Here is a 115,343-nt window from a genome sequence, read left to right on the forward strand (position 1 = left end):
AACGTGACCAGCTTCGACCCCTACATGCTGGAGCGCGTCGAGGTGCTGCACGGCCCCTCGTCCGTGCTTTACGGCCAGGGCTCTCCTGGCGGCATGGTCAACCTGGTGAGCAAGATGCCCACCGATGAACCTTTGCACGAGATGGGCATCCAGACCGGCAGCTACGGCCGCGCCCAGGTCTTCGGCGATTTCAGCGGTTCCCTCAACGACGACGGCACCCTGCTCTATCGCCTGACGGCCGATGGCTTCGAGACCGGCACGCAGACCCAATACAACCGCCAGGAACGCTACGCCGTCGCCCCGTCCATCATGTGGCGCCCCAACAGCGACACCAAGCTGACGGTGTATGCCTACTACCAGGCCGATCCCAAGGCAGGCGGCTACAACTTCGTGCCGGCCGTGGGCACCGCGACGGCGGGCGTGGTCACGCTGCCGCGCCGCCTGGACGTCGGCGAACCGGATTTCGACAGCTTCCGCAAGACGCAGGAGTCGATCGGCTATTCGTTCGAACACCGCTTCAACGATACGTGGTCGGTGCGGCAGAACTATCGCTTCCTGCATAACAGCGAATCGATCCGTTACCTGAGCTACGCCAGCCTGTCGTCCGACGGACGCACCTTGCTGCGCACGCCGTATTGGAACAACGGCCAGGTCAATGCCCATACCCTCGACAACCAGTTGATCGCCCGCTTCGGCACCGGCCCGCTGACGCACCAGGTGACGCTGGGCGCCGATTACCAGCACACGCAGTATGACCACGATTTCAAGGGCAACCTGGCGGGCGGCCCCTCGCTGGATCCGACGAATCCCGTCTACGGCCAAGCCGTGCCGGACGCCAATTTCCAGTTCGCGACCGCGGGCGACCAGGCCTTGCGCCAGTTCGGTCTCTACGCCCAAGACCAGATCGACGTCGGCAATTGGAGTTTCCTGGGCGGTATCCGCGAGGACTGGGCGCACGAAACTTTCGACCCCTACAAGGCCGGCACCGCGTCGACCGAACAGTCGGATCGCGCCTTCACCTGGCGCCTGGGCGGCGTCTACAAGTTCGACAACGGCATTGCGCCGTACGCGAGCTATTCGAAGTCGTTCGCGCCGCAGATCGGCACGGATTACTCCGGCACGCCGTTCCAGCCCACCAAGGGCAAGCAGTACGAAGTCGGCGTGAAGTACCAGCCGCCGGGCTACAACAGCTTCGTTACCGTGGCGGCCTATCACCTCACGCAGGAAAACGTCACGACCACCGACCCGGACCATCCTACCTTCAGCGTCCAGACCGGCGCGGTCCGCTCGCGCGGCTTCGAGGTGGAGGGGCATGCCAGCCTGAGCAACAACCTCCAGTTGATCGCCACGTACACCTACACCGATCTGTTGAACACGCGCAGCAACAGCACCAACCTGGACCGCGTTCCCGTCGGCATTCCGCGCAATGCCGCCAGCTTGTGGGCCGACTATACGATCCCGTCCAGCGCCCTCGCCGGGTTGCAGGTGGGCGCCGGCGTGCGCTACATCGGCAATACCTGGGGCGATGCCACCAATGACCTGAAGCTGCCTTCGGTCACGCTGGTTGATGTCGCACTGCACTACGACCTGGGACGGAGCTTCGACAGCATGCGCGGCTGGACGGCATCGCTGACCGCCAGCAACCTGTTCGATCGCGACTACCTGTCCTATTGCTCGGGAGGACTCTGCACCTGGGGCGCCGGACGGGTGGTGCTGGCGGGCCTGAAATACAAGTGGTAATCGGACTACCGTGGCGGGGTAGCGCCTGCCACGCGCAACCTACCCGGCCGTCGTGAGCCCTTCAGGATGCCGCGGCAGCGCGTCCGTGATTTCATGCCAGGGCGCCTTCGATCCGACGTGTACATGACATTGCGGGCGCGACCCAGGATCGTCGTCCAGGACGCCCAGCGCCAGGCCCAGTATGGTGGAATCCGCATCGAACCGGGTCAGCAAATTGGATCCGCACACGGAGCAGAATCCGCGGTGTTGCCCGGGCGAGGACTCGTAGTAGCGGACCAGCCCCGCTCCGCGCGTCCAGCTGAATTCGGACGCCCGGACGCTGCCTCGCGCACGGAATGCGGAGCCATGGGATTTTCGGCACATGCGGCAATGGCAATAAAGCAGGTCCGTCACCGGTCCTGCAATTTGAAATCCCACCCCCTGGCACAAGCAGCTACCGTTTAGCATCCCTACCCCTGGAAGATCGGCAAGAGCGAATACGAATCATAGGACCGGGCAGGCCCTGCCGCGATATCAATATGTCCCGGACAGCTTGTCGATGATCGACAGCCGGATGTTCTCGATATGCCGCATGGTCTCGGCCGCGGCCGCCTGCGCGTCACCGCGCGCCAGGGCGTCCAGCATGGCCAGATGCTCGCCGCAGACCGGCACCATGCGATTCTCCAGGCGCTTGAGCGAAAACATGCGGGTCTTCTGGCGCAGCTTGGCGATCATGCTCGCCATCAGCTCGTTGCCGCAATACTCGGATATCAGGCCATGGAGCTCGGCGTCCAGCTGTTGATGCAACGGATCGCCCGGCTGCCCTTCCTCCATCAAGGCCTGGACCCGCGTGCGCAGGTCGGCCAGCACGTCCGCCGGCACCTTGCCGGCGGCCCGCCCGGCGGCATCGCCTTCCAGCAGGCGGCGGATATGCAGGGTCTCCATGAGGTCCTGCAGGGTCACCTGGCGCACGAACAGGCGATTGTTGGACTTGCGCTCCAGCATCTCCTCGCCCTCCAGCCGGTGCATGGCCTCCCGCAGCGGCGTGCGCGACACGCCCAGGCGCAGGGCCAGCGCCCGCTCCTGCACCTGTTCCCCCTGTTTCAGTTCGCGCGAAAGGATGAGGTCGACCAGGGCGTCGTACGCCTGGTTCGCCAATCCTCGATTGCCACTGTCCAGTTCCTGGCTGGACGCCACTTCCTCTTGTCCCGGATTCATGAATTCTGTTTGTGAGCTATGCATAAAAAGCGAGTGTGGCACAGGTTGTGGGCTCCAAATACGGTATCGGGCATCCCAAATAGCGGGTTTTCTCCCGGATCACCGCATCCTCCCGTGCTGGTCCATCCATTGTATATAAGTGGTATACCTAATGTACTCACGCCGGCGCCAGGCGCAGAATCCCAACATCACCCATGGTCTTCCCAAGACAGGAACCGATGTCCTCCGCCGAACTCGATGTCCGTTTATCCGACCGCGTCGCGGCCGCCCGCCCCTCCGCCACCGGCGCCATCAGCGAACTGGCCCGCAGGCTGTCGGCCGAGGGTCGCTCCATCATCAGCCTGAGCGAAGGCGAACTGGATTTCGATACCCCCGCGCATGTGCGCGAGGCCGCCATCCAGGGCATCGCGGACGGACAGACCCGCTATACCGACGTCGGCGGCACGCCGGCCCTGAAGGCGGCCGTGGCGGCGAAATTCGCGCGCGACAATCACCTGGCCTACACGCCGGCCGAGATCATCGCCGCCACCGGCGCCAAGCAGATCCTCTTCAACGCCCTGCTCGCCACCCTGAATCCTGGCGACGAGGCCATCGTGGTGGCGCCCTATTGGGTGTCCTATACGGAAATGGCCCGCATCGCCGGCGGCACGCCCGTGGTCATTACCCCGGACGCAGCCAACGATTTCAAGCTGACCCCGGCGCTGCTTGAACGGCACCTGACGCCCAACACGCGCTGGCTGATCCTTAACGCGCCGTGCAATCCGTCCGGCGCGCTGTATACCCGCGAGGAGTTCGCCGCCCTCGCCGCCGTGATCCGCCGCCACCCACGCGTGCTGGTGATGTCCGACGACATCTACGAGAAGCTGGTCTACGAGGGCGAATTCGTGTCCTTTGCCGAGGCGGCGCCCGACATGCATGCGCGGACGCTGACGATCAACGGGGTGTCGAAATCGCACGCGATGACCGGCTGGCGGCTGGGCTACGCGGGCGGTCCGGCGTGGCTGGTCAAGGCCATGAACCTGTTGCAGTCGCAGAGCACCAGCAACCCCAGCTCCGTAAGCCAGGCGGCCGCCGTCGCCGCATTGAACGGCTCGCACGATTTCCTCGACGAGTGGCGCGCCCGCCTGCGCACGCGCCGCGACATGGCGCTGGACATCCTGCAAGCGGCTGCGCCGGTGCTGACCGTGCGCCGCCCGCCGGCCGCGTTCTACTTATTCGCGGACTGCCGGACAGCCATCGGCATGCGCACGCCTTCGGGAGCAAGCCTGGCCACCGACGCCGACCTCGCCCGCTACCTGATCGAGGAAGCCGGCGTGGCGGTGGTGCCCGGCAGCGCCTTCGGCCTGGAACCCTATCTGCGCCTGACGTTCTGCATTGCCGACGACCGCCTCAAGCTTGCCTGCGAACGCATCGTCGCCGCCTGCGCCAGGCTGACCCGCTGCTAGGCCCGACCTTGAATCGCCCCGCCGACGCCGCCACGCTGGAAACTGCCGCCCCGCTCGTGGAGGACAGCGCCGCCGCGCTGGTGGCCCGCGCGCGTATCGAACCGGTGGGCGACCGCTGCCTGCTCATCCGCCTGGGCGACGCGGTGGACCTGGCCACCAACCGGGCGGTACACGCGGTGACGGCGCTCATCGACGCCTACAAGCCTGCCGCCGTAATCGAGGCGGTCCCCGCCTTCACCACGGTCGCCGTGCATTACCAGCCCTCGCGCTGCCCCCGCGAAGGCGACTTGCCCAGCGTGTGGCTGACCCGCCAGATCGAAGCCCTGCTGCGCCGCGACCTCCCCCGCATCGACAACACAGGCCGCGTGGTCGAGATACCCGCGTGCTATGGCGGCGACTTCGGTCCCGACCTGGAGGACGTCGCGCGCCAGTGCGGCCTGGCGCCGGAGGACGTGATCAGCCTGCACAGCGGATCGCCGCTGACCCTCTATGCCTTTTTCTTTTCCCCGGGCAATCCCTTCGCCGGCCCGCTGGACCCGCGCCTGAACGTGAAGCGGCGTTCGTCGCCGCGCACGCGGGTGGAGGCGGGGTCGGTGGCCATCGCCAACGGCCTGTCCTCGATCTACCAAAGCGCATCGCCCGGCGGCTGGAACGTCATCGCGCGCACGCCCTGGAACCTGTTCCAGGTCGACCGGCAGCCGCCCACCCGCCTGCGCCTGGGCGACCAGCTGCGTTTCAAGCCCATCTCGCCCGACGAATTCCACGATCTGCTGGAGCCACGGCCATGAACGTGATGACCGTCGAACGCCCCGGCATGCTGAGCACGCTGCAGGACACCGGCCGCTTCGGCCACCAGCAATATGGCGTGTCGGTGAACGGCCCGATGGATGAATGGTCGCATCGCCTGGCCAATATCCTGGTGGGCAACGACGACGACGCGGCGGTGCTCGAATGCACGCTGACGGGGCCGCGCGTGGTTTTCGCCGAAAACACGCTGGTGGCGCTGTGCGGCGCGCGCATGCGCATCACGGCCAATGGCCAGCCGGTTCCCCAGGACCGCGCGGTGCTGCTGCGGCGCGGCACGGTGCTGGACGTGGGCGAACGCCTGCAAGGCGTGCGTCTCTACCTGGCCGTGCGGGGCGGTTTCGCGACCGAACCGGTGCTGGGCAGCCGCAGCACCAATATCCGCGCGGGCTTCGGCGGCCACGCGGGGCGCGCGCTGAAGCGGGGCGACCGGGTGCCGGCCGGCCGCGCGCCACGGGAACTGCCCACGACGCATATCGAGAAGCTGATGGTCCAGAGCGGCATGCCGGTACTGCACGCGGATACGGTGGACGTGACGCCGCCGGCCGAACACGGTCCGACCGAACACAGCCCGACCGAGCGCGACCCGACCGACAGCGCACCGACGCCCCGGGCCATCCGCATCGTCCCCGGCCCGCACTGGTCCGCCTTCTCCGCCGCCGCCCACGCGCAGCTGACCACGCTGCCCTATTCCATCACCCAGCAGTCGGACCGCATGGGCGCGCGCCTGCAAGGCGAGGCCCTGGCGCTGAAAGCTCCGCTGGAACTGATTTCCGAGGCCACCGCCTTCGGCACCATCCAGGTGCCGCCGGACGGCCAGCCTATCGTCCTCATGGCCGACCGCCAGAGCGCCGGCGGCTATCCCAAGATCGCCTACGTCGCCAGCGCCGACCTGCCGCTGCTGGCGCAGGCCATGCCGGGCGCGGCCCTGCATTTCGCCCGTGTCGAACAGGCCGATGCCGAACTGGCGTGGCGCGCGACCGAGGACCGCCTGCAGGAAATACGACACGCCGCGGCCCGGGTCCTGCGATCATGACACGGCAGCCCCCTCCAACATTCCCTCCACGTCAGGAGTAAGCGACATGCCTTCCATCGATATCAACTGTGACATGGGCGAGAGCTTCGGCGCCTGGGTCATGGGCCAGGACAGCGAGTTGATGCCGCACATCACCGCCGCCAATATCGCCTGCGGCTTTCACGCCGGCGACCCGGATGTGATGCTGGCCACCGTGCGCGCCGCCATCCGGCACAAGGTCGCCATCGGCGCCCACCCCGGCCTGCCCGACCTGCAAGGCTTCGGCCGCCGCGTCATGGCGATGACGGCGGAAGAAGTCTACGCCCTGGTGGTCTACCAGGTCGGCGCCATGCAGGCCATGGCCCGCGCCCAGGGCGGCACGCTGCACCACGTCAAGACGCACGGCGCGCTCTACAACATGACCGCGCGCGATCCCGCACTGGCCGATGCCGTGGCCCGCGCGGTCGCCGACGTCGATCCGTCGCTACCCATTTATGTCGCCAACGCGCCGATCGCCAAGGCCACGCTGGACCGCGGCCTGACCGCCATCCATGAGGTCTATGCCGATCGCACGTACCAGGACGACGGCACGCTGACGCCCCGCTCGCAGCCGCACGCCATGATCGAGGATGTCGGCCAGGCCATCGCGCAGGTCAAGCGCATGGTCAAGGAAGGCGTGGTGCGTTCCCTGTCGGGCAAGGATGTGCCCATCAAGGCCGACACGCTGTGCATCCATGGCGACCAGCCCGGCGCCGCGGTGTTCGCTCGCGACATCCGCGCCGCGCTGGAAGCCGAAGGCATTGAAGTCCGGACGGTGTAGCAGCCGTCCACCTGGAATCCGGCCGCGTACTCAAGGGGAGACGGGGCCGGACGCCAAGCCGTAGCAAGACCTTCCCTCTGCAAGCCGTGTCACCGCACGGCTGGGGAAGCTTTTTTTCCTCGAAAGTGGTTCGGATGCTGTAACAGCCGCCCTCAGCGTCTCCACGCCACCGTCTACCCTAGGAGTGACCTGCATGTCTTCCACCCGACGCAACACGCCCACCGCCCCGCGCCGCACCCGCGGAATCAAGGGCCCCTTGCTGTCCGCCGCGCTGGCGGCCGCGCTTGCCGTCGCCGGCATCACCGGCGCCCAAGCCCAGACCCCGACCCGCGGCGGCACGCTGCGCGCCATCGTCCAGCCCGAGCCGCCGCTGCTCATGCTGGGCCTGAACCAGCAGATTCCCACCCAGTACGTGGCCGGCAAGATCTATGAAAGCCTGCTGACCTGGTCGCCCGACCTCAAGCCCCAGCCCGGCCTGGCCCGCGCATGGCACGTCTCGGAGGACGGCAAGACCTATACCTTCGACCTGCAGCAAGGCGTGACCTGGCATGACGGCAAGCCCTTCAGCGCCGACGACGTGGTCTTCAGCATCGACAAGTTCCTGCGCGCCGTGCACCCGCGCGCCCGCGTCATCATCAACCAGTTCGTGGACTCGGTCACGGCGCTGGCGCCGGACAAGGTCGAAATCAAGCTGAAGACGCCCTTCGCGCCCTTCCTGAAGGCCTTCGTCAGCGACAACATGCCCATCGTGCCCAAGCATCTGTACGACGGCACCGACTACCTGAACAACCCCAACAACCAGCATCCCATCGGCACCGGCCCGTTCATGTTCAAGAACTGGAACAAGGGTTCGGTCATCGAGTTGGTGCGCAATCCCAACTACTGGCAGAAGGGCAAGCCCTATCTGGACGGCATCGTCTTCAGCGTGATTCCGGACTCGGCGTCGCGCGCCGTCGCCTTCGAGCGCGGCGACGTGGATGTGCTGCGCAGCGGCGACGTCGACAACGTCGACATCAAGCGCCTGAAAGCCCTGGCCAATGTGGAATACACCACCAAGGGCTGGGAAATGTTCGCGCAGCAGGCCTATATCCAGATGAACGAACGCAAGCCGCCGTTCGACAACATCAAGGTGCGCCAGGCGGTGATGTACGCGCTGAACCGCAAGTTCATCGTCGACAACATCTTCTTCGGCCTGGGCAAGGTGTCCACCGGCCCGATCTCGTCGCAGACGCCCTTCTACAGCGCCGACGTAACGCAGTACCCGTACGACATCAAGAAGGCGCGCGCGCTGATCAAGGAGTCCGGCGTCGACCTGTCCAAGACGCCGGTGAAGATCCTCGCCTATCCCTACGGCGCCGCCTGGGATCGCCTGGGCGAGTACACCCGCCAGGCCCTGCAGCAGATCGGTTTCACCGTCGATATGGAAGCGGCCGATGCCGGCACGTGGTCCAAGCGCGTGTCCGATTTCGATTTCGACCTCACCTTCAGCTTCACGTCGCAGTACGGCGATCCGGCCCTGGGCGTATCGCGCCTGTTCCTGACGCGCAACATCGTCAAGGGCTCGGCTTTCGTCAACAACGAGGGCTACAAGAACGCGCAAGCCGACGCGCTGTGGGACAAGGCCGCCACGGCGACCTCGGACGCGGACCGCGCGCAGGCGTATGCCCAGGTGCAGAAGATCCTGGTGGACGAAGTCGCCAACGGCTACCTGTTCGAGATCGACAATCCCTCGCTGTATCGCGCCAGGATCCATAACCTGGTCACGACGGCCATCGGACTGAACGACACCTTCGCCGACGTCTACATCGACAAGTAAGCCGCGCCCTGCCGCCGGCGGCGCCACGGCCTGCATCGGCCGGGGCGCCGGCCGCCGCATTCCCGTTTTCCTGTCTTACCGCTTTGGAGCCGACGCTTTGAAGACCCTGTCGTATTTCGCCTCGCGGCTTGGCAAAGCCGTCATCGTCGTGCTCGGCGTGGTGATCCTGAATTTCCTGCTGATACGCATGGCCCCCGGCGACCCCGCCGCCGTGCTGGCCGGCGAGGCCGGCGCCTCCGACCCCGCCTACGTGGAGCAGCTGCGCCGCGAGTTCGGCCTCGACCAGCCCGTCTACGTCCAGCTGGGCACCTACCTGAAGGGCATCGCCCGCCTGGACCTTGGCTATTCGTACCGTGAACGCGTGCCCGTGCTGAACCTGATCCTGGACCGTCTGCCGGCCACGCTGCTGCTGATGACCTGCGCCTTCCTGTTCTCCGTCGCGCTGGGCATGCTGGCGGGCGTCATCGCGGCGCGCGCCCGCTATGAAGGGCGCCGCCGCTGGGTGGACAGCACCATCATGAGCGGCGCCCTGCTGATCTACGCCACGCCGCAGTTCTGGCTGGCCTTGCTGGCCGTGATCTTCTTCTCCCTGACGCTGGGCTGGTTGCCGCCGTTCGGCATGGAAACGGTGGCATCGACGCTGACCGGCTGGGCCCGGGTCAGCGATATCGCGCAGCACCTGGTCCTGCCCACCGTCTCGCTGGGCTGCTTCTTCATGGCCATCTATGCGCGCCTGACCCGCGCTTCCATGCTGGAAGTCCTGGGCATGGACTTCATCAAGACCGCGCGGGCCAAGGGCGTGCCGGTACAGCAGATCATCCGCCGCCATGCGCTGCGCAACGCGCTGCTGCCGGTGATTACCTTCGCCGGCATCCAGCTGGGCCAGATGGCCGGCGGCGCCGTGCTCACGGAGACCGTCTTCGGCTGGCCCGGCATCGGCCGCCTGATGTTCGACGCCCTGGTCCAGCGCGACTACCAGTTGCTGCTGGGCGTGTTCCTGGTCACCTCGACCATGGTGGTGGTCTTCAACCTGATCACCGACCTGATCTATCGCTTCGTCGATCCCCGCATCCAGGGAAGCTGATACATGAAAGCCTTTGTCAAACGTTTCTGCGCCCATCGGGGCGCCACCGCGGGCGTCATCATCCTGCTGGCCGTGATCGCCGTCGGGCTGGTCGCTCCTTTCTGGTTCGACGAATCGCCGTGGATGATGGTGGGATCGCCCCTGCTCGCCCCGTTCAGCGACCCCTCCTTTCCGCTGGGCACCGACATGCTGGGCCGCGACATCGCGGCGGGCCTGGCCTATGGCGCCCGTGTCTCGCTGTTGATCGGCGTCATCTCCACCGCCGTCGCGGTGCTGATCGGCATCCTGGTGGGCGCGCTCGCCGGTTATTTCGGCGGCCGCCTGGACGACCTCCTCATGCGGCTGACCGAGTTCTTCCAGACCATTCCTCAACTGGCCATGGCCATGGTGCTGGTGGCGATCTTCAAGCCCAACCTGGTGTCCATCGTAGGCGCCATCGCCATCGTTTCCTGGCCGCCGGTGGCGCGCCTGGTGCGGTCTGAGTTCATGACGCTGCGCACCCGCGAGTTCGTGCAGGCGGCGGTGGTGATCGGCCAGCGCCCGCTGCGCATCATCCTCACGCAGATCCTGCCCAATGCGGCCTCGCCCATCATCGTCACCGCGTCGCTGATGACGGCCACGTCCATCCTCACCGAATCGGCGCTGTCCTTCATGGGCCTGGGCGACCGCAACCTGATGAGCTGGGGCTTCATGATAGGCGCGGCCCGCACCATGCTGCGCGAAGCGCCGCTGATGAGCCTGTGGCCGGGCCTGGCCATCATGCTCACCGTGCTGGCCATCAACCTGATCGGCGAAGGCCTGAACGATGCCCTCAATCCGCAGCTACGCAAACGTGGAGCGTGACGCCATGACCCTCTCCACCTCCTCCTCAGCCTCCACGTCCGCCGCCGCGCCCCTGCTGTCCATCCGCGACCTCACCATCGCCCTGCCCGCCGGCGGCGACCGGCCGCATGCCGTCAGGAACATCTCCTTCGACATCCGTCCGGGCGAGATCCTGTGCATCGTCGGCGAGTCGGGCTCGGGCAAATCGATGAGCGCCAACGCCATCATGGGCCTCTTGCCGGACTACCTGCGTCCGCAAGGCGGCCAGATCCTGTTCGGCGGACGCGACCTGCTGCAACTGGACGAAGACACGCTGCGCGGCATGCGCGGCCGCGAAATGGCGATGATCTTCCAGGAACCCCTGTCGGCGCTCAATCCGCTGCTGACGGTCGGCGACCAGATCGACGAAGTCATGCGCGTGCACGACGTCGGCACCGCCGAATCGCGCCAGGCGCGCGTGCTCGAACTGCTGGAGTTCGTCGGCCTGCCCGAACCCGCGACGCTGCGCCACGCCTGGCCCTTCCGCCTGTCCGGCGGCCAGCGCCAGCGCGTGATGATCGCCATGGCGCTGGCGCTGGAGCCGCGCCTGTTGATCGCCGACGAGCCCACGACCGCGCTGGACGTCACCACCCAGGCGCAGATCCTCGCCCTGATTGCCCGCATCCAGCGCGAGAAAGGCATGGGCGTGATGTTCGTCACGCATGACTTCGGCGTGGTCGCCGAGATCGCCGACCGCGTGGCGGTCATGGAAAAAGGCATCCTGGTCGAGGAAGGCCCCGCGGAGCAGGTGCTGAACCGGCCGCGCCATCCCTATACCCGGCGCCTGATCGCCGCCGTGCCCAGCCAGCAGGCCTCGGCGGGCGAACGCCGCGGCGCCGGCCCGCGCCCCGTGCTGGAGGTCAGGCACCTGAACAAGATATACGCCGCCAGCGGCGGCCTGTTCCAGAAGAAACGCGTGGTCCACGCGGTCAATGACGTCAGCTTCAGCGTGGGCCGTGGCCAGACCCTGGGCATCGTGGGCGAATCGGGCTCCGGCAAGTCGACCATCGGCAAATGCCTGCTCAAGCTGCTGGAGATCGACGGCGGCGAGATGCTGTTCGACGGCGAGGACATCGCGCCCTTGTCGGAGGCCCGCTTCCGCCCGCAACGCTGCAAGATCCAGATGATTTTCCAGGATCCCTTCGCGTCCCTGAATCCGCGCCAGACCGTGGGCCGCATACTGTGCGACGGGCCGCTCGCCAACGGCGTCGCGCGCGCGCAGGCCGAGCAGCGCGCGCGCGAACTGCTCAAGCTGGTGGAGCTGGATCCGTCCGCCTTCGACCGCTATCCTGTCGAATTCTCCGGCGGCCAGCGCCAGCGCATCGGCATCGCGCGCGCCCTGGCCATGGAGCCCCAATTGATCGTCGCCGACGAGTCGGTGTCGGCGCTGGACGTGTCCGTGCAGGCACAGGTGTTGAAGCTGCTGCGGGACGTGCAACAGCGCCTGCAACTGGCCTTGATCTTCATCACCCACGACCTGCGGGTGGCGGCCCAGATCTGCGACCACCTGCTGGTCATGCATCGCGGCCGCGTGGTGGAGCAAGGACCGCCGGCGCGTATTTTCGATGATCCCCAGCACGCTTACACCCGCCAGCTGATCGCGGCCATGCCCGGCCGCGACTGGGATCCGGCGGCGGCCGTCACCACCGATACGGCGACCGCGTCGACGGCCCCTGCGCCGGCCGCCGCGGCGATGCACCAGGCGGCTGTCCCGCATGTCCCCCATGCCCCGCATCTCCCCCCCGCCACCGCCCACAAGGCGACCTGATCCGATGCCGTCCGCGACCATGATAGAACCCGACCTTCCCCTCGCCGAGCGCCTGTTCGAACGCTTGCGCGCGCAAAGCCACGACGGCGTGGGCATGACGCGAGACAGCTACGGCGCCGGCGAACAGGCGGCCCACGAGACCATGGCGGACTGCGCGCGCCAGCTGGGGCTGGTCGTGCGCAGGGACGCCGCGCTCAATCTTTACCTGACGCTGCCCGGCCGGCGCCGCGACCTGCCCGCCGTGATGACCGGATCGCACCTGGACTCGGTGCCGCGCGGGGGCAATTACGACGGCGCGGCCGGCGTGGTCGCGGGCCTGGCGGTGCTGGCCGGATGGGTGCGCGCCGGCGCGACCCCGCAGCGCGATGTCGTCGTGATGGGCATACGCGCCGAGGAAAGCGCCTGGTTTCCCGTCTCGTACGCCGGCAGCAAGGCGGCCTTCGGCCTGCTCGACGCCCAGGCCCTGCAAAGCCCTCGCGCGGATACCGGACGCCCCTTGGGCGACCACATCCGCGACTGCGGCGGCCAGCCGGAGCTCGTGGCCGCGGGCGTGCCCGCGCTGCAAGCGACCGGGCTGGACTGTTTCGTCGAACTGCACATCGAACAGGGCCCGGTGCTGATGGGCGCCGGCCAACCCCTGGGCGTGGTGACCGGAATCTGCGGTAGCCACCGCTATCGCGCCGCGCGCGTGCTCGGACGCTATGCGCACTCCGGCGCCACCCCGCGCGGCCATCGCGCCGATGCGGTAGTCGCGCTGGCCGCGCTGATCGACCGCTTGCAGGCCATCTGGGCGGAGATGGAAAACGACGGCCACGAACTGACGCTGACCTTCGGCCAGGTCTACACCGACCCCAGGCAGGCGGATTTCAGCAAGGTCCCGGGGCAGGTATCCTTTTCGGTCGACATCCGCTCGCGCGACACCGCGACGCTGCGCCTGATGGATGAACACCTGCTGACGACCGCGCGCGCCATCGCCACCGCGCAAGGCGTAAGCTTCGAATGGGGGCCGGCGTCGGGCAGCCAGCCGGCGGTCATGGACCCGGCCTTGCGCCAGGCCCTGCACGCCGCCGCGGCAGGCATCAGCGCCGGCGTGCGCGACATGCCCAGCGGCGCCGGACACGACAGCGCCACCTTCGCCAACCAGGGCGTGCCCAGCGCGATGCTGTTCGTGCGCAACGCCAACGGCAGCCACAATCCGGACGAGGCCATGGACATGGCGGATTTCGCGGCCGGGGCGCGTGTCCTCGGACAGGTGCTGGCCGGGCGTGCGGAGGTGGCGGTCGCCGCGCCCTGAAGCGCCTGCCGCGCGACCGACGCGTCAAAAAACCAACGTAAACAAGCAAGCAATAAAGAAGAGAGGAAGACCCACCGATGCCCACCTGCGTCATCGCCCAACCCGTCCATCCCAGCGGCCCGCAACGCATGCGCGCGGCGGGCATGGACGTCATCGAACCGCCCGGCACCACCCTGGATGCCCTGCGCCAGGTCATCGCCCGGGCCGACGCCGTGCTGGTGCGCGACAGCCTGCCCGCCGATCTCATCGACATCGCGCCGAACCTGTGCGTCATCGCCAACCACGGCACCGGCACCGACAAGATCGCCGTGGCCCACGCCAGCGACCTCGGCATCCCGGTCGTCTATACGCCGTCGGCCAATGTGCAGGCCGTCGCGGAGCACGCCCTGATGCTGATGCTGGCCACGGCGCGCCAGGCCGCGCTGGCCGATGCCGCCACCCGCAAGGGGGACTGGCGTTTCAAGTATGAACAGCCCATGATCTCACTGTGCGGCAAGACGCTGGGCATCGTCGGCCTGGGCCGCACCGGCCGCATTCTCTGCGACATGGTCACGCAGGCGCTGGGCATGCGGGTAGTGGCCTGGTCGCCCAGCCTGCCGGCCGACGCGGCGCTGCCAGCCGGCGCGCGCCGCGCCGCCAGCCTGGACGAACTGCTCGCCGACGCGGACGTGGTGTCCCTGCACCGACCGCTGCGGCCCGATACCCGCCACACCCTGGATGCCGCCGCGCTGCGCCGCATGAAGCGCGGCGCCATCGTGATCAACACTTCGCGCGGCGGCCTCATCGACGAAGCCGCCCTGGCCGATGCCTTGCGCGATGGCCACCTGTTCGGCGCGGGCCTGGATGTATTCGAGACCGAGCCCCTGCCGGCCGGCGCCGCCATCGCGGGCCTGCCCAATGCCGTGCTGACGCCGCACGTGGCCGGATCGGCGCAGGAAGCGCTGCAAGCCACCGCCAGCCAATGCGCGGACCAGATCATCGACGTGCTCTCGGGGCGGCAGCCGCCCCACATGGTCCGGCCCGACGTCTGGACGCACCGCCGCCTGCCCCGCCATCCCCTTTCCGCTTCCCCTCTTCCCATCGATCGCCAGCCATGACCCCGCCCATCGTCAGTCTCGAACAAGGCAGCATTCCGCTGCTCATCTCCATCCCGCACGGCGGCGAATACCTGCCCGAGCCGTACGCGCGCCGCATGACGCCGGCCGCGCGCAAGCTGGCCGACACCGACTGGCACCTGTCGCGCCTGTACGATTTCGCGCGGCGCATGGGCGCCTCCATGGTGCGGGCGAACTACTCGCGCTATGTGATCGACGTGAACCGTCCCAGCGACGGCGGCGCGCTCTATCCCGGACAGACCACCACGACACTGTGCCCGGTGGCGACCTTCCATGGCGAGCCGGTCTACCTGGACCCGGCGGACGTCCCCGGCGCGGACGAGACCGCGCAACGGGTGCGCGACTACTGGCAGCCCTATCACGACACCCTGGCCGCCGAGCTCCAGCGCGTGCGCCGGCAGCACGGGCATGTGCTGATGTGGGAAGCGCACTCCATCGCCAGCGAGCTGCCCTACCTGTTCGAAGGCCGCCTGCCGGACCTCAACCTCGGCACCTTCAGCGGCGCCGCCTGCGCCCCCGCCCTGCGCGAGGCCGCCATGGCCGCGGCGGCGGCGGGCCCTTACTCCTGGGTCATCGACGACCGCTTCAAGGGCGGCCACATTACGCGGCACTACGGCCGCCCGCAAGACGGCGTCCATGTCGTGCAGCTGGAAATGGCGCAATGCGTGTACATGGACGAGACCGAGCCCTACGGCTATCGCGAGGACCTGGCGGACAAGCTGCTGCCCACCCTGCAAGCCATGGTGAAGAACACATACGCGGCGTTGACGCGCAAGGGTTGATCGCGACCGGAGCCAGGGTGGCGGCGCGGCTGCACCGTGACCCGGCTCCGCGCGGCCGGGGTCCGGCTACCGGCACCGGCTACCGCCACCGGCCATACAGACCTCAATCCGTGATGACCGACGCCCGTCCAAGGTCATTGACATGCCCGTCCGGCAGCGCGGACAGGCGATCGACCAATGCCTGCCGGTTGCCCAGGATGTCCTGGCTGCTCTCCAGGAACGCCACCTCCCGCGGGTGCAGCAGCGTCACCGCGAGCAGCCGCACCGGCCCATGCGGCGTATCGAAGCTGGCCGGCACGGACGCGGCCGGCAAACCGATCAACAGGCCGGCCATGCCTTCGGGCGACAGCCATTGGGCGGGCAAGCCCTTGACCTCCAGCAGCATGGACACCACGCTGTGGCGGTCGATCAGCCGCAGGAACTGGCCATGATGCGCCACATTCTGGCTGACCTGGTAGATCAGGTCGAACAGCCACGACCGGGTCAGGTCCTGCGCGGGTCGTCCCGGCATTTCCGTGTAGACCTCCACGCCGTATCCCAGCCAGCCCGAGTCCAGCGCGCCGGCCGGCCCCCGGCTGACCTGGCGCCTGTCGAACGGGTCGCTCAAGCCATTGCTGATCGCCAATGTCGCCCCCCGCCGATGAATGACGGTCCACGCCTGGCGCACGGACGGCCACGTCGGCCCGCCCAAGGATGCGGGGTTGACGAGAGGCGCCAGCACGTCCGGCTCCACATCGCCCAGCAGCGCATAGCATGCGTCGCGCGCCGCCGCCGTCGACGCGAACGTGTCCGACCGCTCTCGCACGTAATCCGCCAGCACCACGTCCGCGTCCCCCGTGCCGGGCGCCACGCCGTGATCGGCGGCCATTGCCTCCTGGTGTTCCGATGGCCCTGGACGCTTCTTCAGACCGAGTAATTCTCTCCACCAGCCCACGCTGATTGCCTCCTGACGGGGCGCAAGAAACCGGAAATGCCGCCACGCATCGTGGCCAATGCCGACGGCTTCCCGATATCCGCGCCCGTATCCAGTCATAGTCCGTACGGGCGCACCCGGCTATTTCCGGGCCACCTTGTCGTCGGCCCCGCCGGTGTAGTGCAGCTTGGCCAGTTCAGCCAAGGCCTTCTCCGCGGATTCCAGCGTCAGAACGATGCGTCCCACGAGCACGCCCATCGAGACTTCTTCGCGCACGTACTTCGTCTCGCCCGCGTCCAGCGTAAAGCTCAGCGTCTTCTCGGTTTCGGTGGACGCGGCGGCCTTATAGGTGCCTTTTGCGCCATCCACGTAGAAGAAGCCCCCCGGCTGCGACTTGCCCACGACCTGGTCGTTCAGGCGTATCTCGGGCTGCACGGCGGCGCCGAGCATCGAAGACGAACGGAAGAAATACACGCGCCCTTGCCCCTCCTTGACCTGCGGAATCGTCGAAGACATCTCGGCGAACTTGGGACCGCTGGCTGCGCAACCGGCCAGCAGCGCCACGCCCGCTGCCACGAACGCCCACTTCATCACCCGCTTCATTGCCTCTCTCCCAGCTTCAGCACGACCGGCAGGCCGAGCGCGGAATACGCACGGTCCCCCGGTAGATAAAATCCGACGAGCTTGTCTTGCGTCACCACCAGGTACGCTTCATGGACCTGGCGTCCTTCGATCGTGAACACCGCGCCTACAGGACGCAGCACGCTGCCCTGGGGCAACGTGCCGACCTGCCGCCATTGCGAACCCCGCGCAATCTGGCGGCGGTAGCCCGTCGGCAGCATGACCTCGACGTCTTCCTGGAGGAACTGGACTTCTTGCGCGGCGGCGTTAGCGTCCAGCGTCGCCGGCGCATGGCGCACATTGGCCGCGCACCCGGTCAACACAAGTGCGAGCAGCCCGGCCATGAATGGGCGCGAGCCGCGACGACGCCATCGGCGCAGGCGCCGCACATCTCCCAGCCTTGAATCCGCCACAATTTGGTCTCATTCTTCTAATCTACTACAAAACATAACAAATCTATTCTGAATAGATGCTGAAACAGAGACCGGCAGCGGAACGCCGGGACGCCGGGACAGTGTCTCGGAACATTGCGTGCCGCTGCCTGGCGCGCGGCATCCAGCAGTTCCACGATGCCTATCCAAGGCGTTGCGGATCCGGCTCCGCCGGTCCGCCTGCGCCGTCCCCTAGAGGGGGCTTGCGAAGGAGGTACGGGTGGGCGCCCCTTGGCCCCGACGCGAAAGAAAACACCCCGGTGAACCTGCCCGCCCGGGGTTGGATATCATCCAATCCGGGCGGGAGGTCCACCGGGGTGTTCGTGACGCTTGCTCCTTTCGGAGCGCTTGTCCCTTCCGAAGCCAGCCGGAACGGCCGGCCGGGAGGCCGGTCGTCCTTGCCCTAGTCCTTCATCAGCGCTTGGGCTCCGCCGCGGCGCCCGAATCCTTGCGGATCTTGGCGACCTGGTCGGCGGTGACCGCCGGCGCCTTGTTGCCCCAGCTGGAACGCACGAAGGTCAGCACGTCGGCGACATCCTGGTTGGTCAGGCGGTCGTCGAAGGCGGGCATGCCGTAGTGCGTGGGCGCGGCCTTCGTCGAAGGCATCTCGCCACCGCGCAGGACGATGGAGATCAGCGACGTCGGATCGGCGGAGTTGACCGCCGAGTTCTGCGCCAGCACCGGGAACGTCTGCTCGTAGCCCTTGCCCGTCGAACGGTGGCAGGCCATGCAGTTGTCCACGAAGGTCAGCGCGCCATTGCTGCGGTCCGAACCGGAGATCAAGGCCTTGTACGCGGTGTCGTCGTAGGCCAGCGCCTTGGCGTTGGGATCGACGGGCTTGAGCGTCTTCAGGTACTTGGCGATGGCCGTCACGTCCTCGTCGCTGGCGTACTGCAGGCTATGCTCCACCACGTCGGACATGCCGCCGAAGGCCGCCGTATGGTCGTTGCGTCCGCTCTTGAGGAACGCGACGATATCGGCTTCCGTCCACTTGCCCAGGCCGTCGGTGATGTCACCGCGCAGGTTCTTGGCCAGGTAGTTGTCGATGACGCCGCCCGAGAGGAAGGCGGTATCGGTGTCCGACAGCGCTTTTTCCTGGTAGCCCATGCCGCGCGGCGTGTGGCAGGCCGAGCAGTGGCCCAGCCCTTCCACCAGGTACTTGCCGCGCAACACGGCGTCCTTGTCGGCCGAGGCCGCGGCGTCGTCGGTCGCCACGTCGGGCGCGTAGACATGGCGCCAGATCGACAGCGGCCAGCGCATGGACAAGGGCCAGGTGATGTCGGAGTCCTTGTTGGCCTGCGACACCGGTTGCACGCCGTGCATGAAGTACGCGTACAGCGCCTTGACGTCCGACGGACGGATGTTGGCGTAGTTCGGGTACGGCATGGCCGGATACAACGTGGACCCATCCTTGCCTATGCCACGGCGCAGGGCGTTATCGAAGTCCTCCAGCGTGAACTTGCCGATGCCGGTGTCCTTGTCCGGCGTGATATTGGTCGAATAGATCTTGCCCACCGGGGTATCGAAACCCAGGCCGCCGGCGAAAGGCTTGCCCTTCTCCGCAGTGTGGCAGGCGACGCAATCCCCCAGCTTGGCCAGGTAGGCGCCGCGGGCGATGAGTTGTTGATCTTCCGAAGCAGCCGCCGGGGCCGGCGCGGCGGATTGCGCCGACGACGGGCTCCAGGCCACGGTGGCGGCGGCGGAGGTAGCCAGGACCAGGGTCGCGATAGCGTAGCGATTCAGCATGTCGATTCCCCTTATCAAGCCTGCACCAGCGGACCGGGCGACTTCAGGTATTGCTCCTTGATCGCTTTCACCGCGTGGTAGGCCAGCGCGACGACGGCGCCCGTGGGGTTGTAGCCCATGTTCTGCGGGAACGCCGAGGCGCCCAGCACGAACAGGTTGGAGACATCCCAGCTCTGCAGGTACTTGTTGACCACGCTGTTCGACGGATTCGTGCCCATGATGGCGCCGCCGGTAGTGTGGGTGGATTGATAGACCCGCGTGTCGTAGTGCTGGCCCTTCTTGCGTATCGCGCGTATGACCTTTTCCGGCTTCAGGGCCTTGCCGACCTCTTCGATGCGGTCGCCCATGTAGGAAAGCATGTCGTATTCGTTGTCATGCCAATCGAAGGTCATGCGCAGCAGCGGCAGGCCGTGCGAGTCCTTGTACGTCGGATCCAGGTCCAGGTAGGCGTCGCGATACGACATCACCGAACCCGAAATACCGATGGCCATATGGCGCTGGTAGGCATCGGCGACGCCCGCCTTCCACTTGCTGCCCCAGGTCGGCGTGCCCGGCGGCGTGGGCGTCTGGCTGATGGGGCGGCCACCGTAGCGCACGTGACGGATGCTGGCGCCGCCCAGGAAGCCCAGCTTGCCGTGGTCGAACTGGTCGCCGTTCAGGTCGTCCATGCCGACGCCGCCGGCGCCCGTGCCGATGAAGGGGTTGAGCGTCGTGCCCTTGGGCAGCAGCGCGCTGATGGAACCGTTCATCTGGTACGCATAGTTCTTGCCGACCACGCCCTCGCCGGTCTTGGGGTCGTAGGGCTTGCCGATGCCCGACAGCAGCAGCAGGCGCACGTTGTGCATCTGGTAGGCCGCCGAGATCACGAGATCCGCGGGCTGCTCGGTTTCGCGGCCCTGGGCGTCCACATAGGTCACGCCGGTGGCCTTCTTCTTGTCGGAATCCAGGTTGATGCGCGTCACATAGGACAGCGGACGAACCTCGAAGTTTTCCTTCTTCAGGAGCACCGGCAGGATGGTCGTCTGCGGCGAAGCCTTCGAGTACATATAGCAGCCGAAATCTTCGCAGAAGCCGCAGAAATTACAGGGGCCCAGGCGCACGCCATAGATGTTGGTGTACGGCTGCGACGCATTGGCCGCGGGAGCGGGATACGGATGGAAGCCGACTTCCTTCGCCGCCTTCTCGAACAGTTGCGCGCCCAGCGTGTTGACCAGCGGCGGGTTCGGGTAGTCGCGCTTGCGCGCGCCTTCCAGCGGATTGCCGCCTTCGACGATCTTGCCGTTCAGGTTGCCGGCCTTGCCGGAAGTGCCCATCAGGTACTCGCCCTTGTCGAAATGTTCTTCCATTTCGTCATAGGTGACGCCGAAATCCTGGATGGTCATGTTCTCCGGGATGAACTTCTTCCCGTAACGCTCTTCGTAGTGCGAACGCAGCTTGAGTTCTTCCGGCAGCATGCGGTAGTGCATGCCGTTCCAGTGAAAGCCCGCGCCGCCCACGCCGTTGCCCAGCAGGAACGAGCCGTTCTGCCGGTAAGGCACGGCCAGGTCGTTCGGGCTGTGGCGGATGGTGACGGTCTCCTTGGCCAGTTCCTGGAACAGCTTGCCGCGCACGGCGTAGTCCAGTTCGTCGATGACCTTGGGGTATTGGGCGTCGGTCGGCGTGTCGCGCATGGCGCCACGTTCCAGCGCCACCACGTTCAGGCCTTCGCTGGTGAGTTCCTGCGCGAGGATGGACCCCGTCCAGCCGAGGCCGATGATGACGACGTCGACTTTATCTTTCTTGATTGCCATTGATTTAACCTCGGCGTCCGGAGATCGAAACAGGCCCGTAGGGGTACTTTTCACCGGGGCGCGTGGCCCAGTCGGCGAAGTCGGCACGGGCGCCAGGGAAGCCCATCAGCTTCCACCCCACCATGTCGGCATTGCCGCCGTGGATGGGGTCGGAAAGGAAGCCTTCCTTGGTGTTCTTCAGCAAATAGCCGAAAAACGTGTTGGCGGGCACCTGGTCGAACTTGACCTTGTTGTGCTCCATGTCGCTCAACACGGTTTCCTGCGTCGCATGGTCCAGATCGGCGAAGATCTTGTTGTATTGCTTCTTGCAATAGGCATCGCAGGCCGCGATGCCGAGGCGGTAGATGTCGCGCGGCGCCAGGCTCAGCTGATAGCCCATTTCCGGCGTTTGGTCCGTGTGGAAGGGCCCCTGCATGTACCACAGCTTGCCGTGGCCATAGGGCAGTTCCATCTGCTTGTCGAGGAAGACCGGCACTTGGGCGGCCACCGCGCCGGGCCCCAGATCGTCCGCGGGGATCAGGCGATCGACCGCGGCGTGGAGGAACTTCCACTCGTCCGCGGTGAAATAGCGGGGTTCGTAGGGCGCATTGCTGCCGGACGCGGCCGCCGTGGTGGACGTACCGCTGCTACAGGCCGTCTGCGTGAGCGCCGCGCCCGTCGCCAGCGTGGACGCTGGAACGATGGAAATCACCTGGCGCAAAAACTTGCGACGCGGCTCTTGATCGTCATTGGACATGGATGTCTTCGCTAGTGTCCAGGACACTGACGCGAGTCGGCAACTCGGTATCGCCTCGCATCAGGACCCTGATGATTTGAGAAAAAACGCGAGATCGCTTCCGGAACTGCACGTGGATCTATGTCCACGTCCCCACCCTGCACCGCAGCCATGCCTTGCCCAAACTGCACCCATGACAGCCCAGCAAACGGCCTGTAAAGGGTCGGCCGCTACACAAAAGCAAAACGAAAAAACGCACTACGAAGCAATCGGCAATTCAGCAATCGATCGCGTAAGAATGTTAACCGTTTTCTAACGGATGAGGAGAATTTGGACGCGGAAATTACCCTTACTTTATGCTGAGTAACGATGCGTAAGCGGCTTGTGGTCGACGAAACGCAGCCCGAACATCCGCTCCGATCACGGGGCAAACGTCTCGTCCAACGTGCGCATGCGCGAGTTGTTGATGTGCTCGCGCATCGCATCGCGCGCCTCGTCCGGCTTTTCGTTCTTGATGGCGAGGAAGATGCGCTCGTGTTCGCGCTGCACCTGGCGACCGCGGCTCGCTTCGCTGGCCAGCGCCAGGCTGCGCATGACGCGCATGTAGTCGAAGATTTGCGTGGCCAGCGATTGCAGCGCGGTGACGAACAGGTCGTTGCGACAGGCCAGCGCGATCGCTTGATGGAAGCGGAAATCCGCCTCGTTGCCGACCTGCCGATTGTCCAGCGCACGCTGCATGTCCGCCAGCGCGGACGCCATCGCGGCGAGGTCTTCGTCGTTGCGGCGCAAGGCCGCCATATAGGCGGCATCGCCCTCGATGGCGCGGCGCAGCTCCATGCAACGGACCAGTTCGGCCAGGCCGCCTATCGGCGCCAACCTGACCAGTTCGGGGCTGAGCCGGCGCCGCACATAGGACCCTGCCCCCCGTTGCGACACGACGATGCCGTCGGTTTGCAGGCGGAACAAGGCCTCGCGCACCACGGGACGGGAAACGCCGAAGGCCGCGCACAGATCGAATTCGGAAGGCAGCCGGCTGTCCTCGGGATACTTGCCTTGCGTGATCTGTTGCAGCAGCTGGTCGTAGAGCTGGTCGGCCAGGCGCGGCGGCCGCTCGGGCGTGCGCAGGCCTTCGGCTGCACGGGGCGCTTCGGCGAGGCGATCGGCGCCTTGTTGGGAGAAATCGTTGCGAGCTTTTTTCATGGTGCTTTTTTGTAGCGAGTATATCTCCCGTATCCGGCCGGCGCGGCAGCACGAAAACACCAGTTGCCTTACAACTTAACAATGATGTAATTTACCCAAAAAACATGCCCATGGAGACAACACACCCCCTCTGGCAGACGGTATAGGCGCCGTTCGTGTTACGAACGGTAGCCACATCGACTGGCGGTTTACGCTAGTTCGATGCGCCTCCGTCTTCTTGGCCCGCGCCCGCGCAATCCGCGGCGCGCGCCATGGACGGCAACGCCGCCAGCCCTCTTCCACGCCCATCAGTTTGATGCTTCATGACGCGCGGCGATCCATCGTCCGCGCGCCAGGGCCGCGAGACCCCTCGGTCGGCCCCGCAGTCCCAAGGAACCGGCGCCACGTCAGCGGCCCGGCGCTCGCCCCGGCGAGCCGCGCATGCCAATTTGCAGTGCCAATAAAAACCAAGGAGACAATCGATGTTGAACAAACTGTTGAGGGCCCGCTTGTTGCGCGCCCCTTGCCTGGCGCTGGGTCTCGGCACGCTGACCGCCCTGGCCGCCCTCGCCGTCCCCACCGCCCAGGCGCAGGTCGGCAATCCCCTGCGCATCGTGGTGCCGTTCAATCCGGGCGGCGGCTCGGACCTGTTCGCGCGGCTGGTCGCGCCGGGCCTGGGCAAGGCGCTCAATGAAAATGCCATCGTCGAGAACCGCGCCGGCGCGGGCGGCATCATCGGCACGGAAACCGTCATCCGCTCCCGGCCCGAGGACAGGATGCTGCTGGTGGCCGACTCCGCAGTCTACACCATCGTGCCCGCGCTCTATCCCAACCTGCAATACAAGCGCGCGGACCTGGTTCCCGTCGCCAACCTGGCGATGTTCGGCAATGTGCTGGTGGTGGGCGCCAACTCGCGCTTCAAGACATTCCAGGACGTGCTGGCGGCCGCGCGCAAGGCGCCCGGTACATTGACCATCGGGTCAGCCGGCACGGGCAGCATCACGCACCTGACCGCCGAGAAGCTGATGGAGGATGCCAAGATCAAGCTGGTGCATGTGCCGTACAAGGGCAGCGGCCCGGCCATCACCGATACGGCGGGCGGCCACCTCGACATGGTCTTCACCGGCCTGCCGTCGGTGCTGGAGCTGCTGCACGCCGGCAAGCTGCGCGCGCTGGCCATCGCCACGCCCGAACGCTCGCCCGACGCGCCGGACGTCCCCACCATCAGCGAATCGGGCGTGCCCGGCTTCACCTCCATGATTTCGCAAGGCCTGTTCGCGCCGCCCAATACCCCGCCCAAGACCGTCGCCGCGATGAACGCCGCCGTCGTCGCCTTCATGCGCCAGCCGGACACGCAAGCCACGCTGCGCAAGATGATGGTGGCGCCGGTCGACCAGTCGGCCGACGCCTACAAGCAATGGCTGGACAAGGAGTCCACCGACTGGGCGGCCTTGATCAAGGCCGCCAAGGTGCACGTGGAGTAAACCGTGTACGCCCATGGGCGGCGGCGGCCCCGTGCAAGCACACACCCATGGGCCGCCCGTCCCGCCGCCGGCCAACCGCCGCGTATCCGTCGTAATGCGCGGCGCCGTGCGGCCCTGCCATGACGCCACGCCAGCCCGCACGATCACCAAAAACATTCCCCCCGTCGAATCCGGAGAAGCAGTCAATGATAGATGTCTACGCCTGGCGCACCACCAATGGTTTGCGCGCCACCATCGCCATGGCCGAATGCGGCCTGCCGCATCGGGTCATTCCAATAGACGTGGGCGCCGGCGCCCATCGGTCGCCCGAATACCTGCGCGTGAATCCGGCCAGCCAGATCCCCGCCATCGTCGACCCTGACGGCCCCGGCGGCCAGCCGCTCGTGCTGGCGCAGTCCGGCGCCATCGTCCTGTATGCCTGCCAGAAATCAGGACGCCACATCCCCGCCGACCCCGCCGCCTATTTCCACGCCTTGCAATGGTGCATGCAAGCCGCCAGCGACATCGCCGGCACCAGCGCTGCCATGAACCAGGTGGAGAACGTGGCGCCGGAAAAAGTGCCCAGCACCATCGACCTGTTCCGCAAGCGCTTCCTGCGTTATTTCGGCATCGCGGAAAAACAGTTGCAAGGCCGTGACTACCTGGCCGGCGCGCCCAGCTTCGCCGACTTCATGCTCTACCCCAACTATGCCTTGCGTCGCGACGCCTTGCCGCAAGGCGATTTCCCGGCCCTGTCGGCCTGGGGCGAGCGCATGGCGGCGCGCCCCGGCGTGCAGGAAGGCATGCGCCTGCATACCCACAAAGGCTGAGGACATCCGCATGAAAATCGACAACGTCACCCTCACGCTGTTCTCCTGGGACGACATCCCGCCGACCAGCTACGCGGCGCATACAGGCAAGTTCGCCGGCACCAGCAAGCTGGGACTGCTGGCGATCCAGACCGACGACGGCATTACCGGCCACGCCTTTCTTGGGTCGGCCTACTGGCCCGCCGACATGGACGGGGCCAACATCATCAAGTACCTGAAACCCATCCTCATGGGACAGGACCCGCTGGACCGGGAACGGCTGTTCCACGCCATGTGGCGCCGCGTGCGCACATCCAATGTGCGCACCATCGGCGCCTGCGACGTCGCGCTGTGGGATATCGCGGGCAAGGCGGCCGGCCTGCCCATACACCGCCTGATCGGCGGCTTCCGCGACAAGATCAAGGCCTATGCCAGTTCGATGATCCTCGACTCGGCGCAGGAATACGCCGAAGAGGCCCTGCTGTACCAGTCGCGCAACTGGGCCGCGTACAAGATCCATCCGCCCCATCCCTGGCAGGAAGATATCCGCGTGTGCCAGGCCGTGCGCCGCGCGGTGGGCGACGACTACCTGCTGATGCTGGACGCCGCCTGGGCCTACCAGTATCCGGAAGCCGTGCGCGTGGGACGCGCCATCGAGGAACTCGATTACTACTGGTACGAAGATCCCTTGCAGGATTCCGACCTGTACAACTACGTGAAGCTGAAGCAGCAGCTGCGCATTCCCATCATGGCCACGGAGGCGCCGGCCGCCGGCCTGGATTCCTATGTGCCGTGGATCCAGCAGAGCGCCACCGACTTCCTGCGCGGCGACGTGCCGAACAAGGGAGGCATTACCAATATGCTGAAGGCGGCGCACCTGGCCGAGGCCTTTCGCATGAACTACGAAATCCATCATGGCGGCAATTCGCTGAACAACCTCGCCCAGCTGCATGTCGCGATGGCCTTGAAGAACACGGAGTACTTCGAGGTGCTGTTGCCCGGCGGCGCGCAGAAGTACGGCATGGCGGAGGATATCGAGCCCGATGCCGACGGCTATGTCCATGCGCCGCAAGCGCCGGGACTGGGCGCCAGCATCGATTTCGAGCTCATCGAACGCAAGCGCATCGCGGTGCTCTAGGCGAAGTCGCGTTCCGGACCGCGCCTTCGCTAACGCGGGAACCCGCCTCTTCGAAGCCACGAGCCGCGCGGCGGCTCGTGGCGTGGCAGTTGCCTCCCGCTATTGCAAGGCCGCCATCCCGCTGGCCTTGACCGCCTTGCCCCACTTGGCGGTTTCTTCCTGCATGAACGTGGCGAAGTCCTGGGGCGTGCTGTTGACCACTTCACCGCCCAGGTCCTCGATGCGACGCTGCATGTCGGGCGTGGCGACGATGGCCGAGACGTCCTTGTAAATACGTTGCTGCAGTTCGGGCTTCATCGACGCCGGCGCCAGCAGGCCGAACCAGGTGGCCGCCTCGAAGCCCGGCATGCCGGCCTCCGCGAAGGTCGGCACATCGGCAAGGGCCTGGACGCGCTTGCCGTTGGCCACCGCCAGCGCGCGCAGCTTGCCGGAATGGATCAGCGGCAAGGCCGACGTAATGGTCGCCAGCATCATCTGCACCTGCCCGCCCACCAGGTCCGTGAAGGCGGGCGCGTCGCCGCGATAAGGCACGTGGGTGATGGCCGAGTGGGTGGCGATCTTGAACAGCTCCCCGCTGAGATGCTGCGCCGTGCCGTTGCCCGGCGACGCGAAGTTGACGCTGGCGCCGTCCTTTTGCAGGTAGGCCAGGAACTCCGGCAGCGTCTTGGCTGGCACCGACGGATTGACCACCAGCACCAAGGGCACCTTGGTCACCAGCGTGATCGGCGCGAAATCCTTGACCGGATCGTAGTTGAGCTTGTTGTAGATATGGCCGCTGATGGTGTGCGCCGACGTCGTCATGAACAGCGTATAGCCGTCGCCCGCGGCGCGCGCCACGGTGCCCGCGCCTATGGTGGTGCCCGCGCCCGCGCGGTTCTCCACGATCACCGACTGCTTCCACGCGCCCGTCAGCTTCTCCGCGATGGCGCGCGCCACCACATCGGTGGCGCCGCCCGCCGGATACGGCACGATCATGGTGACCGGCTTGGACGGATAGGTATCGGCGTGGGCCGGCGCCAGCGGCATCAATGACGCCCCCAACAAGGTGAACGTGGCCGCCAGCAGGCCACGGCGCGAGGTGGTCGACGGCGCGCGCGCCGTCACGATGTGCCCATGATTCTGTTTCATCGAGAGGTCTCCTCTTGTTTTCGACGAAGGGTTTGTATATTCTTGATGTTCTGTAGCACAGAACATGCATTCTATTTTATAGTGTTTTCGTTTTTAGCGCGCTGTTTGTCGCACGCGCCGATCCGGAACATCCCTCCACTGGAAGAGACACCCATGTCGCAGACATCCTCCCAAGCAAAGTCCTTGCTGATCGACGGGCGTTGGACGCCCGCCGCGCAAACCTTCGCCTCCGTCAATCCCGCCACCGGCGCCGCCAACTTCGAGGTGGGCGCGGCCGACGCCGCGCAGGTGGATGCCGCCGTGGACAGCGCCTGGCGCGCGGTGCGCCAGAAGGCGTGGCGCGACATGCTGCCGCACCAGCGTGCCGCCTTGCTGCGCCGCATGGCCGACGGCATCGACGCCAATGCCGACCTGCTGGCACGCCTGCAGATGATCGAGAACGGCAAGGTCTGGAACGAATGCAAGGCCCAGGTGGCCAGCGCCGCCGCCACCTTCCGCTACTACGCGGGCGTCTGCGAAACCGTGACCAGCGAAGTCACGCCGCCGCGCGGCAACTACCTGTCGCTTACGCAATACGAACCCTATGGCGTCATCGTCGCCATCACGCCCTGGAATTCGCCCTTGACCATGGAGGCGCAGAAGATCGCGCCGGCGCTGGCCGCCGGCAACGCGGTCATCCTCAAGCCTTCCGAAGTGACGTCGTCCCCCGCGCTGGAGCTGGGCCGCATCGCGCTGGAAGCCGGGCTGCCGCCGGGCATCCTGAACGTGGTCACCGGCCTGGGCAGCGGCGCCGGCAAGCTGCTGGTCGAACATCCGGGCGTGCGCATGGTGTCCTTCACCGGCGGCACCGCCAGCGGCCGCGCCATTGCCCGCGTGGCGGCCGACAAGCTGATGCCGGTCGCGCTGGAGTTGGGCGGAAAGTCGCCGCACATCGTCTGCGCCGACGCCGATCTCGATGCGGCGGTCGAAGGCGTGATCGGCGGCATCTTCGAAGGCAGTGGCCAATCCTGCGTGGCGGGCTCGCGCCTTTACGTGCAGCGTTCGGTACAACAGGTCTTCCTGGAGAAGTTGCTGGCGCGCACGCGCGCCATACGGGTCGACCAGCCCGACGCGCAAGGCGCCGGCATGGGCCCCATCGCGTCCTTCGCCCATCGCGAGAAAATCGAATCCATGGTCGCCAGCGCCTTGAAGGACGGCGGCGAAATCCTGGTCGGCGGCAAGCGGCCGGACGAGGACCACCTGGCGCAGGGCGCGTTCTACCTGCCCACCGTAATCGGCGGCCTGAAGTCCGACGCCTACGTGGTGCGCGAGGAGATCTTCGGGCCCGTGCTGTGCGCCCTGCCCTTCGACGACGAGGACGACCTGATCGCGCAGGCCAACGACAGCGTCTACGGCCTGGCCTCGGGCATCTGGACCGCGGACTACCGCCGCGCGTGGCGGGTGGCGCGCCAACTGGAAGCGGGCAGCGTGTGGGTCAACACCTACAAGCAGCTTTCCATCTCCACGCCCTTCGGCGGCTTCAAGCAAAGCGGCATCGGGCGGGAGAAAGGCATCAGCGGCTTGCGCCTGTACCAGCAATCCAAGGGCATCTATTTCGCCATGTAGGGCGCGGCGCGGCGTCCTGCCGCGGCACATGGACACGTCCGTTGCCGCGCGGCGCCGCCCCGCTCGATACATCGATACATCGATACATCGATACATCAATACCTGAACACATCCGCACTTCAACAGTTCCACCTCAATACCGGAGACCACCTATGAGTCGTTTTACCCGCGTCGGCTTCATCGGGCTGGGCGTGATGGGCGAGCCCATCTGCCGCAACCTGGCGCAAAAATGCGGCCTGCCCGTGCTGGGTTGCGATATGAACCCGGAGCCGCTGGCCCGCCTGGCGCCGCATGGCGTGCAGGCCGCCGACGTCGCGACGCTGGCTCGCGAGTGCGACGTCATCTTCCTGTCGCTGCCGTCCGGCGAGATCGTCGAAAAGCTGGCGCGCGGCGACCAGGGCCTGCTCGCCACCTGCCGTCCGGGCCAGGTCATCGTCGACACCAGCACCTCGCCGGTGGACACCACCCGCAAGCTGTCGGCCGAGTTCGCCGAGCGCCAGGTCACCTTCATCGATGCGCCCGTGGCGCGTACGCGCGCCGCCGCCGAAGCCGGCACCCTGTCGGTCATGGTGGGCGCGACCCCCGAGGTCTTCGAAGAGGTCCGGCCGCTGATCGCGACCTTCGCCAATGAAATCACCCTGTGCGGCGGCGTCGGCAGCGGCCAGGTCGTCAAGATCCTCAACAACATGGTGCTGTTCGAAACCGTCACCGCGCTTGCCGAAGCGCGCGGCATCGCGCGCCGTTCGGGCGTCGATCCCAAGGTGATACTCGAAACGTTCACGCTCGGTTCGGCGGACAGTTTCGCGTTGCGCAACCATGGCTTAAAGGCTATTCTGCCGGGTGAATTTCCCGAGAAAGCGTTCCCGGTGAGCTACGCGCGCAAGGACTTGAACTACGCGCTGCGGCTGGCCGAACAGACCGGCATCCCGGCGCACGGTGCCCGCAACGTGGACCTATGGTTCGAAGCGGCCCTGGCGCGCGGCCTGGGCGACCGGTACTGGCCCGTCATCAGCCGCGTGATCGATGACGAGGATGGCGGCGCCCCCGTGAACGCCGCCTCGGGCCACCAGCCCTGACATCGCCCATCCGCCCCATGAGCCGTACCGCACCCCAGGAGAACGCCGATGGCGTCGCCGCCGTCGAGCGTGCCCTGTCCATCGTCGATGCCATCGCCCAACGCACCGAACCCATCAGTCTCGCCGACCTGTCGCGCGCGACCGGGTTCTATAAAAGCACCCTGCTGCGGCTGATCGCGTCACTGGAAAAAGCCAACCTGGTGGTGCGGCGCACGGATGGGCGTTATGCGTTGGGACTCTATGCCCACCAACTGGGACGCGCCTACGAAGCCACCTACCGCCTGGCCGAGACCGTGCAGCCCCTGCTGCAGGGTCTCGTCGACCAGGGCACGGAAAGCGCGTCCTTCCATGCGTATCACGACCCGCAGTCGCGCATCTGCCTGCTGCGCGTCGATTCCCATCATCCGACGCTGGACCGCATCCGGCCAGGCGACCTGCTGCCGCTGAACCGGGGCGCCGCGGGCAAGCTGATCACCGCGTATTTCGTCCGCGGCGAGAGCGCGGAAACCGCCGGCCTGCTGCTCACCTCCATGGGCGAACGCGATCCCAGCTGCGCGGCCGTCGCCAGTCCGGTATTCGGCCCGGACGATGAAATCCGCGGTGTCATCTCCCTGTCGGGCCCGAAGGAACGCTATACGCCGGCCTCGATCAAGAAGATGTCCAAGCTGCTGCTCGAAAGCGCGGCACGCGCCACCCAGGCCCTGGGCGGACGCTGGCCGGGCTGAAGACCTCGTCCTGCGGTCAGACGCACGCCGCCTCCCCTCCGCCTGGCCGCCAGTTCGCGGCCACCGGCGCCCGCCCCTACGCCCCCGCCTCCCATATATCCCGCTCCGGGATGGCCTGACGCGCCGCGTTGCGACGGCGTCCCCTGTCGGCCGGACGCCGCATATTGCGTCGCACAATAAGTGTTACGAGACTATCGTTCTTATAACCTGTATAGTCATTCCAAAATTTATATACCGCATATCCAATATTTAGGACGTGCGGCAAACACGAGACGACCCATCCCCAATGGCCGGACGCGATACGCGACCGGTACATCCCAGCCTGCCGTCCCCCCACGGCCTATCGACATGCAGCAGCTATCCGCCTTGCGTCCCGCCCTCCCGATACTCCTGGGGGCGGCGGTTATGCTCAGCCTTTCCATGGGCATGCGCCAGAGCCTGGGTATATTCGTGCCACCGCTGACGCACGATCTCGGCATCTCCGTCAGCGACTTCACCATCGCCATTTCCGTACAGAATCTTGCCTGGGGCATGCTGCAACCCATCGCCGGCGCCCTGGTGCCGCGCGTCGGCTTCCGGCCGCTGCTGCTTACCGGCTCCCTGCTGTTCCTGCTGGGACTGGTGCTGATGGCCTGCGCGCATGGCTTGCCGCTGGTCATCCTGGGCGCCGGCGTGTGCATCGGCGCCGCCCTGGCCGCGACGGGCAGCAGCATGGCAATGGCTGTCTCCGTGCGTCCCGTGTCGGTGGCGCAGCGCAGCCTGGTGCTGGGCCTGGTGTCGTCCTTCGGATCGCTGGGCGCCATGATCGCGGCGCCGCTGGGCCAGCAGATCATGCAGCACTGGCACTGGCGTATCGGCACGCTGTCCTTCGTCGTGCTGGCCGTTGTCATGGTGCCGGCCGCGTGGTTCGCCGGCCGTGTCGATCGGCTGCCGCGTCCCGCGGCGCCGCGCGCGTCCAACGGCCTGGAACTGACGGCGCGGCAGGTACTGGGCAAGGCCTTGCGCAACGGACCTTTCGTGATCATGGCATTGGCGTACTTCGTGTGCGGCATGCAGTTGGTCTTCCTGACGACGCACCTGCCCACCTATCTCGATATCTGCGGTATGGATCCCATGCTATCGGCCAAGGCGCTGGCCATGATAGGCGGGTTCAACGCCCTGGGCAGCCTGTTCTTCGGCTGGGCCGGCGGCCGCTGGAACAAGCAGGCCCTGCTGGGAATAATCTATATCCTGCGTTCCGGGACGCTGATCTGGTACTTCCATCACCTGCCTACCCCCGAGACCACCCTGGTCTTCGCGGCCATCATGGGTTTCCTGTGGCTGGGCGTGGTGCCGCTGGTCTCGGGCTGGATCGCGGAAACCTTCGGCTTGCGCTGGCAGGCCATGCTGATCGGGGTGGCGTTCTGCAGCCACCAGCTGGGCAGCTTCATGGGCGCGATGGGCGGCGGTTATGTCTACGACATGCTGCACAACTACGACCTGGCCTGGCAGATAGGCGCCAGCATCGGCCTGGCCGCCGGCCTGGTGCAGCTCGGCACCGTGGCCTTGTGGCCGCGCCCGCGCGTGCCGGCCTGATCAGCGGGCGAGCAGCGGGCGAGCAGCCGACGAGCAGCGGGAAATCGACGGTCGAGCGACAGTCAATCGACGATCAATCGACGATCAATCGACGATCAATCGACGATCAATCGACGATCAATTGGCTGTCAATCGGCGGTCATCCAGGCCGCGCCCGGCTCGCGGGTGCGGGTGGCGGTGACCAGCGGATCGTGCAGCAGGACATCGGCGAATTGCCGCGCAAGCCCCGCGGCAGGCGCATCCTGGCGCGTCACCAGGTGCAGGCCCCGCAGGGCCCACGCGTCGAGCAGTGAAATGCCCACCATCGTGCCCGCGCGCAGGTCCGGCTCCGCCACGCTGGTCGGCACCAGCGCCAATCCGACGCCCGCGCGCACCAGGTAAAGGACGGACGCGAAATCGTGCGCATGCACGCGCACGTTCAGGGCCTTGCCGCTCTTCGCCGCCTGCGTTTCCAGGAAGTGGAAATTACTGCTGGCGCGGTCCATGCAGACGAAGCCATGCGACAAGGCGTCGGCGAAGGCGATGCGGCTGCGCGCGGCCAGCGGATGGTCCGGAGGCGCGGCGCAGACCAGGCGATCGATCGCATAAAGTTCGCAGTGCAGCTCGGCATCCTGCGCCCGCCCGGCGAATATGCCGATATCGGCGTCCCCGCGCCGGATGGCGCCCGCTATCGATTCGCTGTCGGCTTCCTGCAAGTCGACGTCGATGTGGGAGTTGGCCGTCAGGAACCGCGCCAGGCTGGGGATGATGAAGCCATTGAGCGAACTGCTGTTGGCCAGCAGGCGTATCCGCCCCTTCAGGTTGCGCGCGTAGGCGCCGACTTCCTGCTGCATGGCCTGCAAATTGGCCAGCAGCACGTCGGCGTGGCGCGCCAGGGCCTCGCCGGCCGGGGTCAGCGTCATGCCCTTGGCGGAACGCACGAAGAGCGGGCTGCCGGCGGTGTACTCCAGGTTTTTAAGCCGATAGCTGGCCGACGGCGCGGTCATGTGCATGGCCGCCGCGCCAGCGGAAAGATTGCCCGCTTGCACGATGGCCTTGAACAGGCGCAGATCCTTCAATTCATAGGACATCCCGGGACTCCCGCGACAACAGACACGGCGGCCCCGGTCTCCGGTCAACCGCCCTTGGCACGCGCTTTTTCTTCCAGGAAGGCCCGCATGTAGCGGCCGGGCTCCCCGGTGCCGAATGCCGCGCCGAACTCCAGCACCCCGTTGCGGATGGAGACATCCAGGGGCTCGTCCTCCCACTCGCGCAGCAATCGCTTTTGCTGGGCCAGCACGCGCGGGCCCAGTCCGGCCAGCATACCCGCAATACGGTCCACTTCCGCGTCGAGCGCTTCGGTCGGCACCACCCGGTCCAGCAGCCCCCAGGAGAGCGCTGTCTGGGCATCCGCCACCTCGCCGGTCAACAGCATCCAGTTGGCCCGCGCCTTGCCGACCAGGCGCGGCAGCAGCGCCGCATGGATGATGGAAGGCACGCCCACCTTGACCTCCGGCATGCCCATGTGGGCCTGCTCGGACGCGATGCGCAGATCGCAAGCCAGCGCGAGCTCCATGCCGCCGCCCAGGCACCAGCCCGGGATGCGGGCGATCACGGGCATGGACAGCAAGCGCACGCCGTCGCACAGCTGGCGCAGGCGGTCGATGTAGCCGATGGCGCCGGCATGGTCGAAGTGCGCCATTTCCTTGATGTCGGATCCGGCGACGAAGGCTTTTTCCTGATGCGCCCGCAACACCACCACGCGCACGTCGTCGCGCCCGGCCAGGTAATCGAGCGCCTCGATCAGGCCCTCCACGACACGGGCGCTGAGGATGTTCAGCTTGCCCGCGTCGCGGATTTCCAGCGTGGCCACGCCTTGCGCGGAAATCGCCAGTCCGGCGTGGGGATGGGTGAAATCGTTTTGGCTCATGGTCCGCTCACAGTTTCTCGAAGCCGATATCGTTCACCACCTTCTGCCATACCTCATAGGAATGCGCGATCACGGCGGCGAACTGCTCGCGCGAGGTGTAGTCCGGCACGGCGCCCTGCTGCTCGATGGCCGCGATTACCGCGGGTTCGCTCAGCACCTGCTTGATGGCCCCGTTCAGCTTGTCGAGGATGGGCGCCGGCGTGCCCTTGGGCGCGGCCAGGCCGAACCAGCTGGGGGTGTTCAGCTGCGGATAGCCCAGCTCTGCATAGGTCGGCACGTCCGGCAGGCTCTTCACCCGCTGCGGCGAGGCCACGGCCAGCGCGCGCAGCTTGCCGGAAGCCAGGAAACCGGCCGACGACGGCAGATTGTCGAACACCACTTCCACCTGGCCCGCCATCAGGTCGACCAGGGCCGGCCCCAGGCCCTTGTACGGCACGTGCAGCATCTTGGTGCCGGTGCTGCTGAGGAAGCGTTCGCCGAACAGGTGGCTGTAGCCGCCGCTGCCGGACGACCCGAAGGCGTAGCGGCCCGGCTTGGCCTTGAGCGCGTCCACCAGGTCCTTGAAGGTCTTCAGATTCGAATCGCCACGCACGTCCAGCACGCCCATCACGTTGGCCAGGTTGCTGATGGGGGCGAAGTCCTTCACGGGATCGTAGCTGGACTTCTCGTGCACGGCGGGATTCACCGCGTGCGAACTTTCCACCGCCATCACCAGGGTATAGCCGTCGGCAGGCTCGCGCGCGGCGAAGGCGCTGCCCAGCGCACCGCCCGCGCCCGGCTTGTTCACGACCACGACGGTCTGCCCCAGGACTTCCCCCAGCTTGGGCGCGACGATGCGGGCCATCAGGTCGGTGGTGCCGCCGGGCGCGTAAGGCACGATCAATTGCAGGCTGTGATCGGGATAGGCGGCCAGGGCCGGCGAGGCCGCGCAAGCAAGGCCCAGGGTGAAAGCCAGCGCGCCCAGGGCGTGACGGAACGTGGGGGTCATGGGTGTCTCCGGATGGTTGTTGTGTGGGTTGAAACGGTGTATCGAATCGGTGTAGGGCAAGGCTAGGTGTCGGCCAGGCGTCGCAGCACGGCTTCGGTGTGCTCGCCCATCAGCGGCGGCGCGCGCAGGGGCGCGGCGGGCTCGCCCGCCAGCATGGGATTGCGCACCAGCGGAATCGCGCCGAAACGCGGATGGTTCGCGTAGCGCAGCATGCCGCGATGGCGCACCTGTTCATCGGCGAACACTTCTTCCAGCGTATTCACCGGTCCCCAGGCGATGCCCGCCGCTTCAAGCTGGGTCGTCCAATGCGCGCGTTCGCGCTGGACCAGGATGTCGGCCAGGATAGGCCGCAAGGCCGCCAGGTTCTCGACGCGGCCCTTGTTGCTGGCGAAACGGGCGTCGACCGCCAGGTCCGGCCGACCGCACAAAGCGCACAGGCGGACGAACTGCTCGTCATTGCCCACCGCCAGGATGAAATGCCCGTCGCTGGCGCGGAACACCTCGTAGGGCGCGAGATTGGGATGGGCGTTGCCGGTACGGCCCGGGCTCTGTCCGGAGACCAGGTAATTGGCCCCCTGGTTGGCGTTGATGGCCACCGCCACGTCCAGCAGCGCGATGTCCAGGTGCCCGCCCTCGCCGGTGCGGCCCCGGCGCAGCAGCGCCGCCAGGATGGCGGACGTCGCATACATGCCGGTGGCGATGTCCACCACCGGCATGCCGGCGCGCAAGGGACCTGCCCCAGGTTCGCCGTCGGCGCGGCCCGTGTAGCCCATGAGTCCGCCCATGCCCTGGAAAATGTAGTCGTAGCCCGGACGCGAGGCCTTAGGGCCATCCTGGCCGTAGCCGGTGATGGAAACGTAGATCAGGCCGGGATGCAGCGCCTTCAGGCTGGCGTAGTCCAGGCCGTAGCGCTTGAGCGTGCCTGCCTTGTAGTTCTCCACCAGGACGTCGGTGTCGCGCAGCAGGGCCAGCAGCGTCGTACGGTCCGCCGGCGCGCCGAAGTCCAGGCAGATCGATTGCTTGTTGCGATTGCAGCAGGTGAAGTAGGCGGAGAAGGAAGCCTCGCCATCTTCCGAGCGCAGGTAGGGCGGCCCCCACTTGCGCGTGTCATCGCCCTGTCCGGGCCGTTCGACCTTGATCACCTCCGCGCCCAGGTCCGCCAGGTTCTGCGTGCACCAGGGTCCGGCCAGGATACGGGAAAGATCCAATACCCGGACATTGTCCAACACCTTGCTCAGCACGTCGTCTCCTCGCCTGCCTGAATATCATGCGGGAGAGTCTAGAAAGACGCGCCGGCAGCGTCCATTTCAAATCTTCTAAGCCGGCGTTCAAGGCGCTCTAAACAGCGCTGACCGGGGCGTCGACCGGGAGCCAGGCATCGCCGCGGTCAGGCCGTGGCCAGCAGGTCCTCCACCGCCATGCCGATGGACAGGATGCGGCGGTCGGTGTCGCGGGCCCCGGCGATCATCAGGCCGACCGGGGCCGTGCCGGGTTCATGGCAAGGCAGCGACAACGCGCAGCCGTCGAGAAAGTTGATCAGCACCGGATTGCGCAGGATGGCGCCGTTGGTCGCGTAGTAGGCGTCGTCGCTGGCGCTGAGCGGCGCGATGGCCGGCGCGACGATGGGCACCGTGGGCAGCACCAGCGCGTCGTAACCGGCTATGCGTTCCTGCACGGCCGCGATCCAGGCCTGGCGCGCGGCCAGCAGGTCGATGTAGTCGGCCGCCATCATTTCCTGGCCCCGGCGTATGCGCGAGATCACGCGTGGATCGTAGCGGTCGCCCGCGCGGCCCATGAGATCGCGGTGCCAGGCGTAGGCTTCGGCCGCCGGGAAGCCGCCCTTGGCATTGATGGCAGCCAGCTGCGCGAAGGCCGGGATGGCGATCTCCTCGACCAGCGCGCCGGCCGCCGACAGGCGGCGCAAGGCGTTGGAGAATGCCGCCGAGACGGCGTCGTCCAGGCCGTCCAGCGCCACGGTGGCAGGCACCGCCAGGCGGAGCCCGCGCAGTTCGGCGGGCCGCGCAACGGCGGCGTTGTCGCCAGCCATGATGGCGTCCAGGGTGGCGCAGCAGCGCACCGACGGCGCCAGCGGTCCGATGGAGTCGAGCGTGCGCGACAAGGGCTGCACCCCTTGCGTCGGTACCCGATGCGCGGTCGGCTTGAAACCGGCCAGGCCGCAAAGCGCGGCAGGAATGCGCACGGACCCGCCCGTGTCCGAGCCGATGCCGGCGTATGCCATGCCGTCGGTCACGGAGATGGCGGCGCCGGAGGAAGATCCGCCGGGAATGCGGCCGGTGGCGCGATCCCAGGGATTGCGCGGCGTGCCGTAATGCGGATTGATGCCCAGTCCCGAAAACGCGAACTCGGTCATGTTGGTGCGGCCGACGATGACCGCTCCGGCGGCCAGCAGGCGTTGTATCGCCGGTGCGGTGACGGTGGCGGCGGGCTCGCCGACGCAGGCCACCGAGCCGCCAGTGGTGGTTTCGCCCGCGACGTCGAACAGGTCCTTGATGGAGACCGGCAGGCCATCGATGGCCGAGCGCGCCAGGCCGGCGGCGCGCAAGGTGTCCGCGGCCCGGGCCGCGGCGCGCGCCTGGTCCGGATAACGCCGTGTGAACACCCGCGCCCCTTCCCCGGCGGGGTCGGCGGCGCGCGCCAGCGCCGTCTCGGCCAGGTTCGCCGCACTGGTCTCGCCCTGGCGCAGTTGCGCCGCTGCCTGTTCTAGCGTGGGATACTTCATATGGCTGGTCTACCTTGCAGGGATGGCCGTTATCGTTGCCGCGGTGCATCACGGCCGCGGCATGCGGTGCGACATGGGCGCGGCACGGGTGCCTTCACGACGTCGTGAAGATGTCGCAGGCGATTATGCCATCCGGACGAGCGCGACCGCGCTGCGCGAACCTGGCGCATGCGTCGGCTACCCGGCCCGCAACAGCCCTTCGCTGGCCAATTGCTGCCCCTTCTTGTCCTCCGACGCCAGATACGCCGTGAACTCGGCGGCGCTGCCTTGCCGCACCCGCGAGCCCAGGTTCGCCATCTTCTGCTTCACGTCGTCCTGGCCCAGCGCCTGGTTCAGCACCTGGTTGAGCCGCGCGACGACGGCGGCCGGCGTGCCCGCCGGCGCCATCAGGCCCGCCGTCGTGGTCACGTCGAAACCGGCCAGGCCCAGCTCCTGCAGGGTTCGCACCTGGGGCAGGTCCGCCGCCCGGCTGGCCGACGTCATCGCCAGCGGCCGCAGGTTGCCGGCCTTCAGGTGCGGCAGGGAACTCGGCAACTGGTCGATGAACGCATCCAGCTGACCGCCCAGCAAATCGTTCAACCCCGGCCCCGAGCCCTTGTAGGGAATGATGTTCAAGCGCACCCCGGCGGCCTTCTCCAGCAACAGGATGGCAATGTGATTGGTGGTGCCATTGCCCGAGTGACCGATGCTGATCTTGCCCGGCGCCGCCTTGGCCGCCGCGATGAAATCCTGGTAGGTGGCGTAGCGGCCGCGCGTGGGCACCTCCAGCACCAGCGGCGTTTCCGCCATGAAACCGACGGGCGCGAAGTCAGCGGGCTTGAAGGATTTGCCGCCCGGCACCAGGCGCGGCGCGTAGGCGAAGCTGCCATTGGCGGTCACGATCAAGGTGTACCCGTCGGGTTGCGCGCGCGCCACCAGGTCATGCCCCACCACCCCGCCCGCGCCGGGGCGGTTATCGATAACGAAGGAGGCATGCAGGATGGCGCCCATCGCGGTGGTGATCGCACGGCCCGTGATATCGAGATTGCCGCCCGGGGCATAGGGCACCACCACGGTGACGGGGCGGACGGGATAGGCCTCCGCCGCGCTCGCGGCGCGGCCCAGCGCGAGCGCCGCGCCACCGGCCATGGCGGTGGCCAGGAACGCGCGGCGGGACCCGCGCAAGGTGTCGTCTTGCATGTCTGTCTCCTTTCATTATTTTTTCAGCCGTCCGTTCTGCGCCGGCGCGGCAGGCCCATCTTGCGACAAGACACGCAAAAGCGCATTGAAGAAAAGAGATACCAGCGTTTCTCAACCAGCAAGGGCCGGGCGGCATGGAGCCGCTAGCATGCAGGAGCGCCCGATGTGATGCGCGATGCCCCATGCGCCGCACCGCGACACGGCACGACACAAGACGACACGACACGGAGACCAGGCCATGCCACTCACCACCCCCCGGGATGACGACGCAGACGACGATCGCCCCCGCCCCGGCCCCATGCATTTCCCCGACATCCGCGCGGCCTGCTCGCCCGCGGAATGGAAGGTGCGCGTGCAATTGGCGGCGTGCTACCGCCTGATGGACCTGTACGGCATGTCGGACCTGATCGCCAATCACATCTCGGCGCGCGTGCCGGGAGAGGATGATGCCTTCCTGATCAATGCCTACGGCCTGCTATACGAGGAAATCACCGCGTCCAGCCTGATCAAGATCAACGGCAAGGGCGAGATACTGGCCCAGCCGGACTTCGGCGAACCGGGCTACGGCGTCAACCAGGCCGGCTTCGTGATCCACAGCGCCATCCACCGCGCCCGCCACGAGGTGGAATGCGTCATCCACACGCACACCTGGCCCGGCATGGCCCTGTCGTCACTCTCCTGCGGCCTGCTGCCCATGAACCAGACCGCGATGCGTTTCGCGCGTATCGGCTACCACGACTATCAGGGGGTAGTGCTGGACCCGAGCGAACAGGAATCGCTGGTGCGCGACCTCGGCGCCAACAACGCCTTGATCCTGCGCAACCACGGCCTGCTCACGGTGGGCAACACCATCGCCGAGGCGTTCAACGCCATGCACAGGCTGGAGCTGAGCGCCAAGGCCCAGCTCGCCGCGATGGCCTGCAACACCGATCTCCATGCGGTCCCGGAAGATTGCATCGAAAAGACCTACCAGAACTACCAGCCCAACGTGCGCCGTCCCTTCGGCGTGCTGGAGTGGCCGGCGCTGATACGCAAGCTGGACCGCCTGGACCAGAGCTACAAGCTGTAGCGGTCAGAAGCCGTACAGGCGCGCCGGATTGCTGACGAGCACCTGTACGCGCAGGTCCGTTTCCGGCAGCCAGGTGTCGATTTCCTCGCGCAAGCCGCGTGGGTCGATATCGCGATAGGGACTGACCTCGGTCGGCAGCTTGCCGGGCGCGCGGCTGGTATGCGGCCAATCGCTGGCCCATACCGCCCGCTCGGGATTGGCCGCCAGGAAGGCCCGCGCCAACGCGGTGACCTGTTGCGCCGTCGCGCCCTGGTTGATCCGATAGGACCCCGACAACTTGACATAGGCCGCGCCGCTGCCCACCAGGTCCAGCACCTCGCGCACCCGCGCGTCGCCCAGGCCCAGGCGCGCCGGAATCGTGGAGAAATGATCCAGCACCACCGGCAGCCCCAGGCCGCGCAAGCGCGGCGCGGCGGCGGCGATGGCGTCCAGCGATGCATAGGTCTGGATGTGCCAGCCCTGTCCGCGCAGCCGGCCGGCCCAGGCGCCGAAGGCGCGCACCACCGCCTCCGGATCGCTGGCGCCCACGCTCTCCAGGTTGATGCGCACGCCGCGCACGCCGGCGTCGTGCAGTTCGCCCAGCGTCGCGTCGCTCACGTCCTCCGCCAGGACGGCGACGCCGCGGCCGTCGCCGCGCATGGCCGCCAGGCTGTCGACCAGCAGGCGGTTGTCCGTGCCGTAGAAGCTGGGCTGGACGATGACCGCGCGCGCCAGGCCCAGGCGGCCCATATGCCCCCGCAGGTCCGCCACCGTCGCGGGACCCGCGGTATAGGGACGGTCGGGCAGCATGGGATAGGCCGCCTGCTCGCCGACCACATGCACATGGCAATCGCAGGCGCCGGCCGGCAAGGCCGCCGCCACGGCGTCTCCCGCCGGCGCGCCGCCCGCCGCCATCACGCGGCCACCCGCTTGACCATCGCTACGCCCGACTCGCGCGTGCCCAGCTTGCCGCCGACATCGCGCGTGCATTCCTGCGCGGCGATGCTGTCCGCGATGGCCCGCTCGATGACGGCCGCGGCTTCGATGAACTTGCGATCACCCTTGCGCTGTCCGTGCCAGTTAAGCAGCATGGCGGCCGACAACACTTGCGAGATGGGGTTGGCGAGGTCCTGGCCCGCGATATCCGGCGCCGAACCGTGCGCCGCCTGGCCCATGGCGTACTCGCGGCCGGCATTCAGCGAACCGCCCAGTCCGAGGCTGCCCGACATCTCGGCGGTCAGGTCGGACAGGATGTCGCCGAACATATTGGTGGTGACGATGACGTCGTAGCGCTGCGGCGCGCGCACCACGTGGGCCATCATGGCGTCGACGATGACGTCGTCCACGACCACCTCGGGGAATTCCTTGCCCACTTCGTGGCAGACATCGATGAACATGCCGTCGCCCCGCTTGAGCACGTTGGCCTTGTGCACGATGGTGACGTGCTTCTTGCGCGTCATCGCCAGCTCGAACGCCGAGCGCGCGATGCGTTCGCAGCAAAAGCGCGTGATCCGGCGCAGCGACACCACCACGTCGGCGGTGATCTGCATTTCGCTGTTGCCCGATTCGATATTGCGATCGGCGTAGAACCCCTCGGTGTTCTCGCGCACCACCACCAGGTCGAATTCACCCAGGCGCGGCTTCATGCCGGGATAGGTGCGGGCCGGACGGATGTTGGCATGCAGGTCCAGTTCCTTGCGGAAGAACTTGGACGGGTTGATTTCGCCCTTGGCCTCGTCCTTGAAGTCGTAGGTGGCCATGGGCCCCAGCAGCAGGCCGTCGGCCGCCTTGACCTTCTCCAGCAAGGCCGGCGTGACCGTGGCGCCGTGCTGCTTCAGGCTGTCGTGGCCGGCGATGTCGTGCTCGAACACGAGGCCCAGGTCAAAGCGCTGCGATGCCGCCTTGAGCACGTCGACGGCGACGGCGACGGTTTCGGGGCCGATGCCATCGCCGGGAATAACCACTATCTTCATGATGAATCCTTATGTGTTGATGCCGTTGCTTGATGACCTTGCTTGATGGCCTTGCTTCATGGCCTTGCTTCATGGCCTTGCTTCATGGCCCTGCTTCATGGCCTTGCTTCAGGGTCCTGCTTCCTGGCCATGGTTCATGGCCCTGCTCGATGCCCTTGCCCGCCCTACTCCACCTGGATGCCTGTCGCTTGCACCAGCTTCTGGTACTTCGCCGCCTCGTCCCGCACGAATTGCCCGAACTCCGCCACCGTGTTCGGACGCACGGCGGCGCCATCGGCTTCGAAGCGCGCCTTCACGGACGGCTCGGCCAGGACTGCGTTCAAGGCGGCGTTGAGCTGCTCGACGACGGGCCCGGGCGTGGCAGCCGGCGCGAACACGCCGCCCCACAGGCTGAACTGGAAGTCCGGCAGCACCACTTCCGCCACGGTCGGCACCTTGGGCAGGACCTTCAGGCGCTCACGCGACGATACCGCAAGCGCACGCAATCGGCCCGAGTTCAAATGGGGCATCACCGCCGACGCGCTGGAGAAAAAGAAATCGACGTGGCCGCCCAGCAGGTCCGACATCGCCTGGCCCGCGCCCTTGTAGGGCGCATGCACCATGCGCGTCTGGGTTCCCAGGGCCAGCGCCGCGGCGGCCAGGTGGCCCGGCGTGGCGGTGCCCGACGACGCATAGGCCAGCGCATCGGGCTTGGCGCGCGCGGCGGTGAGCAAGGCCTGGAGGTCCGCATACGGCGACTTCTCCGGCACCGCCAGCACCAGCGGCGAATCGCCCACCAGGATGACCGGCGCGAATTCCTTCAGCGGATCGTAGCCCAGCGTCCTGGACGCGAACTGGTTGACGGCGATCTCGCCGGTCTGGCCCAGCAGCAGCGTATAGCCGTCGGCCGGCGCGCGCAGCACCACGCGCGACCCGACGGCGCCGGATGCGCCCGCGCGGTTCTCGACGATGACCGTCCACTTGTTCTCGGTGCCCAGGCGCTCGGCCAGCACGCGGGCGAACACATCGCCCTGTCCGCCCGGCGCATACGGCACCACCAGCGTCACCGGCTTGTCGGGATAGGCATTGCCGGCGGCCCAGGCGCGGCCGCCCAGGGCCCAGGCGCAAGCCGCTGCAGTTGCCGTTGCGGTCGCCTTGATGAAGGTCCGGCGCGTCTGGCCGTCGATAGGATCATGCTGCATGTCCGGTCTCCTCAATCCATCTTCATGCCGGACTTGCTCACGACCTGGCGCCACATCTTCAGCTCGCTGTCCAAGGTCCTGGCGAGCGTTTCCGGAGGTCCGCTGTAGGCTTCGGCCCCCTCGTTCTTCAGGCGCTCCGCGACGATCCTGTCGGCGGCGGCGGCATTCACGTCCTTGTTCAGCTTGTCGATGATGGCCTGCGGCGTGCCGGCCGGCGCCAGCACGGCCCACCAGGTCGAGATATCGAAATCGGGCACGCCCGCTTCCTCCACCGTGGGTACGTCCGGGAACAGCGGCGAACGGGTCTTGCTGGTCACCGCCAGCAGGTCGACGCGCTGGTCCTTCACCTGGGGCAGGATGGTCGGCACCGTCGCGAAGAACACTTGCACGCGGCCGGCCAGCAGGTCCACGGTGGCCGGGCCGCTGCCCTTGTAGGGCACATGGGTCATGTGCGCGTCGGTCTTCTGCTTGAACAGTTCGCCGGCCAGGTGGTTGATGCTGCCGTTGCCGGCCGAGCAGAAATTCAGGTTGGCGTCCGGCTTGGCCGCCAGTTGCCGCAGGTCCGCGATGCCCTTGAGCTTCAGGTCCTTGCTGGCGACCACCAGCAGCGGGCCGCGGCCCAGCAGCGCGATGGGGGCGAAGGACTTCTGCACGTCGTAGTTGGTGGCCACGCCCGCCGCCGCGTTGGTGACGAAGGTCGACGTGGCGAACAACAGCGTATAGCCATCCGGACGCGCATTGGCGACCATGCCGGCGCCGATGGCGCCACCGCCGCCGCCGCGGTTCTCGACCACCACCGAGCGGCCCAGGCGGTCGGCCAGCGTGCGCGCCAGGTCGCGGGCGATGCTGTCGGTGCCGCCGCCCGCCGCGAACGGCACGACCAGGGTAATGGGATGGCTGGGATAGTCATCGCCGGCTTGCGCGGCCGTCGGCGCGCCCAGCGCGGGAATGCACAGGGCCAGCCCCGCCAGCAGGCGCCGGCGGGAGAAACTCAACTTCCACATTGTTCGTGTCTCCGTATCACGCCGCGCTCATCCCTGGCGCAGCATCTTCAAACGTTCCAGCAGGGCCTGATGAATATGGTGTTGGGCGGCCTCTTGCGCCGCGCGGGGATCGCGCGCGCGGATGGCCGCGACGATGGCGTCGTGCTCCGTGTTCGACCGGGCGGCGCGCGCGGGCGTGCTCAGCGTGCTGCGTCCCAGCAGGTATGTGGTTTCCGTGAGCGACTGCAAGGACCGGATCAGATAGCGGTTGTGCGCCGCGCCGTACACGGCTTGGTGAAAGCGCAGGTTCTGCGCCACGGGATCGCCCCCGTCGCCATCGTCCAGGATGGCCTGCATGTTGGCGATGTCCGCGTCGGACGCATGGCGTGCGGCGAGTTCGGCCGCGGCGCCCTCCAGCACCTGGCGCATGGCATACAACTCGCCGACTTCCTGCGGGTCCATCGACGTGACCACCAGGCCGCGCCCGGGCTCATGCGTGATCAGGCCTTCGTCCTGGATGCGCTTGAGCGCCTCGCGCACCGGGGTACGCCCCATGTCGAGCAGGTTGGCGACCTCGATCTCGCGCAGCCGGTGATCCGGGCCGAACAGGCCGGCCAGGATGCGGCGCTTGATCTCGTTGTAGGCGGCGTGCGACTGCGAATTCGCCTTGGCGATGGGCATGGAGGTCTCGTCCGTATTTTTGTATATTTTTGCATACATAAAATTCGGACGCAAATTTTCGCGGCGGGCGCCTATCCAGGACCCGCGGCCCTCGGCCCCGCCAACGTGCCGCGCACGCTGCGCGCATCACGCAGCCGTAGCGGCCCCCTGCCCGGCAAAGCGGCTGATCAGGAAAGGATCGATGGGCACCCCGGGCCGGCCGGTGGCGATCAATTCGGCCATCGTCGCGCCCACGCCGGGCCCGAGCTGGAAGCCATGCCCGCAAAAACCAAAGGCGTAGAACAGTCCGTCCGCCACCGCGCTGGGCCCCATGATGGGAACGTCGTCCGGCATATAGCCTTCGATGCCGCTCCATACGCGGATGATGCTCAAGCGGCTCAAGGCGGGAACGATGCGCCGCAGCTGGACGAACTGCTTCAACGGACTATCCGGCAGCACATAGGCGCGGCGCAGGTCCGGATACGCGGGCCCGCGCGCGCAGCCGCCCATCACGATGTTGCCGCGCTTGACCTGGCGGAAATAGAAAATCTCCTCGATGCTGTCGGAGGAAGCGCCGACGACAGGCACCAGGCAGTATGGAATCGGCTCGGTCACCGCCATCTGCGGCCCGTGCACCGCGATCGGCACGGGTTCGCCGAACTGGGCCGACAGCGCGCCGCCCCAGGCGCCCGCCGTGATCAGCAGCACGGGGGCGCGATAGACCCGTCCATCGGCGCTGGTCGCCGTGTATCCGCCCGCCTCCTTTTCCACGCGCGCGATGTCGACATTCTCGACGATGACGGCGCCGGCACGCTGCGCCGCGCGCGCGAACGCGGGCGCGGACAGCCTGGGATTGGCGTGGCCATCGTGCGGGGCATGGGAGACGGCCCGCACTTCGGGCCCCAGATAGGGAAAGCGCCAACGCATGGCGTCGCCGCGCAGCATCTCCAGCTCCAGGCCATACGGGCGGGCGTCGCGCGCGTACTGCTCCAGCTTGTCGGCCTGAGCGTCGCTGTAGCAGACGCGGATATGCCCCGTGGGCAGGAACTCGACGTCGTGCCCGATCAATTCCGGCAAGCGCCCCCATATCTCGCGCGAGCGATTGGCCAGCGGCAGCTGCGGCAGGAAGCGCCCCTGCCGCCGCACATTGCCGAAATTGGTGCCGCTGGCTTGCTGGCCCACCAGGCCACGCTCCAGCACGGTCACCGGCAAGCCGCGCTGGCGCAGGAAAAACGCCGTGGCGCACCCCATCAGGCCGCCACCCACGATAAGGACTTCCGACTCGAACTTGTTCATGCGGTCACTTTGCTGGTGGTGGCGGGCAGGGGTTTCACGGGCGCCTGGGTGCGCAGCCGGCCCACGAGCGCAACGTCGACGCCAGAGCTTGCCGCCACGATCTCCGCGCCGGCCAGGCCGCAGTAGCGGCCTTGGCACCGTCCCATGCCGACGCGGCTGAAGGCCTTGCTTCGATTGACTTCGCAAGCCCCCTCTTCCCGCACCACGCGGCGCAATTCGCCGACCGTGATGCCTTCGCAACGACAGGCCATCACGGTATCGTCCAGCGCGGCCGCCTGCGCCGCCGGCCAGGGAAAGGCGCGCGCGATGCCGCGGCGGAAGCGCTCCATGCGCGCCAGTTCGCGCAGCAAGGCGGATGCGGACGCTGCGCCGGCCGGCACCGGCAGGCCCGCATCCTGCAACACCGCCAGGCCGGCCAGCGCGCCCGACGCCTCCGCGCCGTCGGCGCCTTGCAGCCGCGCGCCATCGCCGGCCAGGTAGACGCCTTGCACCGATGCCCGGCCCCAGGCGTCGATGGCCGGCAGCCATTGCCGCGCGACGGCGTCATGGCGGAACTCGCAGCGCAACAGGTCCGCCAACTGCGTCTCCGCCCGCAGGTGATAGCCCATCGCGACCGCATCGCAATCCACGGCCTGCTCCCTGCCCGCATCGTCGCGATAGCGCACGGCGCGGACACCCGCGGCATCGTCGCCGTCCACGGCCATCGGCGTTATGCCACTGCGCAAGGCCACGCCCGCGCGCCGCAGCGACGCCACCAGCGCCATGCCCTTGCGCAGGACGCCGGGGCGCGCCAGCAGTTGCGGCAAGGCCGCGAAACGCGCGCCGCGCGGCGCCGTGTCCAGGACCGCCGCCACCCGCGCGCCGGCCTTCGAATATTGCGCCGCCACCAGGTAAAGCAAAGGCCCCGTGCCCATGAAAACCACCCGGCTGCCTATCGCGCACGCCTGGGACTTCAATGCGATCTGCGCGCCGCCCAGGCTGTAGCAGCCCGCCCGCTGCCAGCCCGCGACCGGCATCAGGCGGTCCGTGGCGCCCGCGCACACCACGATGGCGTCATACGGCACGGACCAGGCACGGCCATCGCGGACCAGATGCAGCGCCTGGTCCGCCGCGTTCCAGGCCAGGGTCTGGTCGTGATAATCGATATGCGGCCGCAGGCGGTCGAAGGTTTCGTGCAGCGCGCGAGCGCGCGCCGCCTCGCTGCCATAAAGCGTGTCATAGCCGCGCTTGAATCCTTCCGGCTGGCGGCGATAGATCTGGCCGCCATCGCGGCTGCCTTCGTCGACCAGCACCGGCCGCAAACCGGCACGCACCAGCACCTCCGCGCAACGCACGCCGGCGGGTCCGGCGCCGACCACCACCACGCGGGGGGTCATAGCAATGCCGGCATGGCGGTCAAGACCGCCAGCCCCTCCGTGACGGCCGTGCCGCAGGCGCGCAGCCGCGTGCCATCCGCCAGCCATACGCCGCAATCCTGGCAGCTGCCCATCAGGCAAAAGCCCGCGCGCCGCTCCGGCCCGAATTCCGAACGGCGCACGGCGTCGTCGTTGCACAACATGGCCACGAGCAAGGTATCGCCCTCCAGCGCGCGGGCGGCGCGCCCGTCGATGAAAAACGTCAACGGCGGCCGGTCGGTCTCGGCCAATCGATGGAAACGCGGCGTCACGGTTCAACTCCAGGTGTCGAAAGCGCCAGGGGCGGCGGGTATCCCAGCCAGCCAGAGGATACGTCGCCGCCAACATTTTCAATATATTGGATTTTTATCGGGGAAATTTCAGCTAGGGAACACCCTTATACGGATGCAAGCGCCATTTCATTGACGACAATTTCAATATCATGAATACTTTTCTGGCACTTTTTCAACCAGAACATCGCCGGGAACGTCATGACTTATCGCGTTGGAGTCGACATCGGGGGCTCGTTCACGGACTTCGCGGTCCTGAACGTGGCGGACAACACCATCCGCACACTGAAAGTCCTGTCGCGGCCCGACCAGCCCGGCGCCGAAGTCGTCAAGGGACTGGGCATACTGGCCGAACGCGACGGCATCGCGCCGGACCAGGTCAGCTACTTCACGCACGGAACGACGGTGGGCGTAAACACGGTGATCCAGCGCTCGGGCGCCCGGCTGGCACTGTTCACCACGCGCAATTTCGAGGACGTGCTGGAACTCGCCCGCCTGAAAATGCCCAACTTCCACAATCTGTATGCGCGCCGGCCGGCGCCACTGGTACCACGCGAACGGGTGCACGGCATCGACGAGCGCGTCGATGCGCGCGGCGCCGTCCTGCGGGAGGTCGATCCGGCCAGCCTGCGGCGCGCCCTGGACGCGGCGCTGGCCGACGGTTGCGACGGCGTCGTCCTGTCCTTCCTGCACGCCTATCGGAATCCCGCCAACGAGAATGCCGCCCGGGCGCTGATCGCGCAGTGGGCGCCGGACCTGCCGGTCTGCACCTCCAGCGAGATCTGGCCCATCATCCGCGAATACGAACGCACCATCACCGCCTGCATCAGCGGCTACGTGCAACCCAAGGTCGCCTACTACCTGGATGCCTTCGAACAGGCGCTGGCCAACCTGGGGGTGCCCGCCGCGCCGCATATCACCAAGTCCAACGGCGGCATCATGGGACTGGCGCAGGCCAAGTCCGAATGCGTGCAGATGATCCTGTCCGGCACCGCGTCCGGCGTCATCGGGGCCGGCTTCCTGGCCCACGCCATGGGCCTGCCGCGCATCCTCAGCCTGGATATCGGCGGCACCAGCGCCGACGTCGCCGTGATCGTCGACGGCAAGGCCGAATACGGCAGCGGCGAGGTGATCGGCGAATTCCAGATCCATATCCCGTCGATTTCCGTGACGTCGATCGGCCAGGGCGGCGGGTCCATCGCGTGGGTCGACGACCTGGGCATCCTGAAGGTCGGACCGGAGAGCGCCGGTTCCAGCCCCGGCCCCGCCTGCTTCGGCAAGGGCGGCACGCGCCCGGCGGTGACCGATGCCTTCGCCGCCTGCGGCTGGATCGGCCATGGCGACCTGGGCTACAACGCGGTCCAGGTCGACGTGGAGAAGGCGCGCGCCGCGCTGGCTCCTCTTGCCGGGCAATTCGGCACCACGGTGGAAGAGACCGCGGAGGACATCATCCGCATCGCCGTATCCGGCATGTACGCCGACACCAGCGGCCTGGTATCGCGTTTCGGCATCGACCCGCGCGAGTTCCATTTCCTTGCCTTCGGCGGCGCGGGTCCGATGATGGCCTGCTTCCTGGCACGCGAACTCAATATCCAGGGCGTCATCGTGCCGCCCACGCCCGGCGTGCTCAGCGCGCTGGGCGGGCTGATCGCGGACCTCAAGAACGACTTCATCGCCACGATCTACCAGGACCTGAACGCCGTGTGCCTGCCCGCCCTGCGCACGGCCCTGGACGACCTGCGGCACAAGGCCGAAACGTGGCTGCGCGAAGACCAGGGCTTCACCGGCTCCAGCCGGCTGGCCTGCTCCGCGGACCTGCGCTACCGCGGCCAGTCCTACGAAATCGACACGCCCATCGATGCGGACTGGGTTCGTGACGGCGACCTGGACCGCATCGCGCAGGCCTACCACGAACAGCACGCACGCCTGTTCGGCCACAGCGATCCCGCCACCGATGTACAGGTGATCAACCTGCGGCTGGTCATCGCCGGCGCCACCCCCAAGCCGGAGCTGCTGCGCCTGCCCCCCGCCGTGGACCCCGCGACGCCGCGCGCGACCGTGCCGGTGCATGTGGACGGGGCCTTGCGCGACGTGCGCGTCTACCAGCGCGAGGACCTGCGTGCCGGCCATCGCTTCGACGGCCCGGCGATCATCGCCCAGGCCGATTGCACCACCTGCGTATTGCCGGACATGCGCGTCGAGGTCGACGGCTACGGCAACCTGGTGATCTCCGTGCCGCGCCCGGCCGCGTGACGCCGTCCGTCTGCCCCCTACTTCCCGCCCTAGGAACCGAGACATGGCTATCGATCGCCGCAATCTCCAGGTACTGGCCAACTATTGTTCGGCGGCCGCCGACGCCATGGCCTACACACTGATGCGCACCGCCCACTCCACCTTCGTCAAGGAGACCGAGGACTTCTCCTGCGCGATCGTCACCGACACCGGGCTGTGCTTCGCGAATCCGCGCAGCTACGGCGCGCCCTGGTATAGCGGCATCGACTACGGGCCGGTGCTTCGTATGATCGATCACTACGAAGAAGGCGACATCTGCATCACCAACGATTCCTACAGCGGACACGTGGCGACCCACTCGCCCGACCTGCACATCTGGAAACCCGTCTTCCACGAAGGCCGGCTGGCCTGCTTCGTGGTGGGCCACATCCACAACACGGACGTCGGCGGCGCGGTGCCCGCGTCGCTGTCGCGGTCCTTGACCGAGATCGTGCAGGAAGGCATACGCGTGCCGCCCCTGAAAATCATCCGCGCGGGCAAGCTCAACGAGGAAGTGGCCGCCATCATGCGGCTCAACGTGCGCGCGCCCGACCAGAACTGGGGCGACTTCAATGCGCAGATCGCCTCGGTCAACATCGGCGAACGCAAGATCCGGGAAATCATCGACCGCTTCGGCTACGACGGCTTCAAGGAAGGCGCGCTTGCCATCCTGGACTACGCGGAGAACCAGGCGCGCAAGATCATACGCGCGATTCCCGACGGCGAATATTTCTTCGCCGACTATGCCGACGAGGACGGGGACGGCGGCCACCCCTGCCGTGTCGCGCTGACGCTGCGCGTGCGCGGGGACGAGGTGGAACTGGACTACAGCGGCAGCGACCCGCAGCTGGCTTCGTCCCTGAACATGCCCACCGGCGGCCATGAGCGGCATCCGCTGGCGCTGGTGGGGTTGACCTATGTGCTGGTAACCCTGGATCCCACGCTGTGGCTGAACGCGGGCACGCTGCGCGTGGCGCGTGCCCTGCTGCCGCGCGGCTCGGTGGTCAACTGCGTGGCGCCGGCGGCGGTGGGCATGCGGTCCCTCACCTGCATGATCACGCAGGTGGTCACCTTCGGCGCCTTCTCGCTGGCCCTGCCCGACCGCATGCCGGTCACCGCGCCAGGCGGCAATGCCATCATGAACGTCAAGACCCAGGATCACGAGGACCGCACGGTCATGGCCTCCATCGGACCGGTGGGCGGCGGCGGCGGCGCGACGCCCGTGAGCGACGGCCCGGAAGGCTGCGGCGGTGCGTCGGCCTTCCTGAAGAACACGCCCATCGAAATCACCGAGGCGGAAGTGCCCATTCATTTCCTGCGCTACGGCCTGTGGCCCGACTCGGCCGGCGCCGGGCGCCTGCGCGGCGGCATGTCGACCGTCATGGAATTCCGCGTTTCCTCGCCCAATACCGTGGTGACCGCGCGCAACCGCAACCGCTCGCGCTTTGCCTCCTGGGGGGTGCTGGGCGGCCAGGCGGGCATGACGTCGCGCTTCACCAAGAACCCCGATACGCCGGAGAGCATCGAGCTCGGCAACAAGGACGTGGTGGCCTGCGACCCGGGCGACGTCATCCGCGTCATCGGCCCCGGCGCCGGCGGCTACGGCAGCCCGCTCGAACGCACGCCCCAGCGGGTGCGGCAGGATGTACGCGCAGGCCTGGTGTCGCCGGAGGCGGCCCGGGACACCTACGGCGTGGTACTGGCCGGCGACGGCGTGGACGAGGCGGCCACGCAGGCCTTGCGGCAGGAGCTGAAGGATAAGCTGCAGGACCGGACACCCGCAACCGGCCACTTCGACCACGGGCCCGCGCGACAGGCCTTCGAGGAGGTCTGGACCGTCGACCGCTACGCCGCGCTCACCGCTTTCCTGGAAAGCGCGCCGATCGCCTGGCGCCACTACCTGAAGCGCAAGGTATTCGATGCCGTGGCCGCAGGCCAGCACGCGGGCTCGACGCCGCAGGCCCAGATGGCGGGCATCTTCGCGGACCTCGCGCGCAAGTACGGCACGCTGGCGCTGGCCGGCGGCGCCAAGACGGAGGTTCGCCCATGAGCGGTCCCACCACGCCCTCGCTGGACTTCGATCCCGCCACGCTAACGCTGCCCCGAAGCCAGTTCATCGGTGGCCAGCTGGTCGATGCCGGCGAGGAGGTGCTGCCGGTGCTGCGCCCTTGCGACGGCGGTCCGCTCGGCGACCTGCGCGAGGCCGATGAGGGCCTGGTGCACCGCGCCGTCGACGATGCCCGGCAGGCCTGGCTCGCCAGCGGCTGGGGCACGTGTCCGCCGCGCGAACGCGCCCGCGTGCTGCGGCGCTGGGCCGACCTCATAGACCGCGACGCCGTGGCCCTGGGCCAGCTGGAAGCCGTCGCATCCACCCGCCCCGTGGGCGAGGCCGTTCCCGGCGACGTGCCCTTCACGGCGGAAGCCATCCGTTTCTTCGCCGAGCTGGCCGACAAATCCGGCGGCGATGTCGCCGCGACGCGCCGCGACAGCCTGGGCCTGGTCATGGCCGAACCCTATGGCGTGATAGGCGCGATCGCGCCCTGGAATTTCCCGCTGTCCATGGCGTCGTGGAAGTGCGGGCCAGCCCTGGCCGCGGGCAATGCGGTCGTGCTCAAGCCGTCCGAGCTGACGCCCTACTCCACGCTGCGCCTGGCGCAGCTGGCGATTGAGGCGGGTGTGCCGCCGGGCATTTTCAATGTGGTCAATGGCCGCGGCCACGTCACGGGCGCGGCCCTGGTGCGCCACCCCGGCATCGGCAAGATTTCCTTCACCGGATCGACGCGCACCGGCGGCCAGATCATGAGCGAGACCGGCCGCCACGGGACCCGTCCCGTCACGCTGGAGCTGGGCGGCAAGAGCCCGCAGCTGGTGTTCGCGGACATTGCCGACCTCGACCACGTGGCCCGCTGCATCGCGCGCGGCTTCACCGCCAACGCCGGACAGGCCTGCGTGGCCGGCAGCCGGCTGATCGTGCATCGCAGCCTGGCCGAGCCGCTGTGCGAGGCCATCGTCGCCCAGGTGCGCCGCCTGCGTCCCGGCCCCACGTGGGCGTCGTGCAGCGCCTATGCGCCCATCATCAGCCAATCCCAGGCGCAACGCATCGACCAACTGGTGCGCGCCGCCGTCGACGCGGGCGCCAGCGTGCTGACGGGCGGCGGCTTCTTCGACGACGCCCCCTGCTTCTACCAGCCCACGGTGCTGGACGATGTCACGCCCGACCTGGCGGTCCTGCGCGAGGAAGTCTTCGGACCGGTGCTGACCGTACAGCGCTTCGACGAAGAAGAGGAAGGCCTGCTGCTGGCCGATCACGCCACCTATGGCCTGGCCGCCGGCGTCTATACGCGCGACATCGGCCAGGCCTTGCGCGCGGCGCGCCGCATCGAGGCCGGCACCATCTGGATCAATCGCTACGGGCGCAGCGGCGACATGATCATCCCCACCGGGGGCTACAAGGGGTCGGGAATAGGCAAGGACCTGGGCCGCCAGGCCTTCGAGGCGGCCTTGCGCTACAAAAGCGTGCTGATCGACTTCGAGGCGGCGGCCTGAACACGGGTGGACAATGGGGTGGCCAGCGGGGTGGCCAACGCGGTGCCAACGCGGTGGCCACAACGGCCGGCCCACGGCGTCTGCCGCATCTCCCGCACGGGCAGTCACAAATGTATGACCGGGCGCTCCGTGTTCATGATCCACAGCAGGCGCGCGTCCTTGCCCGTGGGGTTGGACACGCCGTGCGGCACCGCGCTGGAGAACTGGAAGCTGTCGCCCTCGTTGAGTATGGCTTCCTGGTCCGCCAGCACCAGCGAGATCGTGCCCTCCAGCACCATGCCCGCCTTCTCGCCCCGCCCCAGCAAGACCTCTTCCGACCGCGAATGCGGTGGAATCAGGATGATCATGAACTGCAGGTCGTGCTCGCCCGGCGGCGACAGCAGTTCCTTGAGCAAGCCATGCGGCCCGACCCGGAACTTGGGACGCTGGTCCGCGCGCCGCACGAATTCCGGCGCGGCGTTTCGCCGTGGCGCGGCCGCCGGCGCATCGTCCTCCAGCAGCGCCGACAAGGGCACGTGCAGCGCCGTGCGCAGCTTCTCCAGCATGCGTATCGAAGGGTTGGCCTGGTCGCGCTCGATCTGGCTGATCATGCCGACCGAGACCTCGGCCAGTTCGGCGAGGGTCTTCAACGACAGGTTGGAATCGCGGCGGATGCGGCGCAGGCGCTGGCCTACGCTGCTGTCCGGAGCCGTGGCGGCCGCGGACGGCGTACCGCGGGATGTTGTTTTGCGTGGCATGGTTTTATTGTCCGTGGGCACGTCCAGGATGTCGTGTGGCGGCATCATGCGGCATTGAGCTTCGCGATGCCGTAATAGCGGTTGACGAGCAGCAGCACCAGCACCGATATCATCATCTGTACCGTGCTGATGGCCGCGATGGAAGGATCGAACTGGTTCTGCATATAGCTCAACATCACAACCGGTAGCGTATTCGTCGTGGCGGTGCCGAAGAAAAAGGAGATCGGCAGGTTGTCCAGCGACGTCAATATAGCGAATACCGCGCCCGCGAAAATGCCCGGCTTGACCAGCGGCAAGGTCACGTGGCGCAGGACCTGCCAGCGATTGCCCCCCAGGACGGCCGCGGCCTCCTCCAGGTCCGGCGACATCGAGCGGTACACGGACAGGACGGTGCGGGTGATGTACGGAATCGCCAGCACGGTGTGCGCGATCAGCAGGGACAAAAACGAGACGCCATGTATGAGCGCCGACAGGTAGTACAGCAAGGAGAAGCCCAGCACCACGGCCGGGATGGAGATCGGCGCCAGCAGCAGCGTCGACAACATGCCGGCGGACCGGGTGCGCGAGCGCGCCAGCGCCAGCGCGGCCGGCACGCCGATCAGCGCGCCCAGGAGGGCCGACGAGGCCGCCAGCTTGAGGCTGACCACCAGGGAATCGAGGAAAGGCCGGTACTCGACGATGCGCTGGTACCACCGCACGGAATACGACTCGATCGGAAAGGCAATGAAGGACGCGGACGTGAACGACACCACGACCACCAGCACGATGGGCCCCAGGATGAACAGCACGAAGAGCGCGACGTAGACGCCCAGCAGGCGCCTTTCCCAGTTGGCGGGCGCACGGCGGCGCGGCGGCGCGGCGCTGTCGGCCTTGTGCCCGGCTGGCGCCACGCGGGCGATTTTGGCGTAGCTCACGGCTTGACCCCCTTGCGACGGATGAAACGCACCTGCAGCACCAGGCAAAGCAGCGCGGCGACCAGCAGCACGTTGCCCATGGCGCTGGCGAACAGCGTGTCCTGGGTAAGGTTGAACTGCTGGTAGATCAGCAAGGGCAAGGTCACCACCCTGCCGCCGCCCAGCAGCAGCATGGTGACAAAGCTGCCGTTGGTAAGCACGAAGACGAGTATGCACCCGGTGGCCACGCCATCGAGGCTCAAGGGCAGCGTCACCCTGAGGAAAGCGCCCAGCCGCGAGGCGCCCAGCACGCGCGCCGACTCTTCCAGGCGTGCATCGATGCCGCGCAGGACGGCGGCGATGGACAGCACCATGAACGGTATGAGCACGTGGACCAGGCCGATATAGACGGCGATGGGCTGGCGCGCCATGTCCACGGGCCTTGCGATGAGGCCTGCCGCCATCAGCCACTGGTTGAGCAGTCCCGTGCGCGACAGCAGCACCTGCCAGCCGAAGGTGCGCATGATCACGGAGGTCAGCAAGGGCGTGATCAGGCAGAACAGGATCAGTCCATTCCACTTCCCCGCGTGGCGCACCATGAAATAGGCGACCGGATAGCCCAGCACCAGGCATGCCAGCGTCACCACCAGGCTGACGCGCAGCGTTTCGCCGAGAATGCTCAGGTAATAGCCGTCCGTGAACAGCTTGGCGTAGTAGAACCAGGGGCCGTTCTGCGCGCCCGCGTCGCCCATGCCGCGCAGGAAGTTGCCGCCCAGCGGCAGCACGAAGAACGCGGCGAGGAACAATAGGGCCGGGGCCGCCCAGCAGGGACCTATCAGGACATAGGGTCGCCGCCGCGCCCGGCCCGATGCTGGCGCGCTCATGCCGCGACCTCGTCGAGGATCACCGCCGACGCCTCGTCCCAGGCGAGCCCCACGCGCTCGCCGACGCCGGCGACCGGCCTGTGGTCCTGGTGGTAGACGAAGACGGGGGCCGCGCGGCCGGCCACCGACATTTCATAGGCATAGTGGCTGCCGCGGAAAATCACCGCCTGCACGCGCGCCGACAGCGCGCCGCCGTCGTTGGCGGCCAGGCGGATGCGCTCCGGCCGGACGGCGACCTGCACGCGGGCGCCCGGCGCCGGCAGCGCCGCGGCCGGCGCGGCCGGCATCAGGCGCTGCGGGGCGTCGTCCAGGCGCACGGCCGGCCGTCCCGAGTCATCGCTGGCCAGCACCCCTTCGAAGATATTCGAAGTGCCGAGGAATTCGGACACGAAGCGCGTCAAGGGACGCGCATAGACATCCTGCGGCGCGCCGATCTGCACGATGCGGCCCTGCGCCATGACGGCGACCCGATCGCTCATGGTCACCGCCTCTTCCTGGTCGTGCGTGACCATGACCGACGTAATCCCCAGCCTCTGCTGCAGCGCCCGCAGCTCGAACTGCATGCCTTCGCGCAAATTCTTGTCCAGGGCGCCCAGCGGTTCGTCCAGCAGCAGGACCGAGGGGTTGGTGATCAGGGCCCGCGCCAGGGCGATGCGCTGTTGCTGGCCGCCGGACAGCTGATGGATGTGGCGGTCCTCGTACCCGGACAAGCGCACCAGGTCCAGCATCTCGCGCACGCGCCTGGCCTGCTCGCTGCGATTGACGCGCCGCATCTTCAGGCCGAAGGCGATGTTCTCGCCCACCGTCATGTGCGGGAAAAGGCTGTAGTTCTGGAACACCATGCCCAGGCCGCGCTTGTTCGGCGGCAAGTCCGTGACGTCGCGCTGGTCGATGTGGACGCTGCCCGTGTCCGGTGTCTCGAAGCCGGCCAGGATGCGCAAGGTCGTGGTCTTCCCGCAGCCCGACGGACCGAGCAGGGCCAGCAACTGCCCGCCCTCCACATGCAGGTCCAACGGACTGAGCGCCTGGGCCTGGCCGAAGCGTTTGCTGATCTGCTTGAGTTCCACCGGTGCGGGCATCATGGTCGTGCGGACTCGCTGAATTGAACGATATCGAGGAATTTACAATAAATTGAAATTTGATCAAGCCCGGGCGGCTTAGGATTTTCACTAAGGCCGGTAGCGCGAAACGCTGCGAAAGCGGGCAATCTCTCGGGGAAATACCAATAACGGCGAGGCGTTTTTGTTCGTATGCTGCATAACAATGTAGTGAACATCTGGCCCGCAGCTGAGTGAATGGCGGGTCGGTATTTTCAACATATTGTCTGCGCCGGATGTATTCCGCCGCGCCGCACCCAAGGGGAATATCGATGGTTTCCATACGATGCATGCAGCGATCGGCCGCGCTGGCCCTGTGCCTGGCCGCCACTACCGCCGGAACGGCGCGGGCCGCCGATCTCACGGTGACCGCCTTCGGCGGCATCTGGGAGCAGAACTACCGCAAGTGCGTCATCGAACCCTTCGAGCAACGCACGCACAAGAAGGTCGACGTGGTGCTGGGCACGCCAGCCCAGTGGTTGAACCAGATTGCCGCCAATCCGAAGTCGCCACCCATCGACGTGGTGACCAACACCACGGACACGGGTTATGAAGCGATACGCCGCGGCCTGGTGGACGCCTTCGGGCCGGACAAGGTGCCCAACCTCGCCGACGTGGCGCCCCAGTTCAAGGACGTGACCAAGGGCCATGGCGCGCTGTACGGCTACGGCGCGATGGGGCTGGCCTACAACGCGAAGAAGATCAAGAACCCGCCCAAGACCTGGGACGAGTTCGTGGAAGGGACCATACGGGGCGACTGGGTCGCCGCCCTGCCCGGCATTTCCTATCCATCGACCACCATTACCACCCTGTGGCTGTTCGTGCACCTGTACGCCCACGACAATCTCGACGACATCGGTCCGGCCCTGCAAAAAATCAAGGCCATGCGCGATTCCGGCAACCTGGTGTTCTGGAACGACGTGAATGAATTCCTCAGCCTGATGAAAACAGGCCAGGTCGACATCGGCATGTATTGGGACGGGCGCGCCTGGGCCTTCCACGACGACGGCAATCCTGACGTTCTCTATTACAACCCGCAGCCGGGCTCGCCCATCAGCTCCAGCTTCATCCAGAAGGTGAAGAACGGCTCGCCGCTGGCGTATGACTTCATCAATACCGTCATCTCGCCGGAGGCGCAGGGCTGCTGGGGCTCGGCCATGCGCTATGCCATGTCCAACACCAAGACGCAGTACGCGCCGGCGGTGAAGGACCAGATCACGCCGCCGAGCCAGATCCTGGTCGCGCCGTACGAACAGATAGGACAAAAGGCAAGCGCCTGGATCGAGCAATGGAACAAGACGCTGCGCTGAAGGGGAAATGCGTGGGCATCCCCCTCGCCAGCCGCGCGGTCCTGCCCTATCGGGCTGCCTTGGCGGCCGCGGCCGGTTCGAAATCCCCCGGCTTCCAGGTCTTGTCGAACGCCGCGGCCTCCGGTCCGTAGATGCGGAAATAGGCGAACCAGCCACGACCCGGCGCCGTTCTGATCCACCGATCGGCTTGGCCGGCCGGCGCGGTCGGACCGAAGTACAACGTAAGCGGCTTGCTGGTGTCGACGTTCTTCAGTTCAAACAGCGATCGCAGCGCTGCCTTGTCCTGGTCGGTTCGCACTTGCGAACGGGTGGCGGCGTCGTAGATGGTCACGGACCAGAACAATTTGCCTGGGACGGGTTGCGGGACGGACAGGGTGTAGTTCCTGCCGCCGTCCAGGTAATTGCCCCTGGCGTCGCGCGCAGCCAGCCAATACAGGGATCCGGCGCCAGGATCGCGCCGGAACATCGCGGGTGACGTGACGATGGCCTGGGCGAACCAGCGATCACGCGCTTCGAGATCCATCCCATAGGGGGTTTCGAACTGCGCGCTGCCGGGAACCAGGCCCACCCATTCCCACTGGCGGTCCGGCCAGTTCTTGCGGTCATCGCGCTGGCTGTCGAAGGCAGCCACGAGCATTTGCGCACGGCCCTGGCGCGCGGCCTCCGTCAGCACTTCGCGCAAGCGGGCATCGGGCTGGAAGGGCTTGCCCTTCTCGATGCCCAACTGCGCCAGCAGGCCGTACATGGGCAGGTAGTCGGGCACCAACGGCTCCTGCTGGACGATGCGGTCGAGCACTTGCCAGAATTGGAAATTGTCCTCCCAGCGCAGGGATGAACTGTCCATCGCCTGCTTGCTGGTGTCGAGCGGCGAGAGAGCCGCGCTCTCGCCCTTGTCCAGCGGGTAGATCTTGATGGCGCGCAGCGCATCCAGGGCCTTGGGAATATCGCCGCCGGCCGGCAGTGCGCGCACGGCCAGGAGGTTTTTCACGGACGATGAACGCGCCACGCGATAGCCTTTCGGCGGCGTGCCCTTGTAGTCCGGCGGAACGATCAGGTACTTGCCGCCATGGCCGCCATCGGGTCCCGGCATGCCCAGGTCCTGCACCCAACGCTGATTGTGGTCATTGACCAGGCCGATATATGGCCCGGCGGGCAGATCCACGACCATGGGGCCGTGCGAGAGGTCCAGCACCGCGGACCCATAAGGCGTATCCGAATTCAAGGTGAAGCCGACCTGGCGCGGTCCGGTCGCCGCGATGCCCCAGCGCTTGTCATCCTCGATGCCGACGTCCCGGTTGCCGTTGAAGATGCCCTCCATGGAAACCGTCGGATACCAGAAACGGTAGGCCACGACCGCCCGTTGGAACATGCCATCGCGCCAGGCGCGCTCGGAAGCGGCGGGCGTGGGATACCCATGCAGGAAACGATATCCGTTGGGCGACGCGGCGATAGCCGCTTGCGGCGATTTTGCAGGAGCGTTGCGTGCCGGCGCATCGGCGGCCTGGGCGTCCGGCGGCGCCACCGACGCCATGCCCAGGCAGACCAGGCCAGCCGCGATGGCAAGCAAGGCCAATCGCGCCCGGGCGGTCTCGCCGCCGCGCCGTCCTGCTTGAAGCGCCACGTGCGTCCTGGCGGATTCCAACGATTTCCTGCCTGATTCCATCGGCTCCGTCCTTGTCAAGCAATCAGCTTTGTCAGTGTGTATATCCATCTCGTCGTGCTTCTTCTCTCAACGTGTATGTATCCGACATCAAAAACTCACCGCCAAGCCCACCGAAAAGCCCGAAACATTGGCGCCGAAGACATAACGGCCGACCAGCCTGGTGCGGGTGATGAAGGAGCTGTAGGCACTGGAATCCAGCTCCAGCCCCGCGCCCAGCGACGTCAGCCGATCAAAGCCGAGAATGCCGCGCTGGTCGCCCAGGAACTCGGAATGCGTCAGTTCGAGCACATAGCGCAAGGGGCGCTGCAGCAGGGTGATTCCGGTGGGCGCACGGTAGCGCGTCCACAGGTTCACGGATTTCGCATCCGCCGACCCCTGCACCGCCGCCGAGCTGTCGAAACTCTTGAGGCGGATGTCGGAATAACGTAGTTCGACATCGACCTCGTAGCCCGGCCGGTAGTGCTCATAGTCCAGCATCACCGATCCTCCCAGGCCGTAGGCATTGAGAGAGCCGCGGTCCAGGAAATCGATATCCTGGTCTGTCTTGCGTCCCACATACCAGCTGGCCGCCCGCAAGTCGCTGGTGACGTTGCCCAGCGCCACATTGAATATGGGACGTAGCTTCAATTCGTCGGTCAACTTGAAATCCCAGCCAACGCCGCCCGTCACGGATGCACTGTTCCATTTGGCCGGGATGCGGCGAGTTTTCTCGCCGTCGGTGGCGACGAAGGTCGGGTCATAACGGCTGTAGGCCGCCACCCCCTCCAGGTATAGCGGAACCGATTTCGATATGGTGTCGCCACCGCCCAGCTGCGTCATGAAGAAATCCGTCGATCCCGTGCTCGATCCGCGGCCACTGCCTATGTTCAGGGAACTGGTGGTGATGTCCGGCACGATGGAAAAGGACATCAGCGCCAGCACGCCATTGGCCCGCTTCTGCATATCATCCTTGCTCAATCGCAGGCCCTGTTGTGCCAGGACCGGGTCCGCCACCCCGCACGCCAGCAAGGCGCAAGCACCGGCGCAAAGGCGCCCCATCCAGCGCGCTCCCGTCTTGGCGCGATCGACGGCGTTCGTCGTATCCATGACTGGCATTGCCTCCACGCACAGGAACCGCATGCGCCGGACGGACATGAAAGCGGCCTGGGACGTGCCACGCAGCGTCACGTCGCGATGACCCTATCTGGCCGCACCCGGCGGATCCACCATGGACTGGCGCTGGGCAACCAGCAGGACATCGCTCTGGTCGATGCGTATCACGCCTATCCGCGGGAACTCGAAATCGACAATGATGTACAGGGCGGCCGTCATGACCGCGGCGAAGATGAATTGATGCAGCACGCCGCCTCGTCCCGCGGCCGCCAGGTTCATCCCGGCCAGGACGCCGCAGACCAGCGCGAGCAGGCCAAGAAAGGCATACGTCGCGATGGGCGGGTGGACCTTCTGCGCGACCGTCTGCGCCGACGCCACATCGAACATATCGTTGACGGCGCCGATGTAGGACACCGCGTAAGGCGGGACGCTGGTGGCGGCCGCTTGCATGGAAGTCCGCCATATTTCCGTCTGCAGGCCCGACACCCGCGCCGCGATGGCGTCGCGACTGTCCAGGTCGGCGACATGGCGGTAATAGTCGATCCGTGCATCCACATAGGCGCGGAACTGCTCGCGCAGGCGCGGTTGCGCGTCGGCGGCCATCAGGTCGATACGCAGCCACGCCGTGCCGATGTCGTTGACTTCCTGCGCAAGCAAATTTCGGCGTTCCGCCATCCGCTGCGCGGCGCCCGAGAACGTGAAGGCGACCAGCAGGCCCAACAAGGCGAATACCGCGCCCTCCACCACCGCTCCGCCCGCGCTGCCCTTCTCGTCGTGCCCGGCGCGCATGCGCTTGCCGAGACTGATCGCACCCAGCAGGAGCACGAAAAACCCCAAGGCCAGCCCGGCGAGGACAAGCGGATAGTTCATGGCCGTGCCCCTAGTCGCTACCGAAGAACCAACGTAGATACGGGTTGTCGCGCGCGCGGCGGGCCAGCGCGGGCGCATCCTTGCGCCAGGCATCGCGGTCGCCGTCATAAGCCGCCAGCGCACTGCGGTAGAAAAGGTCCAGCGCGGCTCTTTCGTCCGCGATGCCGCCCGCCAACCCGGCGTCGCCGCCCACCAGCGGCGGTTCGCCACGCAAGGCCAGGAGCGCCGGCAAGGTGCGCGTCAATTCGCGCGGCCGCACCCACGTCGCGTATTCGATGCTGGGCCTGTCGTCCGTGACGGCCGGCGTGTCGCCCGCGAAACGCGCCAGCCCGGCCCGGTCCGTCACCCAGGTGGCCAGCAGCGCGGCGGGCGAACTGACGCCGACTTCAGCCAGCGCGGTCCGTATTGCAGGCGTCTTGAAACGGGCCGTGATGCTAGGCGCATCTAGGGGCATGGGCTGCATCGAGCCGACCAGGAGCATTTCGTGCAACTCCGTGGTCCAGAGCGTGGCGTGCGGGAAGACGGCGATGAAGCTGGCCACCAGCGCCCGGGTATCGTCAAGGTTCTGTGTCGGCAGCGGCAACCACTGCGCCACGATGCCATTGGGGTTCAGACGTGCAGCGGCCAGCTGATAGAAATCCTGCGAGTACAGATTCACGACGCCAGCGGCCGATGGCGGCGGCGGCTCGAGCGTGATCAGGTCGTAGCGTTCCCCGCTCGCCAGCAATTCCCGGCGGCCATCCCGCAGGCGGCGCTCCAGCCCCGGGTCGGTGGCCGCGTCGTACGTACCGGCGAAACGTGGTCCGGCGTGCAACACGGCGGGCAGCAACTCGGCAACCACCCGTTTGTCCAGGCCCGGATAGCGCGACAACGCGCCTGCCGTAATGCCCGTGCCATAACCGATCACCAGGGCGGATTTCGGCTCGCCCGCGTGCACAATCAGCGGCAACAGCGCCTGCAAGCGCATGTAGCGCAGGGACGGCATGGCATCGCCCGAGTTGGAGACACCCTGGATATACAGGCGACGGAAGCGCCGTTCTCCTTCGCCGCGCTCCACCACCGCGACCGTGCCGCCGCGATTCTCTTCGTAGAAGACCAGCTTTCCCCCCTGTGCGCCCGGCAGCAGGCGCGCCAGATGATCGGACGGCAGCGTGGCCGCCACCACCAGTGCCACGCCCGCCAGCGCAACGGCGGCGGCGCGCGTCATGGACGGCGCCACGCGCGCGCGCCAGGCCGCGACGACGCCCACCGCGCACGCCAGCACGGCCAGCAGCCCCATGCCGCGCACGGTGCCCAGGAAAGGCAACAGGACGAAGGCGGTTACCGTCGTGCCCACGATGCCGCCCAGCGTGTTGGCCGCCAGCACCCACCCCGCGCCCTGCGCCGGCCGTTCGGCCGGCACGGCGATGCGCAGCACCGCCGGAAAGGCCGCGCCCAGCAGCATCGTCGGTAGCAGCACCACGGCGGCCGCGGCCACGGCGAAGCGCGCGCTCATCCCCGCCAGCCCGCTCTCCGTCAACCGCAGGACCGACATCTCGGCCATCGTCTGGGCGCCGATCAGCCACCGGCCCAGCAGCGCCATCTCCAGGAGCGCGATGACGCCCGCGCCGGCGATCAGCAATCCGAACAGCCGCCACGGATCGCGCGATTCGCCGCGCGAATAGAGCGCCGCGCCCAACGCCAGGCCGACCAGGTAGACCGCCAGCACCACCGAGAAAGCGAAGGCCCGCGTGCTCATGAAGGGCACCACCATCTGCGACCAGAGCACCTCGTAGCCCATCGCGACCGCCCCGGCAATGGCATACAGCCACACGGCCGCGCGGGCCCCGGGGTCGACAAAGGTCCGGCGCTGTTCCGGCGCCATGGTCCGCGCCTCCTGGCGGCGACCGCCCTTCTTCTTGCGTGTGACGCGCGCATCATCGGCCGGCGCCGCCATCGGGGCCATCGGCGCCGGCGCGACCGACCAGCGCCGGTCCAGCGCCCAGCCGCCGATCGCGGCGAGCAGGTTCAGGGCGGCCGCCGCCCAAGCGGTGCCCTGTACGCCCAAAGCCGGGATCAACACGAAAGCCGGAAGCAGCGCGCCGGCAATCGCGCCGGCCGTATTGGCGGCATAGAGCGTCCCGCCCGCCTGGCCTATGCGTCCCGCGCCGCAGGCCCGCAAGAGGACGGGCAAGGTGCCGCCCATCAGGAACGGCGCCGCCGCGACGAGCATGGCCAACGCCAGCCATGCCAGCGGCGACGCCTGGCGCTCCAGGGCGGCGAAGGGGCCGGCGCCATGGGCCAGCGCGACGGTGACGGCGACGGCGACCATCGCGATGCCCAGCTCGATTCCCGCATAAAACCGCAGCGGCCGCGCGACGCGTTCCGCGTAACGGCCCAGCAAGGCGTTGCCCGCCGCCAGGCCGAGGAAAAAGGCGCTGACCGCGACGGCGATGGCATGCACCTCCACCCCCACGATCAACGTCAACTGCTTGACCCACAACACCTGGAATATCAACGCGGCAGCGCCCGAAAGCGCCAGCAAGACGGCAGCCACGGCCAACCCGCTGGAAGAACGGAAGGCACTGGCGGTCTTGGAAGTCATCGGCATCGTATGCACTGCTGTCGTCATGGGTTCTGCCCTGGAATGCATCGGTGCCGATGGCGGAAACGGCGTCACCGCCGCGACCGCCACCGGCGTGGCGCTATTTACTTCCCAAGAGGATTGACCTGCCCCGTGGGCTGCTGCTTGGCCTGTTCTTCAAAGTGCTTCTCCAGGAACTTGTTCAACTGGTCCTGGGCCTGGTCGGTGCTGAAGGTCGCCGGCCGCTGGCTGGGCGGATACTCCTTGAAGGTTTCCAGGAATTCCGCCGCCTTGGCGGTGCCGATGAAGGCCAGATAGGCGTTCTTGGTAAACCAGTCGTAGTACTGATCCGAGACCACATCCGCACGCTCGTAGGGATCCATCCGCAAGTTGAAGACCTTCGGCACGCGCAGGCACACGAAGGGCTGCTGCCAGACCGCGAACCCGCCCGGCGCCTTCTGTTCGCAGAATACGAACTTGAAGTTCTCGTAACGCATCGCGACCAGCAGGCCGTCGTCGTTGAAGTAGAAGAACTGGTCCCGCGCGCTCTTGTCGCTCTTGCCGGTCAGGTAATCCAGCTGGTTGTAGCCGTCCAGATGCACCTTGTAGCTGCGGTTGGCGCCCTGAGGCGTCCAGCCCTTGAGCAGGCGGTCCTTGACCGTGTTATCTCCCGCCGCCGCCAGCAAGGTCGGGAACCAGTCCATCCCCGAGACCATGCCGTTCACGACTTCGCCCGCCGGGACATGGCCAGGCCAACGTATCATGGCCGGCACGCGGAAAGCGCCTTCCCAGTTGGAGTCCTTCTCGCTGCGGAACGGCGTCGTGGCGGCATCCGGCCAACTGAACTGGTTGGGACCGTTGTCCGTGGTGTAGATCACGATCGTGTTGTCCGCGATGCCCATGTCGTCGAGCTTTTTCAGCAGCTTGCCGACATCCTGGTCATGCTCCCACATGCCATCCGCGTACTCGTTGCCCGCCATCCCGCTCTTGCCTCGGTATTCCGGCCTGACGTGCGTGAAGAGGTGCATGCGCGTGGTGTTCATCCACACGAAGAACGGCTTGTCGCCCTTGCCGTGCTTGTCGATGTAGTCGATTGCCGCGCTGGTGGTTTCGTCGTCGATGGTCTCCATGCGCTTGCTGGTCAGGGGGCCGGTATCCTCGACCTTGCCGTCCGCCGTCGCGCGTATCACGCCGCGCGGCATGTAGGCCTTGATGACGGGATCGGTGGAGTTCTTCGGGAAGAAGGGACGTTCCGGCTCTTCCTCCGCGTTGAGGTGATACAGGTTGCCGAAGAACTCGTCGAACCCGTGCTTGGTCGGCAGGTACTCATCCCGGTCGCCCAGGTGGTTCTTGCCGAACTGCGCGGTGGAATATCCCTGCGCCTTCAACGCCTGCGCAATGGTGATGTCGCGGTCCTGCAAGCCCACGGTCGCACCCGGGACGCCGACCTTGGACAAGCCCGTGCGCATCGGCGATTGCCCGGTGATGAAGCTGGACCGGCCCGCCGTGCAGCTGTTTTCACCGTAATAGTCCGTGAAGATCGCGCCTTCCTTTGCAATGCGGTCGATGTTGGGCGTCTTGTACCCAACGACGCCCAAGGAGTAGGCGCTGATATTCGTTTGCCCGACGTCGTCACCGAAGATCACGAGGATGTTCGGCTTCTTGCCCGATGCCTGCGACTGATTCTGGGCCTGGGTGGACTGGGCCTGCGCATGCGCGCCCCCCATCACCGCAAGCCCGCTGGCGGCTATCAATGCCGCCCTCAACCATCGTCTTGCTTTCATCACCGTTCTCCTTGCCCAAGATGGGCCGCCTGATCAAAGACACTTGCCGCCAGAACTGGCGGAACCGCTAGAACCCCTAGAACCGCTAGAACGCATATACGCGAGACCACTCCTTTTCCATGTCGACTATCGTCCAACCCTGCCGCTGCGCCTCGTCCAGGGCCTTGTCCAGGCGACCGATCTTGGAGTCGCGGTCATAGGCCCATTCACGCTGCGCGTCGGTGTGATGCACGAGGCCGGCGAAACGCCTGCCCGCCCCCGCGCTCGTCCACTGCAACATCTGCAGGTCGCCATCCGAATTGCCGAACGCGAAGATGGGACGGCGGCCGATGGCGTGCTGGATGGCGACGGGCTTGCCGGGACCATCGTCGTAGAACCCCAGCTTGGGCAGGCGCATCAGGCGCGGCTTGCCGTCGTGCATTTCAAACTTGGCGGCGAAGCTGCTGCCGATGACCTGCTCCGGCGGAATGCCGTAGGCCTGCTGCGCCCAGACCCGCATGAACTCGACCTCGCCGCCCGAGACGATATAGGTCTTGAAGCCATGCGCGCGCAGGTAATCGAGCAGTTCCCGCATCGGGGCGTAGGTCATGGTGTTGTAGGGCACGTGGAAGCGCGGATGGCGGGCGGTCGCCAGCCACTGCCGCACCTGGCTGGTGTACTGGTCGCTGTCCATGCCGGTCTGGGTGGCGCCGACGATCTGCAGCAGGTCGCGCGTGGTCAGCTTGGCCAAGGCGGCGCTGTCGTTGCGCAGCACGGCCTGGAATGCCGGCTTGGTCTTCCACTCCGGATGCGAGGGCGCCATCGTGCGAACCTGGTCCAGCGCGAACATCAGCTGGAAATACATGGGCTGTTCGCTCCACAGCGTGCCGTCGTTGTCGAACACGGCGATACGCTCCTCCGCCGGAACGAAGTCGGGGCTGCCCGGCTGCGTGACCGCCTGGACGAAATCGGTGATGGCGCGGCGCGAGGGTCCGTCGTTCCACGAGGCCAGCGTCGCGGCGGGGACGGTTTGCGCTTGCCCCTGTGCCTCGGCAGGCGACGGCGGCTTCGATGTCGAGCACGCTGACAGCAGCGATGCCGCGCAGAGGATGAGCCATGCGGTCCAGCGCCCTAGCATGCGTCGCGGGGCTGCATATGCACGAAGATCGGTCATGCCGTGCTCTCCAGGTCGGGTTTGGAAGGTGTGGGCGTGGCGGAACCGCCGGCCTCGCCAGCCACCGCGGGCAGCCATTGCGCGGCCGGTTCCGAAGGCCGGGATGAGCACTCGGCCAGCGAGCGCGGCAAGGCGTGGGCAGGCCGCGGGGCCCGGTGCCTGCGCCAGGCCGCACGCCACGCCCGCGTTTCCGACGCCAGGCGATTCCGGTCTTCGCCCGCGTGCGACCGATCGCCGGAACGGGGCCCGTATGCCTGACGCAAGGCCGCCCCGGCGGCAGCCTGCTCTCCCGCGCCCAGCGGCGCCACCGCCATGCGCATGGCCGGCATGCCCGTGCATTTGCGCAGCCATCGGTAGCAGGCGGTCAAAGCCGTCGGTTCGCCGCGCGATTCGCGCTGCCATGCACGCCAGTAATAGGGCTCGCTGGACCGCCAGCGCGCCCTGCCCCGACGAGCGGCCTCGCGCACCGCGCGTGCGCCACGCCGCCACCAGGGCCATGTCACCCACAGCAGCAGCAGGAGCGGCGCCAGGATGGCCACGGCGGTCACGGCCCAGGGCGGCACCACCCAACGGGCACTTTGCCGCAGGCGCGACAGGTCATCGGCCAGGGAAAACGGCACGTCGGCCCGGGGCGCCACGGCCACCGTCACGCGCCGTCCCGGCATGGTTTGCGTCTCCAACGCGCCGTCGGCGGTATTGCGCCATTGCAGGGTCACGGACGGCAGGTCGAACGTTCCCGCGTCCATGGCCACGTACTCCACCCGATCGATACGCTGCCCGCCGACAAAGCCGCCCCGGCCATCGGTCAATGTCGTGACCTGCGGCTCCAGCGGATAGCGGTTGAAATGCGGTATCTCGTCCAGGGGCGCGGGCTGGAGCAACATGGCCTGCACCCCTTGCGCGCGTTGCGTGATGGTCCGGGTGATGCGGCCACCGGTCACCAGCGGGTCCGGCGCCAGGACATAGTCCTGCGTGATGCTCATCCGCGTGGCGGCCGCGCCGCCTGTTGCGCGGGAGACGGCGCCCTGCGATGCGCCCGCGCCGCCGCGTGCCGCCGCTGCCCCGCCTTGCGCGCCAGCAAGGCCGCCGCCCACCTCGATGGCCAGCGGCGCGCTGCTGGCAGAGACCTCGTTTCCGCCCGGTCCAACCTTGGCGCTGACGGTCAATGCCGGCAGCTGCAACGTACCGGGTTGCGCGGCGATCAGCAGATAGGTGTAGCGCACGCCGACATAGGACACGCCATCCTTGTCCTCGCGTATCAACTCGCCCTCGCCCGATGGCGCGGTGACCATCACGCCCGGCAGGTCCAAGGCGGGCAGGCGCGGCGGCTGCGTGAACCAGGTTGGGGTCAGGACATCGACCCGCAGCGCGATGGTCGCGTTCGCCTGGGCTTCCGATGGGGCATGAACGGCTACCCGCAATGGCGGCGCGTCCTGCGCGGCGGCTGGAGCGGGCATGGCCAAGCATGCGGTGGCCAGCGCCAGCAAGAGCATGACAGACCGCGGCCGGGTCCGCGACAGCGGGCGGACCAGGGCCAGGGCCAGCGCCACAACGAAGGCCCGGACCCGGACCTTGGCCGGGAACGGCGACAACGAGCGGTATTGCAGCGCAGGCCTGCCCGCATCGCGCATGCGTGGGCGCCATTCCAGGCGACGGGCCATCGTCATGGCGCCCTCCCTGCCGCCGCATCCTGGGCCGCGAACTTGCCGCGCAGGAAGCGGGCGGGCGACAGCGTCAGGTTGCGCAGCCACATCTCCTCGGACGGCGCCTGCCCGGCATGCGTCGCCACCCTCTGGCCGGCCTTGGCGGTCTTGTCCTGTATCGTCTTGTCGGGCGGCTCGCCTTCGTCGCCCTGCGTTTCCTGCGTCATCGATTCCAGCAGGCGCGCCACGATGCCGCGATTGACCACGGCCGGCTCCCATCCCGGCTTGATGGCCAGGGCCTGGTCATAGGCCGCCAGCGCGGCGTCATACTGGCGCAGCCGCGTCTGGGTATTGGCCACGTAGAAATAGCCTTCGGCCGTGGTCAAGGGCGTGAAGGCCTGCAAGGCCGCCTGGTACTTGCCGGCCTGATAGGCCGCGCGTCCCTTCCAGTAGGGATCGCGGAAGCGCGCCATCGCGGTTTCGTAGTCGCCGCGATCGAAAGCCATGCGGCCTTGCTGGTCGGGCGTGAAGAATGCATCGGCCAAGGGGCCGGCCCGCGCCGGCTGCGGCGCCGCCAGGACCACGATGCCGGCCAGCAGGCAGGCATGCCACGCCACGCGCCATCCCCGCCGCAACGCGGCCAGCGCCAGCAAGGCCAGCGGCCAGCAGAGCCAATAGCCTGCTTCCTTCCAGTGCGGCGGTCCGGCGTACGCATCCTGCACTTCCCGGAAATGCTGTTGTGCGTGCAAGGTGATCCAGTCCAGGTCGTCCTTGCCGCCGGTCAGGCTGCCCAAGGGCGCGCCGGCCGCGCGCGCGAGGTCGCGCAGGGCCGCCTCGTCGATGCCCCCGGCGGCGCCGCCGGCGCCCCGCAAGCCGACCGCCATGACCAGCACCTGCATGTCCTTTACCGCCTGCGCCGCCTGCTTCACGGCCGCCATCCGCGCGGTATCGGCGCCATCCGTCAACAGCAGCAAGGTGCCCCCTGCCCGCTCGGCGGCCAGCACCTGGGCGGCCACGGCGACCGTGCCCGCCGCATCGTGCCCCGCGCTGGCGATCAGGTCCGAGGACAGCGCCTGCGTGAAGAGATCCAGCAGATCCTTGTCGTCGGTCGGCGGCAGCACCAGGTGGCTGCTGCCCGCATAGGCGATCAACCCGGTCTTCGCGCCCGCGCGCCGGGCCGCAAGGTCGCGCACCGTCCGCTTGGCCGCCTCCAAGCGCGATGGCGGCACGTCCTTGGCGTCCATCGAGGGCGACAGGTCCACCGCCACGATAAGCGGCGCGACGTTGTCGAGGAAGTCCGGTTCGTCCCGCTCCCAGGCCGGTCCCGCGGCGGCCACGGCGGCCACAGCCAGGATGGCCGCCAGCACGTCGATGGGACGCGGCCCCCGTCCGCCCGGCGTATGGACCAGCAGATAAGGCAGCAAGGCTGGCGCGATGCGGCCGTCCTGCATCATGCGCCCTTGCGTGGCCCGCCATGCCCACCACAGCAGCGCGGCGACAGGTACGCCAAGCAGCCACCACGGGCGCAGGAAATGAAAGGCGCTCAGGTCCATGCGCCCTCCTTGCGGTCCAGGCTCTCGTCGCACGCCGTGATCGGGTCGCCGGCCGTGCGCGTCTTGCCGTTCATGACATGGCCCGCGCCGGCGTAGGAGGGGTGGTCGGCGGTCTCGCCGCCTGCCCGGCCTGTCGCGGCGCCCCTTGCATCGATCCCGCCACCGTCGCTCGTGCCGCCATCGCCATGCGCCCCGCCCTCGGCGCGCGCTGCCGCCCAGCCCGCCAGCGCCGCCAGCACATGCCAGGCTGCCAGCAGGCACAACGCCAGCGCCACCGGCACCCAGAAGAACTCGCGCTTGGGCTGATGCCGCAAGGTCCTGACCTCGCGCGGCGTGATGCGGTCCAGCGTGGCGTAGACCGATTGCAACGCGGCCTGGTCCTGGGCACGGAAGAATTGCCCGCCAGTCGTTCGCGCGATATCGCGCAGGGCACCGAAATCGACGCGGTCTTCGCCCGTCGCCGCGGGATCGCCTATCCCTATGGTGTGGACCACGATGCCGTGCTGCTTCGCCAGCGCCGCGGCGCGCGCCGGCGGCACGGCGCTGCTGGTGTCGTTGCCGTCGGTCAGCAGCATCATGACCTTGTCCTGCTCCCGGGCCGCATCGAGCATGCGTATGCCCAGCCCGATCGCGTCGCCGATGGCGGTATTGGGCCCCGCCATGCCGACGGCCGTCTGGTCCAGCAGCAGGCGCAGGGCGGCATGGTCCAGCGTCAAGGGCGCCTGCGGGTACGCGCCCGCGCCGAAGACGACCAGGCCCAGCCGGTCGTCGGCACGCTTCTCGATGAAGTCCCGCACCACCGAGCGCACCGCTTCCCACCGCGTGGCCTCGCGTCCATCGGGGGCTCGAAAATCGCGGGTGTCCATGGACTGCGATATGTCCAGGGCCAGCAGGATGTCGCGCACGGGTTCGACGTGTACCAGTGGCGGTTCCACCCATTGCGGCCGCGCCAGCGCCAGCAGCGCCAGCAGCCAGACGGCCAGGTTCAGCCACAGCTGGGCGCCTGCGGCCCGCACGCCCGGCCGCGTGGGGGACTTGCCCGTCAACCGGGCCATGGTGTCGAAGAATGGCGCGCGCAAGGCACTGCGCCCGTGCAGGTAGGCCGGCAGCCAGCGATAGGCCGCCCACGCCAGGGGCGCGGCAAGCAGCAGCCACGGATACTCAAGCCGCCACATGATGACGCTCCATCCACCGCAGGCTGTCGTCGAACAGCCGCCCCAGGGCCGCCGGATCGATATCGCGCACCGTCGCATCGGGGGCATAGGCGAGTATCGGCAGCAGGCGAACGCTGTCGACGGACAATGGAGCCGCGACTGGCGGCCCGCGGTCCGCGTCCCGGCCGGCAGTGCCTCGCCCGCGCTCCAGCATGGTCCCCGGTCCCATGTCCTGGGCGAGATACGCCATCCATGCCTGACCCGACAGGGCGGCGACGCCGACAGCCGGAACGTCCGGCGGCGGCGACCCGTGGTGTCGCCCCTGCCACCCAGCCTGCTTATGCCGCCCTGCACGCTCCGCATGGATGGCCGCCGCGGCCAATGCCGTCCGCTTGAGCAAATCCGGCAGCTGCCTTGCCGCCAGCGGCCGCAGCTCGGCTTCCTTCCGTATGCGAGCCAATTCGGCCAACGCCTGCCTGCGGTAGAGGTTGCGCCGCCGCGTGCGCACCGTCGCGAGCAGCCCATAGGCAGCGAGCGCGCAGATCACCACGGCGACCACCGCCCATCCCCATGTCTGCGGCCAGTACGACACGGGCGCCGGCAAGGGCAGCTCGCGCAGTTGGTCCAGGCCCGGCAGGTCGGTGCTCATGTGCGCCCTCCCGCCGCCTGCCGGCCCAGCTCGCGCCGCAGCTGCGCCGATTCGTCCTGCACCGTGTCCATCGTCATCAGCGGCACGCGGCTGCGCCGCAGCAAATCCGCGACTTCGCGCAGGCGGCCGCTGAAAAAGTCCGCCAAGGGCTGGCGTTCGTGATGACGCCCCACGGCGATGTCCAGCTGCAACTCGCCCTGCGTCACGACCAGTCGGCCGCGCCGGGGAATATCCTGGGCCATCGGGTCGAACACCAGCATGCCGACCACGTCGTTGTGCAGCGCCAACAGGCGCAGCGTACGCAGCGTTTCCGCATCGGCGCCGGCGAAGTCGCTGACCACGCAAACCAGGCTATCGTGCGGCGCCAGCGCCAGGGCGGCGCGCAAGGCCGCATTCAGGCCCGTCATCGCGGGACGGTCGGGGCGGTCCGCCGCCAGCGCACCGTTGGCGCGCACCACTTCGGCCAGCAAGGCCTGCACGCGATCGCGGCTGCGCAAGGGCTTGAACACTTTCTGCCCATCGTCATCGAAGACCACGCCGCCCACCCTGTCGCCCGCGCGCAGGGCCATCCACGCCGCCAACGCCGCCAGGCGCGCCGCGACCGCGCACTTGAACGCGCGCACGGACCCGAAATACATGGTCATGCGCTGGTCGACCACGATGAGCGCGGGTCGGTCGCGCTCCTCCGTATAGGACCGCACATAGGGCTTGCCGTAGCGCAGCGACGCGCGCAAATCAAGCTGGCGCAGATCGTCTCCCGCCACATAGCGCCGCAACTCCGAGAAATCCAGTCCGCGCCCGCGCAGGCGCGATCCGTGCGCGCCTGCCAGCACGCTGTTCAAGGGTTGGCGCGAGCCGAAGGACAAGCCGGTTACCGCTGCCTCCAGGGCGACCAGCTCCGCCAGGGAAGGATGGACCGGATGGGGCGCGGCGCGTGTCGCGGCGGGCGATGCCGGGGGCGGCTTCATCGGCTTTGCCGAGTTCGCGGACCATGGGGCGGAAGATGGGGGCGGTGTTGCGCGCGGCGACATGTGTGTCTCCTACGCGGGCACCGCGACGGCATCCAGCAGGCGGTCGATGGCCTGCTCGGCCGTCACGCCTTCGGCCACGGCGTCATAGGACAGGTGCAAGCGATGCCGCAACACGGCGTGGGCGACCGCGCGCACGTCATCGGGCGAACTGAAATCGGCCCCGGCCAGCCACGCATGCGCGCGCGCCGCCCGGTCCAGCGCGATCGCGCCGCGCGGACTGGCGCCGATCTGTATCCAGCGCGCCAGGTCGGCATCCGCCGGATGCCGGGTCGCGTTCACCAGGTCCACCACATAGCGGTCCACGGCCGGCGCGACATGCAGCGCCGCCACTTCCGCGCGGCAGGCGAACAGATCGTCCTGGCTTATGCGCAGCTCGTCGCCATGGGCCGCGGAGGCGTCCTGCCCGTCGCCGCCAGCCGGCGCGCGCAACAGCGCCAGCATCGCCGCCTCGTCATCCGGGCCGGGATAATCCAGGCGTATCTTCATCAGGAAGCGATCCATCTGCGCTTCCGGCAAGGGGTAGGTGCCCTCCTGCTCGATCGGATTTTGCGTGGCCAGGACCATGAACAGCGGCGGCATGGGCTGCGTAACGCCGCCCACGGTGATCTGCCGCTCCTCCATTGCCTCCAGCAAGGCGGATTGCACCTTGGCCGGAGCGCGATTGATTTCATCGGCCAGCACCAGGTTGCCGAACAAGGGACCGGCCTGGAACTTGACCTGGTGCCGTCCGTCGGCGTCCTGCTGCAGCACGTCCGCGCCCGTGATATCGGAAGGCAGCAGATCCGGCGTGAACTGGATGCGGCTCATGTCGGCCGCCAGGTGCGCGGCCAGCGCCTTTACCGTGCGGGTCTTCGCCAACCCGGGCAGGCTTTCCAACAGGACATGCCCGTCGGCCAGCAAGGCAACCAGCACCAGCCGTATCACCGCCGCCTGGCCGAGCACCGACCGGGCGACCGCCTGCTCAAGCGCCAGGATGTCCGTACGATCTGCCATGCCCATCCCCCCTTTGGCATCGGGCAATCATTGGGAAACGAAGAGGTTGCAGGATTCGGGATCCGCGCGATGGTCCCGTCCCCGCAGCTCCAGCGACTTGTCAAGATGAGGGGCCGGCCCTCAACGCACGGCGACGCTATGCTTGTTGGCCTGCGCCAACTGCCATTGCGCCTGCGTCATGACCGTGCGGAATCCCAGGTGCGACATGCTGTTCATCGGGTCCGTGCCGCGCCGCGCGCTGGTGCGGTAGCTGATGCAATACGTGTCGCTGCACAGGAAAGAGCCGCCGCGCGTCACGCGCTTGGGCGCGGCCGACGGCACACCCGGATCGTCCGGGTCGAAGCTCTGCGCCGGTCCCGCCGGATCCAGCGGCGGCTGCCGGTATTGCGCCTCGATGCGGAAGGCGTCGGCACGGTACCAGTCGCCGGTCCATTGCCAGACATTGCCCGCCATGTCGTAAAGGCCGTAATTGTTGGGCGCATACGTGCCCACCGGCGTCGTCCCTACCGGGATCTTCTCGTCCGTGACCACCGGAAAGGGCTGGCTTTCGCGGGTGTCCCAGATATTGGCCATGGGACGTCCGTTGGGCGCCAACTCGTTGCCCCAGACGTAGGTGGCCTGCTCCAGGCCCCCGCGCGCGGCGAACTCCCATTCCGCCTCGGTAGGCAGGCGCTTGCCCGCCCACTTCGCATAGGCCTGCGCGTCTTCATAGGACACCTGGACGACCGGGTGGTCCTCCTTGCCGATGATGTTGCTCTGCGGCCCTTGCGGATGACGCCAATCGGCGCCCGGCACATAGCGCCACCATTGCGAGAAATCGCGCAGCGAGACCTCCGACGCGGTGCCGACGAAGACCATGGCACCCGGCACCAGCTTGGAATCGTCCGGGCGCGGCGTGCCCGGCGGCAGTTGCACCTGCAAGTCCTCCCAGCGGGGCTTGCGCTCGGCGGTGGTGACATAGCCGGTGGCCGCCACGAAACGCGCGAACTCCTGGTTGGTGACGTCATGCGTGTCCATCCAGAAACCCGACAACCGCACCTTGTGCGCCGGCCGTTCGTTGGGCTGCGACATGCGGGCATCGCTGCCCATGGCGAATTCCCCGCCCGGGATCCAGGCCATGCCCTCGGGTCCCTTCTTGCCATCGCCCAGCACGGCAAGGACCTTGTCCGGCTTGCCTCGTTGGCCCGGCAGGACATCCAGGGAGGCCGCGACACCCGCGGTCACCCCCAGCCCGATAAGGATACCCAGTACCAGCCAGACGCGCGCTCGTATGCGTTTGCTCATGATGTCTCTCCACAAACGGCGCGGCCAGCGCGGCCGCGCGATGACATTGCAACAGTCAGAACACCAGCGCAACGCTGGCCATGACGGTACTGCCGCTGTTCAGGCGATTGGTGCTGGCCACCGTCGGCACCCAACGCAGGGACATGGACAACGACCGATCGGAAGCCAGCTTGCGGTCATAGGTCAGGATGGGCCCCAATGCCAGGTCGTGGCCCTTGAAACCATTCAGCCTGTTGGCGGTATCGCCCCGGTCGTTGCCCAGTTGCAGGATGGTGCCCACCACCATGCCGGCCCCGATGCCGTTGGAGAACATGCGCCGCGCCATCACGTCCGTGCCGAATAGGGGCGCGTTGTGATAGCCGGTGTCCCGATTGGGCGTGTAGATCTGCAGGCTGGTCACGGCATCCAGCTGCCAATGCGATTCGGGAAAGATGCCCGTATAGGCAATCTGCGGGATGAAGGTCCAGTTGTTCAAGCTGGGATTGGCCAGGTTGTTGGCGTTATAACGCCCGGTCGGTGCCCAGAAATTCAGGCTGAACGCGATGTGCTCGGTCTCGGAAAAGTGATAACCGGCGACGATAGGCGTGAAGTAGAGATCGAACAGGTCGGACGCGCTGTCCTTCGTATCGACGGTATTGCCTCGGGGCCCGGTCACGGCCGCGTCGACCTTGGTCCAGAGATAAGGCACGGTCATGCCCGAAGCGAAATTCCACTTTCCGGTACCGGTGTCCCAGGTCTTGAGCACGGTAGCCAGCGTGAAGGCCAGCTTGCCTTCCAGGCCCACCGAGATGTTGCGCCCCACGGGAACTTCGCGGCCGCCATGCAGGCTGCCGTCAAGGTAGATCTCGGAAAGGTTGACCACCGTCACCGGTTCCGGCGACACGATGCCGATATTGGCCTGGACACTGGTGCCGCTGATCTGCCGCCCGAGCGCCCCCTCCGTGGCCCACGCCGGCGCGGCGAGCGCCAGTGCGCCCAGGCCCGCCAACGCCTTGCCGGCCATCGCCCGCCACGTTTTCAAAAAAGCCTCCGATCCCTGCATGCCCCATCCCCAAGGTCAACAAAGAAAAGCACCGGGTGAGCGACCAACCCACCATCGGTTAGCGGTATCCCGCGATACCAAGCCATATGAATAAGTCACGCGAATAAGTCACGCGCGTGTCAGCGCGGCAATACGTGCGTGGACAGCAGCGATTTCATCCGCAGGCGGGATGAACCACGGACGATCAGCGAAAACGGGGAGGAACCCGACGCGCCGGCGCAGCGCTTAACGCGGCCGTCGTGCGAAATAACAAGGATGGGCGTCCAGGGAAATATCCATACCGGCCAAGTAACAGCCGGCGCCTTTTCTTGATGGACCCGCCGGCGAGCGTGGAAAGCGCCGACAGAATACGAGCGAAGATAAAACGAAAACGGTTCACATTAGCCTCTCTGCACAATGTATGAATGCGAGGTATAGCTATTCCAGACCGCAACCCGTGGTGGCAATCCCACGGACGTCACTTCGACAAAAATTCTTCTTTCGTTTTATTGCTAAAGAATGTGGCATTATTCACACAAGACTTAGCAAAAAACAACCATAGCAAAACACTTTATAAATTTTTTGGTTCGACATCCTTTTTCACGATTCAGGATTGCCTTGCAAAGCCGGTCTTAGGCTATGCGGCCGGCTGCCGCCGTTTCGATATCTTGCTCAACCACGCGCAATTCCAGTCGAGGAGTCGCAGTGAAGATGCTTAGATCCACCGGCCTCAAGCTGGCGTTTTGTCTTCTAGGATGCACCGCCGCAACGGCCCATGCCGCGCCGGATGCCACTCCCTCCCCGCCCCCATCTGGCCCGGCGAACAAGCCGGCGGCGGTGGCGTCCGCGACAAAGCCGGTCAATACCGTCGATCCCCGGGCGGTCGCCGCGCTGGACGCGATGGGACGCTATCTGCGCACCTTGCAGACATTTATCGTGACGGGCGACAGCGCCACCCAGGCCGTCCTGGACAATGGCCAGAACGTGACCTTCCTGCACCGCACGGTGATGCAGGTGCGGCGCCCCGATCGCGTGCGCGCGGAGATCACGGGTAGCGGCAAGCCACGCGGCCTGGTCTACAACGGCAAGACCTTCACGCTCTACGACAATAACCAGGGCTATTACACGGTCCAGCCCGCGCCACCCAGCATCGACGACCTGGTCCACGTGCTGCGCGACCAATACGGCGTCGAAATGCCGCTGGCCGACCTGTTTTCCTGGGGCACCGAGAGCAGCGACGGGCAGCGCCTGACGGCGGCAACCTCGCTGGGACTGGAACGGGTGAACGGCAAGTGGTGCCGCCACTACGTCTTCGGCGAGCCGGGATTGGATTGGGAACTCTGGCTGCAAGGGGGCAAGCAGCCGCTGCCCTGCCGCTTGGCCATCACCGATCTCACCCAGCCTTCCCGGCCCACGTTCTCGGTGTCGTACCAGTGGAACCTGCGGCCCGGACTGAATGCGGTGACGTTCACCTATCGCCCGGCCGCCGGCATGCGGGAAATCGGCGCGATGCGCGTGTCGCCGGAGCCCTATAAGGAGGCGCAATGAAAAATCGCTTCCGACTGACCATGCTCGCGGTCGCCTGCGGGACCGCGTTGACGCTGCTTGCCACCCAGGCCCAGGCCTTCCGCGGATTCGCCCGCACCGGCCTACGGCCCATGGCCGCTCCGCACGGCGGGGGGTTCCAGGGTGGCGGCTTCCACGGGGGAGGCTTCCAGGGTAGCTTCCAAGGGGGCGCACCCGCCTACCAAGGGGCACATAACCTCCAGCCGCATATGCAGGGCGGCGCGGGGCCGCAGAATTTCCCGGGCGGCCACCCGCCGGCCATGAATGCACCGCACAATACGACGCTTGCCGGCGGCGGGGGACATAATGGCCAAGGCCAGCATGGCTCGGGACCGGTCCGGCAAGGGGGCGGCCCCGGCGAACAAGGCAACAGTCCCAACCAGCATGGGAGCGGCTCGCCGGCCCAGCACGGCGGCAATCCGAACCAGCATGGCGGCGGCTCGCCCGACCAGCATGGCGGCAATCCGAGCCAGCATGGTGGTGGCGGGCCGAACCAGCATGGCGGCGGCGGTGGCGGCGATCACCACGATGATGGGCACCACGATGATGGGCACCATGACGACGATCATCATGACGATGATTACCACCACGACGACGATCATCACGACGATGACCACCACCATGACGATGATCATCATCACGACGACCATCATGACGACTATTACTACTACGGCTACGGCCCCGGCTGGTACGTCGATCCGGTCGCGGCCGGCATCGTCGCCGGCGCGGCCACCGCGGCGGTGATCGGGTCCATGGCGGCAACGCTGCCGCCGCAGTGCACCACGGTCATCGTCAACGGCCTGACGTACCAGCAATGCGGCCCCACGTGGTACCAACCGGTCTATGTGGGCACCACGATCCAGTATCAGGTCGTGGCGCCGCCGCGATGACGCACGCACAAGGCGGCCGGGCAGGACGGCTGGACGCCGGCAAGATTTCCCCGCATCCCGTTTCTCGTAGTCCTCTCTATCAGGAGCAGCCATGAAAGCCCATTTTCTGCGCAAGTCGCTTTTGAGCATGTCGGCAGTCCTTCTCGTCGCGGGCTGCGCTTCGGAACCGCCCACGCGGGAATCCGGCTTCCTGGGTGACTACTCACGCCTGGAAAAGCAGGACGCGCCGGGAGGCGGCACGCGGCTGGCCTACGTCAATCCCACGTTCACCCCGGCCAACTACACGGCGCTGTGGCTGGACCCGGTGGTCTTCTACCCGGAACCCAAGCCCACCGAGAATGTGTCGATGGCCACCATGAACCAGGTGCGCGAATACATGGATCAGGCGCTGCGCAGCCGGCTGGACGGAAAGGTCCGCATGGTCAATCACGCGGGTCCGGGCGTTGCGCACGCCCGCCTGGCCATCACCGCCGTCGGCGCCGAGACCGAGGCCCTGGCGCCTTACCAGTACATCCCCATCGCGCTGGTCGTCACCGGCGCCAAGGCAGCCATTGAAGGGGGCCGGCCGCAGGAGGCAACGCTGGCGATTGAGGCGCAGGTCTCGGACAGCCAGACCGGCAAGCTGCTGTTCGCCTCCGTCCGGGGCGGCACCGGCGGCGAAGTCCGCAGCGCCTCGCAAGGCCAGGGCGCGGTACAGCCGGAGCAGTTGAAGAAACTGATCGACACCTGGGCGGACGGCGCGGCCGCCCAGGTCAGCCGCTACATAAAGACCTTCTAGGAAACAGGATAGCGATCCCACCGAGGATGGCGGCTCCCCGCCGCACGCAGCGCGACGGGGCGGCACCGGCGGACCGGCCTGCCCGGCTCCGCCGGTTTATATTCTGGAACCCGCCAACCGTGCAATGCCGCCCCCTCGCATGACACCATCATGACACTGGCGTCCCGCGCAAACCGGCGCGGCGGCAATGACACATCGCAGCATTTTTCATGGCGGGCGCGTACACTCGACAGCCGGTCGCGCGCGATGCGCGCTGTGCGTCGCGGCGGCCGCTTCGCCATGCCTATCGCGGGGATCATGCCGACATGAATGCACAAACCTTCGACGCCCTGGGCACGCCGATACGGCGCGGCCAGGTCGATACGCCGCAGGTGCGGCTGGCCTACGAAGACTGGGGCGATCCCCATGCGCCGCCCCTGCTGCTGATCATGGGACTGGGTGCGCAAATGTTGTTGTGGCCCGATGGCTTCTGCAAGCGCCTGGTCGACGCCGGCTTCCGCGTGATCCGCTACGACAATCGGGATATCGGCCTGTCCGGCCGCATCCGCAGCCTCACGCCGCCGCCCCGCTTATGGTGGCTGATGGCCCGTTCCCAGCTGGGTTTGCAAAGCAAGGTCCCCTACACGCTGGAAGACATGGCCGACGACACCGCGGCCTTGCTCGACGGCCTGGGGCTGGCGCAGGCGCACGTCGTCGGCGGTTCCATGGGCGGCATGATCGCGCAGGTCCTTGCCGCCCGCCATGCCGCCCGGGTCGCGTCGCTGGCCATCATCTTTTCCAGCACCTGCCAGCCCCTGCTGCCGCCGACCGCGCCCACCCTGCTGTGGAAGCTGTTGCGCAAGCCACGTCCCGAAACCGGCCTGCATGGGCAGAAAGCGCACGTCAAGGCCCTCTTCCAGGCCCTGGGATCCGCCGCCTATCCGGTCGACGAAGCGGAAATGGACGCGCTGATCGATCGCCTGGGCGAACGCGGCATCGACGGCGGTGGCGCGCGGCGCCAGTTGATGGCCCTGCTGGGCACGGGCGACCTGCGCCGCTATGCGCAACGCATCCGGGCGCGCACCTGCGTGATCCACGGCGCCAAGGACCGCATGCTGCCGCCGGCGGCCGGCCGCGCGGTGGCGCGCGCCATTCCCGGCGCCCAGTTCCACCTCATCGCCGGCATGGGCCATGATCTACCCCGCCAGCTGTGGCCGCTGCTGACCCGGCTCATCGTCGACAACGCGGCCGCCGCCGAGGCAGTCATCCCCGATGCCGGCCATATGGCATACGAAGCCGCCTGAGCAGGCAATGTCGAAAACCGCGGCCCTGGCTCGTCGTAGGCATACGATGGTGAATAAAGCTGTCGCCCTGCCCACGAACCGGAGGCGCCCATGGCCTTGCAACTGTATTACCACCCCTTTTCCTCGTACTGCCACAAGGCCCTGGTGGCCTTCCACGAAAACGACATTGCCTTCGAAGGCCACGTCATCGAGGGGCCGGACTCGGCCGCCTACCGCGAACTGGCGGCGCGCTGGCCCATCAAGCGCTTTCCCATGCTGGTCGACGGAGAACGGCAGGTCATGGAAGCGACGTGCATCGTCGAATACCTGCAGACCTCGCACCCTGGCCCGGTGCGGCTGATTCCGGCCGATGCGCGGGCCGCGCTGGAGGTGCGGTTCCTGGACCGATTCTTCGACAACTACATCTCCACCCCGGTTCAGAAAATCGTCTTCAACGCATTGCGTCCCGATCCCTCGGTGCGCGATCCCTACGGCGTGGACGAGGCGCACGCCATGCTGGACGATGCCTACGGCTGGCTGGAGCAGCACATGCGAGGTCGCCAATGGGCCTGCGGCGACGCGCCCACGCTGGCCGATTGCGGCGCCGCGCCCTTCCTCTTCTATGCGCACTGGGTACATCCCATCCAGGAGGAACGTCATCCCAATATCCGGGCGTATCGCCAGCGCCTGCTGCAATGGCCTTCCTACGCCCGCTGCGTGGAACTGGCGCGGCCCTATCGCGGATTCTTCCCGCTGCCTATACCCGCCGACGACTGACGGGACGCCCGGCGCGCCTATTTCACGTCCGCCGTGGCGGCCGCCTTGCGTCCGGCGGCGCCGGCCACCCGCCAGGTGCCCAGCGCGCCGGCCAGCAGCAATACGCTGGTGCCGAGGAACACCGCCGGCATGCCGTAATGCCCGCCCACGTAGCCGCCCAGCAAGGGCCCGGTGACCTGACCCACATATTGCGACGACACCGAATAGCCCATGATGCTGCCGACGAAATGATCGGGCACGTTATGCCGCACCACCGCCGCGATGCAAGGCAGCAGGCCGCCCAGCGCCAGGCCCATCAGGAAGCGCAAGCCCACCAGTTGCCAGCCGGCCGTCACGAAAGCTTGCGGAATCAGCAGCACGGCGGCCACGCCCAGCGCCAACACGATGACGTAGGCATGCCCGATACGGTCGGCCAGCCGGCCCAGGCGTGACGCGGACAGGATGCTGCCCAGCGCGGCCGCCGACATCGCCAGGCCCGCCACGAAGGTCACCCGCGCGGGATCGTCCACCAGCGTGTTCACATACACCGTGATAATGGGTTCGATGGACATGTTGGCGAACATCAGCAGCATGCCCGTGAACAGCATGGTCAGCACGACGTCGCGCCGCGGAATATGCGACCAGCCGCCCTTGGGCCGGTTCTTCGCGGCGCCCGCCGGCCGCGGCCCCTCCTTGACCAGGAAGGTGGTGGCGAGAAAGGCGATGAAGATCAGGGCGCCGGACAGCCAGAACGTGGCGCGGATACCGATGAGCGGCGGCAGGGATCCACCTATCAGCGGTCCGATCAGGTTGCCGGCCATGATGCCGGACGACAACACGCCCAGCGCCCACGCCGAACGATTCCTGGGCGTCTGCACCGCGACCAGGATGGTCGCGCCCGAGGAGTAACCGCCCGCGATGCCCGTCAGAAGACGCAGGGCGAGCAACTGCCAGACATTGGTGGAGAAGCCGATCAGCGAAATGCAGATCGCCATCCCCAGGCTGGCGCGGATCAGCATCGGCTTGCGGCCATAGCGGTCGCCCAGGTGTCCCCACAACGGCGCCACGATGCCTGCCGTCAGGAAGGTCGCGCCATAGGCTATGCCCGACCATTGCACGATGGCCGCATGATCCTTGACCCCCAACTCCTCCACGTAAAGCGGCAGGAAAGGCAGCATCAGCGTCATGCCGACCAGGGTGGAAAAGGAGCCGAACAGGCATACGAGAAGATTGCGATGCCAATGGGGGTTGTGGTCGGAAGACATGGGCGCGGGGGTAGTGGTTGCTTGGGATACCAAGTTGGGATACATTAAACATCCCCCGTAGGCTTGTCAATAACGCTGGTCACTATTTTGTTGGCGCCGCCCATCTGTTGGCGCCGCCGTCCGCCCGGCAGGAGTCCCCGTGTCCCAATCCCTGGAAGTCGAAAAACAACTGCGCGCGATGATCCTGGACATGCAACTGGGCCCGGGCGAGCGCCTCACGGAACGCTGGGCCGAAGCGCAACTGGGCGCGTCGCGCACACCCGTGCGCGCCGCGCTGCTGCGCCTGGAGTCGGAAGGCCTGGTCTGCCGCGAAGGTCGCGGCTGGATGGTCACGCCGATCAATATCGCGGAGATCGAACAGCTATTCGTCTATCGCGAAGTCCTGGAGGTGGCCGCCATGCGGCTGACCGTGGCCCACCCCGATCACGCGGGCCTGGACGACATCGAGGCACTGCTCGACGACTGCGGTGAATCGGCCAGCGTGGAGGAGACCCACCGCATCGGCCTCGAATTCCATGTGCGCCTGGCGCAACTGTCCGGCAATGAATTCATCAGCCGCGGCGTGGCGGACGCCATGAACCGGTTGGCACGCACCCGCTGGCTGGAAAGCGACCCCATCGGCCACGGCTGGGCCGAACACCGCGCGGTGCTCGCGGCCCTGCGCGAAGGCGACGCCGAGCGCGCCGTCGCGCTGGTGCAGGCGCACGTGCGCGAAAGCCGCGACCGGCTGCTGGCCGTGCTGCGCGAAGGCCGCCGCAGCTTTCGCGCGCGCGGCGTGATGGTCGCATAGCGGCACTTCGGCACGCGGGCACTCCGGCGCTTCCTCAGAACCGGTAGCGCGCCCCGGCGTTGAACAGCCAGGCATCGACCCCGGACCCCATGGCCTCGATGCGCGCGACCTCGCCATACAGGGACCATTTCCGGTTCACGGTGCCGGTAACGCCCGCCGAGTAGCGCATGGCGTCGCCGTACTTGCCCGTCCGGAAGGTCTCGTCGCCCACCGTCACGTTGCTGCCGCCATTGAACGCATGCAGCACATGCACGCCGGCATAGGGAGTGATGCGCCCGCCACTCACATCGATGGGCCGCGTCACCCGCGCGCCCAGCCGCCCCAGTACCTGCGTCTGCGACGCGATGTCCACGTCCAGGCCGTCCGCGTCGGTCTTGCGGTTGAAACTCAGCCGCTGCACGTTGACCTGGGCCTGGGGTTCCAGGTTGATGCCATGGCCGATGTCGATGGGATAGCCCGCCTCCACCGAACCCGCCACGCTGGTGCCGCGCAGGTCCATCGCCTTGCCCCGCGCATCGGTATCGACGTTGCCATCGAACCAGCCAAAAGACAGGATGCCGTCGACATACCAGCCCTTGTCGGCCTGGTAGGTGGCATAGCCGGACACGCGGTAAGTGTCGGTCTTGGTCTTGCTGGGCCCGTCCACCGCGTGCGGGTCGTAATTCAGGTGACCAAAGGTGCCGGCCAGGCCGAAGCGCCAGATGCCGTTGTCCGTCGCCTGCTTGTAGAGATTGCCGCCGAACTGCACGGCGGCGTAGTTGCCGCTGGCGTCGTAGCCGAAATCCTTGAACTTGCGGTTGGTGGCATAGCTGAAGTCGCCGCCGTAGGCGCGCACGAAGGCCTCGCCCTTGCCCAGGTTATTTCCCAGCGCCCGGTCATCCCGTATCTCGCCCAGGCGACGATGCAGGGAGTCCAGGTCCGCATACGTCGCGTATTGCAGGGCGATGGGCGCGATCAGGTATGAAGCGACCTGCGGGGCGACTTCATACCGCACCTCGTCGGGGTCGGGCAGGCCACCGCCGGACTCGCCACCTCCCGACTCGCCACCTCCTGACTCGCCGCCCCCGGACTCCCCACCCTCCGGATCCGGGGTGGGACCATCCGGCGTGACGAAGGCGCTTTGCAGGCGATAGTCCCAATGGCTGCCCGTACCTCCCACCAGGGATTGCGCGGGGTCCGCGCTGCCCAGCGCCGAGCCCGGCCCGTACGCGAACAGGCGATACGCATGGGGGGAGTTGCCCACCGTGACATAGTCGCCGCTCAAGGCGAATGCGCTGACCGACGACGTCCCGGCCACCTGCACCAGCGATATTCCCTCGTCGTTCAGGGGCACGCCGCCGCCAGCCGTCAATCCGCCCGGGCTGCCGCTGACCTCCTTGACCTGGACCAGGGATGTGCCGCTGGCGTTGCCGGCGATCAACATCCGGTCCGTATACTGGTTGGACAGCGCCCCGCCCTTGTTCAAGTACGTATTGACCGCCACCACGCCCTGGTCGCCCGAGTAATTGCCGCTGACCTGCAAGACGCGGTAGGCGGATGCGTCCATGGGACGCGACGCCACGTCCGCGGCCGCCTGCAGGTCCACCGTGCCATGTGAATTGCTCAGGCTGTTGACCGTGGAATCGGCCGTCACGTTCCAGCGGCTGTCGCTGGCGAGATTCAGCGCGATCGAGCTGCCGGCGGTGGCGCCCACGATGCCCGTGATGACCGCGCCATTGCTTGCGTTCAGCGTGCCGGAGGCGGCCACGCCGCCCACCGGCGCGACCCACACCGCACGCCGGCCGCCGGTCACGCTGCCGCCGTCCATGTTCACCACGCCCTGGCCGCCGTAGAAGTAGAGGCCATCCAGCTGCGCCGAACGTATCGTGGTGTCCTTCAGGTTCGCCGTATTGGGCGTCGTGGCGTCTCCTCCATAGAAGCGCAGCGCCAGCGAGTTGGCGCCTTCGGCCGACAGGGTGGCGCCGTCCGCGGAAAAGGTGGTGCCATTGAGAACGCTCACCGCATCCGCGTTGGCGCCCGTGGTTCGCACGAACGTGCCGGCGCCATTGCCGTCCAGGCCCAGCGCCAGTCCGCCGCCCTGGACCAGGATGGCGCGCGAGCTCGCGGCGCTGGTCGTCACCGTACCGCCGTTCAGCGTGGTCTGGCCGCCGGTGGTCCACACGGGTATGGAATTGCTGCCGTCGGCCGTGATCCGGGCGTTGGTCAGGGTGGCGCTGCCGGCGCTGACCCACACTGTCTGCGTGCTGTCCTTGGTGGTGCGTATCGTCGCGTCGGTCAGGTCCACCACGCTTGTCGGCTGGGACACGACCAACGCGCGCGTATCCTCTGCCAGGATGGACATGCCCGTTCCATCCACCTTGCCGCCGTAGACATACACCGCGTAGGAGTTGCCGGTGGTGCGCACCGACGTGCCGTTGCCGGTGAAGTCGGTGCCGGGATAAACGAGCACGCCATAAGCCGATCCGCCGGTGGTCAGGATGGAGCCGCCGTTCATCGTCACGTGGGTATCCTGGCCCGCTACGCCCGATGTCATCCACACCCCGTAGGCTTGCGTGCCCTGGGTACTGATGGCGGTGTTGTTCAGTGTGATGGTGGCGCCCCCCCAGGAGGTCACGCCGCGCGAGGTACTCCCGGTAGTGGTCAGCGTGCTGTCGTTCAAGTCCACCGTCGCGTACTGGCCATACGACCGCAAGGCGTCCGAATTACTGCCGTCGACCGTAATGTAGATGTCCGAGCCCTTGAAGACCGACGGGCCGGTATCGCCCACGGTATAGATGCCGCGCGAATTGTGATCGTTGTCCGTGGGGTCGGTGAGGACGGATATCGTGGTGCCGCCCGGATTCACCGTCATGGTGCTGTTATTGCCGACGAAAAGACCATCGGCCGCGTGTCCATGCACGTTGATGACGATAGGCCCGTCATCGGCCTTCAGGACCGCCGTGGCACCGCTCAGCAGTTGCAAGCCCGTGCCGCTGTAGTTTGTCGGATACGGTTCTTGCGGTTGTATGGTTGTATTGCCTTCGACGGTGACCGTGTTGCCCGCGCCCTGCACCCGTATCGGCTGATACACGGGCCCGGGCCCGAAGACATAATCGGCTGCCTTCGCTTGCGCGCCCACTAGCGCAATGCCGCAAAACGCCGCCTGGACGGCACGCGCGGTAGCTCTTCCCTGCACCTTGCCCATTGCCATTCTTGCCTCCGGTTCGTATCGCACCAGCCGGTTCCATCAGGAAGCGGCTGGAAAACCAAGTCAGACTGAGTAGCGCGCGGTAAAGCAAACTTACGGGATGAACGACTCTATCGAAATTTGCGGATGAGATGCGTGGATTGTAGGTCTCATGTGTAAGAATATGAAAACTTCGCAGGCGCCAAGCAACAGTGGAGGATGTTTCCGTACCACAGTGCCGCCCGGCGCGAACATGCGGCGGAATTCGCGTGACGTTACCCGGGGCGCACCGCCCCATCCTGTCCTGGAGGTAGGCATGTGGCGTGAGATTCTGGTTTCCGTTTCCTTCCTGGCGCTCGGCGCCGCGCAAGCTGTCCAGGCACAGTCAGCCGACGATGCCAACAAGTCGAACAACCCCTTGAGCCTGGCGCCATCGCTGGGCCTGCAGAACTACTACACGCCCAGCCTGTTCCGGACCAACTCCCACACCAATGACTTCATGCTGCGGCCAACGCTGCCCATCGCGCCGGGCGACTGGGTGGGCGTGCCGCAGATCCTGCGCGGGACCGTGCCGATCTCCACCCGTCCGACCCAGGACAGCAGCTACAAGACCGGCCTGGGCGACATCAACGTCTTCGACATCTTCCTGCTCAAGACCGGCGAGGTCGACCTGGGCGTAGGGCCCATGCTGACCATGCCCACCGGCACCAGTCCCGAGCTGGGCGCCGGCAAGTGGTCGGGCGGCCTGGCGGCCGTCGCGGTACGTCCCAGCAAGGAAGGCCTGGTGGGCGGGCTGCTTCAATGGCAGCATTCCTTCGCGGGGCAGAACAACCGCGACGCCGTGCATACCGGGACCCTGCAGCCCTTCCTCATCCGCAATCTTCCCGGCGGCTGGTATCTGCGGTCCACCGGCATCTGGACTTTCAACCTGCAGAAGGGCCAGTACTACATTCCCGTCGGCGCGGGCGTGGGCCGTGCCTGGCGCATGGGCGGCACCATCGTCAATACCTACATCGAACCGCAATGGACGGTCGCGCACGACGGCGCCGGGCTGCCGAAGTTCGTCGTCCTGGCAGGCGTGAACTTCACTTTCAGCCACTGAGGAAACCGCACACCGCACGTCGACAGCAATTTTTTGTTCAGCCCCGCGCAAGCTATGATGCAGGTCTCCCGGATGCACGTCTCCCGGAGACGGACCTGCCCGCACCATCGACAAAATGCCGGCCACGGGCGGGCCGCTGCAAAACGACATAAGAACTTCAACGGTCTTCAATGAGCGCCGCCCCCTCTTCCGCTACGTCCGTCTCCCCTCCCGTCCCTCACCGCATCATCCTGGTCCTGGCCATCGCCGCGTTCGCCAGCGCTTGCGCGTTCCGCATCTGCGATCCGCTATTGCCCCAGCTATCGCTGGAGTACGGCACCAGCACGGGCGAGGCGGCCGGCGTGGTGACGATATTCGCGGTGGCGTACGGGGTCTTCCAATTCCTGTTCGGCCCCTTGGGCGACCGCTACGGCAAATACCGCACGGTGACCGCGGCGGCGTTTCTCTGCGCCGTGGGCAGCCTGGGCGCGGCACTGGCGCCCAGCCTGAACGGCATGCTGCTGGCGCGCTTCCTGTCCGGCGCGGCCGGCGCGGGCATCATTCCGCTGGCCATGGCCTGGATCGGCGACAACGTCGACTACGCGCAGCGCCAGGCCACGCTGGCGCGCTTCATCACAGGCACCATCGTCGGCATGGCCGCCGGCCAGCTGATAGGCGGCCTGTTCGCCGACACCATAGGCTGGCGCGCCGCCTTCGCCACGCTGGCCGCCATCTACCTGGCGGCCGGGCTGTTACTGCTGCGCCTGGCCCCCGCGCGGGCCAGCGCCGCGCAATCGGTGGCCGTGGGCTTCGTGGGGCCGATCCGCAGCGTGCTGGCCTACCCCTGGGCGCGCGTCATCCTGCTCACCGTCTTCCTGGAAGGCGCGCTGGTTTTCGGCGTGCTGGCTTTCGTGCCTACCTACGTGCAGCAACGCTTCCAGCTCGGCCCGACCGCGTCCGGCGCCATCGGCGGCCTGTTCGCGGTGGGCGGCATCGGCTATGTGCTGGTCTCGCGCAAGCTGATCGCCAGGCTGGGCGAAGCAGGCCTGGTGACATCGGGCGGCGTGGTGCTGATGCTGGCTTGCGCGCTCTACGCGCTGGGTCCGGCGTGGATGTGGTGCGCGGTGGGCAGCCTGCTGAGCGGCTTCGGCTACTACCTGATCCACAGCACGCTGCAAACCAACGCAACGCAGATGGCTCCCGCGCGCCGCGGCACGGCCGTCGCGCTGTTCGCCTGCTGCCTGTTCCTGGGCCAGTCGGCCGGCGTGGCGACGGCCGCCGCCCTGGTGCAGCGGATGGACCCGTATTGGCTGTTCGGCGGCGCCGCGATGGTGCTGCCGGTATTGGGCGCCGGCTTCGCCCGCGCATTGAAACGACGCGCACCGGGCGCGGCGTAACGGATGTGGCTGGCGTGGCCGACGCGGCAGACGTAGCTGACGCACCGACGTAGCGGACGTAGCGGACGTAGCGGACGTAGCGGACGTAGCGTATATAGCATGCGTACCGCGTGCCATATACGCAGCGCGGCAGCCGCGATGGCCGCCACGCCCCGAGGATCACTCCTCGAAATAGCAGCCCTTGTCGCGCAATTGCTTCTCGTAGTACGCGCGGTTGTTGTCGCCCTTGCCGATGTCCGCGAAGGTATCGGTTTCCTGCTTGTGCTTGGCTTGCGCCTTCACCAGCACGTCCTGGGCGGCATCGTAGGGGATGCAGAGCAGGCCGTCGTCGTCGCCCACCACCAGGTCGCCCGGCTCGATCACCAGGCCATCGAAGGACACCGGCACATTGATCTCGCCCGGGCCGTCCTTGTAGGGACCACGGTGGGTGACGCCCGCCGCGTACACCGGGAAATCATGCTCGCGGATCCAGGCCAGGTCGCGCACCGAGCCGTTGATGATGATGCCGGCGAATTTCTTCGCCACGCAATAGGCGATCATGCGTTCGCCGATGAGCGCGTTGGTCAGGTCGCCGCCCGCGTCCACCACGATGACGTCGCCTTCCACCGCCATGTTCAGCGCCATGTGCACCATCAGGTTGTCGCCCGGCCGCACCTTGACGGTCAGCGCGGGGCCGGCCAGCACGCCACCCTTGTGCAAGGGACGCAGGCGCGGACCGCCCGCGACGATGCGATGCATGGCATCGCTGATATTGGCCACCGGCAAGGCGGCGAACTTGGCCGTCGTCTCGGCGTCGACGGCCCGCTTGCGTTTGAGAACCTGAAAACCTGCGCTCATCTTGGACTCCTTCGTGTAGTGTGCAGACCGGACCAGCCGGAATGCGAAAAACCGTTTCAGGCGGACAACACGCCGCGCCGAACCAGTTCGGGACGCAGGCGGCTGTAGACCTTGAAAGCATTCTCGCTGAACATCAGGCGACGGTTCTCTTCCGAGAGCCAGCTGACCGCGTCGATGTAGCGCTTGGTGTCGTCGTAGTTGAAGCCGGTGCGCGGGTTGATGCCCTTGACCGCGCCGACGATCTCGGACGCGAACAGCACGTTCTCCGGGGGGATCACCTCCAACAGCAACTCGATGCCCGGCTGGTGATAGACGCAGGTGTCGAAATAGACGTTGTTCAACAGTTCTTCCACCGGCGGCCGTTGCAGGTTCTGGGCCAGGCCTTGATAGCGGCCCCAGTGATAAGGCACCGCGCCGCCACCATGCGGGATGATGAACTTCAGGGTTGGGAAATCCTTGAACAGGTCCGACTGCAGGAATTGCATGAAGGCCGTCGTATCGCCGTTGATGTAATGCGCTCCGGTGAAATGGAAGTTGGGATTGCAGGAGCAACTGACGTGCACCATGCCCGGCACGTCCAGCTCGACCATTTTCTCGAACAGCGGGTACCAATGCTTCTGCGTCAGCGGCGGATCGGTCCAGTAACCGTCGGTGGGATCGGGATTGATGTTGCAGCCGACGAAGCCCAGTTCCTCCACGCAGCGCACCAGTTCCGGAATGCATTCCGCGGGGCTGACGCCCGGCGACTGCGGCAGTTGGCAAACACCCGCCAGGTTGGAGGGATACAACTCCACCGCGCGATGAATCAGGTCGTTGCACAGGCGGGTCCAAGTGGCGCTGACCTTGGCGTCGCCGATGTGGTGGGCCATCTGGCCGGCCTGCGGCGAGAACAGCGTCAGGTCCACACCGCGCTCGCGCTGGATGCGGATCTGGTTGTTTTCCAGCCCTTCCCGGATCTCATCGTCGCTGAAACGGATGTTGGGATCGGGCATGTGCTTGGTCTTGTCGATCACGGCGGCGATCTGGCTTTGCCGGAAATCGCGCAGGCGCTGGGGCGCCGTCGTGTAGTGACCGTGGCAGTCGATGATCATGGTGCTGCGCTCCTGCTGGGGATTCTGCTTGAACTCTGTCGGCGGGCAGTCTAGGCACTCCGCCGTCCGCCTACAATAGCGTTCCGGCTGGTGGAACGGAACGCGTGGGATGCCTGCCGGCGTTGCGGGGCCCTCAAGCGGGCGGCCTTCCTGCGCCGTGCAAGGCCCTTAAGCTGCCGCCAGTAAGCTGCCGCCATTAAGCTGCCACCCTGCCGCTGCCGTCCTGCCGCAACTTTATACGCCACACCAAGATCTGTCCCCGTATTTTCACCAGTCTTTCCGTCCCGTATATTCCGCCGCTCCCTGCCCGTATTCCGCTCCGCATCCTTGTCCGCATGCCTGTCCGCCCCTCTTCCCGCAATTCCACCCCGCCCCCTCCACTCACCCCCAGGAATGCCGCCGCCCCCGCATCAGCCGCCCCCGAGCCAAGCGCCCCCGAACCCGTCACCGCCGTGGTCCGCGCGCTGGCGCTGCTGGACGCCTTCGGTATCGAGGACAGCCATTTGAGCCTGGCGGAGCTGGCGCGCCGTACCGCCCTGCCCAAGACCACCGTCTTCCGGCTGGCCCACACGCTGGCGCAGGCCGGATACCTGGTGCAACTGGAAAATGCCGGCTGGCGCCTGGGTCCGGCGGCGGCATGGCTATCGGCCCGCTATCACGTGGCGTTCGACCTGCACGATGTCCTGGAACCCATACTGCGCGACCTCGCCCGCGCCACCGGCGAGACGACCTCCTTCTTCGCCCACGACGGCAACAGCCGGGTCCGCCTGATCCGCGTGCGGGGCCATGACGATTTCGCCAGCAGTTCGCGGGTCGGGCAGTCCTTGCCGTTGACCAAGGGATCGGCCGGCAAGGTCATACTTGCCTTCGAAGGCGAGCCGGGCGCCCAGTTCGAGCAGATCCGCCGCCAGGGTTATTGGTGCACGCTGGCGGAGATGCATCCTGGCGCGGCCAGCGTGGCGGCGCCGGTCTTCGGCGGCTCGTGGAAGGTGATCGGCGCCCTGTGCGTGGCCGGTCCGGCGGACCGCCTGGGCCTGAAGGAACTGGAAGCCTATGCGCCGGCCGTCATGCAGGCGGCACGCAAGGCCTCCGGTGCGTTGGCCATGAGCGGCGCCAGCAGGCGCGCGCCTTCAGGCAAGGGGCACGCAATGCTGTCGCCGCGTCGCCCATGAACGCCGGCTGACCGCTGGCGGGCACCGCAGCTTGGTCGGAAGCGGGACGTCCGTCGCAAGCAGCGACGCATCGGCCCGCGTGGCGGCCGCGCCCCGGGGTTGGTAGCGTGCGAGCAAATCGATGAGTTGATCGCAATCGCCGAACAGGTCTTTCATTCTCGCGATCTCGGCGTCGACGGCGGTTTCCGGGCGCGGCTGGCCTGGCGGCTTTTCCTGCTTCCCCGCCGCGGCCAGTCCCATCAGCTCGATCATTACGCGCGCATTCTCGCGCGCCCCCAGCAAGGCGGCCCATTCCGCATGTCGCAGCGCTTCGACCCGCCTGGTGAGCGCCTGCACACGATCGCCCATCCGCAGGGCCAGGAAACGCGGCGCGAACGCGGTCGACGCGAACGGCATTTGCCGCGCGCGCACCAGAATGGCCTCGTCCAGGAGTTGTCTCTCCTGCGACGCGCGCCATCGATGACAGCGCCCGGTGAGACCCATGAAGGAAAATACGGCCCGCGCGAGGGCCCGCAGCGCGCCTTGCGCCTGGTCCATCGCCAATCGCAAGTGTGGATGCGCGCTGGCGCGCGCGTTGGACGTCTCTCCGCTTGCAGGAATACGCGCGACGGCCACATCCGGCGCGGCCTGCGGGGAACAGATGCTGGAATAGTCGAGCAGCGTCGCATCCACGACCCGCGATGTGGGGACGAGGGTCGGCAGTTCCGGCGACGTGGCCGCGGCGGTTGCATCGACATACGTATCCCCCGTTGGGCCAATGGCCGTGCCGACAGCCACACCGGCACCTACATCGACATCGAAGGCCGCCCACGATCCAACACGCGTATCGGACAGGATTTGCATTGCACGCCCCAAAACGCCGCCGCCACGGCGGCACATCAGTCTATGACCGTCGGTTTAAACGTGCGGCTGGGCACAAGAGGCATGGCATGGCGCCTCCCCCGAGGCATCTGGCTGTCCGGCTGCGGATCGATGGCCACCAACGTCGAGTCCGCCAACGACGACCTGGTCGAAGACGAACTCGTCGACGTTGAGATGCCGCTGTCATCGGATGGCCAGCGCGTCATCGCTTTCGCTGTCAACGCCGTAGCGTCGGCATCCAGAACCTGCACGTTTTCCGTCCCACCGCTGGAAGGCCCGGAGCCCAGGTCCCCCAGATGTTCGCGCAGCGTGAAGTCGAAGTCCGCCAGGGCATTCCGCCAGGCTTGCTCAAGGTCACAGTCGTCCAGCCGCTGCTTCAGATCCTTCAACAAGGCAAGGTTGTCGGCCTCGGCTCGATCCAACTCGTCGGTGTACGTGATGTCGCCGGCGCGAGCGGCACGCAGCGCATCGAAGGCATCCGACGAAACCTGTTCCCACGCCGCGACGCGGGCGTTCAACGTCTCGCACCTCACCCGCCATTGTTCGCATTCCATCTGCTTGATTTGGAGTTCATGCTCGGCCTTCGCCAGGCGCTCCGACGCCTTGACCGCCATCGACGCCATCGCATCATAGAACTCAGTCCGCGCGCGGGTCACGCCAACGAAGGCCGCGAAACGCGGAAAGCAGCTGTAGATCCACTCCCGGATCCGGACCATGAGCGAGGCCCGCGGCACGCCTTGTTTCACGCCGGCGATGGGTGAGGACCGCGCGTTCCCGGATCCTGCCCGCCCGGCGTGCTGGGCAGCGATGCCTGGGTCAGACGCCCACCCAGGGGCGCATGTCGACAATTGGAAAGCCGACATCGGCGTCTGTGTCGAGGTTAGCGGAGCAGCCATGATTCACCATCCTTATGAAGAGTGCGGAAACCGTCATGACATAACCACACGGTCATGTGGACGCTGGCACAACCGCATATGGGGCAAATCATTCGTGACGGTTCCCACGCGACCCGCCTCAAGCGGCGAGCGCAAACGTAGTGACGCCCAGGCAGGGCAGAAAAAGCGTCCATCGCGTACGGCTGAGCAGCTCACCGCCTTATCCCCCTATTGCATAAGCTTAGGGTAATTGGGTAGTTCACCCATCATCCTTGTCTACCTAGAATGGACCCGTGCTCATCTCTCACCACATCTGTGAGCTGCTCAGTAAGACGTTCAACGTTGATCACGGACGATGACTGACCTCCTCGAACTCCTTCCCGCCGCCACCACCGTCAGCTTCGGCGACGACGCCTACCAGCGCATCCGCCGTGACGTCATTTCGTGCCGGCTGGCGCCGGGCGCGTTCGTCACCGAACCGGAACTGATGGCCAACTACGACATCCGCAAGACCAGCTGCCGCATCGCGCTGGTCCGGTTGGCGCAGGAAGGATACGTGCGCTCGCGCCCGCGCAAGGGCTACCAGATCGCCCCCATCACCCTGCGCGACGTCGAGGAGGTCTTCACCCTGCGGGTCCAGCTGGAGCCGCTCGCCGCCCGCCTGGCCGTGGGGCGCGTGGACCTGGGCCTGCTGCGCGAACTGGAAGCGGCCTGCCGCGTGCAGCATCCCGTGCTCAAGCTGAACGACCAGATCGATGTCTTCATGGATGCCAACAAAGCCTTCCACCTGGCCGTCGCGGCGGCCAGCGGCAACGAACGCCTGCACAAGTCGCTGGCCATGCTGCTGGACGAGATGTCGCGCCTGGTGGCGCTGGGCTTCGGTGTGCAGAAGACCAAGCCGGAAATCAAACACGACCACAACGCATTGATCGAGGCTTTCGCCGAAGGCGACGGCAAGCGCGCCGAACTGATCGCCCGCCGCCACATCGAAACCTTCCAGGCCATGACGCTGGAAAAACTGTACGCCAGCCTGGCGCAGACCGGCGCCGCCATCCCGGTGCCGCCCGATACAGGGATCCGCCGATGAACGCCGTGCTCTTGAATGCGAACGACACCGCCACCGCGTCCGCGCCCACGGCAGGATCTCCCCTGGATGCAAGCGTCTCGACGCGGGCCGAAGCCGGCCGCGCGGACGCCGTGCGGGTGCGCCATCTCAACAAGCATTTCGGCGACCTGGAAGTCCTGCGCGACATTTCCTTCGGCGTGGGCCGCGGCGAAATCGTCGCCTTGCTGGGCGCGTCCGGCTGCGGCAAGAGCACCTTGCTGAACATCGTGTCCGGCCTGGAAAGCGCCGACAACGGCGACCTGGAGATCAACGGCCAGCCGGCGGCGCGCTTCCGCGACTGGCGCAAGCTCGGCTATCTGTTCCAGGAGGACCGCCTGCTGCCCTGGCGCACCGTGCGCGAGAACGTGGCGCTGGGCCTGGAAGCGCAGAACGTGCCTCGCGCCGAACGCCAGCGCCGCGCCATGGCCGCGCTGGAGATGGTCGGACTGGCCGGTTTCGCGCAAGCGTGGCCGCACCAGTTGTCCGGCGGCATGCGCAGCCGCGCGGCATTGGCGCGCAGCCTGGTGATCGAGCCCGACATCCTGCTGATGGACGAGCCGTTCTCCAAGCTGGACCCGCAGACGCGCACCCAGATGCATGAGGAATTGCTGCGCATCCAGGCCATGAAGAACGCCACCATACTCTTCGTCACGCACGACGTGGAGGAAGCCGTGGTGCTGGCGGACCGCATCGTGCTGCTGGAGCCGCGGCCCGGCCGCGTGCGCGAGATCGCCAAGGTTCCCTTGGCGCGGCCACGCCTGGCGACGGACCGCGACGTCGCGGAGCAGACGCGGCTGCTGCGCCTGAAGGTAAGTCAATGACGGTAAGTCAATGACGGTAAGTCAATGACGGTAAGTCAATGACGGCAAGCCAGTGAAAGTAATTCCATGACGGTAAATCAATGACGGTGTCTCAATGACCAAGGCGATCACGAACAACGGCTTGCATCCCGCCCTGCTGGTCGCGCAACGCGTCGTGCTTGCGATCGTCTTCGTGCTCGCCTGGTGGCTGGCCGCGCGGCACACCCCCGCCTTCATCCTGCCGGGCCCCGACCGCGTGCTGCAGGCGCTGGGCGCGCTGTCGCGCACCGATTCCTTCCTGCACGACATCGGCATGACCATGTACCGGGTCGTTTGCGGCTTCGTCCTGGCCGCGCTGGTCGGCACGCCGCTGGGACTGGCGCTGGGTTCGAGCCGGGCGCTGGCGCAGGTCTTCGAACCCTTGCTGGCCGTGATGAACACCATTTCCTCGGCCATCTGGGCGGTGTTCGCCATCATCTGGTTCGGCATCTCCAACGCCACCACCGTATTCGTGGTGTTCATGACGGCCATGCCGCTCATCCTGACCAATGTCTGGCAAGGCGCCCAGAACGTCGACAAGCTGCACGTCGACCTGGCCCGCAGTTTCCGCATGACCCGCGCGCAGGTGCTGCGCAAGATCTACCTGCCGAGCATCCTGCCCTACTTCTTTTCCGGCGCGCGGCTTGCCTTCGGCTTCGGCTGGCGCGTGTCGCTGGTGGCCGAGACCCTGGGTTCCTCCGACGGCGTCGGCTACCGTTTGCGGCAGGCCGCGGACCTGGTGCAGACCGACCAGGTGTTCGCCTGGACGCTGCTGCTGGTGGTGCTGATGCTGCTGCTGGAAAGCGGCGTGCTCAAGCCGCTGGAACGCCGCCTGTTCCGCTGGAAGCCGGTTTAAGCGGCCTTTGCGCCGTCCCCTCACATCGACGCATTTTTCCGGGAGTTCCGACATGAAATGGACCAAGTACCTGCCCGCCGCCCTGCTGGCGCTCGCCTTCGGCGCCGCCGGCCCCGCGCAAGCCGCCGACAAGGTGCGCATCGGCTACTGGAGCAGCGGCGTCAGCCTGGGCTACGGCGCCGTGCTGGAAGCCACGGACTTCCTCAAGCAGCAGAACCTGGATGTCGAGTTCATCAAGTTCCCGGACGTCAATGCGCCCTTGCGTGCGCTGGCTTCGAACTCCATCGACCTCGCCTTCGGCGCGCCCGCCGCGGGGGTCTTCAGTAGCGCGGCCGAAGGCGTGCCCATCAAGATCTTCGCCGCCACCCAGCCGGCCGACGTGCAATTCGTGGTGCCGCAGGGCTCGCCCATCACGTCGCTGGACCAGCTGCGCGGCAAGAAGGTCGGCATGTCGCCCGCGGGCAGCTCCGTGGCGGTGATCGCCGGCGCCGTGCTGGCCGGCAACCACGGCGTCAAGGCGAACGACTTCTCGCTGGTGGGCGGCAACGAATCGCGCCTGGCGCAATTCCTGGCGCAGAAGCAGGTCGACGCCGCCGCGCTGCGTTCGGTCACCGTGGCCCAGCTGACCGACCTGAAGGTCACGCGCCTCGGCTCCTTCGCCGATGAATGGAAGAAATTAACCAAGTCCGATTCGGTCCCGTACATCGGCATCGGCGCGGTACGCAGCGATTTCGTTGCCCAGCACCCCGATACGGTGGCCCATGTGATCGCCGGCCTGCGCAATACGCTCGCCTGGGGCGACAGCCACCGCGACGACGTCGTGAACATCCTGCGCAAGTCCGCCAACCTGCCCGAGGCCGACGCCAAGGTCTACGCCGCACAGTGGCAGGAGATGTACCGCGTGTCCTTCGAACCTGCCGACATCGACACGCTGAAGCGCCAGCACCAGGTATTCGCCGACAGCGGCCTGGTCAAGGGCCAGCTGCCCGCCGACATTTTCGTGACGGGTCCCTACCAGACCGCCAAGACATTGAAGTAATCCGGCATATCGCCCCACCACCTGCCATAGGAAGCGAGGAAAAAACCATGAGCACCACCATGAAAGCCCTGGTCCTGAACGAACACGGCGGCCTGGACAAACTCCAGGTCGTCACCGACAAGCCCGTGCCCAAGGCCACCGAGGGCCACGTCGTCATACGCGTGGGCGCATCGTCCTTCAACTATCACGACGTTTTCACCGTGCAGGGCATGCCCGGCATCAAGGTGCCGCTGCCCGTGGTCATCGGCCTGGACATGGCCGGCGAGATCACCGAGGTCGGCGCGGGCGTGGAAGGCTGGAAGGTGGGCGACCGCGTGCTGGTCAACCCGCTGAACAAGGGCAAGGGCCTGATGGGCGAAATGCTCGACGGCGGCATGGCCGAATACTGCCTGGTGTCGGCGCCGCAACTGATCGCCCTGCCGGCCAAGGTGAGCTATGACGATGCCGCCGCGCTTCCCGTGGCCTATGGCACCGCGCATCGCATGCTGATCACGCACAAGACGGTGAAGGCCGGCGACCGCGTGGTGGTCCTGGGCGCCAGCGGCGGCGTGGGCACCGCCTGCGTCATCCTGGCCAAGCTGCTGGGCGCCGAGGTCATCGCCTGCGCCGGCAGCGACGAGAAGCTGGCTCGCCTGAAGGAACTGGGCGCGGACCACGTCATCAACTATCGCACCACCGATTTCTCGAAGTGGGCCATCGCCGAGTACGGCAAGCCCCAGCGCCGCACCTACGAGGGCGGCGTGGACGTCGTCATCAACTTCACCGGCGGCGACACCTGGCTGCCTTCCATCAAGTGCCTCAAGCGCGGCGGCACCCTGCTGGTCTGCGGCGCCACCGCCGGCCACGATCCCAAGGAAGACCTGCGCTACGTCTGGAGCTTCGAGCTCAATATCAAGGGCTCGAACAGCTTCTACGACGAAGACCTGAAGGCCTTGTTGCAGATGGTCGCCGACGGCAGCGTCAAGCCGGTGATCGACCGCGCCGTGCCGCTGGAGGGCGCCGCCGACGGCCTGGCGCTGATCCGCGATCGCGAGGTGCTGGGCAAGGTCATCGTCAACCCCTGATGCGCCCCGGCGTCCACGCATCCCCGTCCCACCCGAATACGAAGGAACCCCGTCATGACCACCGCTACCGTCCCCACCAAGGAAGACATCCAGGCCAAGCTGCTGCGCGGCCCTTACCACCAGTGGCTGGGCATCGAAGTCCTCGCCGTCGACGATGGTGAAATCGAACTGTCCGCCCGCTGGCGCGAGGAATGGGTCGTCAACCCCGACAAGCGCTACACGCACGGCGGCATCCTCGCCGCCCTGGTCGACCTCACCGCCGACTGGGCGCTGGTCTCCAAGACCGGCCGCGGCGTACCCACCGTGGACCTGCGCGTGGACTACCACCGCGCCGCCCTGCCCGGCGACCTGCGCGCCAAGGGCAAGGTCATCAAGTTCGGCTCGCAATTGTCGGTGGCCGAGGCACAGGTGTTCGACAACGAAGGCAAGCTGGTCGCCAGCGGCCGCGGCGTCTATTCCACCGCCGCGCCGGCGCCCGCCAAGGCCTGAGGTCCGCCATGTATACGCCGCAGAACCTGGGCCGCGTCATCGATCCCGCCGCCGATCCGGCGCGCGTCGCGCTGCTGGGCGTCGACCTCGCGCTGAATGAATCGCCCTGCACCTATGGCGAGCTGGAAGCGATGGCCGATGGCGTGGCGCGGGCGCTGCTGCAAGGCGGCGGCCAGCCTGGCGATCGCGTCGCCATCCTGGCCGCCAACTCGGTGCGCTATGTCGCCACGCTGCTGGGCATCATGCGCGCCGGACTGATCGCCGTGCCGGTCAACTTCAAGTTCCCGCCCGCCACCATCGCCTATGTGCTGGAAGACAGCGGCGCGCGCGTGGTGTTCTACGACCATGAGCGCCGCAACGCGGTGCCGGCGGGATTGCAGGCGATCGCGCTGGACGGCGAGCCTTTCCTCGACTACCTGCGCCCCGGTCCCACGCCGGAGGCGCCGGTGTCGCCCGAGGACGTGGCGCTGATGCTGTACACATCCGGGTCGACCGGCAAGCCCAAGGGCGTGCGCCTGTCGCACGCCAGCCACCTGTGGACCGTGCGGATGCGCCGGCAGGCCACGCCGCTGGACGCGGAGCGGGCCCTCATCGCGGCGCCGCTGTACCACATGAATGCGCTGGCGCTGGTCCTGCTGTCGCTGTCCAGCCACGCCACCACCGTGCTGCTGCCGCAATTCACCGCGGCCGCCTACATCCAGTGCATCGGCCGCTACCGCTGCACCTGGCTGACCGCCGTCCCGCCCATGATCGCCATGATGCTGCGCGAGCACGATCTGCTGGCGCGCACCGACCTGTCCTCGGTGAAGGTGATACGCATGGGATCCGCGCCGGTCAGCGCCAGCCTGCTGGCGCAGATCCATGCCATGCTGCCCAACGCCAAGGTGATCAACGCCTACGGCACCACCGAAGGCGGTCCGGTGGTGTTCGGCCCGCACCCGGACAAGCTGCCGACGCCGCCCATGTCGGTGGGCTATCCGCATCCGGCCGTGTCGCTGCGCCAGGCGCGCGGCCCCGCGGATGGACCGGAGCAAGGCATCCTGGAGATGAAGAGTCCCGGCCTGATGCTGGGCTACCACCAGCGGCCCGACCTGCCGCCGCCCTTCACGCCCGACGGCTACTACTCGACCGGCGACGTGTTTCGCCACGACGACCAGGGCTTCTATTACTTCGTCGGCCGGCGCGACGATATGTTCGTCAGCGGCGGCGAAAACATCTATCCCGGCGAGGTGGAGAAAATGCTGGAACACCATCCCGCCGTGCAGCAGGCTTGCGTGGTCCCGGTCGAAGACGACATCAAGGGCCAGAAGCCGGTCGCCTACATCGTGCTGCGTCCCGGCAAGCACGCCGAGGCCGACGAGATCAAGCGCTACGCCCTGGCGCACGCGCCGGCCTACCAGCATCCGCGCCAGGTGTGGTTCGTCGACGCCTTGCCGCTGGCCTCCACCAACAAGATCGACCGCGCCTTCCTGCTGCGCGACGCGGCCAGTCGCATGAATGCGCCGAACCGCCCGAGCACCGCGCGGCCGCCATCGGCCTGACCGGCCTTCCAACACCGCCTTCAACGAACCAGGACACCTCCATGCGTATTCGCGTTCACCCCCTACTCGCCGCGCTCGTCCTCGGCACGGCCGCCGCGCCGGCACTGGCCCTGGACGACGTCACCGTGGCCCTGGCCGTGCCAGCGGCCGTGCATGACGGCGCGCCCTACGCCGCGGCCGAGGAACTGGGTTTCTTCAAGGAAGAAAACCTGTCGGTCAAGACCATCGTGTTCCAGGGCGCCGGCGCCCTGCTGCCGCAAGTCGCGGCCAAGCGCGTGACCTTCGGCTATCCCACGTCCGAACCCGTGATCTCCAGCTACTTCGCGGGCAAGGACATCCTGCCGCTGCGCTACTTCTATAACGGCGTGCCGGCCAACACCATGGAATTCGCGGTGCTGGCCGACTCGCCCATCAAGACCCTGCAGGACCTCAAGGGCAAGAAGATAGGCGTGGGCGCATTGACCTGGGGCACCATTCCCGGCGGTCGCGCGGCGCTGCGCACGGCCGGACTGGAGCCCGGGGTCAACGTCAACTACGTGGCCGTCGGCGCGCTGGCCGCGGGCTTCCAGGCCCTGAAGACGCACCAGGTCGACGCGCTGAACTTCAACAGCAGCTGGGATGACCAGCTGGAACTGTCCGGCACGCCCATACGCCGCATCGCCTATCCCAAGGTCTTCGACGAAACCGCCGGCAACGGCTTCATCGCCCACGTCGACACCTTCCGCGACCACCCCGACCTGATGGTGCGCTTCGCGCGCGCCTATACCAAGGGCCAGATCGCCTGCGAAGCCAATCCCGGATTCTGCGTCCGTGCATTCTGGCGCGCCTACCCGCAGTCCAAGCCCGCCGGCGATGAAGCCAAGGCGCTGGCCGACGCGACCACCTTGGTCACCAATCGCCTGCGCCGGGTGCTGCACACGGCATCCGGCCAGGCGCGCGTGCCCGGCCAGTACGACCTGAAGGCCATCCGCGCCGGCATCGAGGCAATGGCCCAGGCCAAGGAATATCCGTCGGCGGACGTGCCCGTCGACAAGATCTTCTCCAACGAACTCATCGCCAAGATCAACGATTTCGACGCCGACGCCGTGCGCGCGAAGGCACGGGAGGCCAAATGAGCAAGCCCACGATCCAGGTCAGCCCGCACGACGCCGCGCTGGATGTCCGTCGCCGCATCGTCCTGGAAGGCTATGCGCCAGGTCCGGTGCGCTTGACGGCGGAACTGCGCCATCCCGACGGCAGCGTCTGGCTCAGCGAGGCCACCCTGGCCGTCGGCGACGATGGCCGCATCGACCTCGACCAGCAGGCGCCGTCGGCCGGCGACTGGGATGTGGCGGACGCCATGGGCCTGGTGTGGTCCATGCGCCGCGTGCAACCGCCCAGCGCGCCCGCGCGTACCGATGAGGTCGAACCGCTGACCATCGCGGTGCAGGCGCGCGGCGCGGACGGCGAGTCGGCGCAAGCCGATTTCATCCAGCGCTACGTGGTCGAGGGCGTCCAGCGCCGCGAGGTCAATGTCGAGGGCATCGTGGGCACGGTCTTCACGCCCGCCGGGGCCGGCCCGCACCCGGCCATCGTGGTGATGAACGGCTCGGGCGGCGGCGTTCCGCTGCAACGCGCGTCGCAATGGGCCGCGCACGGCTATACCGCCTTCGCGCTGGGCTATTTCAAGGCGCCTGGCCTGCCTGACCATATTTCCGGCACGCCGCTGGAATACTTCGAACGCGCGCTGCGCTGGGTGCGCGCGGAACTGGCGCCGCGCAAGGGCTTCGTCGCCGTCACCGGCCAGTCGCGCGGCGGCGAACTGGCGCTGCTGCTGGGCGCGCGCTTTCCCGAACTGGTCAGCGCCGTGATCGCCTATGTGCCCAGCATCGTGGTGCATGGCACCCTGCGCGCCGGCCGTCCGGGCGAAGCGCCCGATTCGCCGGTCTGGACGTGGCAGGGCCAGCCGCTGCCCAATGTGTGGAAGGACAATCCGGACGCCGACTGGGCCGCCTTCGACCAGGTGCCCGCCGACGGCCAGCCCGTGCGCCAGGCGCCGGCTTTCCTCAGCGTGCTGCGCAACGCCGACGCCGTGGCGGCCGCGCGCATCCCCGTCGAGCGCATCAAGGGGCCGGTGCTGTTGATTTCCGGTACCGACGACGGTTTCTGGCCGTCCTCGCTGTACAGCGAACAGATCGTCGACGCCCTGCGCGCCAACGGCCATCGCTGGCCCTATCGCCATGTCCGCGGTGAAGGCGCGGGACACGCCATCGGCCTGCCCAACCAGCCCACCACGCTCATCGCCAAGCCCCATCCCGTCGCCGGCGTCGTGCTGACCGGCGGCGGCACGCCCCTGGCCAATGCGCGGGCCAACACGGCATCGTGGCAGGCAGCGGTCGACTTCCTGGCGGAGGCCAGCGCATGAGGACGCCGGGCCGCCCCAAGTCCGAATCCTCCCTTGGGGAGGACGTCGCGCAGCGACAGGAGGGCCCCATCACGACGCCGGGCCGCCTCAAGTCCGAATCCTCCCTTGGGGAGGACGTCGCGCAGCGACAGGAGGGCCCCATCACGACGCCGGGCCGCCCCAAGTCCGAATCCTCCCTTGGGGAGGAGCCTGCGGCCGTGGGCCACGGGGCCTTGTCGTTGAAGGACGTCACGCTCACCTACCCTACCCGTCGCGGCGCCATCCACGCACTGGGCCCGGTGGACCTGGATATCGAGTCCGGCGAATTCGTGGCGGTCCTCGGACCGTCCGGTTGCGGCAAGTCCACCTTGCTGAAGCTGGCATCCGGCCTGCTGGCGCCCACCACCGGCCGCTTGACGCTGGGCGGCCAACCCGTGCTCAAGCCCAGCCGCCGCACCGGCGTGGTGTTCCAGAAACCACTGCTGCTGCCCTGGAAAAACGTGCAGGACAACGTGCTGCTGCCCGCCACCACGCTGGGCCTGCCCATGCCGGCGGCGCGCGAGCGGGCGGCGGCCCTGCTCAAGCTGGTCGGCCTGGACGGCTACGCGGGCAACTACCCGGGCGAGCTGTCCGGCGGCATGCAGCAGCGCGTGGGCATCGCCCGCATGCTGCTGCCCGACCCCGATGTGCTATTGATGGACGAGCCTTTCGCCGCCCTCGATGCCTTGACGCGGGAAGCGCTGACGCTGGAACTGCAACGCATCTGGAGCCAGCAACGAAAATCGGTGCTGTTCATTACGCACAGTATTCCGGAAGCGGTTTTCCTGGCCGATCGCATCCTGGTGATGTCGCCGCGCCCCGGCCGCATCGTCGAAGACTACCGGCCCGGCCTGCCGCGTCCCCGCACGCTCGAAACCCTGGGCGACGCGGCCTTCAACGCCGCCTGCCATCACCTGCGCCGCCATTTCAGCCATGAAGCGTCTTGAATTCACCGACTTCCTGTATCCGCTGATCAGCCTCGCCGTGCTGGTCGCGGCCTGGCATTTCGCCATCATCCTGCTGAAGATCCCGGATTACCTGCTGCCGACGCCGGCTAGCGTCTGGCATGCCCTGGTCGACGGCTTCGCCACCGGTACCCTGTGGCCGCATATCGGCGCGACGCTGGGCGAAACCTTCGCGGGCTATGCCATCGGCTGCATCCTGGCGGTGCTGCTGGGCGCCCTGCTGGCCGAGTCGCGCACCTTCGAGCGCTTCTGCTATCCGGTGCTGATCGGCTTGCAGGCCACGCCCAAGGTCGCGCTGGGGCCCATCATCCTCGTCTGGTTCGGTTTCGGCATGGCGTCCAAGGTGGTGCTGGTGGCGCTGGTGTGCTTCTTCCCGCTCTTCGTGAACACGGTCAACGGCATCAATCGCACCGATCGCGACCTGCTCGATGCGTGCCGCGCGTTCTCGGCGTCGCGCACCTACCTGCTGCTGCATGTGAAGCTGCCGGCGGCCGCCGGCGATATCTTTTCGGGCTTGCAGATCGGCGTTTCGCTGGCCCTCATCGGCGCGGTCGTGGGTGAGTTCCTGTCGGCGCAGCAGGGGCTGGGCTACATGATCGCGTCCGCGTCGGTCAGCATGAGCCTGTCCACCATGTTCGCCGGCGTGATCCTGCTGGCCGTCATCGGCCTGACGGGATCGCTGCTGATGCGCGCGCTGCATCGGCGCGTGGTCTTCTGGGAGAAGACGCATTCGGGCGATGCCTGAGGCGCGAATACCCGGCACCGCGCCATGCGATGCGTGGGGCAAGAGCCGGGATGCCGCGGATCAGAAATCGAACCGGCCCTCCGCCACGACGTTGGCCAGCGGCTGGCGCGCGCTATATCCTTCGCGCGCCTGCAAGGCCTCGGGCAAGGTGCTCTTGTCGCCCGGCTTGCCAATGGCGACGGCGGCCTCCACCTTGTAGCCGGCCGGCACGCCCAGGTCCGCACGCGCCTTTTCGCGGTCGATGCCGGCCATGCCATGCGCCTGCCAGCCCTGCAGGCTGGCCTGCAGGGCCAGGAAACCCCACGCCGCGCCGGTATCGAAGCTGTGCGACGCATTGGGCACGGGCTGGTCCTTGCCGGGCGGCGTGCCGGTTTCGGCCGACAGCACCACGATCAGCGCCGACGCATTACGCGCCCAGCTCTGGTTGAACTCGTTGAGCACCGCCAGCAGGCGTTCCCAATGCGCCGTCCCCTTGCGCGCGTAGATGAAACGCCAAGGCTGCATGTTGTACGCCGACGGCGCCCAGCGGGCGGCTTCGAGCATGGTGAGCAATTCGGCCTCGGAAATCGTCTCGCCGGTGTAGGCGCGCGGCGACCAACGTTCCAGGAAGATTTCGGAGATGGGGTGTTCGGCGTTGCGGGTGTGCTTACCCATGTGAGGTCCTCGACGGCGTAAGAATGACGTAATGGCATCACGTGGTGACATCGCGTAATGGCATGACGTCCCCGGCCCGACGCGGCCGGGGGCTCATCTTAATGCGGTCGCGGCAAAATCCCTAGCGCGCCATCCCTCGCTCGTGCTCATAAGCTCATGGCCTGGAGGGACACAATAATGGCAACCCTTTGATACTGAATTCACAGCCACTTTCAAGTCTGATGCGTGCGCCCAACGGACGCGCACATTACCCCGCGAAATCCCTACGTGTAGCGCGCATGGACTTCCCATAAGCTCCCAAGGTATACATCCCACGTTTACCCCCTGGAATACCGCCTTCGGCCGAAAGGAGCCGTCATGACGCTTCCCGCACTGGAAATCACCGGTTTGCAGGCGAGCGAGAATCGCACCCCGATCCTGCACGGGGTGGACCTGCATGTCGCCACGGGCGAGGCGGTGGCCCTGCTCGGCCGTCATGGCGCCGAACTCACCGCTACCCTGCGGGCGGTGCTGGGAGACAATCCGGCACGCTCGGGCTCGATCCGCATCCACGGCGTCGAATCGATCGGGCTGGACGCCTACGCCGTCAGCCATCTTGGCGTTGCCGCCTGCCCCGCACGACCGGACATCGTCTCGGGCCTGACCTGCGAGGAGAACCTGCTGCTGCCCCTGCCCCTGGAAGGCGTGCTGGGCGGCGGCCTGTCCTTGACGGAGATCTACGAACTCTTCCCGTCGCTGCGCCGCTGCCGGTCCGCGCCGGGTGTCAACCTGGACGAATCGCAGCAACAGATGCTGGCGTTGGCCCGCGTGCTGCGCAGCGGCGCCAATCTGCTGTTGTTCGACCAGATCTGCGCCGGCTTGCCGGGGCCGGCCGCGCGCACCATGGGGCAGACGATCACGGCGCTGAAATCGCTGGGCTACAGCATCCTGTTTACCGAGCGCAATCCGGACTTCCCGACGGACGTGGCGGACCGTGGCTACCTGCTGGAGGATGGCGTCGCGCAGGAGCAGGATACGGCGGACAGCGCGGCGTCGCTGCTGGCGTCGGCGTCCGATTCCCCGCGCATCCTGGACGCCTCGCGGTTGACGTCGTCCCAGGGCGTTTCCGCGCATATCGCGGCGTCATTGACGCCGCCCGCCCTGGCGTCGGCCGTCATGGAGGCCGCCGGCGGCGTGCTGGATACGCCGGACACGGCCGATGGCACCGGCGTCCCCATGCTGACTCCCGCCTATGCGCAGGCGCCGGCATTGACGGACGACTACACTGATCCCCTGCCCTGATCCCTGGCGGGCGCGCGGCTTGCGTAGCGGCCGCGCCGCCCTTGCGACGGCACGACCCTGCCCGCGCCCCGGCCGCACAAGGCGGCCGCCAGGCGATGACCTGGAGTTTGCCTAGCGATGACCTTGCCCCGCCCCCAGCCGTCCAGCCAACGCGATGCGCTGCGCGCCGCCTACGACGCCGTACGCACGCACAGCCTGGCCCTGGCCGAACCCTTGTCCGCCGAGGACCAGTGCGTCCAATCCATGCCGGACGCGAGTCCCACAAAATGGCATCTGGCCCACACCACCTGGTTCTTCGAGACGCTCGTCTTGCGTGAGCACGATCCCGCCTACGCGCTGTTCGACCCGCACTTCCCCTATCTTTTCAATTCCTACTACGAAGCCCTGGGACCGCGCCATGCGAGGCCCGAGCGCGGCATGCTCACCCGCCCCTCGCAAGACCAGGTGCTGGCCTACCGCCGCCACGTCGACGACGCCATGGGCAGGCTGATCGGCGCCGCGCGCGCGGACGTGCTGGCCGCGCTGGCGCCCATGCTGGAGCTGGGCCTGCATCATGAGCAGCAGCACCAGGAATTGCTGCTGACGGACATCCTGCACGCGTTCTCGCGCAATCCCCTGCTGCCAGCCTACCGCGCCACCGGGCCGGCGCATGCCGCGAAGGCGACGCAGGCCCCCGCCGCGCCGCCGCGGTGGCTACGCCATCCCGGCGGCATGGTCGAGGTCGGCCATCCCGCCGATTCGGCCGATTTCGCCTTCGACAACGAGCGGCCGCGCCACGCCGTCTATGTGCATCCCTACGAGATCGCCAGTCGCCTGGTGACCTGCGGGGAATATGCCCGCTTCATCGAGGATGGGGGCTATGAGCGGCCGGAATTCTGGCTGTCCGACGGCTGGGCCACCGTGCGCGCGCAGGAGTGGCGGGCGCCGGCCTACTGGCTCATGGACGGCGATACACGCCTGCGCGCCCGCGGCCTGGAAGGCACGCATGTGTTCGGCCTGGACGGCCTGCAAGCCCTGAACCCGGACGCGCCGGTGGCCCAGCTGAGCCTCTACGAAGCGGCCGCCTATGCCGCCTGGGCCGGCGCGCGCCTGCCGACTGAGTTCGAATGGGAAGTCGCGGCCGGCCTGCCGGGCTTCACCCAGGCGTCGCGGCACTTATGGCAGTGGACGCGGTCGTCCTACGATCCCTATCCGGGCTTCCGCCCCCTGAATGGCGCCGCGGCGGAATACAACGGCAAGTTCATGGTGGGACAGCTGGTGCTGCGCGGCGGCAGCATCGCCACGCCGGAGGGCCACACACGGCCCACCTATCGCAACTTCTTTCCGCCTGCGGCGCGGTGGCAGTTCTCGGGCTTGCGGCTGGCGCGCGACGCGGTATAGGCGACTGGAATACAGGATCGAAGTATTAATATGAAGTACCATACGACTACATTTCAATCTTCAGGCGCCCAGGCATCGTGACCGGTCCGGCGCCTTGCCGTTTCCGCCATCGCCATGTCCCGCCCCGACCCCCTGTTCGTCCAATCGCTCGCCAAGGGCCTGGAACTGCTCGAAGCCTTCGAACACCACCCCACGACCATGAGCATGAACGAGCTGATGGAGATGACCGGCTTCGACCGCAGCACGACCCAGCGCATGGCCCACACCCTCGTGAGCCTGGGCTACCTGGAGCGCGGTGCCGGCGGCAAGGGGTTCACCCCCGGCAAGAAGATCTTGCAACGCACCTTCGACTACATGCGCAGCGTACCGCTGCTGGAGCGCGCCACGCCGCTGGTGGTGCAACTGCAACAGGACACCAACGAGCGCGTGGAGCTCAGCCTGTTCAACGACCTCTTCATCATCTTCGCGTTGCGCCGCCAGACCAAGCGGCAGACCTTCAGCAGCACGCTGGTCGGCCGCCAGTTGCCCACCGTGCAGACGGCGGGCGGCCGTTCCATCATGGCGCATCTGGCGCCGGAACAGGCGGAGGACATCATCGTCCGTTCGGAAACCATGTCCCGCCGGTCCATCCCGTCCACGCCCAAGACCACCTACGATTCCGGGCGCATCCGCGCCTATGTCGAACAGGCGCGCCAGGACGGCTATGCCATGGCCGCGGAGGAAAGCCTGATCGGCGAACTGAATATCGCCGCCGCCATCCTCGACCACCGCCAGCAGCCCATCGCCACCATCCAGCTGGCCGGCCTGACGTCGGACTGGACGATGGAAAGCTTCGCCAGGCAATACGCGCCGCTGATCATGGGCACGGCGCGCGCCCTGAGCGGCAAGGTGGGCATGGCCTAATCGAGCAGGCGCAGGGCCGACGTCCACACGCGATTGCAATAATCCATGGCGGTCGGGCGCTCGTACTGGCCGCGCGTGCGCTCGCACACCGCCTTCGACGGAAAGACGATCTTGCCGCCGCCCGACTGCGCCTTGACCTGCGCCTGGCAGGCGCGCTCCAGGTAGTAGATATTGACGAAGGCTTCCGCCACCGTCGAACCCGCGGCCAGCAGGCCGTGGTTGCGCAGGATCATGGCCTTGTGGGCGCCCAGGTCCTTGACCAGGCTTTCCCTTTCCTCCAGGTCCAGGGCGATGCCCTGGTAGTCGTGGTAGCCCAGCCGCTCGTAGAACCGCAAGGCATGCTGGGTAATGGGCAGCAGGCCATCTTCCTGGCAGGACACGGCCATGCCGTCGGCGGTGTGGGTATGCACGACGCAGGCCAGGTCGTGGCGCGCCATGTGGATGGCGGAATGGATGGTGAAACCCGCGGCGTTGACCTTGTTGGCCTCATCGTCGCCCGGGTCCACCGGATTGCCCTCGACATCGATCTTCACCAGGTCTTGCGGCTGCATCTCGTGGAACAGCACGCCGTAGCGGTTGATCAGGAAATGATCCTCGCGCCCCGGCACGCGCGCGCTGATGTGGGTGTCGATGATATCGGTCATGCGGAAGTGCGCGACCAGCCTGTACAACGCAGCCAGCTCGAAACGCACTTGCGCTTCGGTGTTCAGGGGGGTGTCCATCGGGACCTCCATACGGAAAGACGAAAGTATCGGCCAGGGGGAGACGGCGCGGAATGAGGGTTTACGTCCACGGGCGGGCGTCGGCCACGCACGAGTCTTCCCCCGCCATGTCGGCCTGCCCCCGCATCAACCCGGCCACCGCCATCGATTGGGGGTCGCCCCGGCGCTCCAGCGCCTGGATCACGCCCAGCCGGTCCGCCACCGACTTGTCCTGGTTCAGCTTCATCTTGCCTTCCACGTGCGTCAGCGGAATCTCCAACGCCGCGATGGCCTTCAGGCGAGGCAGGACGAGCGTATCAGGCATCGCGTCGAAGCGCCATGGGCCGCCCAGGGGCGCATCGTAGGTGTCCACGGTGGCCTGCAGCACCCCCCGCACGTCTTCCGGCGCCTCGACCAGGCGCGGCCTGCCGCGCACATGCACGGCCGTGTAGTTCCACGTGGGGAAGGTCTGCCGGTTGTGATACCAGCCAGGGGAGATGAAGGCATGCGGCCCCTGGAACAGCACCAGCGCCTGCGCCCCGGCCTGCAGGTCGCGCCATTGCGGGTTCGCGCGCGCCAGGTGCGTCACCAGCAGGTGGGCGCCGTCCCGTTGCCGCAGCAGGAAAGGCAGATGGGTGGCATTGGTGGCGGCCCCGCCGTCGGCGGCCGCCGTCGCGGTCACCAGCGTGGCGAAGGGGTGGGCTCGCATGAAGGCGCGCAAGGTCGCCGGATCGTGCTCGGCATAGGCCGGTGGCGTATACATGGCGACGGCCCTCAGGCGTGGGCGTGCAGCCACCGCGCGGTGTCGTCGAAGGCGACGCCGGCGATGTCGGCGATGGACACGGCCTCCAGGAAGCTGTGCACGGTGCCGGGATAGACCTTGGACTGCACGTCCACACCTGCCTTGCGCATCTTGCGCTCCAGTTCGATGCTGTCGTCGTGCAAGGGATCGCACTCGGTGATCACCAGGTAGGCAGGCGGCAGGCCGCGCAGGTCGGCGCGCAGGATATCGGCGCGCGGATTGATGAAGTCCTCGCCCCGCGCCATGTGCATGCCCCGGAACCAGATCATCATGTGCAGGGACAGGCCGTATTCGCCGCTGCCGTAGCGCACCACCGAATTGCGGAAGAGGTTGCTGCCGAAGCCGCCGTAGTTCAGGACCACGCCCTTGACCCGCGACAGGCCGGCATCGCGCAAGGTCAGGCAGGCGCCCATGGTCATGTTGGCGCCCGCCGAGTCGCCGCCCAGGAAAAGCTGGCGGGGATCGATGTCCAGCTCCGCGGCGTTGTCGTGGACCCAATGGAATACATCGATGCACTCCTCCAGCGGCTGCGGGAAGCGGGCGTCGGGCGCGCGCGTGTAGTCCATGCCTATCACCACGACGCCGGCCCGTTCGGCGTATTCCCGCATGATGCGATCGTGCGTATCGATGCTGAACAGGACGAAGCCGCCACCGTGGATATAGACCAGGGCGCCGGGCAACTTGCGCTGCGCGGGGTAATGCACGCGCACCCGCAGCTGCGTGCCGTAGCGCGTGCCGACCCGGTGCTCGACGGTCTTCGCCATCGCGGGGCCGCCCTGGGCCCAGGGTAGGCGCACCTGCTCGGCGTTGGCGCGTCCCTCCTCGATGCCGAGGGTGTCGCGGCGCGGGAACCGGGCGGCGTCCTTGGCCATCAGGCGCATGAACTCGGCGATTTGCGGATCCACGGGCGCCGGCTTGCCGGTGGGGATGGTGAAGGCGGGATCTTCGATGTACATGGAGTTTCTCTGGAAGGTGCGATGTTCAATGGCGCGGGGCGCGGATGCGCCGGCGCGAGGGACAAACCGCGGCCCGGCGGGCCGGCGATGCATGCACGGGTAGCGCGGGGCCGGCGAGATCCGGCCAGGCCGCGGCCGATTTCCGGCCGGGAAACGCTGGGCGCGGATCCGTCGTCCTGGCGTAAGCCACTAGTAGCCTCGAGCCAGGTCGACCTGGTTCACCAGGGCTTGCCCGTCGCGCAGCCGCTGGATATTGGCAAGGACCTGCGCGGCGACGGTTTCGGACGAGGCCATGGTCGCCATGTGCGGCGTCACCACCACGCCCGGCGTACGCCACAGCGGATGGTCCGGCGCCAAGGGCTCCTGGGTGAAGACATCGAGCACCGCGCCGCGCAGATGCCCGGACGCCAGGGCGTCGATCAGGTCCTCCGCGACCAGGTGCTCGCCCCGGCCGCAATTCACCACGGCGGCGCCGGACGGCAAGGCCGCGAAGGTCCGCCGGTCCAGGATGCCGCGGGTGGCCTCGGTCAGCGGCAGCAGGCAGACCAGCAGGTCGGTCTGGCGCAGGAACGGCTCGTAGCCATCGGCGCCGCTGAACATGCGTATGCCGGGCAGGTCGCGTGGCGTGCGGGACCAACCGTTCACCGCATAGCCCAGCCCCGGCAGCGTGGCCGCGACCAGCCCGCCCAGCTCGCCCAGTCCCATCAGGCCCACGCGGAAATCGGCCGCCGCCTGCTGGCACGGCCGTTGCCACACGGCTTGCCGCTGGTTGGCCATGGCAAGGTCCAGCTTGCGATGAAAGTGCAGCACCGCCCACAGCACGTACTGCAACATGCCCTGGGCCAGCATGGGATCGACCACCCGGCATACGGGCAGGCCGCGCGTGTCCTGCCCGGCCAGCACATTGTCGACACCAGCGGCGATGCTGTGGATCAGGCGCAATGCCGGCATGCGCGCATAAACGCCCGGCGGCGGGTTCCAGCAGACCGCCACCTCCGCTCGCAGGCAGGCCGGGTCCGGCCAGGTGACGACCTCCAGCCCCGGATCGACCGCGTTGAGCAAGGGCTGGAAGTAAGCCAGGTTGGCCGAGCGGCTCAGCAAGGCGACACGATTCATGACTGCGCTTTCCTCTTTCCGGCTTGGTGGACGATGGCTGGACGGGGTTTGATGAGATTGATGCGTTTGATGAGATTGATGCGTTTGACCAACGGTTCGGTTCGATCGGCCGTCGCTAGGCAGGCATGGCCGCCGCCGCGGTGGCGGTGGCGGCCATGCCCAGCTGCTGGCCGGGAATGGCGGCCAGCAACTCACGCGTGTACGCGCTGCGTGGCCGGCTGAATACCTGCTCGGCGCTGCCGATTTCCATCAGGCGGCCGCGCTGCATCACGGCGATGCGATGGCATAGCCGCGCCGCCACGCGCAGGTCGTGGGTGATGAACACCATGCTCAGCCCCAGCCGTTCGCGCACGGTCTCCAGCAGGTCCAGTATCTGCGCCTGCACCGACACGTCCAGCGCCGATACCGCTTCATCGGCGACCAGGATGCGCGGCTCCATCATCAGCGCCCGCGCGATCGAGATGCGCTGGCGCTGCCCGCCGGAGAATTCGTGCGGGTACCGTTCCAGCGCGCTGGCGTCGATGCTGACCAGGTCCAGCAGCTCCAGCATGCGTTCGCGCACCCGCGCCGGCGTTTCGCCGTAGTTCATGGGGCCCTCGGCCAGCGCGGCGCCTATGGTGACGCGTGGATTGAAGGACCGATACGGATCCTGGAACACCATCTGGATGCGTTTGCACCATTGCCGCCACTGCGCGCGGGTCAGCCGGGATATGTCCTGTCCCTGCATCAGGATGCGACCGCTGGTCGGATGCGCGAAATGGGCGAGGCAGCGCCCCAGCGTGGTCTTGCCCGATCCCGACTCTCCCACCACGCCCAGCGTCTCGCCCTCGCCCAGCGTCAACGAAACATCGACCAGCGCGTCGACCACGCGGCGCTTCGCGCGGAACAGGCTGGAGGTGGTGAAGCGCATACCCAGGTTCTCCACCTGCAGCAGCGGCGCGCGCGCCCCGCCCGCCCCATCGGCGCCGAAGGCCCCCTTGGGCACCGCCTCCAGCAGTTTGCGCGTGTAAGGATGTTGCGGCCGGGCCAGCACGTCGGCGGCATTGCCGCTTTCGACGATGCGTCCTTGCTGCATGACGATGACGCGGTCGGCGATCTCGGCGACGACATCGAAGTCGTGGGTGATGAACAGGATGCCGGTATTGTGGCGTTCGCGCAGGCCGTGCAGCAGGCGCAGCACCTGGGCTTGCGAGGTCACGTCCAGCGCCGTG

At 67.2% G+C, this 115,343-nt stretch carries 100 protein-coding genes and 1 pseudogene (2 of these 101 running past the window's edge); 47 read left to right on the top strand and 54 right to left on the bottom strand.

Going from position 1 to position 115,343, the window contains the following annotated elements; genetic code table 11:
* On the top strand, positions 1-1,740 hold the 3' portion of the coding sequence (locus tag C7R54_RS00790) for a TonB-dependent siderophore receptor (RefSeq protein ID WP_158021118.1). The gene continues 723 nt to the left of window position 1, outside the view; 1,740 of the gene's 2,463 nt are visible here — the last part of the coding sequence; its start codon lies off the left edge, out of view; it ends in the stop codon at positions 1,738-1,740.
* Positions 1,741-1,779: 39 nt separating this feature from the next.
* On the opposite strand, the gene C7R54_RS00795 is transcribed toward C7R54_RS00790, so the two are convergent.
* Together C7R54_RS00795 and C7R54_RS00800 are read right to left on the bottom strand one after the other, a co-directional pair.
* Positions 1,780-2,187 carry a GFA family protein gene (locus C7R54_RS00795; RefSeq protein WP_129148299.1) on the bottom strand — a complete coding sequence of 136 codons (408 nt, stop codon included), beginning with the start codon at positions 2,185-2,187 and terminating at the stop codon, positions 1,780-1,782.
* Between the two features lie 66 nt (positions 2,188-2,253).
* Positions 2,254-2,937: a GntR family transcriptional regulator gene (locus C7R54_RS00800; RefSeq protein ID WP_129148300.1), complete on the bottom strand. Its 684-nt coding sequence runs from the start codon at positions 2,935-2,937 to the stop codon at positions 2,254-2,256.
* Between the two features lie 218 nt (positions 2,938-3,155).
* On the opposite strand from C7R54_RS00800, the gene C7R54_RS00805 reads away from it, so the two are divergent.
* From C7R54_RS00805 to hutG, 11 genes are all read left to right on the top strand, one after another.
* Positions 3,156-4,382: a pyridoxal phosphate-dependent aminotransferase gene (locus C7R54_RS00805; protein ID WP_129148301.1), complete on the top strand. Its 1,227-nt coding sequence runs from the start codon at positions 3,156-3,158 to the stop codon at positions 4,380-4,382.
* Between the two features lie 8 nt (positions 4,383-4,390).
* Positions 4,391-5,170, top strand: coding sequence for a 5-oxoprolinase subunit PxpB (pxpB, locus tag C7R54_RS00810; protein WP_240039333.1), 780 nt, complete (start codon positions 4,391-4,393; stop codon positions 5,168-5,170).
* Entirely contained in the window at positions 5,167-6,222 is a 1,056-nt protein-coding gene (locus tag C7R54_RS00815; RefSeq protein ID WP_129148302.1) for a 5-oxoprolinase subunit C family protein, read from the top strand. Before pxpB ends, C7R54_RS00815 begins: the two co-directional genes overlap by 4 nt.
* Positions 6,223-6,268: 46 nt before the next feature.
* On the top strand, positions 6,269-7,021 hold the full coding sequence (locus C7R54_RS00820) for a LamB/YcsF family protein (RefSeq protein WP_129148303.1): 753 nt from the start codon (positions 6,269-6,271) through the stop codon (positions 7,019-7,021).
* Positions 7,022-7,214: 193 nt separating this feature from the next.
* On the top strand, positions 7,215-8,837 hold the full coding sequence (locus C7R54_RS00825) for an ABC transporter substrate-binding protein (protein WP_129148304.1): 1,623 nt from the start codon (positions 7,215-7,217) through the stop codon (positions 8,835-8,837).
* Between the two features lie 97 nt (positions 8,838-8,934).
* Entirely contained in the window at positions 8,935-9,921 is a 987-nt protein-coding gene (locus C7R54_RS00830) for an ABC transporter permease (RefSeq protein WP_129148305.1), read from the top strand.
* Between the two features lie 3 nt (positions 9,922-9,924).
* Entirely contained in the window at positions 9,925-10,764 is an 840-nt protein-coding gene (locus C7R54_RS00835) for an ABC transporter permease (protein ID WP_129148306.1), read from the top strand.
* Between the two features lie 4 nt (positions 10,765-10,768).
* A complete protein-coding gene (locus C7R54_RS00840) occupies positions 10,769-12,550 on the top strand; it encodes an ABC transporter ATP-binding protein (RefSeq protein WP_129148307.1) in 1,782 nt (593 codons plus the stop codon).
* 4 nt (positions 12,551-12,554) lie between these two features.
* Complete coding sequence (locus C7R54_RS00845; protein WP_129148308.1) at positions 12,555-13,844, top strand: Zn-dependent hydrolase; 1,290 nt, start codon at positions 12,555-12,557, stop codon at positions 13,842-13,844.
* 77 nt (positions 13,845-13,921) lie between these two features.
* Entirely contained in the window at positions 13,922-14,941 is a 1,020-nt protein-coding gene (locus C7R54_RS00850; RefSeq protein WP_129148309.1) for a hydroxyacid dehydrogenase, read from the top strand.
* Entirely contained in the window at positions 14,938-15,741 is an 804-nt protein-coding gene (hutG, locus tag C7R54_RS00855; protein WP_129148310.1) for an N-formylglutamate deformylase, read from the top strand. The genes C7R54_RS00850 and hutG overlap by 4 nt, the downstream gene beginning before the upstream one ends.
* Positions 15,742-15,844: 103 nt before the next feature.
* Here hutG and C7R54_RS00860 read toward each other — a convergent pair whose 3' ends face one another.
* The 7 genes from C7R54_RS00860 to C7R54_RS00890 form a co-directional block, all read right to left on the bottom strand.
* Positions 15,845-16,609, bottom strand: coding sequence for a hypothetical protein (locus tag C7R54_RS00860; RefSeq protein WP_129148311.1), 765 nt, complete (start codon positions 16,607-16,609; stop codon positions 15,845-15,847).
* A gap of 186 nt (positions 16,610-16,795) precedes the next feature.
* Complete coding sequence (locus tag C7R54_RS00865; RefSeq protein WP_129148312.1) at positions 16,796-17,257, bottom strand: DUF2846 domain-containing protein; 462 nt, start codon at positions 17,255-17,257, stop codon at positions 16,796-16,798.
* Positions 17,254-17,619 (bottom strand): hypothetical protein, encoded by a 366-nt coding sequence (locus C7R54_RS00870; protein ID WP_240039334.1) that lies wholly within the window; start codon positions 17,617-17,619, stop codon positions 17,254-17,256. Before C7R54_RS00870 ends, C7R54_RS00865 begins: the two co-directional genes overlap by 4 nt.
* A 501-nt stretch (positions 17,620-18,120) precedes the next feature.
* A complete protein-coding gene (locus tag C7R54_RS00875) occupies positions 18,121-19,452 on the bottom strand; it encodes a cytochrome c (RefSeq protein ID WP_129148313.1) in 1,332 nt (443 codons plus the stop codon).
* A gap of 14 nt (positions 19,453-19,466) precedes the next feature.
* Entirely contained in the window at positions 19,467-21,242 is a 1,776-nt protein-coding gene (locus tag C7R54_RS00880) for a GMC family oxidoreductase (protein WP_129148314.1), read from the bottom strand.
* Positions 21,243-21,246: 4 nt separating this feature from the next.
* The gene (locus C7R54_RS00885; protein WP_129148315.1) at positions 21,247-21,978 is read right to left on the bottom strand and encodes a gluconate 2-dehydrogenase subunit 3 family protein; all 732 of its coding nucleotides are present in this window, start codon (positions 21,976-21,978) and stop codon (positions 21,247-21,249) included.
* 399 nt (positions 21,979-22,377) lie between these two features.
* On the bottom strand, positions 22,378-23,157 hold the full coding sequence (locus C7R54_RS00890; protein ID WP_129148316.1) for a FadR/GntR family transcriptional regulator: 780 nt from the start codon (positions 23,155-23,157) through the stop codon (positions 22,378-22,380).
* A 461-nt stretch (positions 23,158-23,618) separates the two neighbouring features.
* On the opposite strand from C7R54_RS00890, the gene C7R54_RS00895 reads away from it, so the two are divergent.
* From C7R54_RS00895 to C7R54_RS00905, 3 genes are all read left to right on the top strand, one after another.
* Positions 23,619-24,620, top strand: coding sequence for a Bug family tripartite tricarboxylate transporter substrate binding protein (locus tag C7R54_RS00895; RefSeq protein ID WP_129148317.1), 1,002 nt, complete (start codon positions 23,619-23,621; stop codon positions 24,618-24,620).
* Between the two features lie 185 nt (positions 24,621-24,805).
* Positions 24,806-25,429, top strand: coding sequence for a glutathione S-transferase family protein (locus C7R54_RS00900; RefSeq protein ID WP_192903565.1), 624 nt, complete (start codon positions 24,806-24,808; stop codon positions 25,427-25,429).
* Positions 25,430-25,439: 10 nt separating this feature from the next.
* On the top strand, positions 25,440-26,546 hold the full coding sequence (locus C7R54_RS00905) for an enolase C-terminal domain-like protein (protein ID WP_129148319.1): 1,107 nt from the start codon (positions 25,440-25,442) through the stop codon (positions 26,544-26,546).
* Positions 26,547-26,645: 99 nt separating this feature from the next.
* Here C7R54_RS00905 and C7R54_RS00910 read toward each other — a convergent pair whose 3' ends face one another.
* On the bottom strand, positions 26,646-27,674 hold the full coding sequence (locus C7R54_RS00910) for a Bug family tripartite tricarboxylate transporter substrate binding protein (RefSeq protein WP_240039335.1): 1,029 nt from the start codon (positions 27,672-27,674) through the stop codon (positions 26,646-26,648).
* A 153-nt stretch (positions 27,675-27,827) separates the two neighbouring features.
* On the opposite strand from C7R54_RS00910, the gene C7R54_RS00915 reads away from it, so the two are divergent.
* From C7R54_RS00915 to C7R54_RS00930, 4 genes are all read left to right on the top strand, one after another.
* Entirely contained in the window at positions 27,828-29,279 is a 1,452-nt protein-coding gene (locus C7R54_RS00915) for an aldehyde dehydrogenase (RefSeq protein ID WP_129148320.1), read from the top strand.
* A 152-nt stretch (positions 29,280-29,431) separates the two neighbouring features.
* Entirely contained in the window at positions 29,432-30,355 is a 924-nt protein-coding gene (locus tag C7R54_RS00920; RefSeq protein WP_129148321.1) for an NAD(P)-dependent oxidoreductase, read from the top strand.
* 17 nt (positions 30,356-30,372) lie between these two features.
* The gene (locus tag C7R54_RS00925) at positions 30,373-31,080 is read left to right on the top strand and encodes an IclR family transcriptional regulator (RefSeq protein WP_129148322.1); all 708 of its coding nucleotides are present in this window, start codon (positions 30,373-30,375) and stop codon (positions 31,078-31,080) included.
* Between the two features lie 405 nt (positions 31,081-31,485).
* Complete coding sequence (locus C7R54_RS00930; protein ID WP_129148323.1) at positions 31,486-32,655, top strand: MFS transporter; 1,170 nt, start codon at positions 31,486-31,488, stop codon at positions 32,653-32,655.
* A 128-nt stretch (positions 32,656-32,783) separates the two neighbouring features.
* On the opposite strand, the gene C7R54_RS00935 is transcribed toward C7R54_RS00930, so the two are convergent.
* The 6 genes from C7R54_RS00935 to C7R54_RS00960 all read right to left on the bottom strand — a co-directional run bounded on the left by C7R54_RS00935 (position 32,784) and on the right by C7R54_RS00960 (position 39,471).
* Entirely contained in the window at positions 32,784-33,725 is a 942-nt protein-coding gene (locus C7R54_RS00935) for a LysR family transcriptional regulator (protein ID WP_129148324.1), read from the bottom strand.
* A 44-nt stretch (positions 33,726-33,769) separates the two neighbouring features.
* The gene (locus tag C7R54_RS00940) at positions 33,770-34,564 is read right to left on the bottom strand and encodes an enoyl-CoA hydratase (protein ID WP_129148325.1); all 795 of its coding nucleotides are present in this window, start codon (positions 34,562-34,564) and stop codon (positions 33,770-33,772) included.
* 7 nt (positions 34,565-34,571) lie between these two features.
* Positions 34,572-35,552, bottom strand: a complete 981-nt coding sequence (locus tag C7R54_RS00945; RefSeq protein WP_129148326.1) for a Bug family tripartite tricarboxylate transporter substrate binding protein — start codon at positions 35,550-35,552, stop codon at positions 34,572-34,574.
* A gap of 62 nt (positions 35,553-35,614) precedes the next feature.
* Positions 35,615-36,793 (bottom strand): CaiB/BaiF CoA transferase family protein, encoded by a 1,179-nt coding sequence (locus C7R54_RS00950; RefSeq protein WP_129148327.1) that lies wholly within the window; start codon positions 36,791-36,793, stop codon positions 35,615-35,617.
* A gap of 146 nt (positions 36,794-36,939) precedes the next feature.
* The gene (locus tag C7R54_RS00955) at positions 36,940-38,292 is read right to left on the bottom strand and encodes an amidase (protein WP_129148328.1); all 1,353 of its coding nucleotides are present in this window, start codon (positions 38,290-38,292) and stop codon (positions 36,940-36,942) included.
* Positions 38,293-38,469: 177 nt separating this feature from the next.
* Entirely contained in the window at positions 38,470-39,471 is a 1,002-nt protein-coding gene (locus C7R54_RS00960; RefSeq protein ID WP_129148329.1) for a tripartite tricarboxylate transporter substrate binding protein, read from the bottom strand.
* A 298-nt stretch (positions 39,472-39,769) separates the two neighbouring features.
* On the opposite strand from C7R54_RS00960, the gene C7R54_RS00965 reads away from it, so the two are divergent.
* Positions 39,770-40,540, top strand: a complete 771-nt coding sequence (locus tag C7R54_RS00965; RefSeq protein WP_129149380.1) for a class II aldolase/adducin family protein — start codon at positions 39,770-39,772, stop codon at positions 40,538-40,540.
* Positions 40,541-40,543: 3 nt separating this feature from the next.
* Here C7R54_RS00965 and C7R54_RS00970 read toward each other — a convergent pair whose 3' ends face one another.
* From C7R54_RS00970 to C7R54_RS01005, 8 genes are all read right to left on the bottom strand, one after another.
* Positions 40,544-41,434: an amidohydrolase family protein gene (locus C7R54_RS00970; RefSeq protein ID WP_240039393.1), complete on the bottom strand. Its 891-nt coding sequence runs from the start codon at positions 41,432-41,434 to the stop codon at positions 40,544-40,546.
* Complete coding sequence (locus C7R54_RS00975) at positions 41,434-42,492, bottom strand: isocitrate/isopropylmalate dehydrogenase family protein (RefSeq protein ID WP_129148330.1); 1,059 nt, start codon at positions 42,490-42,492, stop codon at positions 41,434-41,436. The genes C7R54_RS00970 and C7R54_RS00975 overlap by 1 nt, the downstream gene beginning before the upstream one ends.
* A 164-nt stretch (positions 42,493-42,656) precedes the next feature.
* Positions 42,657-43,673 carry a Bug family tripartite tricarboxylate transporter substrate binding protein gene (locus C7R54_RS00980; protein ID WP_129148331.1) on the bottom strand — a complete coding sequence of 339 codons (1,017 nt, stop codon included), beginning with the start codon at positions 43,671-43,673 and terminating at the stop codon, positions 42,657-42,659.
* A gap of 11 nt (positions 43,674-43,684) precedes the next feature.
* Positions 43,685-44,677, bottom strand: a complete 993-nt coding sequence (locus C7R54_RS00985) for a Bug family tripartite tricarboxylate transporter substrate binding protein (RefSeq protein ID WP_129148332.1) — start codon at positions 44,675-44,677, stop codon at positions 43,685-43,687.
* 27 nt (positions 44,678-44,704) lie between these two features.
* Positions 44,705-45,337 carry a GntR family transcriptional regulator gene (locus C7R54_RS00990; RefSeq protein ID WP_129148333.1) on the bottom strand — a complete coding sequence of 211 codons (633 nt, stop codon included), beginning with the start codon at positions 45,335-45,337 and terminating at the stop codon, positions 44,705-44,707.
* A 126-nt stretch (positions 45,338-45,463) separates the two neighbouring features.
* Complete coding sequence (locus C7R54_RS00995) at positions 45,464-46,612, bottom strand: NAD(P)/FAD-dependent oxidoreductase (protein WP_129148334.1); 1,149 nt, start codon at positions 46,610-46,612, stop codon at positions 45,464-45,466.
* Positions 46,609-47,988: an FAD/NAD(P)-dependent oxidoreductase gene (locus tag C7R54_RS01000; RefSeq protein WP_129148335.1), complete on the bottom strand. Its 1,380-nt coding sequence runs from the start codon at positions 47,986-47,988 to the stop codon at positions 46,609-46,611. The genes C7R54_RS00995 and C7R54_RS01000 overlap by 4 nt, the downstream gene beginning before the upstream one ends.
* Positions 47,985-48,278 carry a (2Fe-2S)-binding protein gene (locus C7R54_RS01005; protein WP_129148336.1) on the bottom strand — a complete coding sequence of 98 codons (294 nt, stop codon included), beginning with the start codon at positions 48,276-48,278 and terminating at the stop codon, positions 47,985-47,987. Before C7R54_RS01005 ends, C7R54_RS01000 begins: the two co-directional genes overlap by 4 nt.
* Positions 48,279-48,497: 219 nt before the next feature.
* Here C7R54_RS01005 and C7R54_RS01010 point away from each other — a divergent pair, with 219 nt between their 5' ends.
* Genes C7R54_RS01010 through C7R54_RS01020 form a run of 3 tightly spaced genes read left to right on the top strand, consistent with a single transcriptional unit; the run spans position 48,498 to position 54,113 of the window.
* Complete coding sequence (locus C7R54_RS01010; protein ID WP_129148337.1) at positions 48,498-50,549, top strand: hydantoinase/oxoprolinase family protein; 2,052 nt, start codon at positions 48,498-48,500, stop codon at positions 50,547-50,549.
* Positions 50,550-50,592: 43 nt separating this feature from the next.
* Positions 50,593-52,617, top strand: a complete 2,025-nt coding sequence (locus C7R54_RS01015; protein WP_129148338.1) for a hydantoinase B/oxoprolinase family protein — start codon at positions 50,593-50,595, stop codon at positions 52,615-52,617.
* A complete protein-coding gene (locus tag C7R54_RS01020) occupies positions 52,614-54,113 on the top strand; it encodes an aldehyde dehydrogenase family protein (protein ID WP_129148339.1) in 1,500 nt (499 codons plus the stop codon). The genes C7R54_RS01015 and C7R54_RS01020 overlap by 4 nt, the downstream gene beginning before the upstream one ends.
* Positions 54,114-54,217: 104 nt before the next feature.
* Here the strand turns inward: C7R54_RS01020 and C7R54_RS01025 are convergent, their stop codons facing one another.
* From C7R54_RS01025 to C7R54_RS01040, 4 genes are read right to left on the bottom strand one after another with little or no spacing between them, the layout of a single operon-like run.
* Positions 54,218-54,850 carry a helix-turn-helix domain-containing protein gene (locus tag C7R54_RS01025; protein ID WP_129148340.1) on the bottom strand — a complete coding sequence of 211 codons (633 nt, stop codon included), beginning with the start codon at positions 54,848-54,850 and terminating at the stop codon, positions 54,218-54,220.
* 44 nt (positions 54,851-54,894) lie between these two features.
* Complete coding sequence (locus C7R54_RS01030) at positions 54,895-55,764, bottom strand: ABC transporter permease (RefSeq protein ID WP_204524275.1); 870 nt, start codon at positions 55,762-55,764, stop codon at positions 54,895-54,897.
* Positions 55,761-56,627 (bottom strand): ABC transporter permease, encoded by an 867-nt coding sequence (locus tag C7R54_RS01035; protein ID WP_129148341.1) that lies wholly within the window; start codon positions 56,625-56,627, stop codon positions 55,761-55,763. The genes C7R54_RS01030 and C7R54_RS01035 overlap by 4 nt, the downstream gene beginning before the upstream one ends.
* The gene (locus C7R54_RS01040; RefSeq protein WP_129148342.1) at positions 56,624-57,709 is read right to left on the bottom strand and encodes an ABC transporter ATP-binding protein; all 1,086 of its coding nucleotides are present in this window, start codon (positions 57,707-57,709) and stop codon (positions 56,624-56,626) included. Before C7R54_RS01040 ends, C7R54_RS01035 begins: the two co-directional genes overlap by 4 nt.
* 287 nt (positions 57,710-57,996) lie before the next feature.
* On the opposite strand from C7R54_RS01040, the gene C7R54_RS01045 reads away from it, so the two are divergent.
* Complete coding sequence (locus C7R54_RS01045) at positions 57,997-59,034, top strand: extracellular solute-binding protein (protein ID WP_158021119.1); 1,038 nt, start codon at positions 57,997-57,999, stop codon at positions 59,032-59,034.
* 46 nt (positions 59,035-59,080) lie between these two features.
* On the opposite strand, the gene C7R54_RS01050 is transcribed toward C7R54_RS01045, so the two are convergent.
* From C7R54_RS01050 to C7R54_RS01115, 14 genes and pseudogenes are all read right to left on the bottom strand, one after another.
* On the bottom strand, positions 59,081-60,676 hold the full coding sequence (locus C7R54_RS01050) for a DUF1254 domain-containing protein (protein WP_240039336.1): 1,596 nt from the start codon (positions 60,674-60,676) through the stop codon (positions 59,081-59,083).
* Positions 60,677-60,784: 108 nt separating this feature from the next.
* A complete protein-coding gene (locus C7R54_RS01055) occupies positions 60,785-61,735 on the bottom strand; it encodes a hypothetical protein (protein WP_129149384.1) in 951 nt (316 codons plus the stop codon).
* 141 nt (positions 61,736-61,876) lie between these two features.
* Positions 61,877-62,659 carry a bestrophin-like domain gene (locus tag C7R54_RS01060; RefSeq protein ID WP_129148344.1) on the bottom strand — a complete coding sequence of 261 codons (783 nt, stop codon included), beginning with the start codon at positions 62,657-62,659 and terminating at the stop codon, positions 61,877-61,879.
* Positions 62,660-62,669: 10 nt separating this feature from the next.
* Positions 62,670-65,243 (bottom strand): spermidine synthase family protein, encoded by a 2,574-nt coding sequence (locus C7R54_RS01065; protein WP_192903567.1) that lies wholly within the window; start codon positions 65,241-65,243, stop codon positions 62,670-62,672.
* A gap of 104 nt (positions 65,244-65,347) precedes the next feature.
* Positions 65,348-67,006 (bottom strand): arylsulfatase, encoded by a 1,659-nt coding sequence (locus C7R54_RS01070; protein ID WP_129148345.1) that lies wholly within the window; start codon positions 67,004-67,006, stop codon positions 65,348-65,350.
* Between the two features lie 85 nt (positions 67,007-67,091).
* On the bottom strand, positions 67,092-68,159 hold the full coding sequence (locus C7R54_RS01075; protein ID WP_240039337.1) for an HAD family hydrolase: 1,068 nt from the start codon (positions 68,157-68,159) through the stop codon (positions 67,092-67,094).
* Positions 68,156-69,826: a BatD family protein gene (locus tag C7R54_RS01080; protein WP_240039338.1), complete on the bottom strand. Its 1,671-nt coding sequence runs from the start codon at positions 69,824-69,826 to the stop codon at positions 68,156-68,158. The genes C7R54_RS01075 and C7R54_RS01080 overlap by 4 nt, the downstream gene beginning before the upstream one ends.
* Positions 69,823-71,355, bottom strand: coding sequence for a VWA domain-containing protein (locus C7R54_RS01085; protein ID WP_129148346.1), 1,533 nt, complete (start codon positions 71,353-71,355; stop codon positions 69,823-69,825). Before C7R54_RS01085 ends, C7R54_RS01080 begins: the two co-directional genes overlap by 4 nt.
* Positions 71,356-71,552: 197 nt before the next feature.
* A pseudogene (locus tag C7R54_RS01090) lies at positions 71,553-72,530 on the bottom strand (vWA domain-containing protein); the annotation flags it as partial.
* Positions 72,517-73,158 carry a DUF4381 domain-containing protein gene (locus C7R54_RS01095; protein WP_129148348.1) on the bottom strand — a complete coding sequence of 214 codons (642 nt, stop codon included), beginning with the start codon at positions 73,156-73,158 and terminating at the stop codon, positions 72,517-72,519. The pseudogene C7R54_RS01090 and the gene C7R54_RS01095, both read right to left, overlap by 14 nt.
* On the bottom strand, positions 73,155-74,126 hold the full coding sequence (locus tag C7R54_RS01100; protein ID WP_129148349.1) for a DUF58 domain-containing protein: 972 nt from the start codon (positions 74,124-74,126) through the stop codon (positions 73,155-73,157). The genes C7R54_RS01095 and C7R54_RS01100 overlap by 4 nt, the downstream gene beginning before the upstream one ends.
* Before the next feature lie 72 nt (positions 74,127-74,198).
* Positions 74,199-75,182, bottom strand: coding sequence for an AAA family ATPase (locus tag C7R54_RS01105; RefSeq protein ID WP_129148350.1), 984 nt, complete (start codon positions 75,180-75,182; stop codon positions 74,199-74,201).
* A 120-nt stretch (positions 75,183-75,302) separates the two neighbouring features.
* The gene (locus C7R54_RS01110) at positions 75,303-76,466 is read right to left on the bottom strand and encodes a formylglycine-generating enzyme family protein (protein WP_129148351.1); all 1,164 of its coding nucleotides are present in this window, start codon (positions 76,464-76,466) and stop codon (positions 75,303-75,305) included.
* 55 nt (positions 76,467-76,521) lie between these two features.
* The gene (locus C7R54_RS01115) at positions 76,522-77,469 is read right to left on the bottom strand and encodes a SphA family protein (protein WP_129149388.1); all 948 of its coding nucleotides are present in this window, start codon (positions 77,467-77,469) and stop codon (positions 76,522-76,524) included.
* Positions 77,470-78,198: 729 nt separating this feature from the next.
* Here C7R54_RS01115 and C7R54_RS01120 point away from each other — a divergent pair.
* The 5 genes from C7R54_RS01120 to C7R54_RS01140 all read left to right on the top strand — a co-directional run bounded on the left by C7R54_RS01120 (position 78,199) and on the right by C7R54_RS01140 (position 82,760).
* Entirely contained in the window at positions 78,199-79,035 is an 837-nt protein-coding gene (locus C7R54_RS01120) for a DUF2092 domain-containing protein (protein WP_158021120.1), read from the top strand.
* Positions 79,032-79,943, top strand: a complete 912-nt coding sequence (locus C7R54_RS01125; RefSeq protein ID WP_129148353.1) for a hypothetical protein — start codon at positions 79,032-79,034, stop codon at positions 79,941-79,943. The genes C7R54_RS01120 and C7R54_RS01125 overlap by 4 nt, the downstream gene beginning before the upstream one ends.
* A gap of 91 nt (positions 79,944-80,034) precedes the next feature.
* Positions 80,035-80,721 carry a DUF3313 domain-containing protein gene (locus tag C7R54_RS01130; protein ID WP_129148354.1) on the top strand — a complete coding sequence of 229 codons (687 nt, stop codon included), beginning with the start codon at positions 80,035-80,037 and terminating at the stop codon, positions 80,719-80,721.
* A 305-nt stretch (positions 80,722-81,026) separates the two neighbouring features.
* The gene (locus tag C7R54_RS01135) at positions 81,027-82,004 is read left to right on the top strand and encodes an alpha/beta fold hydrolase (protein ID WP_129148355.1); all 978 of its coding nucleotides are present in this window, start codon (positions 81,027-81,029) and stop codon (positions 82,002-82,004) included.
* A 90-nt stretch (positions 82,005-82,094) separates the two neighbouring features.
* On the top strand, positions 82,095-82,760 hold the full coding sequence (locus tag C7R54_RS01140) for a glutathione S-transferase family protein (RefSeq protein WP_129148356.1): 666 nt from the start codon (positions 82,095-82,097) through the stop codon (positions 82,758-82,760).
* 17 nt (positions 82,761-82,777) lie between these two features.
* On the opposite strand, the gene C7R54_RS01145 is transcribed toward C7R54_RS01140, so the two are convergent.
* A complete protein-coding gene (locus tag C7R54_RS01145; RefSeq protein WP_129148357.1) occupies positions 82,778-84,004 on the bottom strand; it encodes a multidrug efflux MFS transporter in 1,227 nt (408 codons plus the stop codon).
* A gap of 139 nt (positions 84,005-84,143) precedes the next feature.
* Here C7R54_RS01145 and C7R54_RS01150 point away from each other — a divergent pair, with 139 nt between their 5' ends.
* Entirely contained in the window at positions 84,144-84,794 is a 651-nt protein-coding gene (locus C7R54_RS01150; RefSeq protein ID WP_129148358.1) for a GntR family transcriptional regulator, read from the top strand.
* 34 nt (positions 84,795-84,828) lie between these two features.
* Here the strand turns inward: C7R54_RS01150 and C7R54_RS01155 are convergent, their stop codons facing one another.
* A complete protein-coding gene (locus C7R54_RS01155) occupies positions 84,829-87,984 on the bottom strand; it encodes an autotransporter family protein (protein WP_129148359.1) in 3,156 nt (1,051 codons plus the stop codon).
* Between the two features lie 292 nt (positions 87,985-88,276).
* Between C7R54_RS01155 and C7R54_RS01160 the strand changes: the two genes are divergently transcribed.
* Together C7R54_RS01160 and C7R54_RS01165 are read left to right on the top strand one after the other, a co-directional pair.
* The gene (locus C7R54_RS01160; protein ID WP_129148360.1) at positions 88,277-89,062 is read left to right on the top strand and encodes a hypothetical protein; all 786 of its coding nucleotides are present in this window, start codon (positions 88,277-88,279) and stop codon (positions 89,060-89,062) included.
* 170 nt (positions 89,063-89,232) lie between these two features.
* Positions 89,233-90,438 carry an MFS transporter gene (locus C7R54_RS01165; RefSeq protein WP_129148361.1) on the top strand — a complete coding sequence of 402 codons (1,206 nt, stop codon included), beginning with the start codon at positions 89,233-89,235 and terminating at the stop codon, positions 90,436-90,438.
* A 159-nt stretch (positions 90,439-90,597) separates the two neighbouring features.
* Here the strand turns inward: C7R54_RS01165 and C7R54_RS01170 are convergent, their stop codons facing one another.
* Together C7R54_RS01170 and C7R54_RS01175 are read right to left on the bottom strand one after the other, a co-directional pair.
* Positions 90,598-91,275, bottom strand: a complete 678-nt coding sequence (locus tag C7R54_RS01170; RefSeq protein ID WP_129148362.1) for an RraA family protein — start codon at positions 91,273-91,275, stop codon at positions 90,598-90,600.
* 56 nt (positions 91,276-91,331) lie between these two features.
* Positions 91,332-92,366: an amidohydrolase family protein gene (locus tag C7R54_RS01175; protein WP_129148363.1), complete on the bottom strand. Its 1,035-nt coding sequence runs from the start codon at positions 92,364-92,366 to the stop codon at positions 91,332-91,334.
* A gap of 452 nt (positions 92,367-92,818) precedes the next feature.
* Here C7R54_RS01175 and C7R54_RS01180 point away from each other — a divergent pair, with 452 nt between their 5' ends.
* Entirely contained in the window at positions 92,819-93,538 is a 720-nt protein-coding gene (locus C7R54_RS01180) for an IclR family transcriptional regulator (protein ID WP_240039339.1), read from the top strand.
* On the opposite strand, the gene C7R54_RS01185 is transcribed toward C7R54_RS01180, so the two are convergent.
* The gene (locus C7R54_RS01185) at positions 93,497-94,381 is read right to left on the bottom strand and encodes a hypothetical protein (RefSeq protein WP_129148365.1); all 885 of its coding nucleotides are present in this window, start codon (positions 94,379-94,381) and stop codon (positions 93,497-93,499) included. The two genes, C7R54_RS01180 and C7R54_RS01185, sit on opposite strands and share 42 nt — an antisense overlap.
* Before the next feature lie 35 nt (positions 94,382-94,416).
* Positions 94,417-95,145, bottom strand: coding sequence for a hypothetical protein (locus tag C7R54_RS01190; RefSeq protein ID WP_129148366.1), 729 nt, complete (start codon positions 95,143-95,145; stop codon positions 94,417-94,419).
* 484 nt (positions 95,146-95,629) lie between these two features.
* On the opposite strand from C7R54_RS01190, the gene C7R54_RS01195 reads away from it, so the two are divergent.
* From C7R54_RS01195 to C7R54_RS01245, 11 genes are all read left to right on the top strand, one after another.
* The gene (locus tag C7R54_RS01195) at positions 95,630-96,361 is read left to right on the top strand and encodes a GntR family transcriptional regulator (RefSeq protein ID WP_129148367.1); all 732 of its coding nucleotides are present in this window, start codon (positions 95,630-95,632) and stop codon (positions 96,359-96,361) included.
* Positions 96,358-97,200, top strand: a complete 843-nt coding sequence (locus C7R54_RS01200) for an ABC transporter ATP-binding protein (protein WP_129148368.1) — start codon at positions 96,358-96,360, stop codon at positions 97,198-97,200. The genes C7R54_RS01195 and C7R54_RS01200 overlap by 4 nt, the downstream gene beginning before the upstream one ends.
* A gap of 94 nt (positions 97,201-97,294) precedes the next feature.
* On the top strand, positions 97,295-98,074 hold the full coding sequence (locus C7R54_RS01205; RefSeq protein WP_129148369.1) for an ABC transporter permease: 780 nt from the start codon (positions 97,295-97,297) through the stop codon (positions 98,072-98,074).
* Positions 98,075-98,126: 52 nt separating this feature from the next.
* Complete coding sequence (locus tag C7R54_RS01210; protein ID WP_129148370.1) at positions 98,127-99,113, top strand: ABC transporter substrate-binding protein; 987 nt, start codon at positions 98,127-98,129, stop codon at positions 99,111-99,113.
* Positions 99,114-99,172: 59 nt separating this feature from the next.
* Entirely contained in the window at positions 99,173-100,177 is a 1,005-nt protein-coding gene (locus tag C7R54_RS01215; protein WP_204524291.1) for a zinc-binding dehydrogenase, read from the top strand.
* Between the two features lie 54 nt (positions 100,178-100,231).
* Positions 100,232-100,666 carry a PaaI family thioesterase gene (locus tag C7R54_RS01220; protein WP_129148372.1) on the top strand — a complete coding sequence of 145 codons (435 nt, stop codon included), beginning with the start codon at positions 100,232-100,234 and terminating at the stop codon, positions 100,664-100,666.
* A gap of 8 nt (positions 100,667-100,674) precedes the next feature.
* On the top strand, positions 100,675-102,207 hold the full coding sequence (locus C7R54_RS01225) for a class I adenylate-forming enzyme family protein (RefSeq protein WP_129148373.1): 1,533 nt from the start codon (positions 100,675-100,677) through the stop codon (positions 102,205-102,207).
* A gap of 41 nt (positions 102,208-102,248) precedes the next feature.
* Positions 102,249-103,322 carry an ABC transporter substrate-binding protein gene (locus C7R54_RS01230; RefSeq protein WP_129148374.1) on the top strand — a complete coding sequence of 358 codons (1,074 nt, stop codon included), beginning with the start codon at positions 102,249-102,251 and terminating at the stop codon, positions 103,320-103,322.
* Entirely contained in the window at positions 103,319-104,611 is a 1,293-nt protein-coding gene (locus tag C7R54_RS01235; RefSeq protein WP_129148375.1) for an acyl-CoA thioester hydrolase/BAAT C-terminal domain-containing protein, read from the top strand. Before C7R54_RS01230 ends, C7R54_RS01235 begins: the two co-directional genes overlap by 4 nt.
* Complete coding sequence (locus tag C7R54_RS01240) at positions 104,608-105,576, top strand: ABC transporter ATP-binding protein (protein WP_204524276.1); 969 nt, start codon at positions 104,608-104,610, stop codon at positions 105,574-105,576. Before C7R54_RS01235 ends, C7R54_RS01240 begins: the two co-directional genes overlap by 4 nt.
* Positions 105,563-106,339 (top strand): ABC transporter permease, encoded by a 777-nt coding sequence (locus C7R54_RS01245; protein ID WP_129148376.1) that lies wholly within the window; start codon positions 105,563-105,565, stop codon positions 106,337-106,339. The genes C7R54_RS01240 and C7R54_RS01245 overlap by 14 nt, the downstream gene beginning before the upstream one ends.
* Before the next feature lie 60 nt (positions 106,340-106,399).
* Here the strand turns inward: C7R54_RS01245 and C7R54_RS01250 are convergent, their stop codons facing one another.
* Positions 106,400-106,993, bottom strand: coding sequence for a nitroreductase family protein (locus tag C7R54_RS01250; protein WP_129148377.1), 594 nt, complete (start codon positions 106,991-106,993; stop codon positions 106,400-106,402).
* A gap of 357 nt (positions 106,994-107,350) precedes the next feature.
* On the opposite strand from C7R54_RS01250, the gene C7R54_RS01255 reads away from it, so the two are divergent.
* The 3 genes from C7R54_RS01255 (at position 107,351) to C7R54_RS01265 (ending at position 110,557) form a co-directional block, all read left to right on the top strand.
* Positions 107,351-108,274 carry an ATP-binding cassette domain-containing protein gene (locus C7R54_RS01255; RefSeq protein WP_129148378.1) on the top strand — a complete coding sequence of 308 codons (924 nt, stop codon included), beginning with the start codon at positions 107,351-107,353 and terminating at the stop codon, positions 108,272-108,274.
* 117 nt (positions 108,275-108,391) lie between these two features.
* Entirely contained in the window at positions 108,392-109,654 is a 1,263-nt protein-coding gene (egtB, locus tag C7R54_RS01260) for an ergothioneine biosynthesis protein EgtB (protein WP_129148379.1), read from the top strand.
* A gap of 114 nt (positions 109,655-109,768) precedes the next feature.
* Positions 109,769-110,557, top strand: a complete 789-nt coding sequence (locus C7R54_RS01265; RefSeq protein ID WP_129148380.1) for an IclR family transcriptional regulator — start codon at positions 109,769-109,771, stop codon at positions 110,555-110,557.
* Here C7R54_RS01265 and C7R54_RS01270 read toward each other — a convergent pair.
* From C7R54_RS01270 to C7R54_RS01290, 5 genes are all read right to left on the bottom strand, one after another.
* Positions 110,554-111,279: a class II aldolase/adducin family protein gene (locus tag C7R54_RS01270; RefSeq protein ID WP_129148381.1), complete on the bottom strand. Its 726-nt coding sequence runs from the start codon at positions 111,277-111,279 to the stop codon at positions 110,554-110,556. The two genes, C7R54_RS01265 and C7R54_RS01270, sit on opposite strands and share 4 nt — an antisense overlap.
* Before the next feature lie 61 nt (positions 111,280-111,340).
* Positions 111,341-112,021, bottom strand: coding sequence for an FMN-binding negative transcriptional regulator (locus C7R54_RS01275; protein ID WP_129148382.1), 681 nt, complete (start codon positions 112,019-112,021; stop codon positions 111,341-111,343).
* Between the two features lie 11 nt (positions 112,022-112,032).
* Positions 112,033-113,016, bottom strand: a complete 984-nt coding sequence (locus C7R54_RS01280) for an alpha/beta hydrolase fold domain-containing protein (protein ID WP_129148383.1) — start codon at positions 113,014-113,016, stop codon at positions 112,033-112,035.
* 189 nt (positions 113,017-113,205) lie between these two features.
* Complete coding sequence (locus C7R54_RS01285; RefSeq protein WP_129148384.1) at positions 113,206-114,132, bottom strand: 2-hydroxyacid dehydrogenase; 927 nt, start codon at positions 114,130-114,132, stop codon at positions 113,206-113,208.
* A 115-nt stretch (positions 114,133-114,247) separates the two neighbouring features.
* On the bottom strand, positions 114,248-115,343 hold the 3' portion of the coding sequence (locus C7R54_RS01290) for an ABC transporter ATP-binding protein (RefSeq protein ID WP_129148385.1). Its footprint extends 557 nt past the window's final position; 1,096 of the gene's 1,653 nt are visible here — the last part of the coding sequence; its start codon lies beyond the right edge, outside the window; the stop codon is at positions 114,248-114,250.

The sequence above is a fragment of the Achromobacter aloeverae genome, assembly GCF_004121055.1.
GTDB classification, from domain to species: domain Bacteria; phylum Pseudomonadota; class Gammaproteobacteria; order Burkholderiales; family Burkholderiaceae_B; genus Bordetella_C; species Bordetella_C aloeverae.

Coding starts and splice junctions, on each gene's coding strand:
- C7R54_RS00795 (WP_129148299.1), bottom strand. CDS start 2,187: ATGCTAAACGGTAGCTGCTTGTGCCAGGGGGTGGGATTTCAAATTGCA.
- C7R54_RS00800 (WP_129148300.1), bottom strand. CDS start 2,937: ATGAATCCGGGACAAGAGGAAGTGGCGTCCAGCCAGGAACTGGACAGT.
- C7R54_RS00805 (WP_129148301.1), top strand. CDS start 3,156: ATGTCCTCCGCCGAACTCGATGTCCGTTTATCCGACCGCGTCGCGGCC.
- C7R54_RS00815 (WP_129148302.1), top strand. CDS start 5,167: ATGAACGTGATGACCGTCGAACGCCCCGGCATGCTGAGCACGCTGCAG.
- C7R54_RS00820 (WP_129148303.1), top strand. CDS start 6,269: ATGCCTTCCATCGATATCAACTGTGACATGGGCGAGAGCTTCGGCGCC.
- C7R54_RS00825 (WP_129148304.1), top strand. CDS start 7,215: ATGTCTTCCACCCGACGCAACACGCCCACCGCCCCGCGCCGCACCCGC.
- C7R54_RS00835 (WP_129148306.1), top strand. CDS start 9,925: ATGAAAGCCTTTGTCAAACGTTTCTGCGCCCATCGGGGCGCCACCGCG.
- C7R54_RS00840 (WP_129148307.1), top strand. CDS start 10,769: ATGACCCTCTCCACCTCCTCCTCAGCCTCCACGTCCGCCGCCGCGCCC.
- C7R54_RS00845 (WP_129148308.1), top strand. CDS start 12,555: ATGCCGTCCGCGACCATGATAGAACCCGACCTTCCCCTCGCCGAGCGC.
- C7R54_RS00850 (WP_129148309.1), top strand. CDS start 13,922: ATGCCCACCTGCGTCATCGCCCAACCCGTCCATCCCAGCGGCCCGCAA.
- hutG (WP_129148310.1), top strand. CDS start 14,938: ATGACCCCGCCCATCGTCAGTCTCGAACAAGGCAGCATTCCGCTGCTC.
- C7R54_RS00860 (WP_129148311.1), bottom strand. CDS start 16,609: ATGGCCGCCGATCACGGCGTGGCGCCCGGCACGGGGGACGCGGACGTG.
- C7R54_RS00865 (WP_129148312.1), bottom strand. CDS start 17,257: ATGAAGCGGGTGATGAAGTGGGCGTTCGTGGCAGCGGGCGTGGCGCTG.
- C7R54_RS00870 (WP_240039334.1), bottom strand. CDS start 17,619: ATGGCCGGGCTGCTCGCACTTGTGTTGACCGGGTGCGCGGCCAATGTG.
- C7R54_RS00875 (WP_129148313.1), bottom strand. CDS start 19,452: ATGCTGAATCGCTACGCTATCGCGACCCTGGTCCTGGCTACCTCCGCC.
- C7R54_RS00880 (WP_129148314.1), bottom strand. CDS start 21,242: ATGGCAATCAAGAAAGATAAAGTCGACGTCGTCATCATCGGCCTCGGC.
- C7R54_RS00885 (WP_129148315.1), bottom strand. CDS start 21,978: ATGTCCAATGACGATCAAGAGCCGCGTCGCAAGTTTTTGCGCCAGGTG.
- C7R54_RS00890 (WP_129148316.1), bottom strand. CDS start 23,157: ATGAAAAAAGCTCGCAACGATTTCTCCCAACAAGGCGCCGATCGCCTC.
- C7R54_RS00895 (WP_129148317.1), top strand. CDS start 23,619: ATGTTGAACAAACTGTTGAGGGCCCGCTTGTTGCGCGCCCCTTGCCTG.
- C7R54_RS00900 (WP_192903565.1), top strand. CDS start 24,806: ATGATAGATGTCTACGCCTGGCGCACCACCAATGGTTTGCGCGCCACC.
- C7R54_RS00905 (WP_129148319.1), top strand. CDS start 25,440: ATGAAAATCGACAACGTCACCCTCACGCTGTTCTCCTGGGACGACATC.
- C7R54_RS00910 (WP_240039335.1), bottom strand. CDS start 27,674: ATGAAACAGAATCATGGGCACATCGTGACGGCGCGCGCGCCGTCGACC.
- C7R54_RS00915 (WP_129148320.1), top strand. CDS start 27,828: ATGTCGCAGACATCCTCCCAAGCAAAGTCCTTGCTGATCGACGGGCGT.
- C7R54_RS00920 (WP_129148321.1), top strand. CDS start 29,432: ATGAGTCGTTTTACCCGCGTCGGCTTCATCGGGCTGGGCGTGATGGGC.
- C7R54_RS00925 (WP_129148322.1), top strand. CDS start 30,373: ATGAGCCGTACCGCACCCCAGGAGAACGCCGATGGCGTCGCCGCCGTC.
- C7R54_RS00930 (WP_129148323.1), top strand. CDS start 31,486: ATGCTCAGCCTTTCCATGGGCATGCGCCAGAGCCTGGGTATATTCGTG.
- C7R54_RS00935 (WP_129148324.1), bottom strand. CDS start 33,725: ATGTCCTATGAATTGAAGGATCTGCGCCTGTTCAAGGCCATCGTGCAA.
- C7R54_RS00940 (WP_129148325.1), bottom strand. CDS start 34,564: ATGAGCCAAAACGATTTCACCCATCCCCACGCCGGACTGGCGATTTCC.
- C7R54_RS00945 (WP_129148326.1), bottom strand. CDS start 35,552: ATGACCCCCACGTTCCGTCACGCCCTGGGCGCGCTGGCTTTCACCCTG.
- C7R54_RS00955 (WP_129148328.1), bottom strand. CDS start 38,292: ATGAAGTATCCCACGCTAGAACAGGCAGCGGCGCAACTGCGCCAGGGC.
- C7R54_RS00960 (WP_129148329.1), bottom strand. CDS start 39,471: ATGCAAGACGACACCTTGCGCGGGTCCCGCCGCGCGTTCCTGGCCACC.
- C7R54_RS00965 (WP_129149380.1), top strand. CDS start 39,770: ATGCATTTCCCCGACATCCGCGCGGCCTGCTCGCCCGCGGAATGGAAG.
- C7R54_RS00970 (WP_240039393.1), bottom strand. CDS start 41,434: ATGGCGGCGGGCGGCGCGCCGGCGGGAGACGCCGTGGCGGCGGCCTTG.
- C7R54_RS00975 (WP_129148330.1), bottom strand. CDS start 42,492: ATGAAGATAGTGGTTATTCCCGGCGATGGCATCGGCCCCGAAACCGTC.
- C7R54_RS00980 (WP_129148331.1), bottom strand. CDS start 43,673: ATGCAGCATGATCCTATCGACGGCCAGACGCGCCGGACCTTCATCAAG.
- C7R54_RS00985 (WP_129148332.1), bottom strand. CDS start 44,677: ATGTGGAAGTTGAGTTTCTCCCGCCGGCGCCTGCTGGCGGGGCTGGCC.
- C7R54_RS00990 (WP_129148333.1), bottom strand. CDS start 45,337: ATGCCCATCGCCAAGGCGAATTCGCAGTCGCACGCCGCCTACAACGAG.
- C7R54_RS00995 (WP_129148334.1), bottom strand. CDS start 46,612: ATGAACAAGTTCGAGTCGGAAGTCCTTATCGTGGGTGGCGGCCTGATG.
- C7R54_RS01000 (WP_129148335.1), bottom strand. CDS start 47,988: ATGACCCCCCGCGTGGTGGTGGTCGGCGCCGGACCCGCCGGCGTGCGT.
- C7R54_RS01010 (WP_129148337.1), top strand. CDS start 48,498: ATGACTTATCGCGTTGGAGTCGACATCGGGGGCTCGTTCACGGACTTC.
- C7R54_RS01015 (WP_129148338.1), top strand. CDS start 50,593: ATGGCTATCGATCGCCGCAATCTCCAGGTACTGGCCAACTATTGTTCG.
- C7R54_RS01020 (WP_129148339.1), top strand. CDS start 52,614: ATGAGCGGTCCCACCACGCCCTCGCTGGACTTCGATCCCGCCACGCTA.
- C7R54_RS01025 (WP_129148340.1), bottom strand. CDS start 54,850: ATGCCACGCAAAACAACATCCCGCGGTACGCCGTCCGCGGCCGCCACG.
- C7R54_RS01035 (WP_129148341.1), bottom strand. CDS start 56,627: ATGAGCGCGCCAGCATCGGGCCGGGCGCGGCGGCGACCCTATGTCCTG.
- C7R54_RS01040 (WP_129148342.1), bottom strand. CDS start 57,709: ATGATGCCCGCACCGGTGGAACTCAAGCAGATCAGCAAACGCTTCGGC.
- C7R54_RS01045 (WP_158021119.1), top strand. CDS start 57,997: ATGGTTTCCATACGATGCATGCAGCGATCGGCCGCGCTGGCCCTGTGC.
- C7R54_RS01055 (WP_129149384.1), bottom strand. CDS start 61,735: ATGGGGCGCCTTTGCGCCGGTGCTTGCGCCTTGCTGGCGTGCGGGGTG.
- C7R54_RS01060 (WP_129148344.1), bottom strand. CDS start 62,659: ATGAACTATCCGCTTGTCCTCGCCGGGCTGGCCTTGGGGTTTTTCGTG.
- C7R54_RS01065 (WP_192903567.1), bottom strand. CDS start 65,243: ATGACTTCCAAGACCGCCAGTGCCTTCCGTTCTTCCAGCGGGTTGGCC.
- C7R54_RS01070 (WP_129148345.1), bottom strand. CDS start 67,006: ATGAAAGCAAGACGATGGTTGAGGGCGGCATTGATAGCCGCCAGCGGG.
- C7R54_RS01075 (WP_240039337.1), bottom strand. CDS start 68,159: ATGACCGATCTTCGTGCATATGCAGCCCCGCGACGCATGCTAGGGCGC.
- C7R54_RS01080 (WP_240039338.1), bottom strand. CDS start 69,826: ATGACGATGGCCCGTCGCCTGGAATGGCGCCCACGCATGCGCGATGCG.
- C7R54_RS01085 (WP_129148346.1), bottom strand. CDS start 71,355: ATGGACCTGAGCGCCTTTCATTTCCTGCGCCCGTGGTGGCTGCTTGGC.
- C7R54_RS01095 (WP_129148348.1), bottom strand. CDS start 73,158: ATGAGCACCGACCTGCCGGGCCTGGACCAACTGCGCGAGCTGCCCTTG.
- C7R54_RS01100 (WP_129148349.1), bottom strand. CDS start 74,126: ATGAAGCCGCCCCCGGCATCGCCCGCCGCGACACGCGCCGCGCCCCAT.
- C7R54_RS01105 (WP_129148350.1), bottom strand. CDS start 75,182: ATGGCAGATCGTACGGACATCCTGGCGCTTGAGCAGGCGGTCGCCCGG.
- C7R54_RS01110 (WP_129148351.1), bottom strand. CDS start 76,466: ATGAGCAAACGCATACGAGCGCGCGTCTGGCTGGTACTGGGTATCCTT.
- C7R54_RS01115 (WP_129149388.1), bottom strand. CDS start 77,469: ATGGCCGGCAAGGCGTTGGCGGGCCTGGGCGCACTGGCGCTCGCCGCG.
- C7R54_RS01120 (WP_158021120.1), top strand. CDS start 78,199: ATGCTTAGATCCACCGGCCTCAAGCTGGCGTTTTGTCTTCTAGGATGC.
- C7R54_RS01125 (WP_129148353.1), top strand. CDS start 79,032: ATGAAAAATCGCTTCCGACTGACCATGCTCGCGGTCGCCTGCGGGACC.
- C7R54_RS01130 (WP_129148354.1), top strand. CDS start 80,035: ATGAAAGCCCATTTTCTGCGCAAGTCGCTTTTGAGCATGTCGGCAGTC.
- C7R54_RS01135 (WP_129148355.1), top strand. CDS start 81,027: ATGAATGCACAAACCTTCGACGCCCTGGGCACGCCGATACGGCGCGGC.
- C7R54_RS01140 (WP_129148356.1), top strand. CDS start 82,095: ATGGCCTTGCAACTGTATTACCACCCCTTTTCCTCGTACTGCCACAAG.
- C7R54_RS01145 (WP_129148357.1), bottom strand. CDS start 84,004: ATGTCTTCCGACCACAACCCCCATTGGCATCGCAATCTTCTCGTATGC.
- C7R54_RS01155 (WP_129148359.1), bottom strand. CDS start 87,984: ATGGCAATGGGCAAGGTGCAGGGAAGAGCTACCGCGCGTGCCGTCCAG.
- C7R54_RS01160 (WP_129148360.1), top strand. CDS start 88,277: ATGTGGCGTGAGATTCTGGTTTCCGTTTCCTTCCTGGCGCTCGGCGCC.
- C7R54_RS01165 (WP_129148361.1), top strand. CDS start 89,233: ATGAGCGCCGCCCCCTCTTCCGCTACGTCCGTCTCCCCTCCCGTCCCT.
- C7R54_RS01170 (WP_129148362.1), bottom strand. CDS start 91,275: ATGAGCGCAGGTTTTCAGGTTCTCAAACGCAAGCGGGCCGTCGACGCC.
- C7R54_RS01175 (WP_129148363.1), bottom strand. CDS start 92,366: ATGATCATCGACTGCCACGGTCACTACACGACGGCGCCCCAGCGCCTG.
- C7R54_RS01185 (WP_129148365.1), bottom strand. CDS start 94,381: ATGCAAATCCTGTCCGATACGCGTGTTGGATCGTGGGCGGCCTTCGAT.
- C7R54_RS01195 (WP_129148367.1), top strand. CDS start 95,630: ATGACTGACCTCCTCGAACTCCTTCCCGCCGCCACCACCGTCAGCTTC.
- C7R54_RS01200 (WP_129148368.1), top strand. CDS start 96,358: ATGAACGCCGTGCTCTTGAATGCGAACGACACCGCCACCGCGTCCGCG.
- C7R54_RS01205 (WP_129148369.1), top strand. CDS start 97,295: ATGACCAAGGCGATCACGAACAACGGCTTGCATCCCGCCCTGCTGGTC.
- C7R54_RS01210 (WP_129148370.1), top strand. CDS start 98,127: ATGAAATGGACCAAGTACCTGCCCGCCGCCCTGCTGGCGCTCGCCTTC.
- C7R54_RS01215 (WP_204524291.1), top strand. CDS start 99,173: ATGAAAGCCCTGGTCCTGAACGAACACGGCGGCCTGGACAAACTCCAG.
- C7R54_RS01220 (WP_129148372.1), top strand. CDS start 100,232: ATGACCACCGCTACCGTCCCCACCAAGGAAGACATCCAGGCCAAGCTG.
- C7R54_RS01225 (WP_129148373.1), top strand. CDS start 100,675: ATGTATACGCCGCAGAACCTGGGCCGCGTCATCGATCCCGCCGCCGAT.
- C7R54_RS01230 (WP_129148374.1), top strand. CDS start 102,249: ATGCGTATTCGCGTTCACCCCCTACTCGCCGCGCTCGTCCTCGGCACG.
- C7R54_RS01235 (WP_129148375.1), top strand. CDS start 103,319: ATGAGCAAGCCCACGATCCAGGTCAGCCCGCACGACGCCGCGCTGGAT.
- C7R54_RS01240 (WP_204524276.1), top strand. CDS start 104,608: ATGAGGACGCCGGGCCGCCCCAAGTCCGAATCCTCCCTTGGGGAGGAC.
- C7R54_RS01245 (WP_129148376.1), top strand. CDS start 105,563: ATGAAGCGTCTTGAATTCACCGACTTCCTGTATCCGCTGATCAGCCTC.
- C7R54_RS01250 (WP_129148377.1), bottom strand. CDS start 106,993: ATGGGTAAGCACACCCGCAACGCCGAACACCCCATCTCCGAAATCTTC.
- C7R54_RS01255 (WP_129148378.1), top strand. CDS start 107,351: ATGACGCTTCCCGCACTGGAAATCACCGGTTTGCAGGCGAGCGAGAAT.
- egtB (WP_129148379.1), top strand. CDS start 108,392: ATGACCTTGCCCCGCCCCCAGCCGTCCAGCCAACGCGATGCGCTGCGC.
- C7R54_RS01265 (WP_129148380.1), top strand. CDS start 109,769: ATGTCCCGCCCCGACCCCCTGTTCGTCCAATCGCTCGCCAAGGGCCTG.
- C7R54_RS01270 (WP_129148381.1), bottom strand. CDS start 111,279: ATGGACACCCCCCTGAACACCGAAGCGCAAGTGCGTTTCGAGCTGGCT.
- C7R54_RS01275 (WP_129148382.1), bottom strand. CDS start 112,021: ATGTATACGCCACCGGCCTATGCCGAGCACGATCCGGCGACCTTGCGC.
- C7R54_RS01280 (WP_129148383.1), bottom strand. CDS start 113,016: ATGTACATCGAAGATCCCGCCTTCACCATCCCCACCGGCAAGCCGGCG.
- C7R54_RS01285 (WP_129148384.1), bottom strand. CDS start 114,132: ATGAATCGTGTCGCCTTGCTGAGCCGCTCGGCCAACCTGGCTTACTTC.